Below are 111,903 nucleotides of genomic sequence, written 5' to 3'. Positions count from 1 at the left end.
TCGCCGACCACGGGCTGCTGGTGTCGCTCTGGCCGGTCGGGACCGCTGCGAGCCCCCGGCATTTCCCGCAGCGCAACCGGGTCATCAGCGGGCTGGCGCTGGGTACACTGGTCGTCGAAGCGGCGCTGCGCAGCGGCTCGCTGATCACCGCCCGGCTGGCCGCGGAACAGGGTCGCTCGGTCTACGCGATCCCCGGCTCGATCCTGAACCCAGTCAGCCGGGGCTGTCACCGCCTGATCCGTGACGGGGCCCAACTGGTCGATTCTCCCGACGACATCCTCGAGGACCTGGCCGACTGGCTGGGCATACCGGCGGACGCACCGGTCCAGGCACCGCCGATGGCCGACGGAGCCACCCTGGATCCCGAACAGGAACGCGTCCTCGAACAGATGGGTTTCGACCCGGTCGCCCTCGACGATCTGCTGCAGCGCACCGGATTGACCGTGGACACGCTTTCCTCCATGCTGGTTTTACTGGAACTCAATGGCCGCGTGGCCGCACTCAGCCACGGGCGCTACCAGCGCCTCGACGCAGGACCCCCCGAAACATGAACGAAAACGTGCTGGACGTGTTGATGTACCTGTTCGAGCACTACATGGACGACGAGACCGAGGCCGAGCCCGACCGCCAGGATCTCCAGGCACGCCTGCAGGAGGCCGGTTTTCCCTCCCACGAGATCGACCGTGCGCTGGGTTGGCTGGACCGGCTCGTCAGCGAGGAGCCGGTAGCGGCACACGTCGGATCCGAGGCGGCCCAGCGCGTGTACACCACCGAGGAGCAGGGCCGGCTGGATCTGGAAGCGCGCGGATTCCTGGTATTCCTCGAACAGAACGGGCTGCTCACCACCGGCACCCGTGAGCTGGTGATCGACCGGGTGATGGAGCTGGATGGCGACGAGATCGACCTCGACCAGCTCAAGTGGGTGATTCTGATGGTCCTGTTCAACCAGCCGGATGACAGCATCGCCTATTCGCGCCTCGAAGAGGTGGTGATGTCCGACACCGCACCCGCGCTGGCGGACTACCTGCACTGAACGGCCGGTATCGCCCGCCCCGCATTTGCTGCTATTGTCCGGATCGCCTCCGCCGGCTGCGGGCCGGCCCGAGCGGCGCCGACCGATCCGCCGGGGCGTGATTCGTTGAACCCGGGCAGAGACGGAGTGGTCCCGAGCGACATGAGCAAGAATCTGGTCATTGTAGAATCGCCTGCCAAGGCCAAGACAATCGGCAAGTACCTCGGCCCCGACTTTACCGTGCTGGCCTCCTATGGCCATGTACGGGACCTTGTGCCCAAGGAAGGCGCGGTGGACCCCGACGCGGGGTTCCGGATGAACTACGAGGTCATCGAGCGCAACGAGAGACAGATCCAGTCGATCGCCAGAGCACTGAAGGGCTCGGACGCGCTGATCCTCGCGACCGACCCGGACCGCGAAGGAGAGGCGATTTCCTGGCACCTGCTCGAGATCCTGCGCGAGCGCGGCCTGCTCGGCGAGCGCACAGTCAAGCGCGTCGTGTTCCACGAGATCACGAAAAAGGCGATCCAGGAAGCGGTCGCGCATCCGCGGGGGCTGTCGCTGGACCTGATCAACGCCCAGCAGGCACGCCGGGCGCTCGACTACCTGGTCGGCTTCAACCTCTCGCCACTCTTGTGGCGCAAGATCAAGCGCGGGCTTTCCGCCGGCCGGGTCCAGAGTCCGGCACTGCGGATGATCTGCGAGCGCGAGGACGAGATCGAGCGTTTCGAGGCGCGCGAATACTGGACGCTGGACGCCCGGGCCCGGCGCGGGGAACAGCCGTTCACCGCTCGCCTGACCCATCTCGATGGCAACAAGCTCGACCAGTTCGACCTGAACTCCGAACCGCTGGCCACCGAGGCCCGCCAGCGCCTGCTCGACGCGGCCCAGGGCAGCCTGCGCGTGGTTTCGGTAGAGAAGAAGCAGCGCAAGCGCAACCCGGCCGCGCCCTTCACCACGTCGACGCTGCAGCAGGAGGCATCGCGCAAGCTGGGCTTCACGGCCAGCCGGACGATGCGCGTCGCGCAGCAGCTGTACGAGGGCATCGACCTCGGCAGCGGCGCGATCGGCCTGATCACCTACATGCGCACCGACTCGGTGACGCTGGCGGGCGAGGCGATCGCGGAGATTCGCGGCCTGATCGAGGAACGCTACGGCGCGGACAACCTGCCCGCCAGCCCGCGCCAGTACAAGACCAAGTCCAAGAACGCGCAGGAGGCGCACGAGGCAGTCCGTCCGACGTCGGTGCGCCGGCTGCCGGAGGAAGTGCGTCAGCGCCTGACCTCCGACCAGGCACGCCTCTACGAACTGATCTGGAAGCGAACCGTGGCCTGCCAGATGGTGCACGCGACCTTCGATACCGTGGCCGCGGACCTGGCCCCGGGCGAGACGGCGCACCGTTTCCGCGCCACCGGGTCGACGCTGCGCCACGCCGGCTTCATCGCGGTATACCAGGAAGGCCGCGATGAAGCGGCGGCCGATGAGGACGAGGATCGCCGGCTGCCGGAACTGGCCGAGGGGATGGTGGTGGACCTGCTCGACGTCAGCGCGGACCAGCACTTCACCGAGCCGCCGCCGCGCTACACCGAGGCGAGCCTGGTGAAAACCCTTGAGGAATACGGAATCGGCCGACCATCGACGTATGCCAGCATCATCTCCACCCTGCAGTCGCGCGAATACGTGGAGATGGACGGCAAGCGCTTCCTGCCCACCGACATCGGCCGGATCGTGAACGCCTTCCTGACCCAGCATTTCACCCGCTACGTCGACTACGACTTCACCGCGAAACTCGAGGACGAACTGGACGACATCGCGCGCGGAGACAAGGACTGGATCCCGGTGCTGAAAGGCTTCTGGAAGGATTTCCGTGACCAGGTCGAAGACAAGGCCGTCAGCGTCAGCCGGGCCGAGGCCGTGCAGTCGCGCGAACTGGGCACCGATCCGAAGAGCGGGCGCCCGGTCAGCGTACGCATGGGCCGCTACGGCCCAATCGTGCAGATCGGCACCAAAGACGACGAGGAAAAACCGCGTTTCGCCGGCCTGCTGCCGGGCCAGAAGATGGACCAGGTCACGCTGGAGGAAGCGCTGGCGCTGTTCAAACTCCCGCGTGAACTGGGGGAAACCCCGGAAGGCGAGCCAGTTCAGGTGAACGTCGGGCGGTTCGGACCGTATGTGAAGTATGGCCGGAAGTTCGCCTCGCTCGGCCCGGACGACGACGTCTGGAGCATCGAGCTTCCGCGTGCACTCGAGATCGTCGCCGAGAAAAAGGCGCTGGACGCACAAAAGCACATCCAATCGTTCCCGGACCAGGGAATCGAAGTGCTGAACGGTCGCTACGGCCCCTATATCACCGACGGGACCAAGAACGCCAAGATCCCCAAAGACCGGGAACCCGCATCGCTGACTCTGGAGGAATGCCGCGAACTGCTCGCGGCGGCCCCGGAACGGCGCGGGCGCCGCGGTGGCAAGTCCGGTGGCAAGACAGCCGACACCACCAAGGCGGCGGCCGCCAAACGTGGCAACGGCAATGCCGCGGGTACTGGGCAGAAGAAGCCCACCACCCGGAAGGTCCCGGCCGGGAAGAACACGACCCGCAAGACCACCGCGGACAAGACCGGCGCCAAGAAGCCGGCCAAGGCCGCAGCGCGGCGCACGGCCGCCGGCAATCGGCCCGACGCGGCCGGCGGCAACTGACCCCGAGGGGCAGAGCCAGCAGTGACGGCTCCCAACGGCACCGCCAGCGAATCGGGCACGCTGGTTTCGGCCGACGTCGGTGTGATCGCCCGCATCGTCCGACAAGGCGGCGTGATCGCCTACCCTACCGAGGCGGTATTCGGTCTCGGCTGCCGCCCTGCCGACGCGGCGGCTTGCGAACGCGTGCTGGCGACGAAGGGGCGCGATGCCGGCAAGGGTCTGATCGTGATCACCGACGACCTTGCACGGATCACCTGCTGGCTGGAGCCGCTGCCACAGGCGCAGCAGGCGCGTGCCGAGGCGACTTGGCCCGGACCGCATACCTGGCTGTGGCCAGCGCGCGCGAGTTGCCCACCGTGGCTGCGCGGCGCACACACGCGCCTCGCGGTGCGGGTCACGGCTCACCCCGGCGCCCGGGCCCTCTGTGCAGCCGCAGGCTCGGCCCTGGTCTCGACCAGCGCGAATCGCTCGGGGGAACCGCCATGCCGCGACAGCGCAGAAGTGCGAGTCCGGTTCGAGGGGCAGATCGACGGCATCCTGGATCTGCCCTGCGGGGGCGCCGACGAGCCCAGCAGCATCCGCGACATCGTCACCGGAGCCTGGCTGCGCGGCGGCCCGCGCACCTGACGATCATGGCGCGTGATCACCACCCGCGAGCCCGCAGGAACAGCAGGGCGGAAGGGGCCGAAGGTCGTCGTCCGCTGCCCCCTAGCCGGGGTTGCCGCGGACGCCGGGGCCGTAAAAACGCCATCGGGCGGATGACGCCGCGCTGTCCCGCCCCACCGCTCGCCCGGGACGCGTGCAGCGGGTTCATTCAGGTCCAGGACCATCGCGCCTGCCGGTACCGGATGCAAGGCCCAGCCTTTCGTGGCTGAGCCCCGCTCCTTCACCCCCGCCTGTGCTCCGGGCATACTGCCCACCCACGCCTGCGACTTCCGGTCTTCGCAGGGACCACGGTACAGGGCCCGTCCCCCGTGAACGTGGGAGGGCGCCGGAGGTGGCAGTGCACGGCCCAATTGCCGCGCCCTCGCTACCCGGCAACGAATGGACTTGCAAACGGGAAAAGGGCTGATGACGCACGACGACTTTCGCATGGAACCGGTACTGGATTTCCTGAAACGCCTGCAGGACGACATCTGTACCGGCTTCGAGGCACTGGACGGCGACGGCCGTTTCCGCGAGGACGCCTGGACCCGCCCCGCCGGCGGCGGCGGACGTTCCCGCGTACTGCGCGACGGCGCGCTGTTCGAGCAGGCCGGCGTGAATTTCTCGCACGTGATGGGTCCGGGGCTCCCGGCCTCCGCGACTGCCCACCGCCCGGAACTCGCCGGGCGCTCGTTCCAGGCGGCCGGGGTCTCGCTGGTCATTCACCCGCACAACCCCTACGTGCCCACCTCGCATGCGAATGTGCGCGTCTTCGTCGCCGAAAAGGAAGGGGAGACACCGATCTGGTGGTTCGGCGGCGGCTTCGATCTGACCCCGTACTACGGCTTCGACGATGACTGCGTGCACTGGCACCGTACCGCCGAGGCCGCCTGCCGCCCGTTCGGCCCGGACGTCTATGCAAAACACAAGAAGTGGTGCGACGACTACTTCTTCCTGAAGCATCGCAACGAACCCCGGGGTATCGGCGGCCTGTTCTTCGACGACCTGAACGAAGGCGGATTCGAACATTGCTTCGGGTACATGAGGAGCGTCGGCGAGCACTACCTCAAGGCCTACGGGCCGATCGTCGAACGGCGCCGGAACACGCTCTACGGAGAACGCGAACGGCAATTCCAGCTCTACCGGCGCGGACGGTATGTGGAGTTCAATCTGGTCTACGACCGCGGTACGCTGTTCGGCCTGCAGTCCGGCGGGCGCACCGAGTCGATCCTGATGTCGTTGCCGCCGCTGGTACGCTGGGAATACAACTGGAGCCCGGAACCCGGCACGCCGGAAGCCGAGCTCTACGACCGCTACCTGAAACCGCGTGACTGGCTGAACGAAGGGGGCGCCCGATGACCTCGCCGACCGGAACCTATCCCGCCGTGCGTCCGCGCCGGATGCGCCGCGATGCCTTCTCGCGCCGGCTGATGCGTGAACACCGGCTGACCGCGGACGATCTGATCTACCCGGTGTTCGTGCAGGAGGGCGACGGCCGGCGCGACCCGGTCGCGTCGATGCCCGGCGTCGAACGCGTCAGCGTCGACGAACTGTTGCGCGAAGCCGAAGCCTGCCTGGAACTGGGCATCCCGGCGCTGGCGCTGTTCCCGGTCGTGCCCGGGGAGAAGAAGAGCCTCGACGCCGCCGAGGCCTGGAACCCGCAGGGCCTGGCGCAGCGCGCGGTGCGCGCGCTGAAGGCCGAATTCCCGGCGCTCGGCGTGATCACCGACGTCGCGCTCGACCCGTTCACCACCCACGGCCAGGACGGGATCATCGACAACGAAGGCTACGTGATGAACGACATCACGGTCGAAGCGCTGGTCCGCCAGGCCCGCTCCCACGCCGAAGCCGGCGCCGATGTGGTCGCGCCGTCGGACATGATGGACGGGCGTATCGGTGCGATCCGCCAGGCGCTGGAGACCGCAGGCAACCTGCACGTGCGCATTCTCGCCTATTCGGCGAAGTACGCGTCCAGCTTCTACGGGCCGTTTCGCGACGCGGTCGGCTCGGCCGGCAGCCTCGGCCGCGGCAGCAAGGAAACCTACCAGATGGATCCGGCAAACGGCGACGAGGCACTGCACGAGGTCACGCTGGATCTGGCCGAGGGCGCGGACATGGTGATGATCAAGCCCGGCATGCCTTACCTCGACGTCGTGCGCAGGATCAAGGACCGTTTCATGCGCCCGACTTTCGTCTACCAGGTCTCGGGCGAGTACGCGATGCTGAAGGCTGCGGCGCAGAACGGCTGGATCGACGAGCCCGCCTGCGTGCTCGAAGCGCTGACCGGGATGAAGCGCGCCGGTGCCGACGGCATCCTGACGTACTATGCGCGCAGCGTCGCTGGCTGGCTGCGCGAGGACCCGGCGCGGTGAGCACCGACCGCTACGCGGTGGTCGGCAACCCGATCAGCCATTCGCTGTCCCCGCGGATCCATGCGCTGTTCGCCGAACAGACCCGCCAGGATCTGGTCTACGAGGCCCGCCTGGGCGATGCGGAGCGCTTCGCCGAAGAGGTCCGCGAGTGGTTCCGGGAGGACCTGCGCGGTCTGAACGTGACCGTCCCGTTCAAGGAGAACGCATTCCGCCTGGTCGATCTGCACACCCAGCGGGCGGAACGTGCCGGCGCGGTGAACACGATCTGGGCCGAAGCCGACGGCCGCCTGACCGGCGACAATACCGACGGAGCCGGCTTCCTGCACGACCTGACCGGTCGTCTCGGCATCGATCCGGCCGGAAGCAGCATCCTGATACTGGGCGCGGGCGGCGCCGCCCGCGGCCTGCTCGAACCACTGCTGCACAGCCGACCGGCGCGCCTGGTAATCGCCAACCGCACGCGCGCGAAAGCCGAGACGCTGGCCGCAGTATTCGCCGACCTCGCCGGCGACGTCGCGCTGTCGGCCAGCGGACTCGACGACATCCCGCCCGAACCCTACGGCCTTGTGATCAACGCCACCGCCGCAGGCCTGTCCGCGAGCCGCCCCGACCTGCCGGCCGGACTGTTCGCCCCGGGCGGCCTCGCCTGCGACCTCGTCTACGGCCCCGGGGCCCGCCCCTTCCTTGAGTGGGCCAGGGAACAGGGGGCGGAGCGCCTATCCGACGGTCTTGGGATGCTGGTCGAACAGGCCGCGGAGGCCTTCGCGATCTGGCGCGGCATCCGACCCGACACCCGGCCGGTATTCGAGACCCTCCGGCGTGCTATCGTCGAGGCGTGAACAACATTCAGGTTTCATTCAAGCCCGTTGTCTATCGTTTAACCCATTGCACCCCGTCGAGGGCCTCACCATGCGTAAACTGCTTATACTCACATCCTTAGGCCTTCTGGCCTTCGTGACCGGCTGCACCACCATCGATCCGTACACCGGCGAGGAACGGGTTTCCCGCACCACCATCGGCGCTGGCATCGGCGCGGCCGCAGGTGCCGTGCTCGGCAGCGTGACCAGCAGCCGCAACCGCACCCAGCGTGCGATGATCGGCGCCGGCATCGGCGCGCTCGCCGGCGGCGCGATCGGCAACTATATGGACCGGCAGGAAGAGGAACTGCGGCAGCAGCTCCAGGGGACCGGCGTCAGCGTGACCCGCGTCGGCGACAACCTGGTCCTGAACATGCCCGGCCACATCACCTTCGACGTGGACCGCACCGAGATCAAGCCGGAGTTCCAGTCGGTGCTCGATTCGGTGGTGCTGGTGCTAAACCGCTACGAGAAGACCGGCATCGAAGTCGCTGGCCACACCGACAGCACCGGACGGGTCGAGTACAACATGGATCTGTCGGAACGGCGGGCACGCAGCGTGGCCCATGCGATGACCATCCGCGGGGTGAACCCCGTGCGCATCGCGACGATCGGTTTCGGACCGCACCAGCCGATTGCGAGCAACGAAACCGCCGAGGGCCGCACCCTGAACCGCCGGGTCGAACTGACGCTGTTCCCGCTCACCACGGGATAAACCGCTGGAATGCACGCGTGCCCGGGCGCCACCGTACACACGTTTCGCCCACACGCAAGCCACGGAAAACACGGACCGACGCGGAAAAGCGGTGTATGCAGTTTCATCTTCCATGATTTCCGTGTTCATCCGTGGCTGCTTCTTCCGGCTGGCGATCATCGCGATAAAGGCAAGCGCGGGAACAAGCCTTCGTGCGCGCTGCGCGCGCCTTTCACGGTATCCTTGGGGCCCGGTTCGATAGGCCCTTTCCGATGACCCTGCGCGAGCGTCTTGTCGAATATGCCCGCCTGGTCCGACTGGACCGGCCCGTGGGCATCTACCTGCTGCTGTGGCCCACCCTCTGGGCCTTGTGGATCGCGGCAGGGGGCTGGCCGCCGTTGGACATCCTGCTGATCTTCGTGGCCGGGGTCACGCTGATGCGTTCCGCTGGCTGTGCGATCAATGATTTCGCGGACCGGCACATCGACGCCCATGTCGAGCGCACCCGGTCAAGGCCACTGGCGCGCGGGAGCATCCGCCCCTTCGAGGCCATCGCGGTATTCCTGATCCTGTCCGCGATCGCCTTCGTGCTGGTGCTGTTCACCAATCCGCTGACCGTCGGGTTCGCGCTGGTGGCGGTGGTACTGGCAGCCACCTACCCGTTCATGAAGCGCTTCCACAGCCTGCCCCAGGTGCATCTCGGGGCCGCATTCGCCTGGGCGGTACCGATGGCCTTCACCGCGGTCACCAACGAACTCCCGCCGCCGATCGCCTGGCTGCTGTTCGTGACCACGCTGACCTGGACCGTCGTCTACGACACGTTCTACGGCATGGTCGACCGCGAATACGACCTGGCCATCGGCGTTCGCTCGACCGCGATCCTGTTCGGCGAGCAGGATCGTCTGATCACCGGCATCCTGCAGGGGCTGGTCTGGCTCGGCCTGTACTTGGTCGGACAGCAGGCCGGTTTCGGCGGGATCTACCTCGGCGCGTTGGGCGTGGTCGCGATCCTGATGTTCTACCAGCAGTTCCTGATCTTCGATCGGGAACCGGAGGCCTGCTTCCGGGCATTTCGAAACAATCACTACCTGGGCCTGGTCGTACTGGCCGGGATGGTCGCGGATACATCACTCGGCGGTGGATGACGTTCCTCGGTTCCTTCCGCTCCCGGAGCCAGGCCCGCCCGCACCGGGATGCTGCAGCACGGGCGTTCAGGCGCGTGCCAGCGCGGCCGCTCCGACCCACGCGGCCCCGGCACGGCGCGCCTCGCGTGCCAGCATGTCCAGGGTCGTGCCAGTGGTCATCACGTCGTCCACCAGCAGCACCCGCAGCCCCGAGAGATCCGCGTCGACCGCGAAAGCCTTGCGCAGGTTCGCACGGCGCGCCCTGCGGCCCAGACCCTGCTGGCTCGGCGTCGCCAGGACCCGGCGCGCGCTGCGCGTATCGAGTTCCAGCCCGCGCGCCCGGCACAGGCCGAGGGCCAGGCGTTCCGCCTGGTTGAACCCGCGCCGGGCGAGGCGGCCGTCGTGCAGGGGAACGGGGATCACCCGGTCGACTGCACGGGTCGCCGCAGGATCCAGATGCCGCACGAACAGGCCGGCCAGCGGCCGGCCCAACTGGGGGCGGCTGCCGCCCTTGTAACTCAGCAGCAGGCGATCCAGCGGCCAGGCGTAGGCGAACGGGGCCCAGGCAGCATCGAACGCCGGTGCCGCGCGCAGGCAGGAAGGACAAAGACCGGCGGCCGGCAGCGGCTGGGCACACCCCGGGCAGGGGGATGCCGGCACCACCAGGTCCGCGGCGCAATCCGTGCAGACACCCATCGTGGCCGGAGCCCGGCAGAGGACGCAGCGGTCCGGAACGACCCCGTCCGCGCAGGCAGCCGCCCAGCGGCGCAGCACTGGGGCCAGTGCCGCCCGAAGAAAATGGGTTTCTGCGTTCGAATCGGGCACGGTGCTATGATGCGGTTTTGCCCGCTTGATACGCAATGACGACCAAGACCGTTACCGGCCGTTCCTGCCGGCGCGCTGCATCAACCTTCGACTGGGGCAACCTGATCAGCGTGTCCCTGGCCGGCGTGCCGCTGTTTCTGGTCAGCAGCGAGGTGGGCATTGCGACGATCATCGCCGCGATCATGGGCATCGTGCCGCTGATTTTCTGGTTTGGCGCGTCGATGATGGTCTACGCGATGTGCCGGCACCACCCGGAGGAACGCGTAGGGCGCTTCACGCAGTGGGCTGCGTACCGGTACTATGGACTGATGGGTTCGCTGATCGTGGTGGCCACGTTCTTCCCGCCGGACCTCAATTATTACCGTGCCTACTGGGTCGTTGCCGCGGCCATCCTGATTCCCTGGACGCTGTATGCGCTGTACCGCATCTACCAGGAAACCTGGCGCGACTTCGAGATCGAGGTGCCGACGGAGGAACACGACCGATGACCCGCATGCGGCATGACTGGAACACCGCCGAGATCGAGAACCTGCTGGATCTTCCCTTCAGCGACCTCGTGTTCCGCGCACAGGGCGTGCACCGCGAGCATTTCGATCCTCGTCGGGTGCAGGTCAGCACGCTGCTCTCGATCAAGACCGGGGCTTGTCCCGAGGACTGCGGCTATTGCCCGCAGAGTACCCATCACCACGTCGATCTCGAACGCGAGCGCCTGCTGCCGGTGGACGAAGTCGCGAACGCGGCCCGAAGCGCACGTGAGCGCGGAGCGACCCGGTTCTGCATGGGCGCTGCCTGGCGCAACCCCACCGACCGCAACCTCGACAAGGTGATCGAGATGGTGCGCGCGGTCGGCGAGCAGGGGCTGGAGACCTGTCTGACGCTTGGCATGCTGACGCAGGCGCAGGCGCAACGCCTCGCGGATGCGGGCCTCGACTACTACAACCACAACCTGGACACCTCGCCCGAATTCTACGACGAGATCATCACCACCCGCACCTACCAGGATCGGCTGGACACGCTCGAACACGTGCGCGCGGCCGGCATGAGCGTATGCACCGGCGGCATCCTGGGCATGGGCGAATCACGTCGGGATCGCGCCCGACTACTGCAGCAGCTGGCGAACCTGCCCAGGCACCCGGAATCGGTCCCGATCAACCAGCTCGTGCAAGTGCAGGGCACGCCGCTGTTCGGCACCGACGCGCTCGACCCGTTCGAGTTCGTGCGCACCGTGGCGGCGACCCGCATCCTGATGCCGAAGTCGCACGTCCGCCTGTCCGCGGGGCGGGCCGGGATGAGCGACGAAATGCAGGCACTGTGCTTCCTGGCAGGCGCGAACTCGGTGTTCTACGGAGAGCAGTTGCTGACCACCCCGAACCCCGACATGGACCGGGACCGGGCCCTGTTTCGGCGCCTGGGAATCGAGCCCGAAGCCGGCCCGACCGAACCCTCCGCCGGCCCCGAAGCCACGCCCGACGCACAACGGGCCTGAGCCGCCGCGAGCCGATCGCGCGAGCTGCGCGGGCGCCATGAACGGCTGGATCGAAGCCCGGCTGCGCGAGCGTCTCGACCATGTACGCGCACGGGGACTCTGGCGCAGGCACCGTACCCTGAACGGTCCGCAGACGCCCGAGCAGGTCGTCGACGGCCGCCCGGTGCTCGCCTTCTGCTCCAACGACTATCTCGGGCTCGCCGCCGACCCGCGCGTCGCGGCGGCCGCGAGCGACGGACTCGGCCGTTACGGGCTGGGCGCCGGCGCGGCGCACCTGGTCAACGGCCACACCCGCGCCCATGCCGCTCTGGAGGAGGCGCTGGCCGCCTTCACCGGCCGCCCCCGCGCACTGCTGTTCTCCACCGGCTACATGGCCAACCTCGGGGTGCTGCAGACCCTGGTGGGGCGACACGACACCGTGTTCGAGGATCGGCTCAACCACGCCTCCTTGATCGACGCCGCCCGGCTCGCCGGCTGCCGGACCCGCCGCTACCGCCATGCCGATCCCGTGCATCTGGCGCGACGGCTGCGCGAGCAGCGAACGGAAACGGCTCGGCTGGTGATCACCGACGGCGTATTCTCAATGGATGGCGACCTCGCACCCCTTCCGGAGCTCGCACACACCGCGCGCCGCTACGGAGCCTGGCTGATGGTGGACGACGCCCACGGTCTCGGCGTGCTCGGCCGCCACGGCGGCGGGAGTTGCGGACATTTCGGTCTGGGCATGGACGATGTGCCGGTGCTGATGGGTACCCTCGGCAAGGCCTTCGGCACCGCCGGGGCGTTCGTCGCCGGCAGCGAGACGCTCGTCGAGGGTCTGACCCAGTTCGCCCGCACCTACGTCTACACCACCGCGATGCCCGCGACACTGGCCGCGGCGGCGTTGGCCGCGGTCGGCATCGCCACGCGGGAAACCTGGCGGCGTGAACATCTCGCGGCGCTGATCGCCCGGTTGGGTGCCGGCCTGGAACGGATCGGCCTGTCCCGGCCGCCCGGCGCGTCGCCGATCCAGCCGATCGTGCTCGGCGACACCGGGCGCGCGATCGCCGCGGCTGCCCGACTACTCGAACACGGCCTGCTGGTACCGGCGATCCGTCCACCGACCGTCCCGGAAGGGACGGCCCGTCTGCGCATCACGCTCTCGGCACGCCACACCGAGGCGCAGGTGGATCGGCTGGTCGAGACCCTGGACCGGGTGCTCGCGCGGATGCCCCCGGAACACACGGACTTGAATCCGCCCGGCGGGAGGACTACACGGTAACGGTTGAAGGCAGCGACCGAAGGACACGGAAATTACAGAAAATGAAGGGTATTGAGAGTCTTTTCGGCAGGCTTACGTGTTCATCCGTGGCCCGTTTTCATCCTTCGAAGCGTGTCACGCCCGGGGGCATAGCAGTTAGCGTGAAAATACGCCGCCCGAGAATCGTATGTCTCTGATTCATAATCGTAGTTTCATCCTTCGGGGTGCCTCGCGGCCGAGGGCATGAAAGTTAGCGTGAAAATACAGCCACGGAAGGACACGGAAATCACGGAAGATGAGACGGATCAAACCCCTTGTCCGTGTCTGTCCGTGTTTTCCGTGTCCGATTTTCATCCTTCGGGGTGCCTCACCCCCGAAGACATGATCGTTAGCGTGAAAGAACCTGACGTTGGGGCGAGCGAGATTCTGGCGTGACGCATGCCGGTGCGCAAATGCCTGCTTGCGGGACTCGAAGAGCCTGTGTGGCGGCTCAGGTGGCGGTGAGATAGCCGTGCTTTTCCAGCATCTTCAGCCAGCGCGGCGCGTTGCGCTGCACGACGAGAGCGTAATCGACGGTGCGATCCTGGTAGGGGGCCGCATGATTGAGCATGGCGTAGACGATGCGCAGGAGCTTGTGCGCCAGGGCCACGATGGAGCGCTTGTGTCCCTTGCGGATGGACAAGGCCGAAAACTTGTCCTTGAGCGCACAGCGGGTGCGGGAGGCGGCTTGCGCGAACTCGCACAGCAGGCGACGGACCCAGGCGTTGCCCTTGCGCGTGCGTCCGCTTTTGCGTTTGCCGGCGCTCTCGTGGTTGCCGGGGCAGATGCCGACCCAGGACGCGAGGCGTTCGGCGCTGCCGAAGCTCGCCATGTCGGTACCGATTTCGACGAGCAGCATGGCGGCGCCAATGCGGTCGATGCCGGGCACGGTTTCCAGCAGGCACACCTGCGGCTCCCAGGGGGCCAGACCCGCAAGCAGTTCCTGTTCGAAGCGGGCGATCATGGCCTCGAGGTACTCGATGTGCGCCAGAACCTCGTTGAGCACGAAGCGGTGCCTGGTGCTCAGTTCCTCCGGTTGCAGGGCTTCGAACAGTTCTTCGCGGGAAGCCCGCAGGCGGCCGGCGAGGTCGAGGATTGCGTGCATGGGGCATCGGCGAGCAGGGCCTTGATCATGGCCCGTGCCGACGCGCCGTGTACGTCGGAGACCAGCACGTTCAGGCGAATCCCGGCATCGGTCAGCACCTTGTGCAGCCGGTTCTTCTCCGCGGCCAGCATCCCGACCAGCTTCTGGCGCTGCCGGGCGATCAGGCGCAGATGGCGGATCTCGGCCGGAGGAATGAACGAAGCCCGCAGCAGACCGGCACGGGCCAGCGTGGCCAGCCACTGGGCATCGGAGAGGTCGGTCTTGCGGCCAGGCACGTTTCGGGCGTGACGGGCATTGACCACCCAGGCCATGACGCCCACACGCTCAAGGGCCGCATAGGGGCTCTTCCAGTAGATCCCAGTGCTCTCCATCACCACGACCTCGGGGTCAAACCCGCGAACCCACTCGGCCAACGCCCGCCGATCGCGCTTGAAACCACCAAACTCCCGGTGCTCCACCGCCACACTGCCATCGGGCTGCTCGATCAGCGCACAGGCCGTGATCTTGCTCTGGTGCACATCCAGACCGACAACGCGCCGGTGAATCGGGGTAATGTCCATGCTGACCTCCTCGGGCAAACGCACTATCCTTCACGATGTGCTGTCGCCAAGGGCGCCGTCCTTCAACGGCCTGTCGGGACTCGACGGCTCTTTTTAGCGTGCGCTGTCCATGACCCTTCCAGGCCATGCCAGGCAATCCGGGGTACGAGTGAAGGGCAGCGGGTCGAGTTAGCGTGCGCGGTCCGGCGCCATCAAGAATTATCGCGACCTCAGCCCGACGCGACAGCACGCCCATTATCTTTCATCATCGGGGGTGCCGCGCGCCCGGCGGCATGACAGTTAGCGTGAAAGAACCTGACGTTGGGGCGAGCGAGATTCTGGCGTGACGCATGCCGGTGCGCAAATGCCTGCTTGCGGGACTCGAAGAGCCTGTGTGGCGGCTCAGGTGGCGGTGAGATAGCCGTGCTTTTCCATGAGATAGCCGTGCTTTTCCAGCATCTTCAGCCAGCGCGGCGCGTTGCGCTGCACGACGAGAGCCTCGTAATCGACGGTGCGATCCTGGTAGGGGGCCGCATGATTGAGCATGGCGTAGACGATGCGCAGGAGCTTGTGCGCCAGGGCCACGATGGAGCGCTTGTGTCCCTTGCGGATGGACAAGGCCGAAAACTTGTCCTTGAGCGCACAGCGGGTGCGGGAGGCGGCTTGCGCGAACTCGCACAGCAGGCGACGGACCCAGGCGTTGCCCTTGCGCGTGCGTCCGCTTTTGCGTTTGCCGGCGCTCTCGTGGTTGCCGGGGCAGATGCCGACCCAGGACGCGAGGCGTTCGGCGCTGCCGAAGCTCGCCATGTCGGTACCGATTTCGACGAGCAGCATGGCGGCGCCAATGCGGTCGATGCCGGGCACGGTTTCCAGCAGGCACACCTGCGGCTCCCAGGGGGCCAGACCCGCAAGCAGTTCCTGTTCGAAGCGGGCGATCATGGCCTCGAGGTACTCGATGTGCGCCAGAACCTCGTTGAGCACGAAGCGGTGCCTGGTGCTCAGTTCCTCCGGTTGCAGGGCTTCGAACAGTTCTTCGCGGGAAGCCCGCAGGCGGCCGGCGAGGTCGAGGATTGCGTGCATGGGGGCATCGGCGAGCAGGGCCTTGATCATGGCCCGTGCCGACGCGCCGTGTACGTCGGAGACCAGCACGTTCAGGCGAATCCCGGCATCGGTCAGCACCTTGTGCAGCCGGTTCTTCTCCGCGGCCAGCATCCCGACCAGCTTCTGGCGCTGCCGGGCGATCAGGCGCAGATGGCGGATCTCGGCCGGAGGAATGAACGAAGCCCGCAGCAGACCGGCACGGGCCAGCGTGGCCAGCCACTGGGCATCGGAGAGGTCGGTCTTGCGGCCAGGCACGTTTCGGGCGTGACGGGCATTGACCACCCAGGCCATGACGCCCACACGCTCAAGGGCCGCATAGGGGCTCTTCCAGTAGATCCCGGTGCTCTCCATCACCACGACCTCGGGGTCAAACCCGCGAACCCACTCGGCCAACGCCCGCCGATCGCGCTTGAAACCACCAAACTCCCGGTGCTCCACCGCCACACTGCCATCGGGCTGCTCGATCAGCGCACAGGCCGTGATCTTGCTCTGGTGCACATCCAGACCGACAACGCGCCGGTGAATCGGGGTAATGTCCATGCTGACCTCCTCGGGCAAACGCACTATCCTTCACGATGTGCTGTCGCCAAGGGCGCCGTCCTTCAACGGCCTGTCGGGACTCGACGGCTCTTTTTAGCGTGCGCTGTCCATGACCCTTCCAGGCCATGCCAGGCAATCCGGGGTACGAGTGAAGGGCAGCGGGTCGAGTTAGCGTGCGCGGTCAGGCGCCATCAAGAATTATCGCGACCTCAGCCCGACGCGACAGCACGCCCATTATCTTTCATCATCGGGGGTGCCGCGCGCCCGGCGGCATGACAGTTAGCGTGAAAATGCAGCCACGGAAGGACACGGAAATCACGGAAGATGAGACGGATCCAACCCCTTGTCCGTGTCTTTCCGTGCTTTCCGTGGCTCGTCTTTTCATCTTGCGGGGTGGCCGCTGGCCATGAAAGTTAGCGTGAAAATACGCCGCCCTAGAATCGTATGTCTCTGATTTATAATCGTAGTTTCATCCTTCGGGGTGCCTCGCGGCCGAGGGCATGACAGTTAGCGTGAAAATCCGGCCACGGAAGAACACGGAAATCACAGACGATGAAACGGATCGAACCTTGTTTCCGTCGCTGTCCGTGCCTTCCGTGGCTCGCCTTGTCATCTTGCGGGGTGGCCGCTGGCCATGAAAGCTAGCGTGAAAGCCGCCGCGACCATGCCCGCGCGCCCCCGTGGAGCGTGCCTTGCAGGCGAATGCGCCGCAGGCGCGCCCGGCGCTGGCGGCCAATCCGACGCGGTTTCGCGGGCGAGGCTCGCTCCTGCAGGGTAGATTCCAGCATGGCGGGCCACCCCAGACGCCAATGCGCCCCGCGGACCAGCCCTCTGGTCGATCGGCTTTCGTGCTCAGGGGTGCCCCGGGGCCATGAGAGCTAATGTGGAAGCGCGCACCGCGTTTCTAGTGTAACGGAGCCCGACCTGCATGCCGGAAAAGAGTATCGCGATCATCGCCACCAAGGGCTCCCTCGACTGGGCCTATCCGCCGTTCATCCTGGCTTCGACCGGCGCCGCGCTGGGCTACGACTGCAAGATGTTTTTCACCTTCTACGGTCTGCACTTGCTTAAGCGCGACCTGAACCTGCGGGTCAGCCCGATGGGCAATCCCGGCATGCCGCTGCGCCTGCCGGTGCTGCTGCAGGCCATGCCGGGGGCACAGTACCTCGCAACCGCGATGATGAAGCGCCGGATCGGCGCCAAGGGCGTCGCCGAAATCGCAGAACTGCGCGACCTCTGCCTGGAGGCAGGGGTCCGTCTGGTCGCGTGCCAGATGACCGTTGACCTGTTCGACTGGCGACCCAGCGACTTCATCGATGGCGTGGAATATGGGGGTGCGACCACCTTCTTCGACTTCGCCGGCGAATCCGACGTCTGCCTGTTCATCTGATGACCGGCCGACCACGATCACCCCCGTGGGGCGCCAGACTCATGCGGGTTCCGGACGCTGCTGGCGCATCTCGAGGATCGCCGTGATCTCCTCGTCGGAGAGTCGGATCGGGTTGGTCTTCATGCTGGAACCCCGGCTGTTGGCCACGATCCCGGGATGGTCCTCCGGGCGTATCCCGTACTGATCGAGCGTCAGCAAATGCAGCCTCTCGGTCCAGTCCTCGAGCAGGCGCACTAGCGCCGCACGGGCCTGATCGTCGTCCGGCAGCGCCTCGCCGGTCAACAGGCGGCCGACATGCGCGTACCGCGCCAGCGCCGGATGCGCGGGTTCCCTTGCGTTCAGTGCCCGGATGTTCACGGCTGTGGCCGCCGCCACCAGTGTCCCGCAGGCGGCCCCGTGGGGAATCGGGAAAAACGCCCCCAGCGGCGCGGCCAGACCGTGCACCGAGCCCAGGCCAACCTGGGCCAGCGTGATCCCGGACAACAGCGACGCGTAGGCCATGCCCGCCTGAGCACCCGCATTCCCGGGATCGCCATAGAGCACGAACAGGCTGTCGCGCGCCTGGACCATGCCGTCGAGCGCGAGCGCATCGCAGAACGGGTTCGAACGCAGCGAGAGATACGATTCCAGCAGCTGGGTCAGCGCGTCCATGCCGTTACCCGCAATCACCCGGGGCGGACAGGTACTGAGAAAATCCGGGTCGATCACCGCGTATCTGGCTACCAGGCGCTCGTGCCGAAACGATTTCTTGTAGCCATCGGCCCCCTGCCGGCTCAGCACGGCATTCTTGGTAGCCTCGGAGCCGGTACCCGCGGTGGTGGGGACCGCGATGAACGGGACCGAGGGTCCGTGGTAGGGGCGCTCCGGTCCGACTCCTTCCAAGTGGTCCAGCACCGGATTTCCCTGGATCAGAAGTCCCGCGATCGCCTTGCCCGCGTCGAGCGCGCTGCCTCCGCCGATCGCGACCACGGCCGAGATCTCGCGGCCGCGATAGCGCTGAACCGCCGCATCGATCTCCTCCGGCGAAGGCTCGCCCGGAACCCGGTGCACCATCACGTTCAGACCCGCGCTGGAAAAGCCGGTGTCGATCTCGGGCCAGAACGGCCCCTCCAACAACGACCGCCCGCCGGTCACCAGCAGAACCCGCCGCCCGAACCCGGCCGCCAGCGCCGGCAGCTGGCGCCGCGCCCCGGAACCGAACTCGATGCGCGGCAATCGCGCAATGCTGAACCCCTTGACCATGTGCCCGCCTCTCCCGATCGCCGCCGGCCGTGCGACAGTTAGCCATGCCTGCCTCGAATGCTAGCAGTTTCGGGAACCGACACGATGCCCGGCCGCGGGCCATGCGGGACGTTGATCACCAGGTCCCTTCGCCAGACAACGCCGGCGCTGCGTTGGGCCAGCTGGAAACAGGTTCGCCATTCCGGCACTGGCCCGCGTTGCTCGGACGCGCCCGGCTGTACTCCAAACGCCTCGGGCTTCCCGCAGGCCCACTAGAGGAGCCCGCGCTCGGCGAAGGAGACGATCTCGTCGGCGACGATCACATGGTCCAGCACGCGCACGTCCACCAGCCCCAAGGCCTCGCGCAGCCGCCGCGTGATCGCCTCGTCGGCCCGCGAGGGTTCGGCCACCCCGGAGGGGTGATTGTGCGCCAGGATCACCGCCGCGGCGTTGTGGTGCAGCACCCGGCGCACGACCTCGCGCGGATGCACGCTCGCACCGTCGATGGTGCCGCGGAAGAGCTCCTCGAACGCGACTACTCGGTGCCGGTTGTCCAGGAACAGACACGCGAAGACCTCGAACGGATAGTCGCGCAATCGGGCCGACAGGAAGGCCCGGGTCGCAGTCGGCGAAGTGATCGCATCGCCGCGCTGCAACGATTCGGCCAGGTGGCGCCGCCCCATCTCCAGCACCGCCTGCAGTTGCGCGTACTTCGCATCGCCGAGCCCGCGGGCATGGCAGAAGGCCATCTGATCCGACTGCAACAGCGCGCGCAACCCCCCGAAGTGGGTCAGCAGCTCGCGCGCGAGGTCCACCGCGCTCTTGCCTGCGACACCGGTGCGCAAGAAGATTGCCAGCAGTTCCGCATCGGACAATGCCGCCGGCCCGCGCCGCAGCAGTTTTTCCCGGGGACGATCGTCCTCCGGCCAGTCAGTGATTGCCACCAACACCTCCCTGTGGCCGCTTTCCCAGCGCGTTTGATACCATGCCAGCGGCCACAGGCCAAGCGCCGTCGCGAGGCATCGCGAACGGCTTCGCCCGCACCGCGTACGGCTCGCCGGGGTGTTTGCGGTAAGCTTTGCCGATGGCAAACGGGCAGACCCTGAAGATCCTGCTGGGCGTGGGCGGCGGCATCGCGGCCTACAAGGCCTGCGAACTCGTGCGGCGGCTACGCGATGCGAACTGCGAGGTCCGCGTGGTGATGACCCGGGCGGCCTCCGCTTTCGTGTCCCCGCTCAGTTTCCAGGCACTGTCGGGACTGCCCGTGCGCAGCGATCTGCTCGACGCCGAGGCGGAGAGCGGCATGGACCACATCGCCCTGGCGCGCTGGGCCGACCGGGTCGTGATTGCACCCGCCACCGCGGACCTGATGGCACGCATGGCCACCGGCCTCGCTGACGACTTGCTGACCACGCTGTGCCTGGCGACCGAGGCGCCGATCCTGCTGGCCCCGGCGATGAACCGGGTGATGTGGGCACACCCGGCGACGCAGGCCAATCACCGGCTCCTCGTCACCCGCGGCGTCCGGACGGTCGGCCCCGAACATGGGGACCAGGCCTGCGGCGAACACGGTGCCGGGCGCATGGCCGAACCCGCGGCCATTCTACAAGCGCTGCTCGATCCGCCACCCGGGCCGCTGTCCGGGAAACAGGTGCTGATCACCGCCGGGCCGACGCACGAGGCGATCGACCCGGTGCGATTCATCGGCAACCGGAGTTCCGGGCGGATGGGCGTGGCGCTCGCCGCGGCCGCGCGCGACGCCGGTGCCCGGATCTGCCTGGTGCACGGCCCACTCGCGGTGCCGGTGCCGCCGGGAGTGAAGGCGGTGGCGGTGGACTGCGCCGCAAGCATGCGTACCGCGGTGTTCGAGCATCTCGAAGGCGTCGACCTGTTCATCGCCGCGGCGGCCGTGGCCGACTATCGCCCGCGCGAGCCCGCGAGCCGGAAGCTGAAGAAGGACACGCAGACCCTGACCCTGGACTTGGTGCGCAACCCGGACATCCTCGCCGAGGTCGCCGCACACCGGCCGCGCCCGTTCGTGGTCGGCTTCGCCGCCGAAACCCACGACCTGCACCGGCATGCCCGAGCGAAACTCGAGCGCAAGGGCCTCGACATGATCGCCGCAAACGACGTCTCGGCTGGACGCGCGATCGGTACGCCGGACAATGCCCTCACCGTGTTCTGGCCCGGTGGCGAGCGCGGGTTCGCCGCGCAGCCCAAGGAGACCCTGGCCCCGGCCCTGATCCGGCTCATCGCCGAACGCATGGCCGAGGCGCCCGTAACCACCCCTTCCTCCTGACCGGAAGAGTTGCCGATGCCCGTACCCGCAATCGCCGTGAAAATCCTCGACCCGCGCATCGGGCGCGAATTCCCGCTGCCGGCACCCGCCACGCCGGGGTCCGCGGGTGTGGATCTTCGCGCCTGCCTAGACGCGGACCACGACCTGGCGCCAGGCGAGACCCTGCTGATTCCCACCGGCATCGCGATCCATATCGAGGATCCGGGTTTCACCGCCCTGATCCTGCCGCGCTCGGGCCTCGGGCACCGGCATGGCATTGTGCTGGGCAACCTGGTGGGGCTGATCGACTCCGATTATCAGGGGCCCCTGATGGTGTCCTGCTGGAACCGCGGAGCGGAGCCTTTCCGGATCGCGGCTGGCGAACGCATCGCGCAACTGGTGATCGTTCCGGTGGTACAGCCACGGTTTCATGTGGTGCAGGATTTCGACCAGAGCGATCGCGGCAGCGGCGGCTTCGGATCGTCCGGACGCCACTGAGCGCCCGGGAACGGAACCCGGCAAGCGGCACGCGCTTTGTTCAGCCTGCGCGAACGCTGCGCGGCCGCCCTGCAAGATGAAAAGGCGAGCCACGGAAAGCACCGACAGACACGGAAAAAAGGTTTGATCCGTTTCCTCCTCCGTGATTTCCGTATTCTTCCGTGGCTGGATTTTCACGCTAACTGTCATGCCGCCGGGCGCGCGGCACCCCCGATGATGAAAGATAATGGGCGTGCTGTCGCGTCGGGCTGAGGTCGCGATAATTCTTGATGGCGCCTGACCGCGCACGCTAACTCGACCCGCTGCCCTTCACTCGTACCCCGGATTGCCTGGCATGGCCTGGAAGGGTCATGGACAGCGCACGCTAAAAAGAGCCGTCGAGTCCCGACAGGCCGTTGAAGGACGGCGCCCTTGGCGACAGCACATCGTGAAGGATAGTGCGTTTGCCCGAGGAGGTCAGCATGGACATTACCCCGATTCACCGGCGCGTTGTCGGTCTGGATGTGCACCAGAGCAAGATCACGGCCTGTGCGCTGATCGAGCAGCCCGATGGCAGTGTGGCGGTGGAGCACCGGGAGTTTGGTGGTTTCAAGCGCGATCGGCGGGCGTTGGCCGAGTGGGTTCGCGGGTTTGACCCGAGGTCGTGGTGATGGAGAGCACTGGGATCTACTGGAAGAGCCCCTATGCGGCCCTTGAGCGTGTGGGCGTCATGGCCTGGGTGGTCAATGCCCGTCACGCCCGAAACGTGCCTGGCCGCAAGACCGACCTCTCCGATGCCCAGTGGCTGGCCACGCTGGCCCGTGCCGGTCTGCTGCGGGCTTCGTTCATTCCTCCGGCCGAGATCCGCCATCTGCGCCTGATCGCCCGGCAGCGCCAGAAGCTGGTCGGGATGCTGGCCGCGGAGAAGAACCGGCTGCACAAGGTGCTGACCGATGCCGGGATTCGCCTGAACGTGCTGGTCTCCGACGTACACGGCGCGTCGGCACGGGCCATGATCAAGGCCCTGCTCGCCGATGCCCCCATGCACGCGATCCTCGACCTCGCCGGCCGCCTGCGGGCTTCCCGCGAAGAACTGTTCGAAGCCCTGCAACCGGAGGAACTGAGCACCAGGCACCGCTTCGTGCTCAACGAGGTTCTGGCGCACATCGAGTACCTCGAGGCCATGATCGCCCGCTTCGAACAGGAACTGCTTGCGGGTCTGGCCCCCTGGGAACCGCAGGTGTGCCTGCTGGAAACCGTGCCCGGCATCGACCGCATTGGCGCCGCCATGCTGCTCGTCGAAATCGGCACCGACATGGCGAGCTTCGGCAACGCGGAACGCCTGGCTTCCTGGGTCGGCATCTGCCCCGGCAACCACGAGAGCGCCGGTAAACGCAAGAGCGGACGCACGCGCAAGGGCAACGCCTGGGTCCGTCGCCTGCTGTGCGAGTTCGCGCAAGCCGCCTCCCGCACCCGCTGTGCGCTCAAGGACAAGTTTTCGGCCTTGTCCATCCGCAAGGGACACAAGCGCTCCATCGTGGCCCTGGCGCACAAGCTCCTGCGCATCGTCTACGCCATGCTCAATCATGCGACCCCCTACCAGGACCGCACCGTCGATTACGAGGCTCTCGTCGTGCAGCGCAACGCGCCGCGCTGGCTGAAGATGCTGGAAAAGCACGGCTATCTCACCGCCACCTGAGCCGCCACACAGGCTCTTCGAGTCCCGCAAGCAGGCATTTGCGCACCGGCATGCGTCACGCCAGAATCTCGCTCGCCCCAACGTCAGGTTCTTTCACGCTAAGATAAGGTTCTGCACCCGTTTCGAGCTTCCCGATGGACAAGACCACCGCCCAATCCGTTGCCCATGTGCTGATCGAGGCGCTTCCCTACATCCAGCGCTTCGCCGGCAAGACCATCGTGATCAAGTACGGTGGCAACGCGATGACCGAGGAACACCTGAAGGCCGGGTTCGCACGTGACGTGGTACTGCTGAAGCAGGTCGGGGTGAACCCGGTAGTGGTTCATGGCGGTGGCCCCCAGATCGGCGACCTGCTGAAGCGCCTGGGCAAGACTTCCGAGTTCATTCATGGCCTGCGGGTCACCGACCGCGAGACCATGGACGTCGTGCAGATGGTGCTCGGCGGCCTCGTGAACCAGGAGATCGTCGCGCTGATCAACCGCTACGGGGGCCGGGCGGTCGGCCTCACCGGCAAGGACGGCCAACTGATCCGCGCCCGCCCGTTGCGCGAGATCAACGGGCCGGAGGGCCTGACCGCCGTGAATCTCGGGTTGGTCGGTGAGGTCGAGGGCGTTGATCCAGACATCGTGCATACACTGGACCACAGCGCCTTCATTCCGGTGATCGCGCCAATCGGCTTCGACCACAACGGCAACGCCTACAACATCAACGCGGATACCGCGGCGGAGAAACTCGCGGTCGTGCTGGACGCGGAGAAGCTGTTCCTGCTGACCAACACGCCCGGAGTTCTCGACGCCCAAGGGCAATTGCTCGCACGCCTGAGCGCCGCCGAGGTCGACGACTTGACCCGCGCCGGGGTAATCCACGGCGGCATGATCCCGAAGATCCAGTGCGCGCTCGATGCAGTACGCAGTGGGGTCACGGCCACGCACATCGTCGACGGGCGGGTGGAGCATGCAGTGCTGCTGGAACTGCTGACCAACGAGGGGGTGGGCACCCTGATCACCCGCTGAGACCCGCTGTGCGCAGCGCGCGCCCGGTAGCGTGCCTCAACTAGGGCCCGACCGGCACGGGCGTCAGCAGCCGCTCGTAGTCCCGGATGTCCGCGGCGGCCTGTTCGCGGATAGCGGCCATCGCCTCGCGCTGTCGCTGCTGAAACGATTGCTCCCGCGCGACGCGACGGTCGAGGTCGGCGAGTTCGCGCCGGTAGCGCTCCTGATTTTCGGGGCTGGCGCGCGTATCATCGAGCTGGGCGGCGATGCGGTCCCTTTCGCGCTGCAGGGTCGCTTCCTGACCCTCGCTGAGCTTCAGATTGTTGGCGACCAGGCCGAGCCTCCGGTCACGCTGGTCGACGATCTCGTCGACACTGGCATAGGCACGGTGCAGCTGGCGCACCCGACTTTCCAGCGCTACCCCCTCCGCGATGCGCTGGGCATGTTCCCGCTCCCTGCGCTGCGCCTCGATCCGCTCCTGCTCGCGCTCCGCTTCCTGCCGTTGCCGCTCCTCCGAGCTCATTGGGGCCGGCAGCACCCGCCGCTCGATTCCGAGGCGATCGAGCACTCTGCGCTCTCGGTCGGCCGTTTCCGGCGGCGGTGTGGTCGAGAAATGCACGACCCCCGCATCGTCCACCCAGCGGTAGATCTGCGCATCGAGCAGCGGCGGGGCAAGCAGCAATGGCACCAGCAGCCCTCCTTTGCGTAACGTCTGTGCGATGTCCATCCTCGATCACCTTGGTCTGATCCTGATCGCGCTGGTAGCTAATGGCCTCTCGGCCCTGGCCGGCGGCGGGGCCGGACTGCTGCAACTGCCGGCACTCATCTTCCTGGGGCTGCCGTTTCCGGTAGCGCTGGCGACCCACAAGATCGCCTCGGTGGCGCTGGGCGCCGGCGCCAGTGCCCGCCATCTCAAGGAAAACACATTCGACTCCCGACGACTAGCGCTGATCCTGGTGGCCGGGTTGCCCGGGGTGATCATCGGTGCATTGCTGGTTCTCGAGATACCACCCCGGGCGGGAGAGGTCGCGCTCGGAATCCTGACCATCGCCCTGGGCTGGTACTCGTGGCGCCGTCCGCAGCTCGGACAGGCAACCGTCGCCGTGGCCAGAGGCACGGCCCATGCCGCAACCGGCACGCTGGGCCTGTTCCTGATCGGTATCCTGAACGGGTCACTGACCTCGGGCACCGGGCTGATGGTCACGCTCTGGCTGGTCCGCTGGTACGGGCTGTCGTACACGCAGGCGGTCGCCTACACCCTGGTGCTGGTCGGACTATTCTGGAACGGGGCCGGGGCCCTGGTACTGGGCACGCTCGGGGAGGTACGCTGGGACTGGCTGCCAGCGCTGCTGATCGGCAGCTTTGCCGGCGGATATCTGGGCGCCAGTCTCGCGCACCGCTACGGCAATCGTCTGGTCAAACGGGTGTTCGAGATCGTGACGGTACTGACCGGCGTGGCGCTGCTGCTCCCGGGACCCTAGTGGGCCATGCGCGGGACGCTCATCACCAGATCGCTGCGCCCGACACGCAGGCGCTGCGTCGGGGGTACCGCGCAGCGCCGGGGCAGTGCGAACGCCGACCGGCGGATGACGCTTCGCTCTTCCGCCTGATATGGATCTTCTCGTAACCAGCTGTTCCAATGAGAGTTTCTTGGCACAGATGCTGGCCGATCCCGAGGGAGGACGACGGGCCACAGACGAACACGAAAAAAATCAAAAGGCCCTGATAATAAGCGCTTTTCCCGTGATCTCGGTGTTCTTCCGTGACTGTCTTGCTCACCCTGGCGACCATCACGGTACGCATCGCCCCGAAAGACGCAAGACCGGTCGCGCAACGAACGCGGGGCATCAGATCCGCGGCGATTCGGACCAGCCGAAAAGCCGCCCTGATCGGGCCAGGCCGGTCGTACCGGCGAGTTCCTCCCACAGCGCCCGCGTCTCCCCGGGCAGTAGATCCCATACCCGGTTCAGGGCCTCCCGCCCCGGCCCGAGTTCCAGCCTTCCGGCGACCCGGAAGCCACTGCCGTTCGGGTCGGTCGACCATTCTCGGGCCGCGGTATCGGCGATGCGGTGCAGTACGATCGCGCCGTCGATGCGCCCGGCTCCGCGGTGGATCTCGAACACCTCGCCGAGCACCATGATCAGCCCGGAAAAGTCCGGGGCCTGTTCCAGCGACAGGTTGCCCGTGACCACCAGGATTCCAGCACCCCGGACCCTTCCGGTCAGATGCAGATCGACCGCTTGTCCGTCGGTCCCACGAACCACCCGGATGCCCGGGTTCTCGGACGACCCGAGGTCGCCGGGCAACGGGCCATCGTACGCCCCCGGCGCTCTGGCGATGGCATCGACCAGCGCCCGCAGGCCCTCGGCATCGGACAGGCCGCTGTCCGCGATGTCGATGCCACCCGGCAGCCGCTCCAGTTCGTCGTCCGACAGTTGCAAGCGCAACCGCTCCGCGTCGTCCGCGCTCACGGTCGCGATCGCCGGCCCGGCGTCGGCCTCTGGCGATCCGGTCAGACCGCGCAGATCCGGCGCCGAGTAGTCCCCCAGGGGACCGGCGAGCGTCATCGGTGCGAGGCGCTCCATCGACGCCGACGCAGGCCGACGATACCCGACACTGATCTCGCGGACCGTGGATCCGCCGACGGGCGCACCACGGCTGGTCATCCAGACCACGTCGCCCTCGAAGCGGATTTCATCCACAGTCCAGCGCAACCCCGGGCGCGGTGTCCGATCGAGTTCCCCGATGGCCGCGAGCGCGCCGGAGGCATCGTTCCAGTAACGTCGATGATTCGGCTCGCCGTCGGTGGACGCCTCCCACCAGCGCCCCGCCTGTACCCAACCGGTGTCGGCCGCCATGAAGGCCTCGGTAACCAGCCGCTGGTTGGCGGCCACCCGTTCGTTCACCAGTGCGACTTGCATTCCGTTCAGCGCAACCAGGCTCGCGATCGTGATCAGCGACAGCACGACGATCAGCACCAGCCCCCGTTGCCCGTCGGCGCTCCGTGCCATGACAATGCCTCCTCAGTCGAACGAATACTGCTCCAGCACCGCGTTGCGCAGGCCGGCCACGAACTCCAGACGATACGGGGTTTCCGGCGCCCCTTCGGGACTGCGCAGCACCAGCTCGACGCGCAGCGCCACCGGGCGGTTCCAGTCCGGGGCACCGTCGGCGTTCAGCGCGACCGCGGTCATCGACTGCACGTGATCGACCAGTGGCTGAACCTGCGGAGGAACGGCGTCATTGCCGCAGCGCAGCTGCCCGTTCGCGACGCTGTACACACTGGCGACCCACGTACCGGTTTGCCCCAGGCAGTTCATTCCGGCCTTGCGGACCGTGAACACCTGCTGGACGGCCTGGTCCGGATCGCCCGGCTCCAGACCCGCCGCGAGATCCAGTCCGCCGGTGGCGAGCAGGCCGGCGGGCCGAATATCGCGGATCATGAACTCGGACGCGAATCGGAGGTTCTCCTTCAGGGAAGCGACACGATCCTGTTCCCAGGATACCTGGCGCACGCTCAGCGTCACGCCGGCGGCCGCGCCGGCAAGCAACAGGCCGAGCGCCATCGCCACCAGCAGCTCGACCAGAGAAAAGGCCCGCTGCGGGTTCGCAGGGCGCCACCAGCCATCACGGCGCCGGGCCCTGTTCACGGCAGCGTCTCGGGCGGCAGAGTGAGAACGTAGTCGAACTCGGTGCGGCTGTCGGTCGCGTCGTCGAAGCGCGTCTCCGCCCATGACACGGTGATCCGATGACGATCGCCGTCGCGGCCCACCGCGACCTGCAAGTCGGGCAGGCAGACGTGGCCGTCGTCGGTCCCGCAGGAACGCTGATCCTGCCAGTCCGCCAGCCAGTCGGTCTGGATCTGGCCGTTGGCGAGATTCACCCAGAGCCGTTCTCCGATGTCGATCGCGAAAATGCTGGCAACGGTGCGCTGATAGGAAGAATGGGTCGCCTGCAGGGTACCCAGCTGCAGCACAGCGCAACCCAGAAGCCCGAACGCGAACACGAGCAGCGCGATCAGCACTTCGATCAGCGTGAAACCGCGGCGCGACCGGGAAGCCGGTCCGATCCGGCATCGTGGCGCCACCGCCCCGGGACGTACGGAATCCGCGCTGCACGTGAACCGGACTCCGCCCCGTACCGGCGCCGCAGGGATCATCCGGCCCGACACGCTCATGTCACCGCCCGTCACCAGCAGGAGATCCCGGGGTGACCCGATGACGTCCGCTGCCCGCGCTGATCCAGTTCCAGCCAGGCACAGTTTCCAGCGTCGGCCGCCTGCGGTCCGATGGGGACGGCGCGAAGACGGTAGCCGAGCGCAGTGCGCGGTTCCGGCTCGATCAGCCGGTAATGCCCGTCCGGCGAGGTCTCGGGAATCACGCAGTCGGGATGGGTATAGGCGCCATTCAGCGTATGGCAGCGCTCCAGCCGGTGGGCCGCCTGCAGCAGTGCGGCCCGGGCATCCGCGCGGTGCGACTTCAGCACCGTGTCGCGGTAGGACGGCCAGGCGATGGCCGCCAGCAGCGCGAGCACCGCGATCACCACCAGCAGTTCCACCAGGCTGAACGCACGCACCGCGCCGCGGCGGCCCCGCCGGATCTCCGGGGTCCGACGCGCGAGCGGGATCATGCGCAGCCTCCGTGCTGCAGGCGCGGGCGGCCGGTGCGGCTGATCACGATCTGCCGGCCCTCACGCGCCCCGCAGAGACTCAGCGTCCCCATCTGCAGCGCGCCGTTCGCTCGCCGCGTGGCGCCCAGACCGACATAGGAGACGTAGCGCCGCACCGGGCCGTTGCCGCTGATCGCGATGCCGCCGGCCACCGCCTGCCCGACCGCCAGCAGTGGTTCGCCCTCGTCCCGCTCCCCGGTTCCACCGGTGTCGACGAACACGATCCAGCCCTGCTCCCAGCCGCCATCGGCCGCGCAGGTCGTGCCGTCCGCGCTGTTGCACAACGTGACCCGGGCGTTGCGCCGGATCGCCTCCGAACGCGTGAAATGGAGTGCGGAGACGAATCGGTTGGTGGCGGTGACCAGACGCGCGTCGTCGGCCCAGTTCCCGAACCTGGGCACGCCGAGGCCCAGCAGCACACCGAGCACCGCAATCGTGACGAGGAGTTCTACCAGGGTAAGCCCCGCTTCCCTGCGCATCGCTGGCCTCCATCCATGAGGCTTGAAACCGCTACGGGTCAGGATAGCGCGCGTCCAACACGAAGTGAAGGCCGCGTGCGGTTCCGGTGTCACCGCGTCGATGGCAAAGGAAGGAGGCGCTGGTGCTTGCGCCCCGACCCCGGACCGGCGCCTTCGCCCCGGCAAGTCATCCTGCGCCCGGGGGAAACCCCGGGTCACGACGCATCGAGGGCCGGCGGAGGCGCCTCAGGCGCTGGCCCGGGCGGCGCGCTTGCGCTCGTGCTCGAGCAGGAATTTCTTGCGGATGCGGATGTTCTCGGGTGTGACTTCGACGAGCTCGTCTTCATCGATGAATTCGATCGCCTGTTCCAGCGTCATCCGGATCGGCGGCGTCAGCAGGATGTTCTCGTCGGAGCCGGATGCGCGGATGTTGGTGAGCTGCTTGGCCTTCAGCGGGTTCACCACGAGGTCGTTGTCGCGCGAGTGGATGCCGATCACCATGCCCTCGTAGACCTCTTCGCCCGGGCCGATGAACAGACGCCCGCGATCCTGCAGGTTGAACAGCGCGTACCCCAGTGCCTTGCCCGCACCGTTGGCGATCAGCACCCCGTTGTTGCGCGCACCGATCGCTCCCGCCCGGTACGGCCCGTAGTGCTCGAACACGTGATGGAGAATGCCGGTGCCCGAGGTCGTGGTCAGGAACTCGGTCTGGAAGCCGATCAGGCCGCGCGACGGCATCACGTAGTCCAGGCGCACGCGGCCCTTGCCGTCGGGCACCATATCCTGCAGTTCCCCCCGGCGGGTGCCCAGCGCCTCCATGACCGCACCCTGGTGCGCCTCCTCGATGTCGATCGCGACCCGTTCGTAGGGTTCGCAGATCTCGCCCTCGATCTCGCGCAGCACCACCTCGGGGCGGGAGACGCCGAGTTCGTAGCCCTCGCGCCGCATGTTCTCGATCAGGATGCCGAGGTGCAGCTCCCCGCGGCCGGACACCTTGAACCGGTCGGCGTCGTCGGTCTCCTCCACGCGCAGCGCGACGTTGTGCTTGAGCTCCTCGAGCAGGCGGTCGCGCAGCACGCGCGATGTCACGTACTTGCCCTCGCGGCCCGCGAACGGGGAGGTGTTCACCTGGAAGGTCATGCTGACGGTAGGCTCGTCGACGGTCAGCGGCGGCAGCCCTTCGGCGCACGCCGGGTCGCAGAGCGTGTCCGAGATGTAGAGTTCGTCCATCCCGGTGAAGGTGATGATGTCGCCGGCCGCCGCCTCCGCCACCTCGATTCGCTGCAACCCGTGGAAGCCCATGATCTGCAGCACGCGCCCGTTGCGGACATGGCCGGCGCGGTCGACCACTTTGACCGGCGAATTGCTGCGAATGCGGCCACGGCGGATCCGGCCGATGCCGATCAGCCCCTGGTAGCTGTTGTAGTCCAGCGACGAGACCTGCATCTGGAACGGGCCGGCCTCATCGACATCCGGCGGCGGCACACGCTCGACGATGGTCTCGAACAAACAGTTCATGTCGCCTGCGCGAACGTCCGGTTCGAGGCCCGCATAACCCTGCAGCGCGGATGCATAGACGACCGGGAAGTCCAGCTGCTCGTCGGTCGCGCCGAGACGGTCGAACAGGTCGAAGACCTGGTCGATGACCCAGTCCGGACGGGCGCCGGGCCGATCGATCTTGTTCACCACCACGATGGGCTTGAACCCCATCGCAAAGGCTTTCGAGGTCACGAAGCGGGTCTGCGGCATCGGGCCGTCGACCGCGTCGACCAGCAGCAGCACCGAATCGACCATCGACAGCACCCGCTCGACCTCACCACCGAAATCCGCGTGCCCCGGCGTGTCGACGATGTTGATCCGGTAGTCCTGCCAGCGGATCGCGGTGTTCTTTGCGAGAATGGTGATGCCGCGTTCCTTCTCGATGGCATTGGAATCCATCACGCGCTCGCCCTGTTCGGTGCGGGCGTCGAGGGTGCCGGACTGGCGCAGCAACTGGTCGACGAGGGTGGTCTTGCCATGATCGACGTGGGCGATGATGGCGATATTGCGAAGGTTCGCGGTCATGCGGGGCGGACTCGATAGAGAAAAGGGCACGGATTATACCCGTTTGCCGCTTTCGCTGCCGCGCACCCCCCGGTCGCGCTCCGCCGCAACCCGGGGCCAGGGCGCGTTCGGTCATTCCCCCGGTGGGGCAGCTGCAGGTGAAAGCCCCTGGACTCGAGGTTGGCGAGCACGGTCGCCGTGTCCTCTCGCGCGAGACGCCGTTCGGGGGTCAGGCCGAGCTCGAGCGCGAATTCGAGCCGGCCGAGCGCGTCGAGCAGTGACGCGGGCACGTCGGTGAAATCATCGCCCCGCGAAAGATACACGTAGGTGTCCGGTCTTCGGCTGCTACGATAGACGTAACAGTGCATCACGCGCGGTTCAATCTTCGAGATAGGTGTAGCCGGTCAGGCCTTGCTCGAGTTCCGCGAGCAGCTTCCCGGCCTCGGCGCCGCGCAGCCCGATCGCGTAGATCTTGTCGCGGTAGGCCCGGCGCAGCACGTCGGGCTCGAAGTGCACGTAGCGCAGCAACTCGTCGACGGTATCGCCCCGCTCCGGGTCGAGCAGCCGGTATCCGCCGTCCTCGGTGAGTTCGACGTTGATCGAATCGGTATCTCCGAACAGGTTGTGGAGGTCGCCCAGGATCTCCTGGTAGGCCCCGACCAGGAAAATCCCGAGGAAGTACTCCTCGCCGTCGCGCCAGGGATGCAGCGCCAGCGTGCTGGTGGTCGTTTCACCCTCGACGTAGCGGTCGACATGCCCGTCCGAATCGCAAGTCAGATCCTGCAGCACCGCCCGGCGCGCGGGCGGCTCGTCGAGCCGGTGCAGCGGCAGCACCGGAAAAACCTGGTCGATCGCCCACGCATCCGGGATCGACTGGAACACCGAGAAATTGCAGAAGTACTTGTCCGCGAGCTTGTCGACCAGTTCCGCCCGGATCTCGCCGGGCAGCGCGGCGCCCGCCTGCTGCAGCAGCCGCTGGCAGATCGCGAAGTACAGTTCCTCGGCCCGGGCACGGTCGTCCAGCGACAGCAGGCCACGGGCGAAGCGTGCCTGCGACTCCGACAGCCCGTACGCGGCGTCGTGATAGATCTCGGAGGCCGGGCGGCGACCATCCTCGAACAGTGCGCGCATGTCGGCCAGCGCCGAAGGCTCACCGGGCTCGGCCGCGGCCGGCGCCGTCGCTCCGGGCGCCCGTTCACAGTCGATCACGTTGGTAATCAGCACCGCGTGGTGGGCGGTCATCGCGCGGCCGGACTCGGTGAAGATCTCTGGCATCGGCCGGTGCTGATCGCGGCAGATCTGCGCCAGCGGGCGCAGGATGTTCAGCGCATACTCCTCGACCGAGTAATTCATCGAACAGTCGTTGCGCGAACGCGTGCCCTCGTAGTCGACCCCGAGGCCACCGCCGACATCGACCACCTGCAACCGCGCACCGGCATCGTTCAGCGCCGCGAAGTAGTGCGCGGCCTCACCCATGCCGGCCTGGATATCCCGGATGTTCGCGATCTGCGACCCCATGTGGAAGTGCAGCAGCTGTAGCTGCGTCAGCCATTCCATCTCCCGGAGCCGTTCCAGCAGATGCAGCACGTCGGCCGCGGACAGGCCGAACTTGGCCTTCTCGCCACCCGTGTTCTGCCATTTCCCCTTGCCGATCGAGGCCAGCCGCACGCGCAGGCCCAGCAGCGGCGGGATCCCCATATCCGCCGACTGGCGGATCACTTCCTCGAGCTCCGAAGGCTTCTCGACAACGATGTAGACCCGGTGTCCGAGCCGCCGTCCGATCAGCGCGAGGCGCACGTACTCGCGGTCCTTGTAGCCGTTGCAGATGATCGCCGCGCCTGCCGGGGCGAGCGCCAGCACGGCCATCAGTTCAGGCTTGGAGCCGGCCTCCAGGCCCACCCGGGTGCCGGGCTCGGACAGGATGCGCCGCACCACGGAATGCTGCTGGTTTACCTTGATCGGGTAGATCGCGGTGTAGCCGCCATCGTATTCGAGTTCTTCCGCCGCACGGGCGAAGGCCCGGGTCAGACGCTGCACCCGGGAACCGAGGATGTCCTGGAAGCGCACCAGCACCGGCGGGCCGATGTGCTCCTGGCGCAGGCGCTGCGCCAGTTCGAACAGGTCGACCCCGGGGTGGTCCGGCCAGTCCGGGCGCCGCATCACCACATGGCCGCTCCCGTTGATTTCGAAGAAACCGCCGTTCCAGTGCTCGATGCGGTAGGCGCGTCGCGCCTGCTCCAGCGTCCAGTTGGATTCGTTCATGCGTATTCCCCTGGTGCCGTGCCGTGACCCCTTCCCGGGGTTGGCGGTTCCATATGCGACTCCGTCGCGAGCGCTTGCGCGCAGGCGATGGGGCCTTCTCCCCTCTCCCGCCCACGAAAACGTATCATACGCGCCACCCACCGCCGGAGCCCGCAGACGATGACCCTAGACGAGAACTGGTTCAGCGAAACCGATCAAGACATCATTGGTTTTTCCCTGCGCATCAGGGAGAAGCTGCACGAGGAGCAGACCCCGTTCCAGAAGATCGAAATCTACGACACCGTGGGCTTCGGCAGGCTGATGGTGATCGACGGCTGCGTGATGCTGACCGACCGCGACAACTTCATCTACCACGAGATGATGGCCCACCCGGTGCTGTTCGCGCACCCGGCCCCGAAGAACGTGCTGATCATCGGCGGCGGCGACTGCGGTACATTGCGCGAGGTGCTGAAACACGACTGCGTCCACATGGCCACGCAGGTGGACATCGACGAGCGCGTGACCCGGCTGTCGGAGCAGTACTTCCCACAATTGTGCGACTCCAACGACGACCCGCGCGCACGGCTGCTGTTCGACGACGGAATCGCCCATGTGAAGAGCGCGGGGCCGGGCACGGTCGACGTGATCATCGTGGATTCGACGGACCCGGTCGGGCCGGCCGAGGGGCTGTTCTCCACCGCCTTCTACCGGGACTGCCTGCGGGCCCTGGGGCGCGACGGGCTGCTGGTGCAGCAGAGCGAGTCACCGCTGCTGCACGCCGACAGCATCATCGGGCCGATGCACGACAGCCTGCGGGCGGCGGGCTTCCTGGACGTGATGACGATCCACTTCCCGCAGGCCAGCTACCCTTCCGGCTGGTGGACGGCGACCATCGCAGCGAAGGATGGCACCGTTGGGTTCCACCGGGAGCAGGCAGCAGAGGCGCTCGCGTTTCACTCCGACTACTACAACGCCGCGATCCACCGAGCCGCCGGCGCGACACCCGAGTTCCTGCGCCGGAAACTGTCCGGCTGAGCCGCGCTCGCTGCCAGATTCCGGGTCCCGCACCCCGGTACCCCCGCCGAGAGGCTTCCGAAATCCACGCGGGACCGGCGTTACTCCCAGCGACGGCGCTCGTCGTGCTCGTGCGCTTCCTGGGCCTCGACGCTGAGCGTCGCGATCGGTCGCGCCTCCAGGCGCGCGAGCCCGATCGGTTCGCCGGTTTCCTCACAGTAGCCGTATTCGCCCCGATCGATCCGGCGCAGCGCCGAGTCGATCTTGCCGATCAGCTTGCGGTAGCGGTCCCGCGTGCGCAGTTCGAGGCTCGCCTCGGATTCGTGGGTCGCACGGTCGTTCGGGTCGGCCTCCTGCCAGTTCTCGGTACGCAGGTGCTCGAGGGTCTCCTCCGACTCCTCGATCAGTTCCTCGCGCCACACCTCCAGCTTGCGCCGGAAGTACTGGAGCTGACGCGGATTCATGTACGGCTCGTCCGCCGAGGGTCGGTATTCCGGGGGTGCTGTATCCATGCCGACTTCCTTCACCTTGGGAGCCGCGACCGAATCACGGACGCGGGAAACGGTACTCGTGTTTGATGCAACTGAACCAGTATAGTCGAACCCGTGGCGCGAGGGCGCCATCGTGGAAACGCCCGGGACACCGGCGAGCGTGAGGGAAGAACTAACGTGGCGACGACACAGCCGACCGCAACCCTGGTCCAGATCACCGACACGCACCTCGGCCGCAGCCCGAGACCGCTGCGTCCCGGTTACCCCGACAGCGATGTCCAACTCGAGGCGGTGCTCGCCGACATCGTGGAGCAGCAGCCGTTCCCCGAACTGCTGCTCGTGACCGGGGATCTCGCCGAGGATCCCGAGGCGCAGGCTTACCACCGGCTGGAATCGCGTCTCGCCGCGCTCGGCGCACCCATCCTGGCGCTCGCGGGGAACCATGACGACCCCGGGCTTGCCCGGAAGACCTTCGTCGCCGCGGGCCACGGATTCGACGACGAGTACCGGCTCGGTAACTGGCTGGTCGTGGGTCTGGACTCGTGCTGGCCCGGGCACGCCGCCGGGCGGCTGCGACCGGAGGAACTCGACCGGCTCAAGGAATGCCTCGCCCGCCATCCGGAGCACTGGGTGCTGGTGGCGGTCCACCACCCGGTGGTGCCCGTCGGCAGCCTGTGGCTGGATGCGATCGGATTGCAGAACGGCAGCGACCTGCTCGCCGTGCTGGAACGCCATCCCCGCGTGCGGGCCTGCGTGTTCGGGCACATTCACCAGCCCTTCGACGCGATGCACGGGCATCTACGCCTGCTCGGAAGCCCGTCCACCTGCGTGCAGTTCCTGCCCGGATCGGAGGATTTCGCGCTCGATCCGGACGCTGCCGGCTATCGCGTACTGACCCTGTACCCGGACGGGCGCCTCGAGACCGATATCCGGCGCGTCGCCGGTACCGGCCCCCTGCCCGCATGAGCGCAGCAGCAATCGAGCCGCGCCCCGACCCGCGGGCGGACGCCCTGAACCACTGGCTGCGGGAGATCGACCCGGGCTTCGCACCGGCATGGCCGCTGGGTAGCGATGCCAGTTTCCGGCGCTATTTCCGGAGCCAGCGCGGCGGCCAGGGGGTCGTGATCATGGACGCGCCCCCCGAACGCGAGGACATCGGGCCCTTTCTGCGGGTGGCCGGCATCCTGCACGCGCTGGATCTGAGGGCGCCGCAGATCCTGGCCAGCGACCGGGCACGGGGTTTCATCCTGCTCGAGGATCTTGGCGATCGCACCTTCACGAGGGCCCTCGCCGCCGGGGTATCGGAACGCGCGTTGTACCGGCTGGCGGCCGACACCCTGCAGGCCCTCCAGACGGGCTGGGCCCGACAGGCGCCCGCACTTCCGGAACGGGGCGCGCTGCCGGCCTACGACGCCGACCTGCTGCTGCGCGAGGTCCGGCTGTTCGTCGACTGGTACTGGCCCGAAGTCCGGGGCCACGCGGCCGATGCGGAGGTGCGCACCGCGTTCGAACAGGCCTGGAACGAAACCCTTGCGGCGCTCCCAGAACTGCCGCCGACACTGGTGCTGCGCGACTTCCACGTCGATAACCTGATGCTGCTGCCGGATGCGCAGGGCATCGAGTCCTGCGGGCTGCTGGACTTCCAGGACGCGGTAGTCGGCAGCCCCGCCTACGACCTGGTATCGCTGCTCGAGGATGCCCGCCGCGATGTGTCCCCCGGGGTGCAGACCGAACTGCTCGACGCGGCCCTCGCGGCAGGATCCTGGCCGCGATCGGCGTTCCTCCATCATTACCGCGTGCTGGGGGTGCAGCGCACGGTCAAGATCATCGGGATCTTCACCCGCCTCGCACGCCGCGACGGCAAGCCCGGGTACCAGGTGCATCAGCCTCGGCTGTGGCGGCTGCTCGACCGCGGTCTCCGGGCGCCGGAGGTTGCGCCGGTGGCGCGCTGGTTCCACTCGCACTTCGACCGCGCGGGGCGGCCATGCGCGCAATGATCCTGGCGGCAGGACGCGGCGAACGCATGCGGCCGCTGACCGACCACACACCGAAGCCGCTGCTCGAGGCCGGAGGCGCGACGCTGATCGAGCACGGGATCCGGCGCCTGTACACCGCCGGCTACCGCGAAGTGGTGATCAACGTGGCCCACCTCGGCGACCGGATCGTGGAACGGGTCGGGGACGGCAGCCGGTTCGGGATACGGATCCGGTACTCGCACGAACCCCCGGGCGCGCTGGAAACGGCGGGCGGAATCCGCGAGGCCCTGGACTGGCTCAGCCCCGGGGCGTTCCTGGTGCTCAATGCCGATATCTGGTGCGACCACCCGCTGACCCCGCCCCTGCTCGGCCAGGACACGCTCGCGCACCTGGTGCTCGTGGACAATCCCGGGCATCACCCGAACGGGGATTTCGCGCTGAACGACGACGGCAGGGTCTCCCTCGCGGGCGTGCCGCGCCACACGTTCAGCGGCATCGGCTGGTACCGGCCGGAACTGTTCGCGGCCCTGCCCCGGGGTCGCTGCCCACTCTCGCCCGTGCTGCGATCGGCGATCGCTGCCGGCGCGGTCAGCGGAGAACGGTATCGTGGAACCTGGATCGATGTCGGCACACCCGAGCGCCTGCATGCGCTCGATGCGGCGCTCCGAACCGAGGGGACTCTGGCAGCCGGCCAAAAAAAACCCGGCCTGCGCCGGGTCAAGGCTCCGTAGAGCACCCTCGCTAGAGGGTCGGGGGAGAGTAGAACTCAGGGTTTGACATAGGTGTAGCCCTGCCGTTGCAGGTCCAAGATACGCGCAACACCGCTGAGCGCGACATCGGCGTCGCGGGCGTCGTAGAGCGCGTCGACCGGGATCTGCCGCCGGGCCATCGTGTGACCGCAGACCTCGAAGCGCACGCCCTGCAGCTTCAGAGAATCCACCCCGTCCCGGATCCTCGCGTCGTCATGGGCCGCCAGCAGCAGATCGAGACCGCTGCCGTGCAACACGACGCGGACCTCCATGTTCTCGGCCCCGACGGCATCGATATGGTCCTGCACCCTTTGCAACGCGTTCAGGTGGGTTTCGGCATCGCCGCGGTTCACGTGATAGACGACGCGCGAACGGCCCTGCCCGGCCCACGCGGCGCCGCTGGCAGCCGCCAGCAACCCGAACAGGATCCCAAGATGGAAACGGCGCCGTTCGGCGCACGCGGGCTGCGGCGATCCACGATCACGCCCCCACCCCACGTGGTCGGGGCAGCGCCCGGCTGCCGCGCCCGGCAAACGTCTGTGGACTGCGTCAGACACGGATGTAGGTCCACCCCTGCTGCTGCTTCTGCGCGGCCTCGCGCACCCCCGACTCGACCTCCTCGACCCAGGGCAGGAACTCGATCATCCGGCCCTCCTGCCGTTCATGCCGGGCGCGCGACTGGCCGCAGGCCGTGATCCTGAGCCCGGGATAGGTATGCACCAGCTCCCGGATCCGATTCGGGAACGGCGCGAGATCCGCGCGCACCAGGTCCATCGCGTTGCCGTGCACCACGACCTGCACCTCGAGATCCTGGCCGTGCAACCACGCGGTCTCGAACATGAACTCGATGTCGTCGAACAGTACCTCCGCGTCGTCGATCTGGACATCGGTCACGTGCAGAAGCACCTGGTCGGCACGCTCGCCGGCGTCTGGGACCGTCGCCGCGGTTCCGTCCGGCGCGGTCGCCACCTGCTGCGGCCCATCGAGCACCTGCTCGCGGGTCATCTCGAGCACTGCGATCGTGCCCAGCGCCAGCGCCACCAAGCTGGCAGCCACCGCGGTCAGCCACGCAGCCGGGTGACGCTCCCCGGTGCGGCACTGCCGGACATCGGGGGCCGGGAGCGTATCAGCGCGATAGGCCATGGCCACCAGTTCCTTCAACTGGTAGAGATCGCAGACATCGCGGCTCAGCGCCTCGTCCGCCGCGATCGTCTTCAGGGTTCCCAGCCGATCTTCGGGAGAGAACTCTCCGTCCACGAACGCGTTCAGGATCTCTTCGCTGGGACGACGGTCACTCATGGGTATTCCTGATCAATCTGAGCGCCGGAGACCGCTGGTCCGCCTGCTCCAGCAGGAGCTTGCGCAACTGCCCGCGGGCACGACTCAGGCGGCTCATCACCGTTCCGATCGGCACGCCCAGCACCTCCGAGACCTCCGCATACGCGAAGCCCTCGATATCGACCAGCGCGATTACCTGCCGATGGTCGTCACTGAGCCGCGCCATCGCCCGGCGGACGTCGAGCACCACCCGGCCGCGCTCGGTCTCCGGGCAGGCGTCGTCGCAGGGCAGTTCGATGTCGTCCACGTCTACCGTATCGCGCTGGCGCCGGCCCCAGTCCCGGTAGCAGTTGGTCATGATCCGGAACACCCAGGCCTTCAGCGCGGCGTCGTCCTGCAGGGTCTTCAGGCGGGTCAGCGCCTTCATCATCGCTTCCTGCACCAAGTCGTCGGCCAGGGCGGCATCGTGACACCAGGCAAACGCCGTTCTGTAGAGCTGTGGGCGCAATTCACACACCTGCTGACGCAAACGTCGCTGCCTGAGCCACGTTGCCATGCTCATCTCCTCACCCGACCGTCATCGCGATCTTGCGTGTTCTTGTAGGCTGTAGGACGCTTGTCCTCCAGCCGCTATTCCAGCACCTTGCCCGGCTGGACGGAGCCCACCCGATGTCCTTCGATCCCGAAAAGCTGGACGCTGCCTTCGCCTTCGACCCCGAAACGGTCCGTGAGTTGCGTGAATCCTGGGGCCGCCTGATGGTCATGGTGGTATGGGCCGATCTCAGGAGCGGTACCATCGGAGCCCTGCCACGGCTGCGCAAGCGGATGCTGGAGATCGGGGAGAGCCTGCGCTCGCTGCTGTCGGACCGAAAATGGATCCCCCGCGAACGGGAACGAGTCAAGGGCGCGATGGCGGCCAGCCTGAATCTGCGCGACAGCCTGCTCCAGACCGACCGGGCCGCGAAGCGGGTGACCGAGGGCCAGGACTTCGAACGCTTCGAGTCCGAATACCTGGCGTTCCGGCATCGGTTGCTGACTTTCATCGAACTGCACGAACAGCGTTGGGGCGAATTGCTCGAAAGCCTCTACGACGGGGCCAACGAGGACGAGGAGTGACGGAGTCATGGGCGAGGAAATCAGCGAACACCGGTTCACGGCGGAGGACGACCGGCGCTTCGCCCACAATCTCGAGTGCGAGACCCGGCGCCTGGGCCACTGGCTGCGCAGCCAGGAGGACCCAGGCCCTGGACAGCCGCGGATCGGCTTTGAGATCGAGGCCTGGCTGATCGACGACGCCTGCCAGCCCCTGCCTCGGAACGAGGCCTTCCTGGAGGCCTTCGCGAGCCCACTGGCCACGCTGGAACTCGCACAGTTCAACGTGGAACTCAATTCCAGCGTGTTCCGCACGGGACCGGACTGCTTCTGCGAAATGATGACGGAACTGGCGAAGACGCTGCGCCGCGCCGAGCGGGCCGCCGAGCAGATCGGCGGCCATATCCTGCTGGCCGGCTCTTTGCCCACCCTGACCCCGGAACAGCTCGGCCTGCATCACATGTCGCGGCGCACCCGTTTCCGCGCGCTGAACGCGGCGGTACTCGAACGCCGCGCGCAACGCCCGCTGCGCCTGGACATCGAGGGCCAGGAGCACCTGCGCCACGAACACTGCGACGTGATGCTGGAGGCAGCGGCGACCTCGTTCCAGATCCACATCGAGACCGCACCCGCGGTGGCGCACCGGGTCTACAACGCCGCGCTGGCGGCATCCGGCCCGGTGCTGGCCGCGGCCGGGAACACGCCGTTCGTGTTCTCGAAACGGTTGTGGGAGGAAACGCGGATCCCGCTGTTCGAACAGGCGGTCGAGGTCGGCGGCTTCGGCGAGTCGGCCCGCGGGCCGCTGCGCCGGGTGACCTTCGGCAGCGGCTACCTGCGCGAAAGCATCATCGAGGCCTTCGTCGAGAACCTGGAGCACTTCCCGGTGCTGCTGCCCAGCCGCCTGGCCGAAAACGATCCCGGTCTGCCGCACCTGCGCCTGCACAACGGCACGATCTGGCGCTGGAACCGGCCGATTCTGGGCGTGGATCCGGACGGCAGCTTCAACCTGCGCATCGAACACCGCAGCCTGCCCGCCGGTCCGACCCTGCCAGACATGCTGGCCAATGCCGCACTGCTGCTGGGCCTGGTCGAACACCTGGTGGCCAGCCCGGGCGCGGGCCACGGAACGCTTCCGTTCGCAAGTGCGCGCGACAATTTCTACGCGGCGGCGCGCTACGGCCTGAAGGGTCGACTGCAGTGGGACGGCGGAGCCCCGCAGCCGGCCCGGCAACTGCTGCAGCACCAGCTGCTCCCCAGGGCGGCGGAGGGACTCGAGCGGCTCGGGATCGACGCCAACGAGCGCGACCACCTGCTTGGCATCATCGCGGCCCGGATCCAGTCGGGCCAGACCGGCAGCGTCTGGCAGCAGCAATGGGTCGACCGGCACGGCGACGACATGACGGCCCTGACGCGCGCGTACCGAGCCTGGCAGGCCACCGGCCGACCGGTACATACCTGGAGCCTTTGATGGAGCCGTCGCCATTCGACGAACTCCACGCCCTTCCGGACGGGTTCCTGGACGCCATCCCCGAGACGCTGCACCGGATCCTGCCCCGGCCCGCGATCATACGGCTTGCGGGGCTGAGACAACCTGCGCTGACCGTGGTCCTGATGCTCCATGGCAACGAACCAGTCGGACTGCAGGCGGTGCAGCGCCTGTTGCGCCGGCATGCCGGCCGGGCGCTGCCGCGCGCGCTGACGCTGGTCGTCGGGAACGTGCGCGCGGCAGCGCTCGGCCAGCGCCACCTCGACGACCAGCCGGACTTCAACCGCATCTGGCCCGGCACCGAACACCCCGGATCGCCCGAGGCGGCAATGTTCGCCCGGATCATCGAACGGCTGCGGCATGATGGACTCTTCGCGACGATCGACCTGCACAACAACACCGGCCGCAACCCCCACTATGCCTGTATCAACCGCCTCGGAGACTCGTTTCTCAGCCTTGCCGCCATGTTCGGCCGCACCGTGGTCTATTTCACGCGGCCGCGCGGGGTGGCGTCGATGGCGCTGGCCGCGCTCGCCCCATCGGTCACGCTGGAGTGCGGCCACCCGGGTGAGGAGGCGGGGATCGCCCACGCAACGGAGTTCGTCGATGCGGTGCTGCACCTGGAGCGGTTCCCGGTGCATGCACCCGCCGCCCAGGAGATCGAGATCTTCCACACCGTCGCCCAGGTCCGGGTGCGCCCGGGGTTGCACATCGGCGTGGGCACCTCCGCGGACGTGACGCTGGAACCCGACCTCGACGGCCTGAACTTCCAGATGCTGCCCGCGGGAACCCGGCTGGTACGCCAGGCGCGCGCCGGACTCGACGCGCTGGTCGCGATCGCGCCGGACGGGCGTGACGTCACCCGGGAATACCTGGGCGAGGCTGGCACGGACGTGTATCTGCGCCAACCGATGATGCCCTCGATGCTGACGCTGGACACGCGCGTGATCGCGCAGGACTGCCTGTGCTACCTGATGGAACCGATGGACCTCGGGCAGGCCAGCCGGGGCTGACCCCGCCGCGTAGCGAGCGACTTCAGGCGTCGCGCTCGACCCGCTCCAGCACCTGGGACACACGATCGCCCCTGCGGTAGTTGGGAAGGGTCCGGGACATCTCGGCCAGCGCGCGCTCGCGTTCGGCCTCGCTGTCGAACCAGCGGAACGACTCCCATTCCGGCCCGAGCAGATGCGGTGCCCGCAGGGTGCTGTCTTGGGGGAGCGTGATGCGAATACCGTAGCGTTTCATCGGCAGGGTCGGGCGCACGGAAGAGGTGGTGGCTACGCCCTGATTCGAACAGGGGACCCCATCATTATGAGTGATGTGCTCTAACCAGCTGAGCTACGTAGCCATGCGGGTTGCGAATTCTCGAGCGCCGGCGCGCCAATGTCAAGCCGCTGAACCTGGGCTGTCGCCCGCGGCGCATCCGCGAGGGGTCACGGGCACTGCAGCGGACCGTGCGGAAAGCCGGGTGCCGATGGGCAGCCGGGCAGATGCAGGAATCGCCCGCCTGTTGCCAACTTGCCGAGCACGGCACCGGCGTGTTTGGCGAAGCGATCGGGTGACGCACCTTAGGCACGGACCGCTAGATACGCAGGCGTTCCACCACGCGGCCACCCTTGAGGTGCTCTTCCAGAATCTCGTCGATGTCGCGGCGATCCTGGTATGTGTACCAGACCCCCTCCGGGTACACCACCGCCACGGGGCCCTCGTTGCACCGGTCCAGGCAGCCCGCGGTATTGACCCGTACCTTGCCCTTGCCGTGGATGCCCATGGCCTTCGCGCGTTCCTTCGCATAGGCGCGCATCTCGGTCGCCCCGTGGTCCTCGCAGCAATTGCCGTCGTCGCGGATGTTGTTGCAGAAGAAGATGTGTCGCTCGTAGTAGGCCATGTCACCTCCGCCGGTCGGCCTGCCATCATAGCGTCCGGGCGGCCGCCGCGACACGCGCCAGGGTGCCCGATGCCACCGCCGGGGCATCGCCCCACACGCCGACTCTCGCACCGACGACCCCATTGTCCACCTGCGATCCGCGCAGACGCACCCTCGCTGCAGGTATCCTGAACGGGTGCAGCCGTCGCAAGTAAAATCCATGCCAACCGAATCGAGCGCCGACGGCGGGCCGGACCGAGCCGTTGCCGCACCGTTCGCCGCGGCGCTCGCCGCGGCGGACCGCTGCGTGCTCTGCGGAATGTGCCTGCCGCACTGCCCAACCTATGCCGCGCACCGGGATGAGGGCGACGCGCCGCGCGGCCGCATCACCCTGATGCAGGGCCTGGCACAGGGCCGGCTGGATCCCGGGAACGAGCGCCTCCGGGCCCACCTCGAGGGCTGTCTGGGCTGCCGCTCCTGCGAGGCGGTCTGTCCGGCCCGCGTGCCGTTCGCGGCCCTGATGGACGCCACGCGCACGATCCTGCGCGAGAACCCGGCCCGCCGGTGGCACCCGATCCCGGACCGGCTGGTCGCGCCCCTGCGCAACCTGGTTCTGCGGCGGCGATCCGCGCGCCGGTTCGCGGCGCTGGCCGCCCGGACCGCCCACTGGCTGGGGCTGCGCCACCTGCTGCCGGCGCGTTCGCGCCTCGGGCGGGTGCTGCGGCACACGGGACCCTCGCTGCGGCGCATGCCGGCGCTGCCGGCGCCCACCGGCCCTGACACCGCGGACGTGCTGCTGTTCACCGGCTGCATGGACGCGTTCTTTACCGGGCCGGATGCTGCAGCCGCGCTCGAGGTGCTCTCCGCGTTCGGTCTGCAGGTGTGGGTACCGCGCAACCAGGTCTGTTGCGGGGCATTGGATCAACACCTCGGCCGGCCGGCCGAGGCCGACGCACTGCGCCGGCGCAACGAGGCGGCGTTCGGCACCGGAACCCGGCCAATCCTGGCGCTGGACAGCGGCTGCGAGGCGCAGCTGCGCGAGTATCCGCAGATCCGGTGGCAGCAGCGTGTCACGAGCCTGACCGCACTGCTCGCGGAGTTGCCGGCGGACCGGGTCCGGTGGCGCGACGACCCGGTCCGGGTGGCGCTGCACCTTCCCTGCACGCTGCGCAATGTGACACGCGAGACCGCGGGAATCCGGCGCCTGCTGGAGCGGCTGCCGGGAGTCACATTGGCGGCGGTCACGCCACCGGGGAACTGCTGCGGCGCAGCCGGGACCGCGATGCTTTCCCAGCCGGCGCTGGCCGATTCACTCGGCCGGCCGACGCTGGCGGCGCTGGCCGCGACCGGTGCCGACGTGATCGTGAGTCCGAACGTCGGCTGCAGCGTGCATCTGCGCGCATTGCAGACACCGGAATCCCTGCGCATGGTGTCCCCGGCCGCGTTCCTGCGCGAGCGCCTGCCGCCTCGTCCCGGGCCTACTTGATGGCGCCTCGGCGGCGCCCTAGTATCACGGAATGCGACGTCTTTCCCTGTTCGACGAACTGATCAGCCAGGCAGATGCCTTCTTGAAGGTGGCCTCGGGACACGCCCGCGCAACCGGGCGGCCATCACCAGCGCAGGGCCTGCCCGAGCCGCACCTGGAACCGGGGGAGCGCCGTCTGGTCGGCCGCCTGATGCGGGTCAACCATGCGGGCGAGATCGCGGCCCAGGGCCTCTATCAGGGCCAGATGCTCAGTTCACGCCGCCCGGAGGTGCGCAGCCGGCTGGACCAGTCCGCACGCGAAGAGGGTGACCACCTGAACTGGTGCGCCGAACGCGCGCACCAGATGGGCACGCATACCAGCCTGCTCGGACCCTTCTGGTACCTGGGTTCGGTCGTGATGGGCGCCGCCGCGGGTTTTGCCGGTGACCGCTACAGCCTCGGTTTCGTTGACGAGACCGAGCGCCAGGTGGAACGGCATCTGGATCACCACCTGCAACGCCTGCCCCGGCAGGACAACGTCTCCGCCGCAATCCTGCAGCAGATGAAGCAGGAGGAGGTCGAGCACGGCGCGAAGGCGATGGATCTCGGGGGCCAGCCACTGCCCTGGCCGGTGCGAAAGCTGCTGATGCCGGCAATGGCCGGGGTGATGACACGCACCGCCTACTGGATCTGAATCGCCGCCCCGCCCTGCGCGCTGGGGGGACCGGCACGCGGTTGCGCATGCCCTCAGGGCGCGCGGCTCATGTTCTTGCCGTAGAAGATCTCCATCATCTCGCGCTTCAGCAGCTTCGCAATGCGCCCGGCTTCCCTGGCCGAGTAGTCTTCCTTCCCGAGCCCGAACATGTAGTTGTCGAGATCGAAATCCTTCAGCACCATCTTGGTGTGGAACAGGTACTCCTGATAGACGTTTACGTCCACCATCTGGTACTTGTCCTTGGTATCGCGCGACAGGAAGTCCTGGATCGAGTTGATCTTGTGATCGATGAAATGTTTCTTGCCGCGAATGTCGCGGGTGAAGCCGCGCACCCGGTAGTCCATGATCACGATGTCGGACTCGAAGCTGTGAATCAGGTAGTTCAGCGCCCGCAGTGGCGAGATCCGTCCGCAGGTTGAGACATCGATATCCGCTCGGAAGGTGGCGATCCCGCCCTCAGGATGGGATTCAGGGTAGGTGTGCACGGTGATGTGGCTCTTGTCGAGGTGCGCCAGAACGGTCTCCGGCAGCGGCCCCGGACCCTCGGTGTAGCCGATCCGCTCGGTGGCGACGGGCTCCTCGGAGATCAGCATCGTCACCGAAGCGCCCTGCGGGTCGTAGTCCTGGCGCGAGATGTCGAGAATGTTCGCACCGATCAGCTGCGCGACGTCGGTCAGGATCTGTGTCAGGCGTGCGGCGTTGTAGGCCTCGTCGATGTACGCGATGTACTCGTCGCGGTGCCGCTCACCCGATGCATAGCAGATGTCGTAAATATTGAAGCTCAGGCTCTTGGTCAGGTTGTTGAACCCGTGGAGCTTGATGCGCTTGTTGTGGCGAGCCAGCATGGCGGTATCCTCCAGCCCCAACCAAAAGAGCGCTGAATTCTAGACTCCCTGAACCGGGAGTCAACGATTCACTTTCCTGTCTCGCGGGCGGCGCCGTTGCGCGGTGCGAGCCCCTCGATCACCTCGAAATCGTGCGAGATCTTCGCGGAGGCCCCGAGCATGATCGACGCGGAGCAATAGCGGGTGGACGAGAGCTCCACCGCGCGGGCGACCTGTTTTTCGGCGAGGCCATTGCCGTAAACCCGGAAGTGTACGCGGATCTCGGTGAACACCTTCGGCACCTTCTCCGAACGGGTCGCATCCACCGTGACCTCGCAGTCCAGCACCGGCTGGCGGGCCTTCTTCAGGATCGCGATCACGTCGAAGGCCGTGCAGCCGCCGAGCCCGAGCAGCAACATTTCCATCGGCCGCGCGCCGAGGTTGCGCCCGCCGAACTCGGGGGCACCGTCCATCACCAGCGCATGCCCGGTCCCCGTCTCGCCGACGAAGGCCATACCGTCCATCCACTTCACTCGCACCTGCATTGGCTGCACCTCCTCCCTGCGCCAGTCCCCGGCCGCCCGCGGACCGGCAGTCTGCTAAGCTTATGGTCTGCAAGCGCCTACGGTACCATGCATGAACCGCCTGATTCCTGCACCGCCACCGCCGAATCCCGCACTGGAGCGGCTGCTCGAACACTGCCACCGGCGGCGCTACCCGAAGCACAGCACCATCATCCTGTCCGGGACGCCCCCGGACGCCCTGTACTATCTCGTCAGCGGGTCGGTGCGCGTACTGGTCGAAGACGACGGCCAGGAACTCGTGCTGGCCTACCTGAACAAGGGCGAATTCTTCGGCGAACTGGGTTTCTTCCAGGACGATCCGCGCAGCGCGACGGTGATCACCCGGGAGGAGACGGAAACCGCGGAGATCACCTACACCCGTTTCCGCGAACTGGTGATGCGCGATCCCGAGGTTTTGATCATGCTGACCGGGCAAATCGCCGAGCGCCTGCGCAGGACATCGGAGAAACTCCGGCATCTCGCTTTCGAGGACGTCACCGGGCGCATCGAACAGACCTTGCTGGACCTGGCCCGGCAGCCGGACGCGATCACCCACCCCGACGGAATGCAGCTGCACATCACGCGCCAGGAGATCGCGAAGATCGTCGGCTGCTCGCGGGAGATGGCGGGGCGGGTGCTGAAGGACCTTGAGGAGCGCGGGATGATCAGCGCCCACGGCAAGACCATCGTCGTCTTCGGTACCCGCTGACCGGCCGGCGCCGCGCCGTTCAGGCTGCATCCGGCCCTGCCCCGAACAGGCGCTGCAGCGCCTCGCCCGGGTCCGGGGCCAGCATGAAGGCTTCCCCCACCAGGAACGCTTCGATCCCGGCCGCCCGCATCCGGGCGACGTCGGCAGGCTGGTGGATCCCGCTCTCCGTGACCAGCAGCACGCCCTCCGGAACCTGCGCGCAGAGATCCAGCGTCGTCTCCAGGCGGGTCTCGAAGCTGCGCAGGTCGCGGTTGTTGATCCCGATCAGCCCGGCATCCAGGTCCAGTGCGCGCCCGAGTTCGGCCCCGTCGTGGACCTCCACCAGCACGTCCATGCCGAGTTCCTGCGCCAGCCGGTACAGCGAGCGCATCTGCGCATCGTCCAGCGCGGCCACGATCAGCAGGATGCAGTCGGCTCCCAACGCACGCGCCTCGTAAACCTGATAGGCATCCATCACGAAGTCCTTGCGCAGTACCGGCAGGCTGCAGGCGGCACGGGCCTGGCGCAGGTAGTCGTCTGACCCCTGAAAGAAATCGATATCGGTCAGCACCGACAGGCAGGCCGCGCCGTGCCGGGCATAGCTGCCGGCAACCGCGGCGGGATCGAAATCGGCACGCAGCACGCCCTTGCTCGGACTGGCCTTCTTGATCTCGGCGATGACCGCGGGCAGGCCCAGTTCCATCCGCGCCGCGAGCGCCGCACGGAAGCCGCGGGGTGGATCGGCGGCCCGGGCCCGGGCCTCGAGTTCCGGCAACGGACGCGCCGCACAACGCGCCTGGATCTCTTCCTGCTTGCGCGCGAGGATCCGCTGCAGGATGTCGGGTACCCCGGCCGGGCCGGGCATCACGCCTGCCATTCGGGCAATCCCTGCGTCAGTTCCACGAGCTGGCGCAGGCGTTCGCTGGCGGCACCGCTGTCGATCGCCTCGGCCGCCTGCGCCACACCCTGCGCATGACTCGCCGCGTAGCCGCCGACATACAGCGCCGCGCCGGCATTCATCAGCACGATATCCCGCGCCGCGCCCGGATCACCCGCGAGCACCGAGCGGATCATCGCCGCCGACGCGTCCACGCTGTCGACCCGGATACTGTCGAGTGGCGCGCGTTCCAGACCGAGATCCTCCGGTACCAGCGTGTATTCGCGGATCACGCCGTCGCGCAGCTCCGCGACCCGGGTCGGGGCCGCGATGCTGATCTCGTCCAGGCCATCCTCGGCGTGCACCACCAGCACATGCCGGCTGCCCAGCATCTGCAGGGCCTCGGCCAGCGGGCGGAGCCATTGCGCGTCGAACACGCCCAGCACCTGGTTGGGGGCGCCCGCCGGGTTGGTCAGCGGCCCGAGCACGTTGAACACGGTCCGCACGCCGAGCTCGCGGCGCGGGCCGATCGCATGGCGCATCGCGCCATGGTGCGCCGGCGCGAACAGGAACCCGACCCCGAGGCGCTCGATACAGGCCGCCACGCCCTCAAAGGCAATGCCCAGGCGCACCCCGAGCGACTCGAGCACGTCCGCGCTGCCGGAGCGGGACGACACCGAGCGGTTGCCGTGCTTGGCCACGCGTGCGCCGGCCGCCGCCGCGACCAGCGCCGACGCGGTGGACACATTGAAGGTGCCGGATGCGTCGCCTCCGGTCCCACAGGTGTCGACCAGACCGTCGGTAGGCACCTGCACCCGGGTCGCGAGTTCGCGCATCACCCGGGCCGCGGCCACGATCTCGTCCGGCGTCTCGCCCTTCATGCGCAATGCGACCAGCAGGGCGCCGATCTGTGCCGGCGTCGCCTGCCCCGTCATCACCGTGCGCATCACCGAGGTCATCGCCCCGGCATCCAGGTTCTTCCGCTCGATCAAAGCGGCGATCGCTTCCTGTATGGTCACCCGCCCACCCCTGTTGCTGACTGGAATCGAAAACGCGGTCGACAGTCTACCGTCCGCGGCCCGCGCAGACGACCCATCCGCTCGCTTCCGATGCCCCGTACCGGGCTCACGCCGCGACCGCGACGCGCTTCAGGAAGTTGTCCAGCAGCTGGTGACCCTGCCGCGTGAGGATGGATTCCGGGTGGAACTGCACGCCCTCGACCGGCAGCGTGCGGTGGCGCACCCCCATGATTTCATCCAGCCGGCCGCTCTCGTCCTGGGTCCACGCGGTCACCTCGAGACAATCCGGCAAGCTGGACTGCTCGATCACCAGAGAGTGATAGCGCGTCGCCTCGAGCGGGTTGTCCAGGCCCTCGAACACGCCCTGCCCGGAATGAAACACCGGCGAGGTCTTGCCGTGCATGATCGCCTTCGCGTGAATCACGCGCCCCCCGAAGGCCTGCCCGATCGCCTGGTGCCCCAGGCAGACCCCCAGGATCGGGATCTCGCCGGCGAAAGTGCGGATCACTTCGAGGGACACACCGGCCTCGTTCGGGGTACAGGGCCCCGGGGAGATCACGATCCCGTCCGGTGCCAGCCGGCGCACCCCCTCCAGATCGATCCGGTCGTTGCGGTGCACCGCGACCTCCGCCCCCAGCTCGCCGAGGTACTGCACGAGATTGAAGGTGAAGGAGTCGTAATTGTCGATCATCAGGATCATCGAACGCTCTTCCTATCTTGCTGGCGGGCCGTGACGCCGGACGCCGGGGTCGAAACCGAAGACGACGCACTCCGTGAGCCACGCGGACGGCCCGCGGCCAGGCCTGGGGCGCATAGCATAAACCGTCTGCGGACGCCACGACCATTTTTGCGCGGCGCGCCCGAGCCGCTGCGCGCATGCAGCATGCACGGACAGCGGCGCGTCGCTGGCCTGCGTTCAGGACCGGGGGCTGCCCCGAAACCGCCCGCGGGCTGCGGCGATGCGTGCGCGCCCGAGGGCGAACGCATTCGCCTTTCGGCTTTGCCTCTCATTCTTGACTAAAATTGTCAGGCTTTGCTTTAATGCGTCTACAGTACCGATGCAAGGAGTCCGCCATGAAACTTTCCACCAAGGGCCGCTTCGCAATCACCGCGATGATGGACATCGCCATCCACGAACGCAGTGGACCCGTAACCCTGATCGGGATCTCCGAGCGTCAGGGGATCTCGATGTCGTACCTCGAACAGATGTTCGCGAAACTGCGCAAGGGCGGACTGGTCGAGGGCATTCGCGGACCGGGCGGTGGCTACCGGCTGGCCCGTCGGCCCGACAAGATCAGCGTGGCCAACATCATCGACGCCCTCGGGGACACGATGAACCTGAACCGCCTGAAGCAGCATCCCAGCGATTCGGAAGAGGAATTGCCGCTCACCGAACGGCTGTGGCAGGAGTTCGACCAGAAACTGCACGATTTCCTGGACGGAATCACGCTGGACGAGTTCGCGAACCACCCCGAGGTACAGAAGGTGATGGGCAAGCCCGACCTGCGCCAGCACCGCGCGCGGCACCATTTCATCTTCGACAACGCCGCCTGATCCGAAGAGCCGGATCGCCCGACGGGCGATCCGGGCCCCTGTCCGCACAAGCGGGCGGGGTTATCCGTTCACCAGCGTTCAGTCGCGCCGGACCGACTCCAGGAACAGGGCCGCGAGCAGCGTGCCATCGCCTGCCTCCAGCGCGTGCCCGGCGGGACTCCACAGCACTTCGGAGCGCCCGCGCAGGTTGGCCACCCGGTTCATATCCTGCAGCATCGGGTCGACCACGGTGTCGAGCAGCCGGATGATACTCACGTAGCGGATGTCTGGGTGGCTCTGGTGCGCCAGCCAGCGCAGGATATTGCCCGGCTGGTTCACGCTGATGCCGGCATAGAGTTCGAGCAGGCGCTGCAGGCCACCAGACCCGAGCAGCGGTGTGTAGGTGCCCAGCGGTGACTGCCAGAAGAAATCGCCGAACTGGATCATGCTGCCGTCGACATGGGGGCTGGCGATGGTGATCAGGCTCTCGACCTCGGGTCGTTTCCGCGTGACCAGCGCATACCGGGCGACGACCCCGGCGATCGAATGTGCCACCAGGATCACCGGCTCGCCGGGGTGGCGCCGGGTGGCCGCATCCAGGTAGAGATTCAGCCACTCGGCCTGCATCGAGACCGGCCGCTCGGTCGGCATCAGCAGGGTATAGAAGACCCGGCTGGAGGCCTCTGGCGAACGGTCGAACTCAACCCCCCGCAGCGACGGCAGCATCTGCCCGCCGTCGACCCACCCGGAACTCGTCAGCGGGATCGGGGCGCCAGCCTCGCGAAAGGCCTGGAACTGCTGCCCCTCGTGCCCGGGAATCAGCAGCATCACCTGGGCCGCCACCGGCAGCGGCAGCAGGCACAGCAGCACGGCCACCCAGATTCCACGCAGCATCACGCCCGCCCCGATGCGTACGCGGTTCAGTCGCGCCGCGGGCCCAGCCCGGCGATCGCCATCTCCGCCGCCCTGACCACGGCCCTGCCCTTGTTCAGCGTTTCCTGCCACTCGTTCTCCGGCACCGAGTCGTGGACGACCCCGGCCCCCGCCTGGATGTGCAGCACGCCGTCGTGCAGCACCGCGGTACGGATCGCGATCGCGGTGTCCATGTTACCGGACCAGGACAGGTATCCGACAGCACCCGCGTAGACACCCCGTTTCACGGGTTCCAGCTCGTTGATGATCTCCAGTGCGCGGATTTTCGGCGCACCGCTGACCGTACCTGCCGGGAAAGCGGCTCGCAGCACGTCCATCGCGCTCAATCCCGGCTGCAGTTCGCCCTCGACGTTCGAGACGATGTGCATCACGTGCGAGTAATGTTCGACCACCATGGTATCGGTGACGCGCACCGTGCCGGTACGGCTGACCCGGCCGACATCGTTGCGCCCGAGGTCGATCAGCATCAGGTGTTCGGCCCGTTCCTTCGGATCCGCGAGCAGATCGGCCTCGAGCGCCCGGTCCTCCTCCTCGCTGCGGCCCCGCGGGCGGGTGCCGGCGATCGGCCGGACGGTAACCCGCTCATCCTCGAGGCGCACCAGGATCTCCGGCGAGGCGCCGACCACGTGGTGGTCGCCGAGGTCCATGTAGAACATATACGGAGACGGATTCAGTCCGCGCAGTGCGCGGTAAAGATCGAGCGGCGGCGCGCTGAACGGTACGCTCATGCGCTGGGCGAGCACGACCTGCATCACGTCGCCGTCGACGATGTAGCGTTGTGCCCTTGCCACCGCGGCCTTGAACGCCCCGGCCGACCAACCGGAAGAGTACTCCGGTACCGCGTGCGGGCGCATGTGCGGCTCGGCCCGGGCCAGCGGCTCCAGCAGCCGCGCTTCGAGACGGTCCAGGCGCGCGGAGGCCTCCGCCTGTCCGTCGGAACGGGTGGCATCCGCGTGCACGACGAGGTAAAGCCGTCCGGCCAGGTTATCGAACACCACGACCTCGTCGGACACCATCAGCAGGATATCCGGCAGCCCCAATGCGTCGGGCTTGTCCGTCCCGGCGAGCCGGGGCTCGATCAGCTGCACCGTCTCGAAACCGAAGTAGCCGACCAGTCCTCCCGTGAAACGCGGCATCCCGCCGAGGTCGGGAACACGGTAACGGGCCTGGAAGGCCTCGATCCAGGCGAGCGGATCGTCGTGTTCGACGCGTTCGACGACCGCACCGGCATGCTCGACCTCGATGGAATGCCCGCGGACCCGGACCAGCGTGCGGGCCGGCAGGCCGATGAACGAGTAGCGCCCCCATTTCTCGCCGCCCTGCACGGACTCGAACAGATAGGAATACGGCTGGTTCGCCAGCTTCAGGAAGACCGACAGAGGGGTGTCGAGGTCAGCCAGCACCTGGCGCACCAGCGGAATCCGGTTATGCCCCTCGCCGGCGAGACGATCGAACTGGTCCGGGCTCATGCACACCGCCCCGCACGCGGATGCCGTCCGCGCCGCCGCATCACGCCGCCCGGTCCCGCAGCAGCTCGGGCAGCTGGTCGAGGCGATCCAGCACCGCGTCCGGGTGCTCGTCGCGGATGTCGGCGCCGTGATTGTAGCCGTAGCTCATGCAGACGATCCGGAAACCGGCGGCGCGCGCCGCCTTCACGTCGCTGCGGGAATCACCGACCATCAGGGACTCGGCCGGCGCGACCCCGAAACTGGCGGCAGCGTGCAGCAGCGGCGCGGGATGCGGCTTCTTCTGTGCGAGCGTGTCGCCCGAGACCACCAGCTCGAACGCGTCGAGGATGTCCGTGTCACGCAGCAGCGGCAAGGTGAAGCGCTCGGCCTTGTTGGTCACGCAGCCCAGCCGGTATCCGTCGGCCTGAAGCCGGTCGAGTCCCTCGCGCACCCCGGGGTACGGCCGGCTGCGCCCGGAAGTGTTCTCCTGGTAGAGCCGCAGGAACACCGGCAGCGCCCGCTTGTACAGGTCCGGGGCCGGAAGCGCATCCAGATCGTTGGCGAGCGCACGCTGCACCAGCCGTTCGACGCCATTGCCGACCCAGGTGCGCACGGCGGCCTCGCCGCGCTCGGGCAGACCGAGCTCGCGCATCATCGCGTCGACACAGAAAGCCAGGTCCGGAACGCTGTCGATCAGGGTTCCGTCCAGATCGATCAGGATCATCTTCGGGCGAGGCAGCGACACGACAGTCAAGCGCCTCAGGCCTTCGCGAGTTCCGCGCGCATCGCGGCGACGATGCTGTCGTAGCGGTTCGGATCCTCGTCCCGGCCCGCACCGAAAATCGCCGAACCCGCGACGAAGGTGTCGGCACCCGCGGCCTTGATCTCGCGGATGTTGTCGGCCTTCACGCCCCCGTCGATCTCGAGCCGGATCTCGCGTCCCGAGGCGTCGATGCGCTGGCGGGCCTCGCGCAGCTTGTCCAGCGTCGCCGGGATGAATTTCTGGCCGCCGAAGCCGGGGTTCACCGACATCAGCAGGATCATGTCGACCTTGTCCATCACGTAGTCGAGATGCGAGAGCGGCGTCGCCGGGTTGAACACGAGCCCCGCCTTGCAGCCCTCGGCCTTGATCAGCTGCAGGGTACGATCGATGTGCTCGGACGCCTCGGGGTGGAAGGTGATATAGCTCGCGCCCGCCTTCGCGAAGTCCGGGATGATGCGGTCGACCGGCTTGACCATCAGGTGCACGTCGATGGGCGCGGTCACGCCATGCTTGCGCAGTGCCTCGCAGACCAGCGGGCCGATCGTCAGGTTGGGCACGTAGTGGTTGTCCATCACGTCGAAGTGGACGATGTCCGCACCGGCGCGCAGCACGTTGTCGACTTCCTCGCCCAGGCGGGCGAAATCGGCGGAGAGAATGGACGGGGCAATCAGGTCGGGTAGGGCCATTGCGGAACCTCGCGGTCGAATTCGGACGGGCACGCGAACGCGCGCTCAAGAACCGCGAAACTTTACCGGAAGCCCGTCGCCGTGGCAAAAGCCGCTGCAGTGCCGCCCCCGCATCGGGCATGAAAAAGCCGCCGGGAGCGGTGGCTCACGGCGGCGTATCGGTCAGCGCCGGAACGGACCCAGCGATCCGTTCCAGCAGCAGCCGGCAGCGGTCAGTTGAACTCGGCCTCGATGTAGGCCGCTACGTTGGCGATGTCCTCGTCGCTCAGCGTACGCGCGTGCGGGGCCATCAGCGCGGTGTGCTGCCCGACCTGCTCGCCGGCGCGGTACTGCTCGAGCTTCTCGGTGACGTAGGCTGCATCCTGGCCGGTCACCGGCGGGAAGATCGCCTGGCCCTTGCCCTCGGCACCGTGGCAGCTCAGGCAGGTCGACTCGTACTTGGCCTTGCCGGCATCGATGTCGGCTGCGTGGGCACCAGTCATTCCCGCAGCCATGATCACGCCGGCCACGACTACCATCATCTTCTTCATGCTCATCCTCCTACAGGGGTTGTGCGGGTTGAAGCTCTTCGGACTTCTCTTGAGTCAACGTCAGGCTACACGGCCATCCTGAACCGGACATTAACGACCATCAACATAGCGCGCATCCGAGTAAGTTACCACCCATTCCGGACGGAACATCACCAGGCCCGTGATCAGCATCCCGTTCAGCACACCCTCCGGCAGGATCAGCAGCATCGTATAGCGCAGGTACTCGGAATAGACGAGCTCCCAGGGCACCTCGGTGAACAGGCCGAACAGCGCCGAGTAGCTGCCCATCACCACCAGCACCGAAAGCGCGCCGCCGAAAAAACCGACCACGTAGAGGTAGATGAACATGTGCGGCGGCAGCCGGCGCTCGCTGAACCCGAGCAGCCCCCAGACCGCCAGCGCCGGGAGCGCGCCCGACAGCAGGATGGTCAGCGGCACCTGCAGCGGTTCCACGATGCCGAGCACGGCGAGCATCACGACCACCAGCGACACCATCAGCACCGCAAGCTGCCAGCCGAACACCAGCGTCACCACGGTCACGCCCAGGAAATGCATCGCCAGCCCGTCCACCGACTGCGCGCGCAGACTCCAGATGAGCAGCATCAGCAGCGCCGCGATCACGAAATGCTGGATGCGTCCCGGGACGAAGATGTCATTCCAGGTCATCTGGCGCAGCATCCACCCGAGCAGCAGCGCCAGAGCGACAGCGGCGGCGATCTGCAGCCAGAGCGGAAAGGCAACGGAGATATGAGGCATCGACGAATCGGTAGGCGGGGAAGCCGTGCTCAGTCGGGTTCGCGAACCGCCAGGGCTACCGTGTAGTCCCGGCCCTGTTTGAGCTTGTCGTAGTTGCCGAAGACCTCCCTGAAGCCCTTCTCGATGAAGCGGCGCAGGCCAGTGATCGTTACGGCATACAGGCGGCCGCCCGGGTTCAGTTGGTCCCAGGCATCCAGCAGATACGTGTACAGGAGTTCCCGCCCGACCTTGGCCGGCAGATTGGAGGCAACCAGATCGAAACGACGCTCGGCCACCTGGTCGAAGCCGTTGCTAAGCAGGCAGTCGACGTTGGCGATCCGGTTCAGCGCCGCGTTGCGCCGGCTGTAGTCGACCGCAACGAAATCTTTGTCGACCAGCGTGCAGTGCCCCTGCGGCACCTTGCGGGCCAAGACCAGGCCGATCGGTCCGTAACCGCAGCCCAGATCCAGACAACGGTCCGCGGGATCCGGCTCGACATGTTCCAGCAGCAGCCGGCTGCCGTCGTCGATGCGCCGCGGGGAGAACAGCCCCCAGGTGGTTACAAACTCCAGGCGCTCTCCCGCGAGCACGTCCGCGAAACGCAGATCGGCCTTCAGCTCCTTCCGGAGCCGCTGCCGTTCGGCCCGGGTACGCACGCTCCAGCGCGAATCGCTCATCGCGCATCCCCTCCGGCTCGGCCGGCCAGGTCCATCCACAGCGACTCGGCCAGCCGGACGGCCTGCGCCGCGTCCGCGTCCCCCGGCGGACCGAGCAGGTTCAGGTGCCCCATCTTGCGACCCGGGCGGGCAGCGGGCTTGCCATACAGATGCAGCCGGGCCCGCCCCTGCGCCAGCACCCGGGAGAAGTCCGGCAGCGAGCCGTCGGCCGGCCACAGGTCTCCCAGCAGGTTCAGCATTGCCACCGGCGCGATCGGTTCCGCCGGGGCGAGGGCAAGCCCGCAGACTGCGCGCAGCTGCTGCTCGAACTGGGACACGGTCACCGCGTCCAGCGTGTAGTGCCCGGAATTGTGCGGACGCGGCGCGATCTCGTTGACCAGCAGCTCACCCGCCCCGGTCACGAAAAACTCCACCGCGAGCACGCCGCAGTACTCGAGGGCCTCGGCGACATGCTGCGCAATCGCCTCGGCCTGGGCACGAGCCGACTCCGGGATCCGGGCCGGAACCCGGCTCACATGCAGAACCCCACCGCGGTGCACGTTCTCCGCCACCGGGAAGCTCCGGCAGCGGCCGTCCGGATCCCGCGCCAGAATTACCGACACCTCGCGTTCCAGATCCACCTTTTGTTCCAGCACGCACGGCACTTCCCCGAGCTGGCGGAAGGCCCGGACCACGCCGCCGGGCGCCGTGACCGGCTGCTGGCCCTTGCCGTCGTAGCCCAGCCGCGCGGTCTTCAGGATCGCCGGAAACTCCCAGTCCGGAACCGTGGCCCTTGCGGCGTCTACGTCGTCGATCGGCAGCCACGGCGCCAGCGCCACGCCGGCGGCCTCCAGGAAGCGCTTCTCCACGATACGATCCTGGGCCACCGCCAGCGCCCGGGGATCGGGCCGGAGCAGGGCGTGCCGCGCCAGCCATTCGGCACTGGCCGCCGGCACGTTCTCGAACTCGCAGGTGATCACCGCCGCATTCGCGGCGAGCTCGCCGAGTGCGCTGCGGTCGTCGAAGGGCGCGCATAGATGGCGGTCTGCCAGCTGCCCGGCAGGACTGTCAGGGTCGGGATCCAGCACCCAGACCCGGTACCCCATCGTGCGTGCGCTGATCGTGACATAGCGCCCGAGCTGCCCGCCGCCAAGCAGGCCCAGGATCGCCGGCGGCAGGATCACCCGGGCACCGGCGGCAGATCCTGCGTCAGAACCGCGTCGCGCTGGCGCTGCCGGAACCGTTCGAGGCGCGCGCGCAGCGCGGGGTCGGCGTTGGCGAGCATCGCCGCCGCAAACAGCGCCGCGTTGGCCGCGCCCGCTTCGCCGATGGCGAACGTCGCGACCGGGATGCCTTTCGGCATCTGCACGATCGACAACAGGGAATCCTGGCCCTTCAGGTGGCGTGAGGCCACCGGCACGCCGAGGACCGGAACCAGGGTCTTCGCGGCCAGCATGCCCGGCAGATGGGCCGCCCCGCCCGCACCCGCGATGATCGCCTGCAGCCCCCGCCCGACCGCCTGCTCTGCATACTCGAACAGCAGGTCCGGCGTGCGGTGGGCCGACACCACGCGAGCCTCGAACGGGATCTCCAACTCGGTGAGGATGGCCGCAGCCTGTTCCATCGTGGGCCAGTCGGAGCTGCTGCCCATCACCACGCCAACCCTGGGGTTCGTCGATTCCATAGGCTGGCAAAGATAGCCCCGGCAGCCGGTACGGGCAAGAACCACCCGCACACGCATTCCGGCGGCGAGCGCTCACGCCGGGGAATGTGGCAGCCCTGGCGCCAGCAGGAAACGGCAGCGGTGCTGCTGGCGTCGGACCGGCAGTGCCGGATCCGTTGCGTCCCGCGGGCACGACGCCGGTCTCGTCCGCTGCGCAGCCGAGCCACTGCGGGATGCCCCCGGCGCCGGCTTCGGGCTAAACTGGGCGGATGCGAGAAGCCTTGCTCGAGAGCCACATCCCGGACCTGCCCCTGATCCATCGCGGCAAGGTCCGCGACCTCTATGCGGTGGGCGACGATCACCTGCTGATGGTCACCAGCGACCGCCTGTCTGCGTTCGACGTGGTACTACCCACCCCGATCCCGGACAAGGGCAGGATCCTGACCGCGATCACCGTGTTCTGGATGCGCAAAGTGGAGGCCGCGCTGGGCATCCCGAACCAGCTCACCGACATCGCACTGGCCGACGTCGTCGCCGACCCCGCGGTACGCGCGCCGCTGGAGGGCCGCAGCCTGGTCGTGCGCCGCCTGCGCGCGCTGCCGGTCGAGGCGGTGGTGCGCGGATACCTGATCGGCTCGGGGTGGAAGGATTACCGGGCCAGCGGCAAGGTCTGCGGAATCGACCTGCCCGAAGGGCTCGAACTGGCGGCGCGTCTGCCCGAGGCGATCTTCACCCCCAGCACCAAGGCGGCGCTCGGGGAGCATGACGCCAATATCGCGTTCGACGACGTGGTCGGCCTGATCGGCGCCGAACTTGCGCAACAGCTGCGCAAGAGCTCCCTGGAGATCTATGCAATGGCCCGGGAGCATGCCAGGCGCCGGGGCATCCTGATCGCCGACACCAAGTTTGAATTCGGGCTCGACACGGACGGCCGCCTGCACCTCATCGACGAAGTGCTGACCCCGGACTCGTCGCGCTTCTGGCCGGAGGAACGCTACCGCCCCGGGATCAGCCCCGAATCCTTCGACAAGCAGTTCGTGCGCGACTACCTGGAGGGGCTCGCCTGGGACAAGACACCCCCCGGACCGTCGATTCCCGACGAGATCGTCGCCCGCACCGCCGAGCGCTACCGGGAGGCACTGCGCCGGCTGACCGCCGAGCCGGCGTGAACCTCGCCCACGCCGCGCGTTCCCACGCCGGAGGCGTATTCGTCACCGGGACCGACACCGGCGTCGGCAAGACCTTCATCGCCTGTTCGCTGGCGCGCAACTGGCGTGCGCTGGGGATCGAGGTCGCACCGCGCAAACCGGTCGAGTCGGGCTGTGTGCTGCACGGCGGCGAACCTCACCCTGCCGACGGGGCACTGCTCACCGCGGCCGCCGGCTTCCCTTCCGGTCGCCTGGCCGAAGTCACCCGGTTTCGCCTCGTCGAGCCACTGGCACCGGATCTGGCAGCACGGCTGGCGGGCCGGCCACTGTACCTGGACGAGCTGATCGCGGCCTGCGCCCGGCCCGCGGGAACCTGGCGCATCACCGAGGGTGCCGGCGGGCTGTACTCGCCTCTTTGCGAGAACGGGCTGAACGCGGACCTGGCCGAGGCGCTGGACGATCCGGTCGTCCTGGTCGCAGAGGACCGGCTGGGCACCCTGAACACGTGCCTGCTGACGCTGGAGGCACTAGACCGGCGCGGCCTGCGACTCGCCGCGGTGGTACTCAACCGGCGCCGCGCCGATGCCCATCCCGCGATGGACAACCGCGCGGCGCTGGCCCGCCGGACCGACGCCCCAGTATTCACGTTCGCCGAGGGCGCATCCCCGGCGCAGGTGGATCAGAGCCTCTCGACCTGGAGTTCTTCGATCGTCAGGCCACCCGACCCCGGCTCGACCGGAGCCGGCTCCTGAGGCACAGCCGGAGTGGCGGCGGCCGGTTCGTCTGCCGGTGCGGGATGCGGCTGCGGCGCTGCACTGCCGGCCCGACGGAAACCGAGCAGATCCTGCCGCAGCGCCTGCGTTCCCGGCGCGTCGACCTTGCGTCCCTCGATGATCTGCACCGGACGCAGGCGCTCGCCATAATACGACTCATTGAAATCGTCCCGGATGCGCAGCATCGAGCCCTCGAGGCTCATGCCCATGAACGCGCCCTGGGACCGGGCATAGGAGATGAAATCCGCGGTCACGGTGACACGGCGCCCGGCTCCGACCGGCCCCGCGGCGACCGAGGCATCCCCTCCCAGCCGGAACGCCGATGCGAACAGGGAATCGACCGCGCGCTGGGTCTTGGCCACCATCACGACCTCGGCTACCTCGCCCCCGAACTGCAGACCCAGGCTGACCGCGCCGAGCGAGTAGAAGGCTGCCGGGCTGTAGTCGCCGCGATCGTCGTCCCAGGCCAGAAACACGCCGAGCCCGCCGGAGCCCCCGACGAAGAAGCCACCCCGGATAACCCGCGGAAAGATCAGCACGCCCCGGGCGACCTCCAGATCGGCGACCAGCGCCTCGTAGTCGGGGTTCGCAGTGATGCCGTGCAACGTTTCGCGTGCGTCATCGATGACCTGCTGCGGGTCGACCTCGCGCGTGAGCTGCGCCTGGGCCGTCGCAGCCCAGGTCCAGACAAATAGCATCAGAACAACGGTCAGGACTTTCATCGGGAATCTCCTCGTAGCGCTGCGCGCAGGCCGCAGAATCGCGCAGCCGCGCTGAACAGCGGATGAACTCGTACCGGGACAAGCCTATCAGACCGCGACGCCGCGGCAGCGTGGCTGGCATCGTCACAAAAAAGGGGGGCCGAAGCCCCCCTCGCGCACGAATCCGGGGCGCCGCAGGAGTTGCGGACACCCCGGATCCCGGCTGATCGATCAGTTGATCTTCGGATCCAGTTCACCGCTCTTGTAACGGGCGACCATGGTATCGAGATTGACCGGCTTGATCTTGGACGCCATGCCGGCGCAACCGAAGGCCTCGTAGCGAGCCTGGCAGATTCCCTTCATCGCCTTGGTAGAAGCGATCAGGAACTTGCGCGGATCGAACTCCTTCGGATTTTCCGCGAGGAACTTGCGGATCGCTCCGGTGGAGGCCATGCGCAGGTCGGTATCGATATTGACCTTGCGCACGCCGTGCTTGATGCCTTCCTGGATCTCCTCGACCGGCACGCCGTAGGTCTGGCCCATGTCGCCGCCGAAGCTGTTGATGATCTCGAGCCAGTCCTGCGGCACCGACGAAGAGCCGTGCATCACCAGGTGGGTGTCCGGGATGCGCGCGTGGATTTCCTTGATGCGCTGGATCGCCAGGATGTCGCCGGTCGGCGGACGCGTGAACTTGTACGCGCCGTGCGAGGTACCGATCGCGATCGCGAGCGCGTCGACAGCGGTCTTCTTCACGAAGTCAGCGGCCTCGTCCGGGTCGGTCAGCAGCTGGTCGTGCGACAGCACACCCTCGGCGCCGGAGCCGTCTTCCTCGCCGGCCATACCGGTCTCGAGCGAACCGAGGCAACCGAGTTCGCCCTCGACGGACACCCCCACTGCGTGCGCGAGTTCGGACACCTTCCGGGTCACGTCCACGTTGTACTCGTAGGTCGCCGGGGTCTTCATGTCCGGCATCAGCGAGCCGTCCATCATCACCGACGTGAACCCGGACTGGATCGAGCGGAAACAGACCGCCGGCTCGGCGCCGTGGTCCTGGTGCAGGCAGACCGGGATGTCCGGATACTGCTCTACCGCAGCCAGGATGATATGGCGCAGGAAGGGCTCGCCGGCATACTTGCGGGCACCGGCGGAGGCCTGAATGATCACCGGCGAATCGACGGCGGCCGCCGCTTCCATGATCGAATGGACCTGCTCCATGTTGTTCGCATTGTAGGCTGGCATGCCATAACCGTGCTCGGCGGCATGATCCAGCAGCTGGCGAAGGGAAATCAGTGCCATGTGTGCTCCTCCTTACAGGATTCGGGTGGGGATGGGTCAGCGCAACGGTGGCGCAAATGGTATCAGGGAACGGCGACGGTCTCGCCTACGCGCACGATTTTCATCGCGTTGGTGCCGCCCGGCACGCCGTTCAGATCACCCTTGGTGATGATGACCAGTTCGCCATCCTTGACGACCCCTTCTTCGAGCAGCAACCGGATCGCCTCGCGGTTGGTTTCTTCGTGGGTCTCCGGGATCGCATCGAGCTGCACCGGGTATACGCCCCGGTACAGGGTCAGGCGGCGGCTGGTCTTGTGGTGCTGGGTCAGCGCGAAGATCGGGATGCCCGAACTGATCCGCGACATCCACAGCGGTGTAGCCCCGGACTCCGTCAATGCCGCGATCGCGGCGACATCAAAGTGATTCGCTGTGTACATCGTGGCCATCGCGATCGCCTCATCGACCCGGCCGAAGTAGCTGTCCATCCGGTGCGTGGACCGGCGCGCCGCACGCTGGCGCTCGGCCGCTGCGCAGATACGGCCCATGCTGGCGACGACCTTGTCCGGGTAGCGGCCGGTGGCGGTCTCGCCCGAGAGCATCACCGCGTCGGTCCCGTCGAGCACCGCATTGGCCACGTCGAAGACCTCGGCACGAGTCGGTATCGGACTCTGGATCATCGACTCCATCATCTGGGTCGCGGTGATCACCACCCGGTTCAGCTTGCGTGCGCGGCTGATCAGGTTTTTCTGTACCGCGGGCAATTCGGCGTCGCCGATCTCTACCCCCAGATCACCGCGGGCGATCATGATCACGTCGGATGCGGAGATGATCTCGTCAAGCGCATCGAGCGCCTCGGCCCGCTCGATTTTCGAGCAGACCGAAGCATCGCCGCCCGCGTCGCGCAGCAGCGACCGGGCGAGATGAACATCGTCGGCCGAGCGCGGGAACGACACCGCAAGGAAATCGACCTCGAGCTCGGCCGCGAGCCGGATGTCCTCGCGGTCCTTCTCGGTAATCGCGGGCGCGGACAGGCCGCCACCCTGGCGGTTGATGCCCTTGTTGTTGGACAGCGTACCCCCAACCACCACGGTCGTCTCGATCCGCGGCCCGCTGACCGAATCGACATTCAGCACGAGGCGGCCGTCGTCGAGCAGCAGCACGTCGCCGGCCCGGACGTCCTTGGGGAGGTCCGGGTAGGTCAGGCCCACCTGAGTGCGGTCGCCGGCATCGCCCGAGAGGCTCGCATCGAGCGCGAACGCGTCGCCCTCGGCGAGTTCCACCTCGCCGCCGCGAAAGCGGGCGATACGGATCTTCGGCCCCTGCAGGTCGCCGAGGACGCCTACGCAGCGCCCGACGCGATCGGCGGCCTCGCGGATCCGGCGCACCCGGGTACGATGGCTGTCGGGATCGCCATGGGAGAAATTCACCCGGACGACATCGACCCCGGCCCGGACCAGATCCTCCAGCGCGTGTCCGCTGTCGGTCGCGGGCCCCAGCGTGGCCACGATCTTGGTTCGGCGCATCCGGGGAGGCTCCTGTACCACGGCGATGGAATCCTTCAATTCTTGGCGCGTTGTTCAAGCATCGCGACGGCCGGAAGGGTCTTGCCCTCGAGAAATTCGAGGAACGCACCGCCACCAGTGGAAATGTAGCTGATCCGCTCGGCCAGCCCGTATTTGTCGATCGCGGCGAGCGTATCGCCGCCACCGGCGATCGAGAACGCGTCACTCTCGGCGATTGCCTCGCCGAGCGCCTTGGTTCCGGCCGCGAACTGGTCGAACTCGAACACGCCCACCGGGCCGTTCCAGACGATCGTACCGGCCTTGTGCAACAGCGCAGCGTAGGTGGAAGCCGTCTCGGGACCGACATCGAAGATCATGTCGCCGTCGCTCACGTCAGCGACGCTCTTGACGACCGCCGGCGTCGATTCCGAAAACTCCTGGCCGACGGTCACGTCGGTCGGCACCGGAATTGTACTGCCCTTCGCCTCCGCCGCCTCCATCAGCCGCCTCGCCTCATCGATCAGGTCATGCTCGCACAGCGACTGCCCGACCGGGTGTCCCTGAGCGGCGATGAACGTGTTGGCGATACCGCCGCCGACGATCAACTGGTCGACGACCTTCGACAGCGATTCGAGCACGGTCAGCTTGGTCGAGACCTTGGAGCCGCCGACGATCGCGACCAGCGGCCGTTGCGGGTTGTCCAGCGCCGTGCCCAGCGCGTCGAGTTCCGCCGCCAGCAGCGGGCCGGCACACGCCTGCGGCGCGAACTTCGCGACCCCGTGGGTCGAGGCCTGGGCACGGTGCGCGGTGCCGAAGGCGTCCATCACGAACACGTCGCAGAGCGCAGCGTAGTTCTTCGCCAACTCTTCGACGTCCTTCTTTTCGCCCTTATTGAAGCGCACGTTCTCGAGCAGCACGACCTCGCCATCGGCGAGTTCGACCCCGCCCAGATAGTCGCGCACCAGGCGCACGTCGCGCTCGAGCAGGCCGCCCATGTGCGTCGCCACCGGCGCCAGAGAGTCGGCCTCGGAGAATTCACCCTCGGTGGGACGGCCAAGGTGCGACATCAGCATCACCCGGGCGCCCGCCTCGAGGGCCTGCTGTACGGTCGGAAGGCTGGCACGGATCCGGGCATCGGAAGTGACCTTGCCGTCCTTGACCGGCACGTTGAGATCCTGCCGGATCAATACGCGCTTACCCTTGAGGTCGAGATCGGTCATCTTCAGGACAGACATGGCAGCACTCCTCAGTCAAAGCTCGGGCGAAATGAAAGGTGTTGGGCAAATGTCCGTGCACTTGCCGAACGCCTCTCCGGCTTCCGCGCCGGGCACGGGCGACCATGGTCGCCCGTGCCCGGACGGTGCCGATCGGACCTATCGGCCCACGTGCTGCACCACGCGCAGCATGTTACAGGTATAGCCGTACTCGTTGTCGTACCAGGCGACAACCTTCACGAAGGTATCGTCGAGCTGGATGCCGGCCTCGGCGTCGAAGATCGACGGGGTGTTCACGCCGCGGAAATCGGTGGACACGACCTTCTCGTCGGTGTAGCCGAGCACGCCCTTCAGTTCGCCTTCGGACGCGGCCTTCATCGCCTTGCAGATGTCGTCGTAGCTCGCGCCCTTGTCCAGTTCTACGGTCAGGTCGACCACGGAGACGTCGGAGGTCGGCACGCGGAACGCCATGCCGGTCAGCTTGCCGTTGAGCGACGGCAGCACCTTGCCGACCGCCTTCGCCGCGCCGGTGGACGACGGGATGATGTTCTCCAGAATGCCGCGGCCGCCGCGCCAGTCCTTCTGGGACGGGCCATCGACGGTCTTCTGCGTCGCGGTCGCCGCGTGCACGGTGCTCATCAGGCCGCGCTTGATGCCGTAGTTGTCGTGCAGCACCTTGGCCACCGGGGCCAGCGCGTTGGTGGTGCAGGACGCGGCCGACAGGATCGCCTGGCCGGCATAGTCCTGGTGGTTCACGCCGTAGACGAACATCGGGGTCGCGTCCTTGGAGGGCGCGCTCTGGACGACCTTCTTCGCACCCGCGTCGATGTGCTTCTGGCAGGTTTCCTCGGTCAGGAAGAAGCCGGTGGACTCGATCACCACCTCGGCGCCGACCTCGTTCCATTTCAGGTTCGCGGGGTCGCGCTCGGCGGTCAGGCGAATCTTCCTGCCGTTGACGATCATGCTGCTGCCGTCGACCGAGACCTCACCATCGAATCGGCCATGCACCGAGTCGTAGCGCAGCATGTACGCCAGGTACTCCGGATCGAGCAGGTCGTTGATCGCGACGACTTCGAGGTCCGGGAACTCCTGTGCGATGGCGCGGAAGGCCATGCGGCCGATGCGGCCAAATCCGTTGATACCGACTTTGATAGCCATGGGTCGTACTCCTCTGGGGGGTTCAGTGCTTCAGTTCAGGATGTCGCGGGCCACCTGGGCGACATTGTCGGCAGTGAAGCCGAAGTATTCCATCAGCGCATCGCCGGGAGCGGATTCGCCGAAGCGATCCAGCCCGATCACCGCGCCATCGAGGCCGACGAACTTGTACCAGCCGACGGTCGCACCGGCCTCGACTGCAACGCGGGCGCGCACCTCGGCCGGCAGTACCGCCTCGCGGTAGGCGGGATCCTGCTGCTCGAACAGTTCCACGCACGGCATCGAGACCAGGCGTACCCGGCGACCCTCGCCCGCGAGCTTCTCCGCAGCCGCGGCGGCGATGGCCACCTCGGACCCGGTGGCAATCAGGATCAGTTCGGGGGTCCCTTCGCAATCCCGCAGCACGTAACCGCCGCGGGCGATCGCGGCGACCTGCTCGCCGTCGCGCTGTTGGGGCGCAAGACCCTGCCGCGACAGGATGAACGCCGACGGACCGTCATTGCGCTCGATCCCGGACTTCCAGGCCACCGCGGTCTCGACCGCGTCGCAGGGGCGCCAGACGTTCAGGTTCGGGATCAGACGCAGGCTGGGGGTCTGCTCGACCGGCTGGTGGGTCGGGCCGTCCTCGCCCAGGCCGATGGAATCGTGCGTCAGCACGTACAGAACCCGCTGCTTCATCAGCGCCGACATCCGGATGCCATTGCGGGCATAGTCGGAGAAGATCAGGAAGGTGCCGCCGTAGGGAATGAACCCGCCGTGGAGCGCGATGCCGTTCATGATCGCGGCCATGCCGAACTCGCGCACGCCGTAGAACACGTAATTGCCTGCCGGATCCTCGCGGCTGATCCCCTTGGAACCGGGATGCAGCGTCAGGTTGGAGCCAGCCAGATCGGCCGAACCGCCGAGTAGTTCCGGAAGCGCCGGGGCATAACCGGCGATCGCGTTCTGGGAGGCCTTGCGGCTCGCGACCTTCTCGGCCTTCTCGACCGTCTGCTGCACGAAGGCGGCGGCGCTGCCGGCCCAGTCTGCCGGCAGTTCGCCGCGCATGCGGCGCTCGAGTTCGACCGCCAGGTCCGGGTGGGCGGCACGGTAGGCTTCGAATCGCTCGCCCCACCCGGCCTCGGCCTTCGCGCCCTGTTCCCTGGCGTTCCAGGCGGCCTGGATCTCGGCCGGGATCTCGAACGGGGCGTGGTGCCAGCCGAGTTCCTTGCGCGCGAGCTCGATCTCGTCGCTGCCCAGCGGCGCGCCGTGGCACTCCTCCTTGCCCTGCTTGTTCGGCGAACCAAAGCCGATGACGGTCTTGCAGCAGATCAGCGTCGGCTTGCCGGTCTCGGCCCGGGCCTGCTCGATCGCGGCCTTGACCGCGTCGGCGCTGTGGCCGTCGACGTCACGCGCCACATGCCAGCCGTAGGCCTCGAAGCGCTTCGGGGTGTCATCGGTGAACCAGCCATCGACCTCGCCGTCGATGGAGATGCCGTTGTCGTCGTAGAACGCGATCAGCTTGCCCAGCCCCAGCGTGCCGGCGAGCGCGCAGGCCTCGTGCGAGATGCCCTCCATCAGGCAGCCGTCGCCCAGGAAGACATAGGTGTGGTGGTCGACGATGTCATGGCCATCGCGGTTGAAGTGCGCCGCCAGCGCACGCTCGGCCAGCGCCATGCCGACCGCGTTGGTCAGGCCCTGTCCCAGCGGGCCGGTGGTGGTTTCGACGCCGGCGGTATAGCCGTACTCGGGATGGCCCGGGGTCTTCGAATGCAGTTGGCGGAACTGCTGCAGCTCGGACATCGGCAGGTCGTAGCCGGTCAGGTGCAGCAGCGAGTAGACCAGCATCGAACCGTGGCCGTTCGACATCACGAAGCGGTCCCGGTCGAGCCAGCCCGGATTCGCCGGATTGTGCTTCAGGTAGTCGTTCCAGAGCACCTCGGCGATGTCCGCCATGCCCATCGGCGCACCGGGATGACCGGAGTTGGCTTTCTGGACCGCGTCCATGGATAGGGCGCGTATGGCGTTGGCAAGCTCTCTGCGGGAAGGCATGCGGATCTCCTGGCTGATGTATTCTTGAATCGGGTCAGGACTGGATGCCCGACCATGCGCAGGCGCCGGCCGCGTTGTTGTTCGTTATTCTTCTGGCGGCGCAATAAGCAGGTCGGCCGGCGCGTCTTCGCCGGGTGCAGCCCCGGATTAAAGGCGCTGCATTTTGTCCGCTTTCCTGGCCCGGGGCAAGTCCGAAGCCCGCCGGGCACGGGCCACCTGCCCATCGGAGATATCCCGGCGGTTTCGGCGGCTGCCTTAGAAATGACGTTTCCGAGGCGTTAGACTCTCGCGGCCACCCCGCTCTCGCCCACAGCCCCGAGGATCCGATCGCATGCCCAGCAGCTTCCTTTTCACATCGGAATCGGTCTCTGAAGGCCATCCCGACAAGATGGCCGACCAGATCTCGGACGCGATCGTCGATGCCATCGTCGCCCAGGATCCGCACGCCCGCATCGCCTGCGAGACGCTGGTGAAGACCGGCATGGTGCTGCTGGCCGGGGAAATCACGACACGCGCGACGCTCGACTACGAGAAGATCGTGCGCGAGACCGTCTGCGCGATCGGCTACGATAACTCGGAAGTCGGGTTCGACGGCCATACCTGCGCGGTGCTCAATGCGCTCGGTCAGCAGTCCGCGGACATCTCGATGGGCGTCGACCGGGACGTCTCCGACCGCGCGAACCAGGGCGCGGGCGACCAGGGGCTGATGTTCGGCTACGCGACCCGGGAGACCGAGACGCTGATGCCGGCACCGATCTATTACGCACACCAGCTGGTGCGACGCCAGGCGAAGCTACGCAAGAACGGAACGCTGGCCTGGCTGCGCCCCGACGCGAAAAGTCAGGTCACTTTGCGTTATACTGGTGGGCGGCCTGCGGGTATCGATGCAGTCGTGCTGTCCACTCAGCACCGACCGGAGATCACCCAGAAGGATCTGCACGAGGCGGTGATGGAAGAGATCCTGCGCCCGGTGCTGCCCGCACAGTGGCTGGAGCACTGCGCGCGCGACCAGATCCACATCAACCCGACAGGGCAGTTCGTGATCGGGGGGCCGGTCGGTGACTGCGGCCTGACCGGCCGCAAGATCATCGTGGACACCTACGGCGGCATGGCCCGCCACGGCGGCGGTGCCTTCTCCGGGAAGGACCCGTCGAAGGTCGATCGCTCCGCCGCCTATGCCGGCCGGTACGTGGCGAAGAACATCGTCGCGGCCGGGCTGGCCGACAAGTGCGAGATCCAGGTGTCCTACGCGATCGGGGTGGCCCGACCGACCTCGATCAGCGTCGACACCTTCGGCACCGGCCGAGTCGACGACGACCGGATCGTCGCGCTGGTGCGTGAACATTTCGATCTGCGGCCCTGGGGATTGATCCAGGCACTGGATCTGCTGCGGCCACTGTATCGGCAGACCGCGGCCTACGGGCACTTCGGACGCGATGACGTCGACCTGCCCTGGGAACGCACCGACCGCGCGGAAGAACTCCGCGCCGCAGCCGGGCTCGCATAGCGCCCGGCACCGGATCACCCCGGCTGAGGAGCGCTGCAGCGGACATCCGTCAGGCTCAGCCGGGGGTCTTTTCAACCATGCAACGGCGCTCATCCAGACTCACGGAGTCCGTACACCATGAATGCTGTGATGAACCCGACCGACAACACCGACTACATCGTCAAGGACATCAACCAGGCCGACTTCGGCCGCAAGGAGATCGCGATCGCGGAGACCGAGATGCCCGGTCTGATGCAGACTCGCGACGAGTTCGCCAAGGACCAGCCGCTGAAGGGGGCGCGCATCGCCGGTTCCCTGCACATGACCATCCAGACCGCGGTGCTGATCCAGACGCTGGAGGCGCTGGGCGCGGAGGTGCGCTGGGCGTCCTGCAACATCTACTCGACGCAGGACCATGCTGCAGCCGCGATTGCCGCGAACGGCACCCCGGTCTTCGCGTTCAAGGGCGAGACCCTGGAAGAGTACTGGGACTACGCGCACCGCATCTTCGAATGGCATGACGGCGGCACCCCGAACATGATCCTCGACGACGGCGGCGACGCGACGCTGCTGATCATGCTCGGCACGCGCGCCGAGAGCGATCCGTCGGTCCTCGACAACCCGACCAACGACGAGGAACGCGCGCTGTTCGCCGCGATCCGCAAGCGCCTGGAGACCTCGCCGAACTGGTACTCCAACATCAAGAAGAACATCCGCGGCGTGACCGAGGAAACCACCACCGGCGTGCACCGCCTCTACCAGATGCAGAAGGACGGCGAGCTGGCCTTCCCCGCGATCAACGTGAACGACTCGGTCACCAAGTCCAAGTTCGACAACCTCTACGGCTGCCGCGAGTCGCTGGTCGACGCGATCAAGCGCGCGACCGACGTGATGATCGCCGGCAAGATCGCGGTGGTCTGCGGCTACGGTGACGTCGGCAAGGGCAGCGCGCAGTCGCTGCGCGGGCTGGGCGCGACCGTCTGGATCACCGAGATCGACCCGATCTGCGCGCTCCAGGCGTCGATGGAAGGCTACCGCGTGGTGACCATGGAAGAAGCTGCCGACAAGGCCGACATCTTCGTGACCGCCACCGGCAACAAGGACGTGATCACCCGTGACCACATGGCGCGTATGAAGGATCAGGCGATCGTCTGCAACATCGGCCACTTCGACTCCGAGATCGACGTCGCCGGCCTGCGCAAGTACCAGTGGGAAAACATCAAGCCGCAGGTCGATCACGTGATCTTCCCGGACGGCAAGCGGATCATCATGCTCGCCGAGGGCCGGCTGGTGAACCTGGGCTGCGGCACCGGGCACCCGAGCTTCGTGATGTCGAACTCGTTCACCAACCAGACCATGGCCCAGATCGAGCTGTTCGCCCACGGCGACCGTTACGAGAACAAGGTCTACGTCCTGCCCAAGCATCTCGATGAGAAGGTCGCGGCCCTGCACTTGAAGAAGCTGGGCGCCCAGCTGACGCAGCTGACCGACGACCAGGCCCAGTATCTGGGTCTCCCGGTCGAAGGCCCGTTCAAGCCCGAGCACTACCGCTACTGAGCGAGGCCCGTCCCCTGCCCCTCCCACGGGGCGGGGGCTGGAAACGGCCGGGCACCACCCGGCCACGGTGCACTCACCCTCATCCCCTGCCCCTCTCCCGGAAGCGGGAGAAGGGAGAAAGCCCCTCCCCCGTTCACGGCGGAGGGGTTGGGGAGGGGGTAAGTGCACGGCCCACCGCAGTGCACTCACCCTCACCCCCGGCTCCTCTTCCGCAAGCGGGAGACGGGCGCAAAGCCCCTCCCCCGTCCACGGGGGAGGGGTTGGGGAGGGGGCAGAGCACAGCCCGGCCGCGGTGCACTCACCCTCACCCCCGGCCCCTCTCCCGCAAGCGGGAGAGGGGAGCAAAGCCCCTCCCCCGTTCACGGGGGAGGCGTTGGGGAGGGGCAGCGCACTGCCTTTCACCCGCACAACACGGGAACATCCCGCGAGGACACACCCATGAATCACACCCCGAATACCCGACCTGCGTTCAGTTTCGAGTTCTTCCCACCCAAGAACCCCGAGGGAACGGAACGGCTGCGCCGGGCGCGAGCCCGCCTCACCGCCCTGGATCCCGCGTATTTCTCGGTCACCTTCGGCGCCGGCGGCTCCACCCGTGACCGCACGTTGGAAACGGTGCTCGAGATCCAGAGCGAGGGCGCGGTCGCTGCGGCCCCGCACATCTCCTGCATCTCGTCGTCCAGGGCGCAGCTGCTGGATCTGCTGACGACCTATCGCGACCACGGCGTGCGGCGCTTGGTCGCACTGCGCGGGGATCTGCCTTCGGGCACCGGGGTCGGCGGCGGCCTCGGCGAATTCCGCTACGCAGCGGAACTGGTGGCGTTCATCCGCGAGCAGTTCGGCGATCACTTCACGATCGAGGTTGCCGCCTATCCCGAGTTCCATCCCGAGGCCACGAACGCCGAGAAGGATCTGGAGCACTTCCGCAAGAAGGTCGCAGCGGGCGCCGATGCAGCCATCACGCAGTATTTCTACAATCCCGATGCCTACGTGGCCTTTGTCGACCGCGTGCGCGCAATGGGCATGGACATCCCGATCGTACCCGGCATCATGCCGATCACCAATTACACCCAGCTCGCGCGTTTCTCGGACGCCTGCGGCGCGGAGATCCCGCGCTATATCCGCAAGCGGCTGGAAGCCTACGGCGATGACAGCGCCTCGATCCGGGTGTTCGGCATCGAGGTCGTGACCCGGCTGTGCCAGCGCCTGCTCGACGACGGAGCGCCGGGGCTGCATTTCTACTCGATGAACCAGGCCGGCCCCTCCGAGGCGATCTGGAACAACCTGGGCCTGGCCCAGCCGCGCTGAGCCCGACGCGATGCGCTGCCCCCGGCTGCTGCTCGACGCGAACCTGGCTCCCGGCCGCCGGGTCGAACTGCCCCCCGATCTGCTGCGCCACGCGGTCTCGGTGCTGCGCCTGCGCGACGGCGCCCCCTGCCAGGTCTTCGACGGTCGAGGTTCAGAGCACCATGCCCGCCTGATCCTGTCCGGGCGGCGCGGTGGGGCCGTGGAAATAGGGGCGGTCGCCGCCGCCCCGACCACTCCGGAACTGCCGCTGCGGCTGCTTCAGGGCATCGCCCGAGGCGACCACATGGACCTCGCGATCCAGAAGGCGGTGGAACTTGGCGTCGGCGAGATCTGGCCAGTGCTCAGCGCCCGCAGCCGCTCGGCCGCCGCACACCGGGGCCTGGAGCGCAAGGGGGCACACTGGCACGGCGTGCTGCGCGCCGCGGCCGAGCAGTGCGGCCGCAACGAGCTGCCGCGGCTCGACCCGCCCAGAGACTTCGCGCAGGCGTTGGCGGACCTGCCGCGCGAAGGCCTGCGCGTGCTGGCCGACCCGGAAGGCGTCCCCGCCGGCGTCTGGCGCTGTCAGGAGGCCGACGCGAGCGCCGGACCGGTTACGCTCCTGGTGGGCCCCGAGGGCGGCCTGACCTCCGAGGAACGCGCCCAAGGCCGGCATGCCGGGTTCCGCGGGCTGCGGCTCGGACCCCGGATCCTGCGCACCGAGACCGCCGCCATCGCGGCGCTGACCACACTGCAACTCCTCTACGGCGACCTCCGGTAGACCGGAAAGGGCCGAGCACCGCCGCCACCCACCGTCCGGGTCTCAAGTCGGCTCTGGCAGTTGCCGCACGGGAGGTATCAAGAATCCCTCACGATTCAGTATGCGGCCACCGTCCATCTATGCTGACACACACCGCGTGCTACGGACTCCAAGGAGACCGACATGCGATCGTTGTTCTTGAGTGTGTTGGTCGCCCTCGCCGCCGTATTCGCCAGCGCGGCGCAGAGAGAGCAAGGCGTCCGCCTGGATTGGCCGCCGAGGAAATCAGCGCAGTGGGGATGGACGGCCACGACGGCTTCCCGATCGTACGGCGGCCTGCCCAGGATCTACCGGCAACTGATGGTTTCCTAGAGAATCCCTGCGTTGAGGATCGTGGATCTCCCGAATTCTGGAACCTGCCGGACGCAGCGTTCGAAAAAATCGGACGTTGCAGGCACGGACGGGATGCTCTAGAGAAATGCCTGGAAGTTTCATCGGTGCGGAGGATGCGCCATGACCGAAGCGGAAAAGGAGGCTTGCCTCGTATCTGCGGTGTTGCGCCAGCTGAACAACCACCGCCTTCCCAAACTTTTCGCCATCAGGGAACGCCTGAATCGGGGCGGGCTGATGGACCCGGACGATATCCGTTATCTGCAGGCAAGCCTTCACGACACAATGCAGATCAGATACCTGTGTGAAGCCCACCCGGATCTGAGCATGCTCTGTACCAAGGTGACCAACCTCCATCGGGAAATCACCATGCGCGCGCTGGAAAACGAGACCCAAACCCACTAAAGGACAAGGAAGGATAGGAAATCCAATGGTCTGCTGCGCAATATTCGGGCGCCCAAGGGGACTTTCAAGCCCCCGCGACCGCCCATTCTGCGCAGCGGTGGCCACCCGGTTGCCCGAAATCGGCCTGCGGGAGGTTGTTGGAGCCGAATTTTCCAGTCGGCAGTGGGAGCGTGTCCGGAAAGCAACAAAGGCGAGCCAGCAGCCTGTCGGTGGGCCGCTTTACCAGAACACCGTTTGATCGTACCCGTACTCGTACTCCGGCGCGGGCTGGGTGCAGGGATCGCCGGCAGGGCATGCTTCGGCGTCGATGGCATTCACCGTAGCGCCTTCGTACCACTCCGGCCGACCCCGCGCCTGGGCGATGCGCGGCAGGATGGCCCGAACGCCCAGCGCCTCGGTGATGACGGCGATGATCCGCATCTCGGCCCCCGCATTGGGAGCAGGTCAGGGGGAAACGCCTCGTAGATGCGAGGCCGGCAGCATGACCCACGGATTTGCCCGCGCCCGCTGTGGCGACTGCGGCCATGAGTTTCTGATCGCTTTCTCCTGCAATGGCCGGGGTGTCTACCCGGCGTGCAACACGCGGCGCATGGCCGAGACCGCGGCGCGTCTGGCCGATCATGTCCTGCCCCGTGTGCCGGTGCGCCAGTGGGTCCTGTCCGTACCCAAGCGGCTACGCTATCACCTCCAGCACAACTGCGAAGTCCTCAACAGTGCGTTGCGCTTTTTTTTGGATGCGGTCGAGCAACACCTGCCGACCGGCCTATTTCAGCAGCCCGATCAGCCGTCGCTGTTCCGAAGCGGCTTGGGCCAAGACTTGACAGTACCCCCGCACAGGGAATAGTTCGGTGTAGGCGGTTGGATTTCCTGGGAGCAGGAGCCACGCTGACGGAACCGTTCCGGGTGCTGGCGCGCGTTGCTCCTAGGAACAGGAGCAGGAGCTACTCGAGGCGTTTCAAATTGGGGGAAAACCCATGGAATCATCTCGGAGACCGTTGGATGCGGCAGCAGGGTCTCCTGCAGTACGCGGTAGGGCAGCTTTGCGTGGATTGCGAGAGCCAGCATGCCGATGACCTCGTCACCACCCACGCCGAAGACGGTGGCTCCGAGAATCCGATCACTTTCTTCGTCCACCAGGATTTTGATCAGACCGGCCGTCTCGTCCTTTTCCCGGGCACGATTGACCTTGCTCATGGGCATCGTTGCCATGAGGACCGCCTTTCCACCTTGGCGTGCCTCGGTCTCCGACAGACCCACCCGGGCCAATGGTGGGTCGATGAACATCGAGTAAATCGGTGTCCGGTCGCTGATCTTCCGTTGTCCTCCTGTCAGGTGATCCAGAAACACCTGACCGTCATGGACTGAGGTATGGGTGAAGGCACCACGGCCGTTGACGTCGCCCAGTGCGTAGATGTGAGGGATCGAAGTGCGCCCCACATCATCCAGGGGGATGAATCCCTGCTCGTCCACCGCGATCCCGGCGGCATCGAGGTTCAACCGGTCGGTATTAGGTACGCGGCCGACCGCGATCAGCAGATGCGCCCCCTCGACGGTCCTTTCGACGTCGGCTTGGCGGCAGGTCAGGGCGGCGCCGTCCGGGAAGTGGTTTCCCGGCGCCAGGCGCGTGGCTTCCGCACCCAGGTAGAATTCGATGCCTTCCGCCAGCAATATCTCCAGGGCGATCGCGCTGACGTCGGGGTCCTCATGGCTGGCAATGCGCTCACGGTTGTCGAACACACTGACCTGGCTGCCGAGCCGGCGGTATGCCTGCGCGAATTCGAGACCAATGTACGAGGCGCCGAACACCAGGAGGTGCTCGGGGACCTCGGTTAGGCCCAGAATGCCGCGGTTGTCCAGCCATGGCACGGTTTCGATGCCGGGAATCGGCGGCGTGCGTGAGCGCGTGCCCGTATGGATGACAATGACCTCGCCATGGATTGCGGTGCCATCGACCGCCACCGTATGAGCGTCGACGAAGCTCGCTGCCCCAGGATAGAAGCCGGCAACCTTTTCGAGCCAGGATTCAAGTTGCTCGCTGGAGGGCATGCGAATGCCGTTGACCCGGTCCATGACCGTGTCGAACCGAATCGAGAAGTCCGGAATCCGTATCCCGAAATCGTCGCCCCGATGCGCCATGTGTGCCGCACGGGCACTGGCGATCAATGTCTTTGTCGGCGTGCAGCCCCAGTTCACGCACGATCCACCCACCCGTTCACTCTCGATGACCGCGATGTTCATGCCGTGGTCCAGTAGCGTCCCGAGGATACCCCCGTGGCCTGGCCGGTTCCGATGAGGATCAGATCATAGGCCTTCATTTCCGTCACCCCTTTGGTGGCTCAACCGGATCGCGGGTGGTCCGGTGCGCGCTCGAGTGGATGCCCTTGGGGCACAGGCACCGGGAGTCCCGATCGCGAGCCGATGGACCTGAGCCAACGCCGGAACCGTACATTCGCCGGGGGATGGATCGATTCCATCACCATTCCGGAGATGCGTCCGGGGCGCGCCGCCCTCAGCTGTAGGCGAGCGGAACGGCCGCCTCGGGCGCCAATACCCGAAAGGTAAAGCTCTCCTGCAGGTAAAGGTGCACCGCGGTATCGGTATGGTTGCTGTAGCCAACCGAGAAATCACGGCCGACGCTGAGCTCGAAGTCGCCGCCTCGAAGGCTCACGACGACCGCTCCCTCGACGGCCGGGGCCCAGACGAGGGGGCCGTCCAGCAGCCGGCGCACATGTTCGAACACCGGATAACCCGCCATAGTGGTGGTGGTCGTGAGACCGGTGAAGCACTGGGGTCCGAGCGCGATGGCGTAGGGGCCATCGATTCCGGCGCTGCGCAACCGGTCCAGCGCTTTGGCGACCACCTCGGGATACTGGACATAGTCGGTGGTGAGGGGCAATGTCGTGCTGGCTGCAGCCTCGGTGATCCCTTCAATCCGGCTCGCTGCATAACCGTGAAACACCGCTCGGTCCTCCACCATGCCAATCGCCCGCGCCGCGCTCCTTAACGACTGCAGGTCCGGGTCCCTGGCGCCGCGATCGATATTCTCCATCTCCCGGCGGTCCAGAACGAATGGGGCGACGAGTTCGACAAGAGGCTGGACCGTGCGCAGGGCGGCCCTGACACCCGGTTGTGCCGCCGCGGACACGGCCTCCTGTCGTCCTAGCCCGATCGAGGAGACCGACCAGCCGAGGGGCCCCGTGAAATCGACCAGCTTGCGCGCGGCAAGGGTGCGCTTGAGGGTCCGCTTGGCTTCCGTTTCGATCTCCGTCCAGGCCCGCTCGGACAAGGGGGCGAGGTCGCGCTTCAGGTCATCCATGGTCAGTTTTCCTCCCGAAGGCTGCCGATGCCGAGCGAGCCGTCTGTGTGGTCGGCATCGCCAGGCAAGGGTTCATCGCTTTCCTGTACATCCTCGATCTCCGTGACGTCGGCTGCGCTGAACAGATAGCGCCGAAAGTACTCATCGAACTTCGGATCCTTGCGCCGCAGCCATTCCAGCAGCATGGCGGCGTGTTCCTTTTCCTCATCGCGGTTGTGGATGAGAATCGCCCGCAGGCTTCCATCGGTGGCCGCATCGATGCGCTGGTCATACCAGTCGACCGCCTCCAGTTCCTCCATCAACGAGGTAATCGCGCGGTGCCGGTCGATGGTTTCCGTGTCGAGTGTGGATTGCTCCTCATGGAGGGTCTCGCTGGTCATGGGACATGCCTTGCTGAGTTCTGGGTTCCCCGGGGACTTCAGGCTTTGCACGCATAGCCAACAGCGAGAGGCATGCAGTGCAACCCCGGTCCGAAGAACGGCAAAATTATGAGCGTCTGGACCCAATCCTGCCGCCACGTATCGGCGCGCGTCAATACGCATGATTGCGGTCAACCGCCCCTCGGCAATCCCCTTGCCAAGCATCTGGCTAACGATCATGGCGTGATCTGCCACGCCGCACGATGAACCGCTTCCTCCCCCGCTCGCGGGGAATTGGTTGCGGTTGGGCCGGGGATGCGGCGCCGAACCCGGCCCTCCCCCGCCCTCTCCGGCAAGCGGGAGAGGGGCTTTCGCATTATCAATGGCGAGGCCCGCCGGCTTCGTCTTGGACTCCGCCGTACACCGAGGTCGTGTTGGCTCTGCTCATGAACACCTCCGATCTCCAGCCTACGAGGCTTGACAGAGTGCCCGCGACTATTGAACCACTTCAAAGGCCTGACCTGTGAGACTGGATGGGGCCTCCGCCGCACTTGAAATAGGCCGTTCGCTTCGAAGGGAGTGACCGGAACTTTCACGCTGAAGCTCGTCGCAGGTAGTAAAGCCAGCAGTGCAACAAAGGGGGGGGTCTGGTCGGAGATGTCGGCGAGCGCGAAATCTGGCGCGGGAGTGACCACACAGGCCGACGATCGGATTGTCAAGGACAACGGTGCAACATGGCCCTGTCTTCGCAAAGCGCCCGCCGCCTGCAACCATTGCAGTCACGGAAAGCGCGCAGAACGCGTTTATCCCGCGCGTTCGGGCAGTGCTCACCTCGTCCGCATGCAGGAGTTCACCACTCATGAAACGCATCGATCGCGACACACTCAGGCGAATGAACGACGTCGAACATGCGGACTTCATTCTCGTCAATGTGCTGCCATGCGAAAACTTCAACAAGCAGCACACCCGTACCTCGATCAGCATTCCGGTGGCAAACGATGATCTTGCCGGTCACGTTGAAGTCGTGGCCAGTGGGAAGAAGCGCACGATCGTGGTTGACTGTGCCAGTTTCGAGTGCGATGCCTCACCGACGTATCACTTTAGCTGCCTGAAAAAAGTGGCACAGGGGGCTGGCGTCACGGCGCATCTGCTGGTAGCGTGTGGTGCCCATGGGACAGAGCGACAGGGTGCTGCTGCGTTACCGAGGCCGCGATGTGCGTGCCGAGGATCTCGCGACGATTCGCGCGCAGATCGCGCAGGCGGCCACGGCACAGGGAGCGGCCCGCGGTCGCAGCGCGATCGCCCGACGACTGTGTGAGGGGTGGGACTGGGCGGCAGGCGAACGGGGCGCTCAAGGAGTACGCCGCGCGGGATCTGCTGCTGCGCCTGGAAGAGGCCGGGCACATTCAGTTGCCGCCGCGATTGCGGGAGAAGAACAATCACGCGGTCCCGGATTATCGGCAACGGCCGCTGTTCGAGGAGCGGCCGCTGGCCGGGCGGGTGGATACCTATGGGGCGCTCGAGATCCGCGCGGCCGAGGGGCCCGAGCGCTACCTCTGGGATTATCTGGTCCATCACCACCATTACCTGGGGCGTCCCAAGCTAGTGGGCGCGTACCTCAAGCAATTGGTGTGGCTCGACGGGCAGGTGGTGGCCTGCCTGGGTTGGGCCAGTGCCGCCTGGAAGGTCGATTGTCGGGACCGCTGGATCGGCTGGACGCCCGAGCTGCGGCGCCAGCGTCTGGTCGGGGTGGTGAACAACGTCCGCTTTCTGATCCTGCCGTGGGTGCCGTGTAGAGCCATCTGGCCTCGAAGGTGCTGGGGCAGTCGCTGCGCGGGCTTGCCGCCGCGTGGCAGGCCCGGGTGGGCAACGCATCGTGCTGGCGGAGACCTTCGTCGATCCGGCGCGCTTTGCCGGCACCTGCTATCGGGCGGCCAACTGGCAGTGCCTGGGCCAGACCCGGGGCCATGCCAAGCGCGGCAATGCCTACCGGGCACATGCCGTGTCCAAGGACGTCTGGGTGCGGCCGCTGACGCGCCGCTGGCGGCCGGCGCTGCTGGAACCATGACCCGCGAGGAGGCCTGTGCGCTGCTCGACGGGCCGCGCGAGGTGGCCGTGGCCAAGATCCTCGAACTCGCGCACAAGGCCGAGCAGTGGGACCGACAGTCGGCCCCCGCCGCGGACCCACTGCAACCCTCGGCGACGGTCGCACCCTTCAAGAAGCCGGCGGCGCCACGGCGCCGACGCAAGCCCGGGCGCAAGGCGGGCCATCCCGGGGCTTGCCGGCCGGTACCGCAGACCATCGACGCGCCGGTGGAACACCGGCTCGAGACCTGTCCCGACTGCGGCCACCCCGTCGGCACCCCCATCCGTTCCCATACCCGTCTCATCGAGGATCTGGAACCGGGAACCGTCAACACCCATGCGCACACCGTCCACGGCCACTGGTGTGGTCACTGCCGCAAGATCGTCACGCCCACGGTCACTGCGGCGCTGCCGCGCGCGACGCTCGGCCTGAATGTCATCATCTACAGCGCCTGGCTGCATTACCGTCTCGGCATCAGCGTGGGCAACTTGGTCACCATTCTCCAGCAGCTGTTCGGGCTGCGCGTCAGTGCCGGCGGACTCACCCAGTCCTGGATCCGGCTCGGCCAGACACTGGCGCCTTATGGGGTGCAGCTGGAACAGGCGATCCGCCAGGCCGGTGTTCTGCACGCCGACGAAACCGGCTGGCGGGTCAACGGCACCACCCACTGGCTCTGGGCCTTCTGCACCGAAGACCTGGCCTATTTCCGGATCGAACGCCGGCGCAATGCCGCGGTGGTCTTGGCCGTTCTGGGCGAAATCTTCGACGGTTTGCTGGTCTGTGACTTCTACGCCGCCTACAACGCGGTCGAGACCTGGGCCAAACAACGCTGCCTGTTCCACTTGTTCGCCGAACTGCGCCGGGTCGATCAACGCAATACCTCGATCCCCTGGCGCGACGCCCGACGCCGCATCCAACGCCTGTTCCAGGATGCGATCCGGCTGAAGCTGCGCCGCCCCGAACTGGAACCGAGCGTCTACCAACGCCGCAAACGACGCCTGCACCAACGCCTCAACGACCTGATCGCCACCCGGTTCGCGGATGCCGATGCCACGCGCCTGATCAAACGCCTGGCCAACTTCCGCGGCGAGCAAGAGATGCGCACGCCCGTGCTGACCCGCAAGGTCTGCCAGCAGAACCGCTCCGAAGCGGGGCCGAAACTCACGCACTGCTGCTGTCCCTGTTCCGCACGGCGGAACTCCGCGGACACGAGCCGCTCGCCTTCCTGCGCACGCTCACCGAAGCAGCCATCGTCGGCGAGCCCCTCGCGTTTATCTGCCCGGCACCCGCAGCCGAAGCCGCCTGACACACACCGCCTCCCCCTGCGCCGATCGTTTCAGGCAGCTAAAGTCATACTCACCGACGGCAGCCAGGAAGCCCGAAGAAGCTGGTTTCACCAATGTCCATGACTATGAGGGCGGCATCAAGGACTGGTTCGAGCAGCAGATCGCCGCGTGACATCATGTTTTCTCATCGCTGGTTCCGGCGCTTGAGGTCACGGCCGGCAACGTCTCACGATAGGCGGAGGGTTGACGATCCTCGATTGGCGTCGAACAGCGTGACCGGGTGAGCGCACCGTGAACATTCGGCGCGTGACGCTGCTTGGTGGCACCGGCCTTGTCGGACGGGCGCTGGCCTCGCGGTTGCTGGCCGACGGAGTGAAGGTCCGGCTCGTGGCACGCCATGCCGAATTCGCCTGACTATCTGACGCACTGAACACGGCCCGTTTCTGGCGCTATCGTACGGCGCCATGAAGCTCTTCGGCCACACCTTCGGCGCGGAATGGATCGCGCGCATCGGTGCCGGCCTCCAGGAGGAGCTGGGCATCACCCGCGTGGGGTTGTCGTGGCGCCTGTGCAAGTGGCTGGGCTGACGCAGTACCTCGGGGCAGTTGCGCGAGATGGATGCGCGCAAGGTGCTGCTGCCCCTGGATCGGGAAGGGCGGATCGAACTGGCGGCAGCGCGGGCGCTGCCCTGTCAGGCGCAGGCCCGGGCCGTGTCAGAGGGTTTCCGGATCCACAGGTTAGGGGGGGAGGTAGCTCGTGCTGGCGGCGCAGGACACCACCAGCCTGAACTACAGCACGCATCGCCGCACCGAGGGTCTGGGGCCGATCAACACCCGTGCCGATGGCGCCCAGGGCCTGAAGCTGCATGACACCCTGGCCTTCACCCCCGAGGGCCGGGTGCTCGGCATCCTCGATGCCGAGCGCTGGGCCCGGGAAGACACCGCCGCCGGCACCAAGTCCCCGCGTGGCGAGGGCATCGAGGGGACCGAGGCCCTGCGCTGGCTGACCAGTCACACCCAGGCCAGCCGGATCCAGGCGCTGATCCCCGGCACCCGGGTGGTCAGTGTCGCCGACCGCGAGGCCGACATCTTGGAGCTGTTCGCGCGCGGCCGCCAGCATCCGCACGCCGCGGACTTTCTGGTCCGGGCCAACCGCAGCCGGCAACGCCGGGTGGTCGTGGGCGAGGACGCCCCGCTGCTGTGGGGACACCTCGAGGCACAGCCGGTGGTGGCCGAGCAGACCCTGAAGACGCCCGGCAAAGGGGGGCGCAAGGCGCGCCTCACCACCTTGAGCGTGTGCCATGCCCCGGTCACCCTGGCGCCACCCAAAGGGTATCGCGGTCCAGCGCTCAGCCTGTGGGCCGTCCATGCCCTGGAAACGGATCCCCCGGCCGAGGGGAGGCTCACGCTTCCCGTCGATGAGAGGAAGGGCGCGAGGCTGGACGACGAATGCGGGATCGATCGTTGACGCGACCGTGGCGTCACGGGAGGGGTTCTCGTGCACCCGTGAGTTGGGATGAGGGCGAGTAGGTCACGGTGGGCCCGTGCGGTCCGTGCCCTGGAACACCCGATATCGGAACATAAGACTTGACGCCCCGGTCCGTGGTCGTCGATCGGTGTGGGCCGCACCGTGCGCATCTTTCGTCCTGATTATCACGAATCCTCCGCAGGCTAGGAGAATCGCATTGACCGCAGCGAAACCGACAAGATCTTCGCCTGCAAGGCAGGCTCCTGATATGGACCGCATCGCAACTATCTGTGCCGCAAGTTCCTGTTGTTGGCGCAGATATTGGCCGATCCCGAAGGCTTCATGGATTGCGATGCGATCCATGAAGCCCACAAGGGCAAGAACCCGTAGGAGCGCGCCTTGCGCGCGAAGGGGACCTCGGCGGAGCTTCCGTGATAATCAGGTCTTTCTTTGCGGTGCGTCCGGATCCGGTGGTGGCAGTCACGAAGCTCACAGGCAGGAACGCCGGCGGCTCCGACGCCAATCCTGGGTATCCCTGCGTGGGGGGCAATGGTGCGGCGCGACAATCCATCGGTCCTGCATGGCAACCTAGATGTGTCAAACGCGCAACGGGTACCAGCGCACGCGGGAGCCGGCACAATCGATACGATTAAGAAACCATGCAAGGTCGGAGCATTTATTTTCCGTCGCATTGGGGTTGTTAGCATAACCAGTCCGAATAGCTGTTGCATTGCATTCACTTCGAAACCGTGGAAGTGGGACCCGTAACCGTACGGTGACACCACCTGAAGCCACGGGGGAGGCGTGACATGTTGAAGAAGCGCGAGACTGCTTGGACCCCGGCCTCGGCCTGGGAGCACTTACTTCAAAACGAACCGATGTTCATCCTCGACCTGCGCAATGCAGACGAGTTTGCGCAGTGGCGGGTGGAAGGGCCCAGCCCCCTCCCGACGAAGAACATTCCGTACTTCGAGTTGCTCGATCTCGATGCCGAAGCCGACGACGACGACGTGACAGAGGCGGCGATCAGGGGTATCCGCGCGCACCTGATGGACGAACTGCCGGCGGACCGCACCATCCTCGCCGTCTGTCCCGAGGGACATACCTCGAGCTACGTGGCTGAGGCCCTGCGCAATCTGGATTTCGAGGCGGTCAACCTGGAAGGCGGCATGGAGGCGTGGGGTCGGTTCTACTACTGGCGCCGCGTAACGGAGGAAGAGCGCTACAGCCTCTATCAGGTGGTGCGTCCGGCGCGTGGCTGCATCAGCCATGTGCTGATCAGCGACCAATGCGCCGCTATCTTCGATCCCGGCCGTCACATCGACATCTACCACGACCTGGTGGCCGGACACGACGCCAGCATTATCGGCGTTTTCGATACCCACCTGCATGCGGATCACCTGAGTGGCGGGCCGATGCTCGGCGAGCGCTGGCAGGTTCCGTACCACCTGCATCCCTATGACGCCATTCACCCGGTGGATATGGTGCCCGCGCAGATCAGTTACGAGTTTCTGCATGCGGGGCAGACCATCCATGTCGGGCAGGCAGAGTTCGAGGCTTTACACATCCCGGGGCACACCCTGGGCATGGTCGCGTTCCTGGTCGAGAAGCGCTATCTGCTGACCGGTGACAGCCTGTTCCTGGAATCGATCGCGCGTCCCGACCTGGGCGGCAAGGCGGAGACCTGGACGCCGCTGCTGTACCTTTCGCTGCTTGAGCTGATGCAACTTGACGACGACATCGTCGTCTTGCCGGGGCATTTCAGCGATATCACCGTGGCCGACCCGGAGGGGCGCTACCAGGCGAACCTGGGTGGGCTGAAGACGCGGAATCCGGGATTGGCCAAGGTGGCGGACGGCGAGGAAGCCTTCAACCGCTACATTCTGGAGAACCTCCCTGAACTCCCGGACGCCTACTTCGACATCAAGCGGGCGAACGCTGGCCTGGACCAGCCGGACGAGGCCCAGGCCAGCGAGCTGGAGCTAGGCAAGAATGTCTGCGCCGCTACAGGCAAGGCCTCCTGACCCAGGGGCGTCGCCCGATGGGCGGGGCCCCAGCTACGGCGAAAGACTCACTCGGCCGCGGGCGAACACGAGCGGGATTCGGCGTGATTGCCGACGACGTGCGCATGCTGGCCATAAGGATCCTGAGGAATATCCACGAATCAGATCGAGGCGTGAACGCCCGCTTGCCGGGCGCTATTCTGGCAGCTGTATGCGATGCAGAAAGGGCCGGCATACCGCTGCGGTGCGGACCGAACTGGACAGGACCCGAGCAGCGGCAAGGTCACGGATCCCGTTCCTGAAGTGCCTTTTCCAGGCTGGTGAGGCGTTTCGCGATGCCATCGAGCTGCCGGAAGCGCACCGCGTTGCGCTGGTCGCGCACGACCCGAACCCCCTGTACGACGCGCCACAGGGCGAAGGTCATCAGCGCAGCGGCGGCAAGCCATGCCCACAGAGGACGTCATCGTCAGGGCCCACGGCGCCACCACCGCGACCACGGCGGAGGTGCCGGCGACGAACGCGGACCACCACTCCACGGGCGGGCGCAGCAAAGCTTCGACCGGATGCCGCTGCACGGCTACTGCTCGAACCCTTCGCGGGCCATCAGGACCGGATACACCGCATGCCCGAGTGTCTCGGCCAGCCCCCCCCCTGGGACCGGCACGATGGGCAGCCCCTGCCTCGCCGTCACGAGCTGCTCTCAGGCACCGGTGTCGGGCACCGCGACCGCCAGACACGTCGCGCCGATCGCGCGCAGGGTCGCGCCATGCGTGCCGAGCCAATGCAGCGACCGGAAACCGCTGCCCACGAGGCACAACGGTCAAGACAGGTACTGCCGACGCTCCTTGACCTTGTGGGGGCGCATCCCGGGTCAGGCGACCCGGTTGCAGGCCGGGGCTGGTGATCGGCAGCCGAGTGCGCAAATCGAACACACCGGCGGGCGGGGCGCGACATCCATCCGGGGGATCGTGCCGGTCTGCGCAGCCGGCCCCGCCGGTGCCATGTACGGAACGAGGAATCAGGGAAAATGCACCGCCCCTCCCGCCGGCGCAGTAGGAGCAGCCCAAGTCCGACAGCCTGCTAGAGCCGCCGGTAGCGGAAGGACTCGGTCACGCACCGCGTTCTTTCGCAAGGCCGAGCCGGGCCGGGCGGGCTGGATGCGCGACGGGCCGTAGCCGTGAGGCCGGTCCCGGCTGGCGTCAGCGGTCTTCCTCGCGGAGCCGGTTGATCAGGCTGCCGGCGCGGATCACGTCGATCTGGCGTTGCGACAGTTCGTGCTGCAGGGTATAGGTCCGTTTCCGTGTCTTGTTGTGAACGTCCACCTGGCCGCCCGCTTCCAGCGCCCCGACGGGATCGTCGATCGCCAGTTCGTCGCCTTCCTCGATCGACGCGTAGTCGTCCGGGTCGGCGAAGCTCAGCGGGATGACGCCGAAATTGACCAGATTCTGCCAGTGGATGCGGCCATAGGACTGCGCACACACCAGCCGCAGGCCAAGGAAGCGGGGAGCCAGGGCAGCATGTTCCCGGCTGGAGCCCTGGCCGTAGTTCTTGCCGGCCACGATCACGAAGGCGTCCAGATCGCCGGCCCGATCGCTGAACTCCCGCCCGACATTCCTGAACACGTAGTCGGAGATCGCCGGGATGTTGCTGCGCAGGGGCAGGATCTCGCTCCCCGCCGGCAGGATGTCGTCGGTCGAAACGTTGTCTCCGAGCTTGATCAGCACCGGTGCACGGAAATCCCGGGCAATCGGCTCGAGGTCTGGCAGCGTCTTGATGTTCGGCCCCTTGGTCAGTTCGATGTCGCCGGCCTCGTCGGCGGGCGCGACGAACATCTCGCGATTGATCTTCGGCGCTTGCGGCTCGCCGAATCGAGGATAGTCCATGCCCAGTTCACGCGGGTCGGTGATCTTTCCGGTCAGCGCCGCGGCGGTGGCGGTCTCCGGGCTGCACAGGAAGACCCGGTCTTCACGGGTGCCGGAGCGGCCGGGGAAATTGCGCGGTACCGTGCGCAGGCTGTTGCGGTCGGTCGCCGGCGCCTGGCCCATGCCGATGCAGCCGTTGCAGCCGGCCTGGTGGATTCGGGCGCCGGCCCGGATCAGCCGGCCCAGGTAGCTTTCCAGGGTGAGACTTTCCAGCATCTGGCGCGAGGTCGGGTTGATGTCGAACGATACCCCCGGATGTACGTGGCGCCCCTCGACCATCATCGCGGGCACGGCGAAGTCACGCAGGCCCGGGTTAGCCGAGGACCCGACATACGCCTGGTACACCGGCTCGCCGGCCACCTCGCGCACGGGCCTGACATTGCCGGGGCTGCCGGGCAAGGCGATCAGGGGCTCGAGCGACGAGAGGTCCAGTTCCACGTGCTCGTCGTAGTCGGCATCCTCGTCGGCCAGCAGTTCGACCCAGTCGCCCTCGCGCTGCTGGCTGGCCAGGAACCGCCTCACCTCGCCGTCGGAGGGAAACACGCTGGTGGTCGCACCCATTTCGGTGCCCATGTTGGCAATGACGTGCCGGTCCATCGCGGACAGGCCGTCGAGTCCGGGGCCATGGTATTCGAAGATCCGGTTCGCCCCGCCCTTGACGTCGTAACGCCGCAGCATTTCCAGTACCACGTCCTTGGCGCTGACCCAGTCGGGCAGCCGGCCGGTCAGGCGCACACCGACCACGAGGGGCATCTTCAGGAACAGCGGGCGGCCGGCCATGGCCAGTGCGACTTCGAGGCCGCCCGCCCCGAAGGCGAGCATGCCCAGCGCCCCGGCCGCCGGGGTGTGGCTGTCCGAGCCGACCAGCGTCTTGCCTGGGATGCCGAAGCGCTCCTGGTGCAGCGGATGGCTGACGCCGTTGCCGGCCGGGCTGAACCACAGGCCGAACTTGCGGCACGCGCTTTGCAGAAACAGGTGATCATCGGGATTGCGAAAATCCTGCTGGATCAGGTTGTGGTCGACGTACTGGGCCGACAATTCGGTTCGCACCCGGTCGATCTCCATCGCCTCGAAGGCGAGCATGACCAGCGTTCCCGTGGCATCCTGGGTCAGCGTATGGTCGACTTTCAGGGCCAGTTCCTCGCCCGCCTCCATGCTGCCGGAAACCCGGTGCGATTCGAAAAGCTTGCGGGTCAGGTTCAATCGACGCATGACAGACTCCGTGCGGTTTGATTGGCCTCTCAGCAGGTCAGCGTGGATCAGTCCTGGTTGTCGCCTTCACGCCGCGCAATCTCTTTCTCGGCGCGTTCATGCCACTTCTGGAAGCACTCGAGGCCGCAGAAATAAAGCGCGTACTCTTCCGCCTCGGGCTGTTCGGCCTCGGACGACGGAATCTCCTTCAGGCATTCCCTGCACCGAACGCGCGGTGGCGTTGGGTCCTCTTCGGTTCCATTGGCGTTGTCAGCCACAATTTCCGCTCCATGTTTCTGTGTTTCTGTCATCTTCTCAACATAGGCCACACGCGCAGGTGGGCGTGGGGGGGCCGGCGCTCGCACAGGCCGGTCTCGCGTCCCAGCTACGGTTGTGGACATCCTGCGCAGGGAAACATTCAGAGCCCATGCCGGGATCAGGTATCCCTGCTGTCAGTGGACGCATAGATTCCCATTCCGGTGCCATCAGGGGATAGACCCGACCCGCACCAGCCTGATTCGGCGAGCAGCCCAAGCCGCTTCAGAAGCGGTAGCTATAACCGACTTCCAGGGCGTACTGCCGCATCTGAATCCGGATCGTTTGGTCCGAGAGCGGGTTTGGATCCCGGACGCTGTTGCTGGATGTCGCCATCGCCGAAACATGCAGATGGGACCGGGGCCTCAGGACCTTCGAGAATCCTGCGGTGTAATGATCCTTCACTACGGCCGGCACCAGCGTGTTGAAGAGCACCTCGGAGGAACTCACCGACTTCTGGCCGCGGTTGTAGCCGATTCGCCAAGTCCAGCCGGCGTCGCCCGCGATCTGCAGCCCCAGCTTCCAGATATCCATATCTTGCCAGCCGAAGCCGGGGCCCCGACGGCCACCAAGAAGGGCGTCCGGGTCGGAGTCTGGTGGAAAGGAAGCCAGCAGGTGATCGAAGGGGTTGCCGATGGTATCGACGCCTGAATAGTTGATCCGTTCATAGTCGGCGGCCACTGTGACCCGGGGGCTGAGCTCCACGGCAATGCCAATGCCATACGTCTCGGGGATATCGAGGCTGCCACCGTCGACCAGCAAGCCGCGTTAGTCATCCAGGTCATCCGAGCGGATTCTCGAGCGGTAATTGGCCCCCACGGAAAGCGAGGGACTGAAGTCGGCCTGGACACCGAGCTGCACCCCATAGCCGAAGGCCGTGTCCGTGCCGCGGTCGCTCAGATGCTCCGGCGCCTGGCTGAACGCGCCAAACGCGGCAATGCCCTCGGCCTTGAAGCGCTGATAGCTGATGATCGGAATCAACGCGACATGGATCGCCACGCCCCGTCGCGCTGCGGCCGCAGTTGGACGCTGCGCTCCATTGCGACAAGAACCGGAGCCGTGCCGTACCCGGGTCCATGCACCCTCCTATGCCTCGAACACCAGCAGGTCGGGTTTCGCGCCCATGTCTTTCAGTGCGCCATTCACTGACTCGTTGAACTCCGGAGGGCCGCAGACATAGAAATGCTGGTCGAAGTCGCTGACATGCCTCGAAAGGAAGTCACGGTCGATGCGCCGGTTTTCGTAACCCGGGGCCGGCGCCTCGGTACACGTGAGGACGCACCGTTCACGCAGCATGTACCTGAATTCCTTTTCGGCAATCACATCCTCCGGCGCTTTGTTGGAGAACAGCAGGCTATGGCCGTCCAGGCGTTGCTCCCGGACCAACTGCCGCAAGATCGCGATGAAGGGGGTGACGCCCGCGCCTCCGGCGATGAACATGCCCGGCCCCTTGTAGCGGATGGTACCAAATGGCTCCGACATCAGGAGTCGCGCGCCAGGCTGGAGTGCGTGAAGCGCCTGGGTCACACCCTCGTGCGCCGGGTAGGCCTTGATGGTGAACTCCAGCACCCGGTCATCGCGGAGCGACGTCGGGGTAAAAGGCCGCCCTTCCTCGCGCCAGTCGGCGTGATCGATTGCGAGTTCCACGCCCTGGCCGGGCTCGAACTCGAACCCGTCAGGGCGAGTCACGACGAATCGCTTGACGTCGTGGGTGACGAAGCTGGACATCAGCAAGGTTACTTGATGGGTCATGGCAGACTCCCGTTTTCTATCCGCGAATGGCTGGATGCCCCCATGTGCTCCATGCCCTCGACCGGGTCTCCTCCGTCGCTGACCCGGTCATGCAAACCGTCACCATCCCGAGATCGGTGCGCCCGACAGCGGCGACATCCTGTTGTGAGTATAGGAAATCTCGACGTCCGTACCCGGACTGGAGTGAACGACGCACGTGCACCAGAACCCAGCCGGAGCCAACTGACCAGGATTGCGTGTTCCGGCGAATGAGACCACCGCTTCCGCCGGTCGCGACCGGCCAGTTCTGCCGTATGCGTTCACTCCCCCCGGCTTGAGTGCCGGTATTGCAGCCGCGTTCGGCTAGAGGTTATGGCGCAGGGGCGGGTTCGGGCAGAAAGGGTGCCGGCTCTCCTTTTCGCCGCTGCTTGACCACCTGAGCCAGGTAGGGCCATGGCGAGACACGGCGCTTGCGGCAGGTTTCGATCACGCTGGCGAGGAGCGAGAAGGCCAGAGAGCCTTGCTCGGTTCGGGTGCCCTGACTGATGCGACGACTGAGCACCCAGTGACGCAAGGCCAGTTCGGCCCAATTATTCGTGATGGGCCACAGCGGAAACTCCAGAATGGGCTAGCCCTGCTCGTGCCCCAGATATTCTGCTGGGCCAGTTGACTGACGACGTTGTGATCTACGTTGCTCTGAGCTCATAACCGACACACAGGTTGTACAAATACTGGTAGCCGTACCACATGAGCTGGTGGCTCGGGGGATCGCGGGTGTGGGCGAGATAGCCCCCGATGCAGGCGACCAGAGGCACGGCGTCGCCCAGCGTGACGCGCACTTTGGCCCGATGGGCCTTGGCCCATGCGGTCATGACTTCGATCTCGAGGTCGGTGAACAGGATCTCCACCGGCAGCTCGGGCACTTCCCGGCCCAACAGGGTCAGCACCATGATTCGCCAGCCGATGACCAGCTTGATGGCGACCGCACGCTTGAGCCGATCCAGCGTGTCATGGGTCAGCGCTTCGATCTGGCAACCCGATTTGATCACCCGGTGCCAGTCTTCAATGCGTCAGCGCAGGGCGTAGTCGGTCAGGCACTGCCGAGCCGAGTCCGCGTCGCTGACCGGGCGGCTGGTGAGCAGGAACCATTCGATGGGCTTGCCCCCTTCGGGCGGGTGGTTCTCGACCGCGTGCACGGCCCACAGCTGGACCGGGTCGAGCCCTTTGAGATTCTCCGGAGGCGCGAACTCGACCGGGGCGTAATGCAGCGTCAACGCGGCGCGACGGGCTTGACGGCCCGCCCGGGCTTTCTGCTTGCTGCGCTTGGGCCGCGCGCTTTGGCGTTGGACCATCAAGGTGGGCGACCCGCCCGCCGCGGCGCTGCGCAGTTGGTCGAACAGCGGCTGGCCCGCAGTGGTCTTGCGGCTGAACTGGGCGCGCACCAGCAAGTCCACGCACGGGTCTTTGCGCTGCGCATCGAACAGTTCGCAGAAGTCCGCTTCCCGGTCCATCACGCAGGTGATACGGGTCTCAGGCATCTGCCGGGCTGCTGCCGCACAGGCCTGCAAGGACGCGATCCAGTCGAAGGTCTTCTTCTCCTCGATCGGGGTCGACTTGGCGGGCTTCTTGGGCGCCGGTTCCTCCGGCGTGCGGCAACGCACATCGACGATGTCCAGCGGAATGCCCTGGGCGTTGATTGCCAGCGTCGAATGCAGATGCAGGCTGCGCGCTTGGGCGCCGGTCTGATTGCAGGTGCTCGCCCCCAGACCCTCGCAGTGCGCCAGGTTGGTGTAATCCAGATCCGTGCCGTCGGCCACGCACAACACCTGCGCCTCGCCCTGCATGCGCCGCAGGGTGTTCTGACGATGCGGCTCCAGAATCGCCGCCATCGTCACCGCCTCGACATCCGGATGATCAATCAGCCGGTAGTAGCCCTTGGTCGCGGCCCGGTCCCCCTGCGCCGCCCCGGGAAAGGCCCGCCCCGGCTGCTCGGCCTGACGCTCGGCACTCATCACCAGACGCCGGCCCAGACGGACATCGCCCAGCGGGGCGCCGCCAAACTCCTGCTCGGCCCAATGCGCCGAGTCCAGACCCTCGCCCGCACCCAAGGGTCGCGGCGGTGCCGACAGCACCACCCCCAGCCGGTCACGGAAATCGTGCACCAACGGATACACATAAATCGCCTTGACCCCCGCCCCGCCGGCATGCGCCCGGTCCTGCCGACCGCGACCGCGCGTGCAACCCACCTCGACCCAGTTCGAGGCCCGATAACAGGTCCCCGCGAACGCCGCCGTGTCGACAAAACTCTCCACCAGGTAACGTCCGCCACGCTGACGTCCACCGATCACCCGGCGCCGTCGTCCGGTTCGAGCCGGTCCTCAAGGGCCTGGGTCGCACGGCGCTGCTGCAGCAGCGCCGCCGATGCGTTGCCGATGGCTCCGGCCAGGCCCAGCCGCGTCTGCTCGATCGCGTCGAGGCATTCCGACAGCCCCGGGTCATTACCAGCCTCCGGGGGCACCCGATACGCCGCTTCCATCTCCATTGTTTGCCGGAGCCGCGCGAGCAGGTCCTCGAGCTCCCGCAACTGGCCCGCGGCCCCGGTCAGCGCCTCGACCACGTGCTGGTGCCACGACACCACCTCGGACAGCTTCGACCGGGCCGCCTGAACGGCCGCGCCGGGCAGGCCGGCGGCCGCCCCGGCGTCCTGGTCCCGCTGCCCGCCACCGTCCTCGCCATCCAGGGCGGCGAAAGCGGCCGCCAGCCGCGCCATGTCCTGGGCGCCCTTCTGGCGGATCCGGCCCAGATCCTGTTCCGGGACCGTTTCCGGCGCCTCCTCGGCGTCGTCGCCGGGCAGCGGCTCGTCCCGCATGGCCCGGATCCTGAGCACGATGTCCATCACCGGCGTGTCACCCGGGAGATCGTCGCGGATCTCCGCGAGCAGCTCGGGCAGCACGCTCACCGCATCCTCGACCACCTGCAGCAGTTCCGTGCCGGCGCAGCCGCCGGCCGCGGCGAGCCGGTCGAGGAAGGATTCCAGCAACGAGGCGAACTCCCCGAGGCGGGGGGCGCCCGCAGCCCGGGCATCCTCACGCACGGACCGTACCAGAACGGCCACGGCGCGGATCGCGTCCAGGTCCGACGGGTGGGTTTTCCACCCGCCGAACGCCCCTTCCAGTCCACGGATGACCCGGACCAGGCGCTCCAGTGCCGCAACGGGCACCGGATCCTGCCCGTCACGCACCGGTCCGAGCAGCCGCCGCTCGTCGAAGTCCTGCGCGCCATCGGGTACCGGCTCTCGGCCCATCTCCCCCGGGGGCCCGGTGCCCCGCCGCGCAGCGGTGAACGGGGCTTCGCTGGCGGCAGCGGGCACCGGGCCACCGCCGGAACTCCCGGGCGAACCGGATGAGTCGGTACGCGGAGCGGGCGCCAAGCCGCCCCCAAGGGAATCTGCAGGCTCCGGCGCAACCCCCGGCCCTGCCGGCATCCCCCCAGCCCCCGGACCAGTCACCCGGAGCAGCGCCTCCCGGGCCAGCTCGACCAGGCCCGGCGCGGCGACGAGACCGCCGAGCTGGAAATCCCGCCCCTCGTCGCCGGCCTGCTCGATCCAGCGCAGCCACTGGCCCAGTTCGCGATCCACCCGCCCCAGCAGGCGCTTGTGCGGCGGGGACAGGAATTCGGGATTCCGGGCCAGCGCCGCCGCAAATTCGGCGGTAACGCCAAACAGTTCCCGCCCGGCACCGTCGGGGAGCGACTGCGCGATGCCGGCCGCGGCGTCGGCCAGCCGCCCGAGGGTCACCGGCGGTTCCCGGTCCCGCAGCAGGTCCAGCAGTGCCTGCTGGAACCGGCGGCGGGACTCCTGCAGCGCCGGATCGACCGCCGGGGGCGGCGGAGCCCCGGAGTCCACCAGCCGGGGGGTGAACAGCACCGGCGCGGCGATCAGCGGGGCCGCGCCGCGCAGCGCACGCAGTTCGTTGACCAGCGGCGACACCGCGCGCGCCAGGTGTTCCGCGGTGGCGTCGACCGTGTCGAGCTGGCCCGGCATCCGCAGTGCCGCGCGCAGCAACGCGTCGCCCGCGCCTGCATGGCCGGAGATGTCGCCCGACTCGAGGCCGGCGATGACCCTGAGCATCTCCGTGCAGAGGCCCTCGACATCGTCCCGCCCCACCCCTTCGAGGCTCGCCTGGATCTGTTCCAGTCCTTCGCGCGCGAGGCGGATGCATTCGCGGCAGGCGGCGTTCTCGACGTATTTCTGCAACGCCCGCTGGACCCAGAAGAACAGGTCGCCGAGCTCGCCTCGGTCCCAGGTGCCGGTTTCGATCGTCATGTGCCCGTTCGCATGGTCGGTGAGCGGCCGGCGCGGCCCGGATTGCCGTCTGGAGCAGGAACTCCTGCCGCCCGGGCCGGCAGCCGGGGGGACTGTGCCACAAAGCGGCCACGGCGCGCAGCCGGCGGGATCCTGCCCGAGGGCTCGGCGCGTGCGTTGATCGTGGCATACTGGCACGACACAGGAGGCGATACGAGACATGCCCGAGCAGCTTTCCATCGGCGTGGTCATGGACCCGATCCAGGCCATCAAGCCGGCCAAGGATTCGACCTTCGCGATGCTACTGGCGATGGCCCGGCGTGGCCATCGCGCGCACTATCTCGAGCTCTCCGATCTCTGGCTGCGGGACGGGGCGGTTCTGGCCCGCAGCCGGCCGGTCACCGTGCGCGACCAGGCGCACGACTACCACCGACTCGGGGATCCGGTCGAAGGCCCGGTCGACCGCTTCGACATCCTGCTGATGCGCAAGGATCCCCCGTTCGACCTCGAGTACATCTACGCGACCTACCTGCTGGAGATTGCCGAGAACGCCGGCGTACGCGTGGTGAACCGCCCCCGGTCCCTGCGCGACGTGAACGAGAAGGCATTCACTGCGCACTTTCCCCAGTGCTGCCCGCCGACGCTGATCACCCGGGACCGCGCGCGCATCCGGGACTTCCTCGCCGAGCAGCAGCGGATCGTGGTCAAACCGATGGACGGCATGGGCGGAGCCTCGGTATTCCGCCTGGACCAGGGCGACCCGAACGTATCGGTGATCCTGGAGACGATCACCCGCTTCGACCGGCGCACCGTGATCGCCCAGCGTTTCCTGCCCGAGTATCGCCAGGGCGACAAGCGCATCATCCTGATCCACGGCGAGCCGGTCGAGTACGCGCTGGCACGCATTCCCGCGCAGGGCGAATCCCGCGCCAACCTGGCCGCTGGCGGGCGCGGCGAGGCGGTGCCCCTGACCGAGCGCGACCGCTGGATCTGCGCGCAGCTGGCGCCGGAGTTGCGTGCCCGCGGGCTCGATTTCGTCGGCCTGGACGTGATCGGCGACTACCTCACCGAGATCAACGTGACCAGCCCCACCGGCGTCCGCGAGCTCGATCGGGCGCGCGGGCTGGACATCGCGGGCATGTTCATCCGCTTCCTGGACACCGGCACGGCATGACCGCCCCCCCGGCCGCCCCTGGCCACGCGGGCCCTGGTTTCTGGCTCCTGCTGCTGGGGGCGCTGTGGCTGGCGGGCTGTACCGACGCGCCGGAGCCCGACACCGACCGCCTGACCTTCTATGCCTTCGGGACGATAGTCGACGTTACGCTGTATCCGGCCGGCGTGCACGACCTGTTGCGGATCGAGTCCGAACTGGGTGCCGACCTCGAAGCCATGCACGACTTGTGGCATGCCTGGGAACCGGGTCCGCTGGTTCGAACCAACGACCTGCTCGCAGCAGGCGAGGCGTTCAGCGCTCCGCCGTCGATCCTGACGCTGGTCGAACGCGCACAGGAACTCGACGCCCTGACCGGCGGGCTGTTCAATCCCGCACTCGGCCGCCTCGTTGCGGCCTGGGGTTTCCATCAGAATGAAGCGGCGGGGCCGCCGCCCACGCCGGCGACACTCGCGGCGTTGCTGGAAGACCCTCCGCGCATGGCCGACATCGAGCGGGAAGGTACCCGGCTGCGCGGACGGCATCCGGAGCTGCAGCTAGATTTCGGCGGGCTCGCGAAGGGGTTGGCGATCGCACGCAGCCTCGAACGGCTGGCCGAACTCGGGGTGGAACACGCGATCGTGAATGCCGGCGGCGACCTGATGACCATGGGGCGCCCGGCACACCGGGCCTGGCGGATCGGAATCCGGGATCCGCGGGCTGCCCAGGTGCTGGCCAGCGTGGAACTCGGATCCGGCGAAGCGCTGTTCACTTCCGGGGACTACGAACGCGGCTACGAATGGGAGGGCGAGCGTATGCATCATGTGATCGATCCCCGCAGCGGTCGCCCCGCCCGAGGGCTCACGTCGGCGACCGTGCTGCACGATGATCCCGTGCTGGCCGATGCTGCCGCCACCACCCTGATGATCGCCGGCCCCGATGCCTGGCCCCGGTACGCGCGGCGCCTGGGTGCGGAGCTGGCGCTGGTCACGCTGCCGGACGGCACGGTCGAACTGACCCCGGCGATCGCCTCCAGGGTCGAGTTCCAGCGCGAGGTGACTTCGCGGATCCGCACGGCGGAAGCCGCAGGGGCCGGACTGACGCGATGAAATGGGGCCTGCGCTGGGGAGACGGGCTGATGATCGCGCTGGCCACGGCCGGGGTCACGGCCAGCTTCCTGCTGGTCTATTCCCCAGTGGACCCGGCACAAACCGGCCCGGTAGCGCTGGTGGTCACCCAGGCGGGTGTCCCGGAACGGCAGTACCCGCTGGACCGGGATCGCGGGATCCGCATCGAAGGCGTGGCGGGTGTCACCGAGGTCGAGATCCGCGCCGGTCGCGCCCGCTGCCTGCGTTCCCCGGGGAGCCAGGGCATCTGCGAGGGCGCCGGCTGGCTGGAGCGCCCGGGCGACCTCGCGGTTAGCCTTCCGAACCGGCTGGTGCTGCAGGTCGCGGGCTCGCGCCCGGCGTTCGACAGCATGCACTACTGAGCGGCCGCGATGACCGGCACTCCCGACGTCTCGGACCATCGCATCGCTGCGCTCGCCGCGCTGGCGATCGGGCTCCAGATAATCGAAGCAGCGATCCCGAGCCCGGTACCGGGGATCAAACCCGGGCTCGCGAACGTGGTCACGCTGGTCGCGCTGCTGGCGCTGGGCTGGCGGGCGGCGCTGGCGGTGACGCTGGTCAGGATCGTGGGCGCCAGCCTGCTGCTCGGCACGCTGCTCGGACCGGCCTTCTGGCTGTCACTGACCGGCGGCCTCACGGCACTGGGGGTGCTTGTGCTCCTCGCCCCGCTGCACCCGCGCAGGCTCAGCGCGCTGGGCCTGGCAATCCCGGCCGCAATGGCACATACCCTCGGGCAGTTTCTGCTGGCCTGGGCCGTGATCGTCCCGCACCCCAAGCTGCCGTTGCTGCTGCCACCGCTGCTGCTCGCGGCACTGATCACGGGGCTGATCACGGGTATACTGACGGTCTCGGTGCTGGCCGATCCACGCATCCAACGACATGTCCGCCTCCCTCTTCCAATCCGTGCCAGATGAGTCGAGCCGGCTGACGCTGCCGCTGTTCCTGGCGTTGGTGCTGCACGCGCTGGTCATCCTCGGCGTCGGTTTCGAGATGCTGCCCGAGGAAACGCCCGCCCAGGTCACGCTGGACGTCACCTGGGTCGACGCACCTGCGCCGGCGCCGGAACACGCGGAGCACCTCGCCCCCCAGGCACAGGACGCAAGCGGCGCCGCCGATCAGGAGCGGATGGCCCGGACCCCGGAACCCGTCGGCGAGCGGCCGGCCGATCCCGCTCCGGCGGGCGACTCCGGCCTGATACCGGAACCGATCGAGACGCAGCTGGAACCCTTCGACCCGGCCCCGGAACGCCCACCCGATCCGGTCGTGACCCGCGCGCCCGAAGTGCCCCCGGCGCCGGCGCCGGAGGAGCCGTCGCCAACGGACACGTCGCAAGCACCCGAACAGCCTTCGGCAGCGCTGTTGATGGCCCGCGGGCTCGAGGCAGCGCGTGCGATGCCCGCCGAGACCGAACAGACACTGCTGTCGCGCGCCACCCGGACGCGTTACCTGGATACGCTGGCCGCCCGCGGTGCCCCGGAGGCGGCCTATCTCGAGGCCTGGATCCGCAAGGTCGAGCGCATCGGCAACCTGAACTATCCCGACGAGGCGCGCCGCCGCGGTCTCTCCGGGACGCTGGTGCTGTCGGTGCGGTTGGATGCCGGGGGGCAGGTACTCGATGTCGCGGTCGCGCAGAGTTCGGGCGAATCGATCCTCGACCAGGCCGCAATCCGCATCGTCGAACTCGCCCAGCCATTCGCGCCGTTCACGGAAAGCATGCGCGAATCGTACGACCAGCTGGTCATCACCCGAACCTGGGCGTTTCGTCGGGACCGGGTGGAGCGGGTGCGCTGAGCGCTCTAGAACGCCCCGCCTGCATGCTGTGGCCGCACACGAACGCGCGGCCGGAAGCCCGCGTCGCACGCGATCTTGCGCCCGCTGCGGCTTGCCGGGGAACTGCGGGCTCACCCCCCGCCAGGCCCGAAAACTACGACGCAACGCCCGACCCCGCGACCGGGGTGCTTGCGGACCCGGCCCAGCCGTTCGATACTTTGTCCATGTCCGCGAGCATGTCCAGGTCGAACACCGAGGGGCTGCGCGATCATTTCCTGATCGCGATGCCGAGTCTGCAGGACGGTTACTTTGCGCATACCGTCACGTATCTCTGCGAGCACAATGACGAGGGTGCGATGGGGCTGGTGATCAACCAGCCGATCGACTTGAGCCTGCATCAGTTGCTGCGGCAGGTGGATCTCGAACCGGTGGCGGGTGCCCCGGAACAACCCGTGTTCCGGGGCGGTCCGGTGCACCCGGAGCATGGCTTCGTGCTGCACAGCTCGGAACAAAGCTGGACGGGGAGCCGGACGCTCGGCAGCGGGCTGACCCTGACCACCTCGCGCGACGTGCTCGAGGCGATGGCGCTGGGCAAGGGTCCGGCCCAGGCACTGGTTGCGCTCGGCTACGCGGGCTGGGGCCCGGGGCAGCTCGAAGGCGAGCTGGCGGAAAATGCCTGGCTGGTTGCCCCGGTCAGCCCCGCGATCGTGTTCTCGCTGGCGCCCGGAGACCGCTGGGCCGCGGCGGCCCGGTCGATCGGCATCGACATGAACCTGATCAGCCAGGTGACCGGACACGCCTGACCGTGCGCCTGATGGCCTTCGACTATGGCCGTCGCCGCATCGGGATCGCGGTGGGCGACGGTCTGACCGGGCGCGCGCGCGGCCTGGTGACGCTGGCAACGAACCACCCTGGGCTGCAGGAACGCCTGCGCGTGCTGGTTGCGGAGTGGCGCCCGGAGGCCTTTGTGGTCGGCTGGCCGACCCGGGACGACGGGCAACCCACCGCGCTGGGCCCGGCCATCCGCGGATTCGGGGAAGCGCTCGGCCGGGAATTCGGGCTGCCGGTATACTGGGCCGACGAACGGCTGAGCTCGCACCTGGGACGCGAGCGGATCCGGCGGCGGGGGCGTGATCCCGGTCTCGACGCCCACGCGGCAGCGGTCATACTCGAAGGCTGGCTAACGGAGAACACGCGCAATGCCTGAGATCGCATCCCTTCTGGATATCATGGCCGAACAGGCCCGCCGGCATTTCGAGCAGCGCGGCATCGAGGAACCCATCGTGGTCGGCATCCACACCGGCGGTGTCTGGATCGCGGAAGCTTTGCGCCGGCGCCTGGGCTACACCCGCCCGATGGGCAAGCTCGACATCAGCTTCTACCGGGACGATTTCTCCCGGATCGGTATGCACCCACAGGTGCGGCCCTCGGAGCTCCCGGAGGAACTCGACAACGAGCACATCCTGTTGGTCGACGACGTGCTGTTCACCGGCCGCACAATTCGGGCGGCTCTGAACGAACTGTTCGACTACGGCCGCCCGGCCTCCGTCACGCTCGCGGTACTGGTCGAGCGCGACGGTCGCGAGCTGCCGGTCGAGGCGGCGATCGTCGGGGCCCACCTCGAACTCGGGTCGGAAGAACAGGTCAAGCTGCGCGGTCCCGATCCCTTGCGCCTGGAACGCGTGCGGCTGGAGGAACCGCGTTGAACCCAGCCGTCGCCCCGGCCGACCACCTGCCGCAACCCGGCCCGCTGCCCAACTCGCTGCAGCTCACCACCGATGGGAAGCTGCGTCACCTGCTGACCGTGGAGGGGTTGAGCCGGGAACTGCTCACCGAAATCCTCGACAATGCCGAGTCGTTCGCGAACATGAACGAGAAGGCGGTCAAGAAGGTGCCCCTGCTGCGCGGGAAGACCATCGTCAACCTGTTCTTCGAAGCCAGCACCCGCACCCGCACCACCTTCGAGCTCGCGGCGAAACGGCTCTCGGCGGACGTGCTGAACATCAACGTCAGCACTTCGTCGGCCGTCAAGGGCGAGAGCCTGCTGGACACGCTGCGCAACCTCGAGGCGATGAACGTGGACATGTTCGTGGTCCGGCACCAGCAAAGCGGTGCGGCCCATTTCATGGCCCGCCACGTGGAGCCGGGCATCAGCGTGCTGAACGCCGGCGACGGCCGCCACGCGCACCCGACCCAGGCCCTGCTGGACATGTTCACGATCCGCCGCTTCAAGGGCGATTTCACCCGGCTCAAGGTCGCGATCGTCGGCGACATCCTGCACTCGCGGGTCGCTCGCTCCCAGATTCACGCACTGAACATCCTACAGACGGGCGAGGTACGGGTGATCGCGCCGCGCTCGCTGCTCCCGGCCCATGTCGAAGACCTGGGGGTGCATGTGTTCCACAACCTGGAACAGGGCCTGCGCGACGTCGACGTGGTGATCATGCTGCGCCTTCAGCGCGAGCGCATGGAACATGCGCACCTGCCTTCCGAGCACGAGTACTTCCAGCTGTTCGGGCTGACACGCCGGCGACTGCACCTTGCGACGCCCGGCTGCCTGGTGATGCACCCGGGACCCGCGAACCGGGGCGTCGAGATCGATTCCGCGGTGGCAGACGGCGCCCAGTCGGTGATCCTGCAGCAGGTCACATTCGGGATCGCGGTGCGCATGGCGGTAATGTCGATGGTGATGGGGGTCCGCAGCGCATGAGCGTCCTGATCGAGCATGCCCGGATTCTCGACCCGGCCAGCGGCTTCGACTCGGTGGCCCCGCTGTGCGTGCAGGGCAGCGAGATACTGGCCGTCGGCACGATCCCGGGGGGCTTCGAACCCCGGCGCCGGATCGACGCGCGGGGCCGCTGGCTGTTCCCGGGCCTGGTGGACCTGGCCGCCCACCTGCGCGAGCCCGGCGAGGAGCAGAAGGCAACCATTGCCAGCGAGACCCTCGCGGCCGCGCATGGCGGGATCACCACCCTGGTGGTGCCGCCCGACACCGACCCGCCGGTGGACTCGCCCGCGGAAGTCGAGCTGATCTCCCGGCGCGCCGAGCAGGCCTGCGGCGTGCGCGTGCTGACCACGGGGGCGTTGACCCGGAGCCTGCGGGGCGAACAGCTCGCCGAGATGGCTGCACTGAAGCGGGCCGGCGTGGTCGCCGTCAGCAACGCCGGGCGCCCGCTGTCCAGCCCGCTGGTACTGCGTCGGGCACTGGAATATGCCGCGACCTTCGACCTGATGGTCGCGTTGTCGGCCCAGGACGCGGCGCTGGCCGGATCCGGCTGCGTCCACGAGGGCGCGGTGTCCACGCGGCTGGGCCTGCCCGGCATCCCCGAGGCTGCCGAGACCGCCGCGCTGGGGACGATCCTCGCACTGGTGGAACAGACCGGCGCGCGCGTGCACATCAACCGACTGTCGACACGGCGCGCAGCGGAGATGATCGCCAAGGCACGTACCGACGGCCTCCCGGTGTCGGCGGATGTCGCTGCCCACCAGTTGTTCCTGACCGAGATCGACGCGGCCGACTTCAACCCACTGTGCCACGTGAATCCTCCGCTGCGGACCCAGCGTGACCGCACGGCCCTGCGCGAGGCGGTCGCGCGCGGTGACATCGCCGCAATCTGCTCCGATCATCAGCCGCACGAGAGCGACAGCAAGCTCGGTCCGTTCGCCGAGACCCGACCGGGCATCAGCGCACTGGAAACGCTGCTGCCACTGACCCTGCGCCTGGCGGAGGAAGGCCTCCTGGAACTATCCGACGCGCTGGCTCGGGTCACCGTCGGGCCAGCTGCGATTCTGGGCGGCGCGTCGGGTCGGCTGGCGGCCGGCAGCCCTGCAGACTTCGTGCTGTTCGATCCCGATGGAGTGACGCACATCCGCCCGGAGACCTGGCTCAGCGCGGGTGCCAACACGCCGTTCTTCGGCTGGTCGTTTTCCGGGCGGGTGGTCGAAACCTGGGTGTCGGGACGCCCGGCCTGGACCACGCCGGTCGACGACGCGGCCTGAGCGTGCACATCCCCCGGAATCTGCTCGAGATGGCATCGTCCTGCGGCACGCCCGGGCTCCGGAGCACGCCGGGTTTCGGGCCGGCGAATGTCAGCGCTGCGTGTCCTCCGGCATCCTGAACTCCTCCTCGACCTCGCCCTCGAGGGTGCCGACACCGCCGCCAAAATTGAGACGCCATTCGAGATCGGCCCGGGAATCGGCCTTCGACAGCGCCTCCTCCAGCTCGACCTGGCCCGCCTTGTAGAGACGGAACAGTGCCTGGTCGAAGGTCTGCATACCATCCTTGGCGCCCTTCGTCATCGCCTCCTTGATCTCGCCGATCTTGTCCTCGCGAATCAACTCGGACACGTAGGGCGTATTCACCAGTACTTCGAGTGCCGCGACCCGCGTACCCCGGGGGGTCTGCAGTAACCGCTGCGCGACGATCGCGCGCAGGTTCAGCGACAGGTCGGCCAGGATCTGGCCGCGGAAGTCCTCCGGGAACATGTTGATCAGCCGATCCATCGCTTGGTTGGCGCTGGTGGCGTGCAGGGTCGTCAGCACCAGGTGCCCGGTATCCGCATACGTCAGCGCCGCGCGCATCGTCTCGCGGCTGCGGGCCTCGCCGACCATGATCACGTCCGGAGCCTCGCGCATCCCGTCCTGCAGCGCGAGCTCGTAGCTGGGCGTGTCGATCCCGACCTCGCGCTGGCCGACGAGTGACTTGCGGTGCGAGAACAGGAACTCAATTGGATCCTCGACCGTGAGAATGTGCCCGGTTTCCTGCCGCGCCCGGTGGTCGATCATTGTGGCCAGCGTGGTCGACTTGCCGGTACCCGTAGCCCCGACGATCAGCACCAGACCGTTGCGGTGCATCGAGAAGGTCTTCAGCACAGCGGGCAGACCGAGTTCCTCCATCGTCGGAATGACCAGCCGGATGAAGCGGATAACCATCGCGACCTCGCCCCGCTGGCGGTAGACGTTGATGCGGTAGCGACCGAGTCCGGTACGCGACACACCGAAGTTCGAGGAATGCTGCGTGTCCAGCTGTTCCTGCTGGGTCGCGGTCATGATCTCGCGCGCGATCTTCTCCACCTGCCCCGGCTCCAACGGCGTCTGGGAGAGCGGCTGCACCCGCCCGTCGACCTTGATACTGATCGGCGCCCCGGTAATGAAAAACAGATCCGACGCGCCCTTCTGGGCCATCAGCTTCAGGTAGGGCTCGATCTGAGGGGCACTCATGACCGGCTCAGCGCGCGACGAAATCGTCGGCCTTGTCGGCAACCGACAGGCCGGAGAGGTCGTCCATTACGTCGGGTTCCTCCTCGCGCTGCGCCCGCTTGCTGTCCAGCTTCACCCGCAGACGCAGATCGTTCATCGAATCCGCGTTGCGGATCGCTTCCTGGTAACTGATCTTGCCCGTCTCGTAGAGGTCGAACAGCGCCTGGTCGAAGGTCTGCATGCCCTGCTCGCGCGAGCGGGCGATCAGGTCCTTCATCTCGTGCACCGCCCCCTTCAGAATCAGGTCGGACATCAGCGGCGTGTTGATCATGATCTCCACCGCCGGCACCCGCCCTTCGCCATCCTGTGTCCGGATCAGGCGCTGCGACACAACGGCCTTCAGATTCAGCGACAGGTCCATCAGCAACTGCGGCCGGCGCTCCTCCGGGAAGAAGTTGATGATCCGATCCAGCGCCTGGTTGGTGTTGTTCGCGTGTAGCGTGGACAGGCACAGGTGGCCGGTTTCGGCGAAAGCGATGCCGTAGTCCATCGTGGCCCGGTCGCGGATCTCGCCGATCAGGATCACGTCGGGCGCCTGGCGCAGCGTGTTTTTCAGCGCAACCTCGTAGCTTTCGGTATCCACCCCGACCTCGCGCTGGGTCACGATGCTCTTGTCGTGCGGATGCACGAACTCGATCGGATCCTCGATGGTGATGATGTGATCGGCCGCATGACGGTTGCGGTAGCCGATCATCGCGGCCAGCGAGGTCGACTTGCCGGACGAGGTCGCCCCGACGAAGATCACGAGCCCGCGCCGGGTCATCGCGATATCCTTGAGCTGCGGCGGCATGTTGATCTCTTCGAAACTCGGGATCTTGCCCTGGATCGTGCGCAGCACCATGCCGACGCTCCCGCGCTGGGTAAAAGCACTGACGCGGAAGCGCGATACCCCCTCGAGCGCGATCGCGAAGTTGCACTCGTGCGTGCGGTCGAACTCGGCGGACTGCTTGTCGTTCATCATCGAACGCACCAGCACCTGCGTATGGGCCGAGGTCAGCTTCTGGTCGGTCATCGGCTGCACCAGGCCATTGATCTTGGCCGCCGGCGGCATGCCCACCGTGATGAACAGATCCGACCCGCCGCGGCCCACCATCGTCCGCAGCAGGTCGTGCATGTAACGTATGGCCTTGTCACGATCCATGGCTTCGCTTGCGCCTGCGCTGCTGGTTGAAGCGACGACCCCGGCGATGCATCGCGATCACTCAGAGGGCGTCGGGATTGACCGCCCGACGCCTTGCATCGTCGCGCGTTATCGTGCCTTCCGCAAGCATGTCCTTCAGACATTGGTCGAGCGTCTGCATGCCCAGGTTGGCACTCGTCTGGATGGTCGAATACATTTGCGCGATCTTATTCTCGCGAATCAGGTTGCGGATCGCCGGCGTCCCCAGCATGATCTCGTGCGCAGCGATCCGGCCGCCGCCCACGCGCTTCAGCAGCGTTTGCGAGATCACCGCGCGCAGGGATTCCGACAGCATCGCCCGCACCATGTCCTTCTCCGCCGCCGGGAACACGTCGACGACCCGGTCGATGGTCTTGGCCGCGGAACTGGTGTGCAGCGTGCCGAACACCAGGTGCCCGGTTTCCGCCGCGGTCAACGCCAGCCGAATCGTTTCGAGGTCGCGCAGCTCGCCGACCAGGATCGTGTCCGGATCCTCGCGCAGCGCCGAGCGCAGGGCCTCGCTGAACCCGTGCGTGTCCCGGTGTACCTCGCGCTGGTTCACCAGGCACTTCTTCGATTCGTGCACGAACTCGATGGGATCCTCGATGGTGAGGATGTGGCCGTACTCGTTGTCGTTCTTGTGGTTGACCATCGCCGCGAGCGTGGTCGACTTGCCGGACCCCGTCGGCCCCGTCACCAGCACGATGCCGCGCGGATAGTCGGAGATCTTCTCGAACACCCGGGGCGCGCCCAGATCGTCCAGCGTCAGCACCTTGGACGGGATCGTACGGAACACCGCTGCCGCGCCCCGATCCTGGTTGAAGGCATTGACGCGAAACCGCGCAAGCCCCTTCAGCTCGAACGAGAAGTCGGTTTCCCAGAACTCCTCGTAGTCCTTGCGCTGACGATCGTTCATGATGTCATAGATCAGCGCCTGGATCTGTTTGTGGTCCATTGCCGGCACATTCACGCGACGCATGTCGCCATCGATGCGGACCAGCGGGGGCATGCCCGCCGAGATATGCAGGTCCGACGCGCCGTTCTTGACCGCAAAGGAAAGCAACTGGGTAATGTCCATCGAGTCCCTCCTGATCCCGAGGCGTGCGGGCCACAGCGCCACGCGATGCAGGCCGGGCGTCGTGACCCGCCCCCACATCACCCTTCCGGCGAATATATCATAGCCCCATGACACAACTGGAAACGTGCTGGATCCAGGTGCACCAGCGGATCGAATCGGCCTGCCGGCTGGCAGGACGTGACCCCGACTCCGTGCAGCTGATTGCGGTGAGCAAGACGCGCACGGCCCGGGAAATCCTGGCATTGCATGCACTCGGGCAAGCGCGCTTCGGGGAGAACTACGTGCAAGAGTTCGTTGCAAAATGGGAGGCGCTCACCCCCCGAGCCGTGGTGCCACCGTTGGAATGGCATTTCATCGGCGCGCTGCAGCGCAACAAGACAAGGGCGGTGGCGGAACGCGCCGACTGGGTCCACAGCATCGACCGCCTGAAGATCGCCCAGCGCCTGTCGGACCAGCGACCGGCCGATCGCCCCGCGCTACAGGTCTGCCTGCAGGTCGACCTGAGTGGCGAACCCGGCAAGGCGGGAATCGCCGAGGCCGATCTGGAGCCACTGGCGGCGGCCACCGCGGAACTCCCCGGCCTCCGGCTGCGGGGCCTGATGGCGCTGCCACCCCCCAGCACCGACCCGACCGAACAGCGGCGACCGTTTCGCCGCCTGCGGGAGCTGCTCGACCGGCTGAACGCCAGAGGGCATCGACTCGACACTCTGTCGATGGGCATGTCGGGCGACCTGGAGGCGGCGATCCTCGAAGGCGCCACCTTGGTCCGGGTCGGAACCGCACTCTTTGGCCCACGCAATGCGCAGGTGACACAGGCATGAGCGAAAGCACACTCGAAACCGGCTTCATCGGCGCCGGAAACATGGGGCAGGCCCTGATCGCGGGTCTGATTCGGGCGGGCATGGACGCCAGCAACATCGGCATCGCCGAGCCCGATTCGGCGCGGGCCCGCGACCTGCTGCAACGCTTCCCCGGCCTTGTGCTGCTGGACGCCGGGGAACTCGCCGGAACCGTCCGCACGCTGGTGCTGGCTGTCAAACCGCAAGTATTGCCCCACGCCGCTCCGGACCTCGCGCCCGAAATCACTCGGGCCGAGCCACTGGTCGTTTCGATCGCCGCGGGGATCACCACCACCCGACTCGCGGGCTGGCTCGGGCCGGACACCCGCATTATCCGCGCGATGCCCAACACCCCCGCGCTGGTCGGGGCAGGCATCGCCGGCCTGTACGCGAACCCGCGCGCGACCGCGCCGGACCGGCAGGCCGCGGAACGGCTGCTTGGATCGGTCGGGGAAACGATCTGGGTCGAACACGAAGACCTGATGCACGCGGTCACGGCGACATCGGGCAGCGGACCGGCCTACGTCTTTCTGCTGATCGAGGCCATGGAAGCAGCCGCGACCCGGCTCGGCCTCGATCCGCTCACCGCGCATCGCCTGACGCTGGCCACCGTCAGCGGGGCCGCCCGGCTGGCCGCCGAAAGTCCGGAAAGTCCCACCCAGCTCAGGGTCCGAGTCACCTCTCCGGGCGGCACCACCGAGCGTGCGATCGACACCTTCCAGGATGGAGACTTCGCGGGTCTGGTGGACCGGGCGCTACAATCCGCCGCGATGCGCAGCCGCGAACTCGGCGAATGACGGTCGTCACCGCGACAGTTCCGTTGCCCGGTCCGCCACTTCCGCGATCGGGCGCCGATCCCGCAGCTCGCGGGCCGGGCGGCGCAACGCAGACGGCCGACCCGTCGCAACCTGACCCACGACTCCGGAGTTGACAATGCAAGGCCCTGTCGACCAGATCCTCGATTTCCTGATCAGCACCCTGTTCGGGATCTACATCATCCTGCTGCTGCTGCGCCTGATCTTCGGACTGGTGCGGGCCGATTTTTTCAATCCGATCTCGCAGACCATCGTTCAGCTCACCAATCCGCCGTTGGTGCTGATGCGGCGCTTCATTCCGCCGCTGGGGCGGCTGGACCTGGCTGCGGTGGTACTGATCCTGCTGCTCAAGGTCGTCGAACTCTGGCTGCGCACGGCGCTGATGGGTATCCAGCCCGGTTTCGGCACGATCATGCTGGCCGCGATCTCGGCCGTGCTGGTCACCACCATCTGGATTCTCATCGTCAGCCTGATCGTCGAGGTCGTACTGAGCTGGGTCCAGGCGGGCGGCGGCGACATGCGCGGCAACCCGGTGGCACGCTTGGTCGCGGACGTCAATCGCCCGATCCTCGCCCCTCTGCGGCGCAATCTGCCGAGCACCGGAGCGATCGATTTCTCGCCGATGGTTGCATTGATCGGGCTCTACATCCTGCTGATCCTGGCACGCTCGATCTAACCTGTGATGCCCGCAGGCAAGGCGTCCCGAAGGATGAGAACGAGCCACGGAAAAACACAGAAACGCACAGAAACGCACAGAAAGGATTGTGCGTATCCGTAGTGATCACTTCCGTGTTTGTTCGTGGCTGTTTTTTCACGCCAACTTCCATGGCCAGCGGTCACCCCGCAACATGAAAAGGCGAGCCACGGACAGACACGGAAAAAAGGTTTGATCCGTTTCATCTTCCATGATTTCCGTGCTCGTCTGTGGCTGGATTCTCACGCTAACTTTCATGCCCTCGGCCGCGAGGCACCCCGAAGGATGAAACTACGATTATGAATCAGAGACATACGATTCTCGGGCGGCGTATTTTCACGCTAACTGTCATGCCCTCGGCCGCGAGGCACCCCGAAGGATGAAACTACGATTATAAATCAGAGACATACGATTCTAGGGCGGCGTATTTTCACGCTAACGATCAAGGCATACCCGGGCGAAGAAACATGCGCAGGGCGTGCGCGGCCGAAGGCCGTCAGCCGCCGTTCCCACGCAAGAAAGCCGGGGCTCCCGGGCTCTCCCGGCGCAACCCAAGCGCGTGCAACCGGCCCGCCAGCAACACGACCGGGCGCGGGCGGGCGACAATACGGGGTTACCCACGGTCGCGGTCCCGGAATTTCCAACTAGACTTGGAATGAGCCGCCGCGCGCTGAACCGCCCTGCAACGACTGCAGCACGGGTGCGCGCGGACATCCCCGAACATCGAGAGAGGAGAAGTGGGAATGACGATCGTGCAGCCAACATTCGTGGCGTTACTGGGCATCGTTCTGGGGACCTTCCTCGGCGTCGGCTCTGCCCACGCGGAGGAGGTCGACTTCGACAGCCATGTCGTGCACTACAGCGTGGTCAACACCACTTTTCTTTCGCCCGAGGTCGCCCGCGCCTACGACGTTCGTCGCAGCCGCGGACGTGCGCTGGTGAACATCGTGGTGATGGAACGGGACGGGGACGACCTGCATCCGGTATCCGTATCCCTGAGCGGACGGACCGTAAACCTGAGCCAGCAGGTCCGCTCACTGGAATTCCGCGAAGTCCACGAAGGCGACGCGATCTACCACCTCGCGGAGGTCCGGGTGCGCCCGGCCGAAGTCCTGGACTTCAGCGTCCAGATCCGCGCAGCAGGCGCCGCCCAGCCCATGCTCTTGAATTTCCGGCAGGCCGTGTTCGCTCACTGAAGGCGAGCGTGTCAGACCAGCGCACCCGCCAGCCGCCACGCGCCATAGACGATCAGCAGCGTACCGGCACCCTTGCGCAGCCAGTCATTACGTACGACCCGCGCCAGCCGGGCGGCAAAAATGCCCATCAGCATCAGGTTGGGGAGCGTACCAAGGGCGAACGCAGCCATCAGTAGCGCGCCGTCGGTGGCGCTGCCCGCCGATAGCGTCCAGACCAGCACGCTGTAGACCAGGCCACAGGGCAGCCAGCCCCAGATCCCACCGACCGCGAACGCCTGCCCGGCATGCTGCACAGGGATGAAGCGCCGCCCCAGCGGCTCGATCCGCCGCCATACCCGCCCTCCGACGCGCTCCAGCCGGGCCAGGACCGGCCACCAGCCGGCCAGATACAGGCCCAGCAATACCAGGAACACCGCGGCCAGGAATTCGAGCACCCGCTGCCCCTGCGGCAGACCGCCGAGGAGTACCGCGCCGAGCAGCCCCGCGAGTGCGCCAGCGACGACGTAGCTCGTCATCCGCCCCAGGTTGTACGCAAGCAGGCGGGACCACGCAGGCGCGGCGCCCGGTCCGTGGCTCAGGGAGATCGCCCCGACAATCCCGCCGCACATGCCGAGGCAGTGGACTCCGCCCAGCACGCCGACCGCGAATGCCGCAACCAGAGTCCCCGGTTCCATCAACGGCTCCCGGGATCCGCGGCGCCCCTGGCTCGCGCAGCAGACGGCACCGCCAGCCGAGCCGGAGCGACGGCTCGCACCCGAAAACCGCGCAGCATCACCCGCGTGATCTCATGCGCAGGGACAACGACTCAGTTCAGCGAGTACTGGGGCTGGTAACGGCCATTGCCGAAACGGCGGAAAAACTGGTCGATGCCGGGATGCTCGACCGGGGAACGGTCGAGATCGGCCTGCACGCTCTCCTCGGCCACATACACGCGGTCATCGGTACCGTCGACCAGCACGTAATACCAGGGCTGTTCGGGGCTCGGCAAACCGGCGCGCACCTGTTCGGGCAATTCCACCGGCGCACGGAAGCTCTCGTCGACGTCGACCACGACCCCACGCGCATTCCCATCCCGAAAATGGATGATCTGCCCGATTGCAAACGCTGCGTGACGCATAAGCTCCTCGCTTCCGAATTCACCTACCTGTACAGTTTGGGCATTCGTGCGAACTTCCAGTTCAACCTCATTGATTCAGGTCCATTGGCGTCCCGCGCGCGAACGCCGGAATGGCCGTCACACCGGGGCCGAACCATAGGCGTGGAGCAGGCGGTCGGGCAACAGTTCCGCCAGGTTCTCCAGCAGGTGGAAATCCGCCGACTGCATTGCGGGTCCGCGCGAATCCGGATAACGCACGCCGCGCAGGTGCTGCACACCGGCCGCACGCGCACTCGCGAGCGCGGCCAGGTTGTCGTCCACGAGCAGGGTGCGCTGCGGGTCGTAGCGTTCCACCGTCTGCAGCCGTTCCCAAAAGCAGCCCTCCTCCTTCGCGCAATCGAGCGCGTGCGCGGACACGACGCGGTGCAGATGATCTCCGAGACCGGTGCGGGAATGCTTGAACGCGAACACCTCGGGATGTGCATTGGTGACCAGCAGCAGGCGCTTGCCCTGCACCCGCAGCGTGTCGAGCACGTCCAGCGCGTAGGGATGAAACGCGATGTATCGCTCCAGCCGCGCCTTCAGCGCCAACAGATCGAGCCCGGTGAAACGGACCCAGTGGTCCAGGCAGTACCACTGCAACTGGCCGTGGGTCCGCTCCATCTCCGCCAGCAGGCGCTGGCGCGCCAATTCCGGTTCATGGCCATGCAGTCGGGCATACTCGTCGGGAATCAATTCGCGCCAGTAGCGGTTGTCGAAATGCAGGTCCAGAAGCGTCCCATCCATGTCGAACAGCACCGTGTCGATCTCCGCCCACGGCAGGCGGCGATCTGCCGTGGAAAACGCCGGAGGATTTTTTGACGCAGTCGCAGTGTCCATGCTTAATATCCGGAGAGAAACAGAGAGGCGTTCATCATGCCTGGCACATTGTATCCGCGCCTGTCCCGCCGCAGTCTGCGATTCGCCGCGCTGGCCGTGCTGGCGCTGCCGCTGGGTGCCGCCGAGCCGGTCGACCCGTTCGACGACGACAGCCTATGGGAACCGCCCCGACCGGAAACCAATCGGGGCGCACTGCAGTTTCTCAGTGAACGGCCGGAGCAGCCGATGCACCACCACGAGAACCAGATCACGCTGGCTGCAAGCAGCCTGGATGACGGCTGGGTTACGCTGCGCCAGTGTCATCGCGACATCGACCGGGTCCCCCGGGCACAGATTCTCTATAATGATGCCACAACACGGGACATCGAGATCGAATCGCAGAACAATATC

General features: G+C 67.0%; 113 protein-coding genes, 1 tRNA gene, 5 pseudogenes and 1 riboswitch (2 of these 120 running past the window's edge). Of the genes and pseudogenes, 58 read left to right on the top strand and 61 right to left on the bottom strand.

The window, feature by feature from the left end:
- The 9 genes from dprA to ubiA all read left to right on the top strand — a co-directional run.
- Positions 1–551, top strand: the end of a protein-coding gene (gene dprA, locus TVNIR_RS01925) for a DNA-processing protein DprA (RefSeq protein ID WP_015257275.1). The gene continues 577 nt to the left of window position 1, outside the view; the window shows 551 of its 1,128 coding nt (coding positions 578–1,128); its start codon lies off the left edge, out of view; the stop codon is at positions 549–551.
- Positions 548–1,033: a Smg family protein gene (locus TVNIR_RS01920; protein ID WP_015257274.1), complete on the top strand. Its 486-nt coding sequence runs from the start codon at positions 548–550 to the stop codon at positions 1,031–1,033. The genes dprA and TVNIR_RS01920 overlap by 4 nt, the downstream gene beginning before the upstream one ends.
- A 141-nt stretch (positions 1,034–1,174) precedes the next feature.
- Positions 1,175–3,706, top strand: a complete 2,532-nt coding sequence (locus TVNIR_RS01915) for a DNA topoisomerase I (RefSeq protein WP_015257273.1) — start codon at positions 1,175–1,177, stop codon at positions 3,704–3,706.
- A gap of 21 nt (positions 3,707–3,727) precedes the next feature.
- Positions 3,728–4,333 (top strand): L-threonylcarbamoyladenylate synthase type 1 TsaC, encoded by a 606-nt coding sequence (gene tsaC / locus TVNIR_RS01910; RefSeq protein WP_015257272.1) that lies wholly within the window; start codon positions 3,728–3,730, stop codon positions 4,331–4,333.
- Positions 4,334–4,777: 444 nt separating this feature from the next.
- Complete coding sequence (gene hemF, locus TVNIR_RS01905) at positions 4,778–5,710, top strand: oxygen-dependent coproporphyrinogen oxidase (protein WP_015257270.1); 933 nt, start codon at positions 4,778–4,780, stop codon at positions 5,708–5,710.
- Positions 5,707–6,723 (top strand): porphobilinogen synthase, encoded by a 1,017-nt coding sequence (gene hemB, locus TVNIR_RS01900; protein ID WP_015257269.1) that lies wholly within the window; start codon positions 5,707–5,709, stop codon positions 6,721–6,723. Before hemF ends, hemB begins: the two co-directional genes overlap by 4 nt.
- Positions 6,720–7,562: a shikimate dehydrogenase gene (aroE, locus tag TVNIR_RS01895; RefSeq protein WP_015257268.1), complete on the top strand. Its 843-nt coding sequence runs from the start codon at positions 6,720–6,722 to the stop codon at positions 7,560–7,562. Before hemB ends, aroE begins: the two co-directional genes overlap by 4 nt.
- Positions 7,563–7,632: 70 nt before the next feature.
- Positions 7,633–8,295 (top strand): YiaD family glycine zipper/OmpA-like lipoprotein, encoded by a 663-nt coding sequence (locus TVNIR_RS01890; RefSeq protein WP_043739069.1) that lies wholly within the window; start codon positions 7,633–7,635, stop codon positions 8,293–8,295.
- A gap of 251 nt (positions 8,296–8,546) precedes the next feature.
- Positions 8,547–9,419: a 4-hydroxybenzoate octaprenyltransferase gene (gene ubiA, locus TVNIR_RS01885; RefSeq protein WP_015257266.1), complete on the top strand. Its 873-nt coding sequence runs from the start codon at positions 8,547–8,549 to the stop codon at positions 9,417–9,419.
- Between the two features lie 66 nt (positions 9,420–9,485).
- Here ubiA and TVNIR_RS01880 read toward each other — a convergent pair whose 3' ends face one another.
- Positions 9,486–10,223: a ComF family protein gene (locus TVNIR_RS01880; RefSeq protein WP_157092167.1), complete on the bottom strand. Its 738-nt coding sequence runs from the start codon at positions 10,221–10,223 to the stop codon at positions 9,486–9,488.
- 35 nt (positions 10,224–10,258) lie between these two features.
- On the opposite strand from TVNIR_RS01880, the gene TVNIR_RS01875 reads away from it, so the two are divergent.
- From TVNIR_RS01875 to bioF, 3 genes are read left to right on the top strand one after another with little or no spacing between them, the layout of a single operon-like run.
- A complete protein-coding gene (locus tag TVNIR_RS01875) occupies positions 10,259–10,711 on the top strand; it encodes a hypothetical protein (RefSeq protein ID WP_015257264.1) in 453 nt (150 codons plus the stop codon).
- Positions 10,708–11,709 carry a biotin synthase BioB gene (gene bioB, locus TVNIR_RS01870; RefSeq protein ID WP_015257263.1) on the top strand — a complete coding sequence of 334 codons (1,002 nt, stop codon included), beginning with the start codon at positions 10,708–10,710 and terminating at the stop codon, positions 11,707–11,709. Before TVNIR_RS01875 ends, bioB begins: the two co-directional genes overlap by 4 nt.
- A gap of 37 nt (positions 11,710–11,746) precedes the next feature.
- Positions 11,747–12,970, top strand: coding sequence for an 8-amino-7-oxononanoate synthase (gene bioF / locus TVNIR_RS01865; protein ID WP_015257262.1), 1,224 nt, complete (start codon positions 11,747–11,749; stop codon positions 12,968–12,970).
- A 469-nt stretch (positions 12,971–13,439) separates the two neighbouring features.
- On the opposite strand, the pseudogene TVNIR_RS01860 reads toward bioF, so the two are convergent.
- A pseudogene (locus TVNIR_RS01860) lies at positions 13,440–14,653 on the bottom strand (IS110 family RNA-guided transposase).
- Between the two features lie 381 nt (positions 14,654–15,034).
- Positions 15,035–16,273, bottom strand: a complete 1,239-nt coding sequence (locus TVNIR_RS01855) for an IS110 family RNA-guided transposase (RefSeq protein ID WP_015257260.1) — start codon at positions 16,271–16,273, stop codon at positions 15,035–15,037.
- Between the two features lie 928 nt (positions 16,274–17,201).
- On the opposite strand from TVNIR_RS01855, the gene dsrE2 reads away from it, so the two are divergent.
- The gene (gene dsrE2 / locus TVNIR_RS01850; protein ID WP_015257259.1) at positions 17,202–17,663 is read left to right on the top strand and encodes a sulfur carrier protein DsrE2; all 462 of its coding nucleotides are present in this window, start codon (positions 17,202–17,204) and stop codon (positions 17,661–17,663) included.
- A 39-nt stretch (positions 17,664–17,702) separates the two neighbouring features.
- Here the strand turns inward: dsrE2 and TVNIR_RS01845 are convergent, their stop codons facing one another.
- Positions 17,703–18,905 carry an iron-containing alcohol dehydrogenase gene (locus TVNIR_RS01845; protein ID WP_015257258.1) on the bottom strand — a complete coding sequence of 401 codons (1,203 nt, stop codon included), beginning with the start codon at positions 18,903–18,905 and terminating at the stop codon, positions 17,703–17,705.
- Between the two features lie 251 nt (positions 18,906–19,156).
- Complete coding sequence (gene radC, locus TVNIR_RS01840) at positions 19,157–19,828, bottom strand: RadC family protein (RefSeq protein ID WP_015257257.1); 672 nt, start codon at positions 19,826–19,828, stop codon at positions 19,157–19,159.
- A gap of 140 nt (positions 19,829–19,968) precedes the next feature.
- Here radC and coaBC point away from each other — a divergent pair, with 140 nt between their 5' ends.
- The 4 genes and pseudogenes from coaBC to argB all read left to right on the top strand — a co-directional run bounded on the left by coaBC (position 19,969) and on the right by argB (position 24,351).
- Positions 19,969–21,183, top strand: a complete 1,215-nt coding sequence (gene coaBC, locus TVNIR_RS01835) for a bifunctional phosphopantothenoylcysteine decarboxylase/phosphopantothenate--cysteine ligase CoaBC (RefSeq protein WP_015257256.1) — start codon at positions 19,969–19,971, stop codon at positions 21,181–21,183.
- A 15-nt stretch (positions 21,184–21,198) separates the two neighbouring features.
- A complete protein-coding gene (dut, locus tag TVNIR_RS01830; protein ID WP_015257255.1) occupies positions 21,199–21,660 on the top strand; it encodes a dUTP diphosphatase in 462 nt (153 codons plus the stop codon).
- 461 nt (positions 21,661–22,121) lie between these two features.
- A pseudogene (locus tag TVNIR_RS01825) lies at positions 22,122–23,338 on the top strand (IS110 family RNA-guided transposase).
- Between the two features lie 134 nt (positions 23,339–23,472).
- Positions 23,473–24,351 (top strand): acetylglutamate kinase, encoded by an 879-nt coding sequence (gene argB / locus TVNIR_RS01820; protein ID WP_015257253.1) that lies wholly within the window; start codon positions 23,473–23,475, stop codon positions 24,349–24,351.
- A gap of 40 nt (positions 24,352–24,391) precedes the next feature.
- Here argB and TVNIR_RS01815 read toward each other — a convergent pair whose 3' ends face one another.
- Positions 24,392–25,057, bottom strand: a complete 666-nt coding sequence (locus TVNIR_RS01815) for a DUF4124 domain-containing protein (protein ID WP_015257251.1) — start codon at positions 25,055–25,057, stop codon at positions 24,392–24,394.
- On the opposite strand from TVNIR_RS01815, the gene TVNIR_RS01810 reads away from it, so the two are divergent.
- Positions 25,050–25,811: a sulfite exporter TauE/SafE family protein gene (locus TVNIR_RS01810; protein ID WP_043739066.1), complete on the top strand. Its 762-nt coding sequence runs from the start codon at positions 25,050–25,052 to the stop codon at positions 25,809–25,811. The genes TVNIR_RS01815 and TVNIR_RS01810 overlap by 8 nt on opposite strands.
- A 366-nt stretch (positions 25,812–26,177) precedes the next feature.
- Here the strand turns inward: TVNIR_RS01810 and TVNIR_RS01805 are convergent, their stop codons facing one another.
- The 8 genes and pseudogenes from TVNIR_RS01805 to speA all read right to left on the bottom strand — a co-directional run bounded on the left by TVNIR_RS01805 (position 26,178) and on the right by speA (position 33,761).
- A complete protein-coding gene (locus TVNIR_RS01805; protein WP_015257250.1) occupies positions 26,178–27,341 on the bottom strand; it encodes a pilus assembly PilX family protein in 1,164 nt (387 codons plus the stop codon).
- A 12-nt stretch (positions 27,342–27,353) separates the two neighbouring features.
- Positions 27,354–27,980, bottom strand: coding sequence for a prepilin-type N-terminal cleavage/methylation domain-containing protein (locus TVNIR_RS01800; RefSeq protein WP_015257249.1), 627 nt, complete (start codon positions 27,978–27,980; stop codon positions 27,354–27,356).
- Positions 27,977–28,522 carry a type IV pilus modification protein PilV gene (gene pilV, locus TVNIR_RS01795; protein ID WP_237251704.1) on the bottom strand — a complete coding sequence of 182 codons (546 nt, stop codon included), beginning with the start codon at positions 28,520–28,522 and terminating at the stop codon, positions 27,977–27,979. Before pilV ends, TVNIR_RS01800 begins: the two co-directional genes overlap by 4 nt.
- Positions 28,519–28,959, bottom strand: coding sequence for a type IV pilin protein (locus TVNIR_RS01790; RefSeq protein WP_015257247.1), 441 nt, complete (start codon positions 28,957–28,959; stop codon positions 28,519–28,521). The genes pilV and TVNIR_RS01790 overlap by 4 nt, the downstream gene beginning before the upstream one ends.
- The gene (locus tag TVNIR_RS01785; protein WP_015257246.1) at positions 28,956–29,477 is read right to left on the bottom strand and encodes a GspH/FimT family pseudopilin; all 522 of its coding nucleotides are present in this window, start codon (positions 29,475–29,477) and stop codon (positions 28,956–28,958) included. Before TVNIR_RS01785 ends, TVNIR_RS01790 begins: the two co-directional genes overlap by 4 nt.
- A 225-nt stretch (positions 29,478–29,702) precedes the next feature.
- Entirely contained in the window at positions 29,703–31,520 is a 1,818-nt protein-coding gene (gene typA / locus TVNIR_RS01780; protein WP_015257245.1) for a translational GTPase TypA, read from the bottom strand.
- A gap of 125 nt (positions 31,521–31,645) precedes the next feature.
- Positions 31,646–31,867: pseudogene (locus TVNIR_RS20340) on the bottom strand (YcgL domain-containing protein); the annotation flags it as partial.
- 10 nt (positions 31,868–31,877) lie between these two features.
- Positions 31,878–33,761, bottom strand: a complete 1,884-nt coding sequence (gene speA / locus TVNIR_RS01775) for a biosynthetic arginine decarboxylase (protein WP_015257243.1) — start codon at positions 33,759–33,761, stop codon at positions 31,878–31,880.
- A 159-nt stretch (positions 33,762–33,920) separates the two neighbouring features.
- Here speA and speE point away from each other — a divergent pair, with 159 nt between their 5' ends.
- The gene (speE, locus tag TVNIR_RS01770; protein ID WP_015257242.1) at positions 33,921–34,775 is read left to right on the top strand and encodes a polyamine aminopropyltransferase; all 855 of its coding nucleotides are present in this window, start codon (positions 33,921–33,923) and stop codon (positions 34,773–34,775) included.
- Between the two features lie 80 nt (positions 34,776–34,855).
- On the opposite strand, the gene dksA is transcribed toward speE, so the two are convergent.
- The gene (gene dksA / locus TVNIR_RS01765; protein ID WP_015257241.1) at positions 34,856–35,266 is read right to left on the bottom strand and encodes an RNA polymerase-binding protein DksA; all 411 of its coding nucleotides are present in this window, start codon (positions 35,264–35,266) and stop codon (positions 34,856–34,858) included.
- A 156-nt stretch (positions 35,267–35,422) separates the two neighbouring features.
- Between dksA and TVNIR_RS01760 the strand changes: the two genes are divergently transcribed.
- The 3 genes from TVNIR_RS01760 to murU are packed head-to-tail and all read left to right on the top strand — an operon-like array spanning position 35,423 to position 37,952.
- Positions 35,423–36,211: a metallophosphoesterase gene (locus TVNIR_RS01760; RefSeq protein WP_015257240.1), complete on the top strand. Its 789-nt coding sequence runs from the start codon at positions 35,423–35,425 to the stop codon at positions 36,209–36,211.
- Complete coding sequence (locus tag TVNIR_RS01755; RefSeq protein WP_015257239.1) at positions 36,208–37,242, top strand: aminoglycoside phosphotransferase family protein; 1,035 nt, start codon at positions 36,208–36,210, stop codon at positions 37,240–37,242. The genes TVNIR_RS01760 and TVNIR_RS01755 overlap by 4 nt, the downstream gene beginning before the upstream one ends.
- A complete protein-coding gene (gene murU, locus TVNIR_RS01750; RefSeq protein WP_015257238.1) occupies positions 37,239–37,952 on the top strand; it encodes an N-acetylmuramate alpha-1-phosphate uridylyltransferase MurU in 714 nt (237 codons plus the stop codon). The genes TVNIR_RS01755 and murU overlap by 4 nt, the downstream gene beginning before the upstream one ends.
- Positions 37,953–37,987: 35 nt before the next feature.
- Here murU and TVNIR_RS01745 read toward each other — a convergent pair whose 3' ends face one another.
- The 3 genes from TVNIR_RS01745 to TVNIR_RS01735 are packed head-to-tail and all read right to left on the bottom strand — an operon-like array spanning position 37,988 to position 39,804.
- Positions 37,988–38,527: a DsrE family protein gene (locus tag TVNIR_RS01745; RefSeq protein WP_157092166.1), complete on the bottom strand. Its 540-nt coding sequence runs from the start codon at positions 38,525–38,527 to the stop codon at positions 37,988–37,990.
- Complete coding sequence (locus TVNIR_RS01740; protein ID WP_015257236.1) at positions 38,520–39,269, bottom strand: DsrE family protein; 750 nt, start codon at positions 39,267–39,269, stop codon at positions 38,520–38,522. The genes TVNIR_RS01745 and TVNIR_RS01740 overlap by 8 nt, the downstream gene beginning before the upstream one ends.
- Positions 39,262–39,804: an RNA polymerase sigma factor gene (locus TVNIR_RS01735; RefSeq protein ID WP_043739063.1), complete on the bottom strand. Its 543-nt coding sequence runs from the start codon at positions 39,802–39,804 to the stop codon at positions 39,262–39,264. Before TVNIR_RS01735 ends, TVNIR_RS01740 begins: the two co-directional genes overlap by 8 nt.
- A 113-nt stretch (positions 39,805–39,917) precedes the next feature.
- On the opposite strand from TVNIR_RS01735, the gene TVNIR_RS01730 reads away from it, so the two are divergent.
- From TVNIR_RS01730 to TVNIR_RS01720, 3 genes are read left to right on the top strand one after another with little or no spacing between them, the layout of a single operon-like run.
- Positions 39,918–40,364, top strand: a complete 447-nt coding sequence (locus tag TVNIR_RS01730; RefSeq protein ID WP_015257234.1) for a hypothetical protein — start codon at positions 39,918–39,920, stop codon at positions 40,362–40,364.
- A gap of 7 nt (positions 40,365–40,371) precedes the next feature.
- A complete protein-coding gene (locus TVNIR_RS01725; protein WP_015257233.1) occupies positions 40,372–41,808 on the top strand; it encodes a glutamate-cysteine ligase family protein in 1,437 nt (478 codons plus the stop codon).
- Positions 41,808–42,839 (top strand): M14 family metallopeptidase, encoded by a 1,032-nt coding sequence (locus TVNIR_RS01720; protein ID WP_015257232.1) that lies wholly within the window; start codon positions 41,808–41,810, stop codon positions 42,837–42,839. The genes TVNIR_RS01725 and TVNIR_RS01720 overlap by 1 nt, the downstream gene beginning before the upstream one ends.
- A gap of 22 nt (positions 42,840–42,861) precedes the next feature.
- Here TVNIR_RS01720 and TVNIR_RS01715 read toward each other — a convergent pair whose 3' ends face one another.
- The 3 genes from TVNIR_RS01715 to TVNIR_RS01700 form a co-directional block, all read right to left on the bottom strand.
- Positions 42,862–43,071 (bottom strand): hypothetical protein, encoded by a 210-nt coding sequence (locus TVNIR_RS01715; RefSeq protein WP_043739059.1) that lies wholly within the window; start codon positions 43,069–43,071, stop codon positions 42,862–42,864.
- Positions 43,072–43,097: 26 nt separating this feature from the next.
- Positions 43,098–43,174: transfer RNA gene (locus TVNIR_RS01710), tRNA-Met, on the bottom strand.
- Between the two features lie 234 nt (positions 43,175–43,408).
- On the bottom strand, positions 43,409–43,714 hold the full coding sequence (locus tag TVNIR_RS01700; RefSeq protein ID WP_015257229.1) for a (2Fe-2S) ferredoxin domain-containing protein: 306 nt from the start codon (positions 43,712–43,714) through the stop codon (positions 43,409–43,411).
- 199 nt (positions 43,715–43,913) lie between these two features.
- On the opposite strand from TVNIR_RS01700, the gene TVNIR_RS01695 reads away from it, so the two are divergent.
- Positions 43,914–45,179, top strand: a complete 1,266-nt coding sequence (locus TVNIR_RS01695; protein ID WP_015257228.1) for a (Fe-S)-binding protein — start codon at positions 43,914–43,916, stop codon at positions 45,177–45,179.
- A 31-nt stretch (positions 45,180–45,210) separates the two neighbouring features.
- Positions 45,211–45,852, top strand: coding sequence for a 2-polyprenyl-3-methyl-6-methoxy-1,4-benzoquinone monooxygenase (gene coq7 / locus TVNIR_RS01690; RefSeq protein WP_015257227.1), 642 nt, complete (start codon positions 45,211–45,213; stop codon positions 45,850–45,852).
- A 53-nt stretch (positions 45,853–45,905) separates the two neighbouring features.
- Here the strand turns inward: coq7 and speD are convergent, their stop codons facing one another.
- Positions 45,906–46,715, bottom strand: a complete 810-nt coding sequence (gene speD / locus TVNIR_RS01685; RefSeq protein WP_043739985.1) for an adenosylmethionine decarboxylase — start codon at positions 46,713–46,715, stop codon at positions 45,906–45,908.
- Positions 46,716–46,786: 71 nt separating this feature from the next.
- Entirely contained in the window at positions 46,787–47,242 is a 456-nt protein-coding gene (locus tag TVNIR_RS01680; RefSeq protein ID WP_015257225.1) for an OsmC family protein, read from the bottom strand.
- Between the two features lie 91 nt (positions 47,243–47,333).
- Here TVNIR_RS01680 and crp point away from each other — a divergent pair, with 91 nt between their 5' ends.
- On the top strand, positions 47,334–47,969 hold the full coding sequence (crp, locus tag TVNIR_RS01675) for a cAMP-activated global transcriptional regulator CRP (RefSeq protein ID WP_015257224.1): 636 nt from the start codon (positions 47,334–47,336) through the stop codon (positions 47,967–47,969).
- A gap of 19 nt (positions 47,970–47,988) precedes the next feature.
- On the opposite strand, the gene trpC is transcribed toward crp, so the two are convergent.
- From trpC to TVNIR_RS01660, 3 genes are all read right to left on the bottom strand, one after another.
- Positions 47,989–48,825 carry an indole-3-glycerol phosphate synthase TrpC gene (gene trpC / locus TVNIR_RS01670; RefSeq protein ID WP_015257223.1) on the bottom strand — a complete coding sequence of 279 codons (837 nt, stop codon included), beginning with the start codon at positions 48,823–48,825 and terminating at the stop codon, positions 47,989–47,991.
- Positions 48,813–49,844: an anthranilate phosphoribosyltransferase gene (gene trpD / locus TVNIR_RS01665; protein ID WP_015257222.1), complete on the bottom strand. Its 1,032-nt coding sequence runs from the start codon at positions 49,842–49,844 to the stop codon at positions 48,813–48,815. The genes trpC and trpD overlap by 13 nt, the downstream gene beginning before the upstream one ends.
- Positions 49,845–49,950: 106 nt before the next feature.
- A complete protein-coding gene (locus TVNIR_RS01660) occupies positions 49,951–50,544 on the bottom strand; it encodes an anthranilate synthase component II (protein WP_015257221.1) in 594 nt (197 codons plus the stop codon).
- A gap of 374 nt (positions 50,545–50,918) precedes the next feature.
- Here TVNIR_RS01660 and TVNIR_RS01655 point away from each other — a divergent pair, with 374 nt between their 5' ends.
- Positions 50,919–51,398: an Rrf2 family transcriptional regulator gene (locus tag TVNIR_RS01655; protein WP_015257219.1), complete on the top strand. Its 480-nt coding sequence runs from the start codon at positions 50,919–50,921 to the stop codon at positions 51,396–51,398.
- Positions 51,399–51,476: 78 nt separating this feature from the next.
- On the opposite strand, the gene TVNIR_RS01650 is transcribed toward TVNIR_RS01655, so the two are convergent.
- The 9 genes from TVNIR_RS01650 to purE all read right to left on the bottom strand — a co-directional run bounded on the left by TVNIR_RS01650 (position 51,477) and on the right by purE (position 58,812).
- The gene (locus TVNIR_RS01650) at positions 51,477–52,271 is read right to left on the bottom strand and encodes an esterase/lipase family protein (RefSeq protein WP_043739055.1); all 795 of its coding nucleotides are present in this window, start codon (positions 52,269–52,271) and stop codon (positions 51,477–51,479) included.
- Positions 52,272–52,297: 26 nt separating this feature from the next.
- Positions 52,298–53,779 (bottom strand): anthranilate synthase component I, encoded by a 1,482-nt coding sequence (gene trpE / locus TVNIR_RS01645; protein WP_043739053.1) that lies wholly within the window; start codon positions 53,777–53,779, stop codon positions 52,298–52,300.
- A gap of 40 nt (positions 53,780–53,819) precedes the next feature.
- Positions 53,820–54,503 carry a phosphoglycolate phosphatase gene (locus TVNIR_RS01640; RefSeq protein ID WP_015257216.1) on the bottom strand — a complete coding sequence of 228 codons (684 nt, stop codon included), beginning with the start codon at positions 54,501–54,503 and terminating at the stop codon, positions 53,820–53,822.
- Positions 54,504–54,517: 14 nt separating this feature from the next.
- Positions 54,518–55,207, bottom strand: coding sequence for a ribulose-phosphate 3-epimerase (gene rpe, locus TVNIR_RS01635; RefSeq protein WP_015257215.1), 690 nt, complete (start codon positions 55,205–55,207; stop codon positions 54,518–54,520).
- Between the two features lie 212 nt (positions 55,208–55,419).
- A complete protein-coding gene (locus TVNIR_RS01630) occupies positions 55,420–55,737 on the bottom strand; it encodes a c-type cytochrome (protein WP_015257214.1) in 318 nt (105 codons plus the stop codon).
- Between the two features lie 90 nt (positions 55,738–55,827).
- Positions 55,828–56,493, bottom strand: a complete 666-nt coding sequence (locus tag TVNIR_RS01625) for an energy-coupling factor ABC transporter permease (protein ID WP_015257213.1) — start codon at positions 56,491–56,493, stop codon at positions 55,828–55,830.
- Positions 56,494–56,522: 29 nt separating this feature from the next.
- Positions 56,523–57,149, bottom strand: a complete 627-nt coding sequence (locus TVNIR_RS01620) for a class I SAM-dependent methyltransferase (protein WP_015257212.1) — start codon at positions 57,147–57,149, stop codon at positions 56,523–56,525.
- A complete protein-coding gene (locus tag TVNIR_RS01615; protein ID WP_015257211.1) occupies positions 57,146–58,312 on the bottom strand; it encodes a 5-(carboxyamino)imidazole ribonucleotide synthase in 1,167 nt (388 codons plus the stop codon). Before TVNIR_RS01615 ends, TVNIR_RS01620 begins: the two co-directional genes overlap by 4 nt.
- A complete protein-coding gene (purE, locus tag TVNIR_RS01610; RefSeq protein ID WP_257720610.1) occupies positions 58,309–58,812 on the bottom strand; it encodes a 5-(carboxyamino)imidazole ribonucleotide mutase in 504 nt (167 codons plus the stop codon). The genes TVNIR_RS01615 and purE overlap by 4 nt, the downstream gene beginning before the upstream one ends.
- Before the next feature lie 248 nt (positions 58,813–59,060).
- Here purE and TVNIR_RS01605 point away from each other — a divergent pair, with 248 nt between their 5' ends.
- Positions 59,061–59,960 carry a phosphoribosylaminoimidazolesuccinocarboxamide synthase gene (locus TVNIR_RS01605; protein ID WP_043739052.1) on the top strand — a complete coding sequence of 300 codons (900 nt, stop codon included), beginning with the start codon at positions 59,061–59,063 and terminating at the stop codon, positions 59,958–59,960.
- Positions 59,957–60,691, top strand: coding sequence for a dethiobiotin synthase (bioD, locus tag TVNIR_RS01600; RefSeq protein WP_043739050.1), 735 nt, complete (start codon positions 59,957–59,959; stop codon positions 60,689–60,691). Before TVNIR_RS01605 ends, bioD begins: the two co-directional genes overlap by 4 nt.
- Here bioD and TVNIR_RS01595 read toward each other — a convergent pair.
- The 6 genes from TVNIR_RS01595 to tkt form a co-directional block, all read right to left on the bottom strand.
- Entirely contained in the window at positions 60,619–61,434 is an 816-nt protein-coding gene (locus TVNIR_RS01595) for a lipid-binding SYLF domain-containing protein (protein WP_015257208.1), read from the bottom strand. The two genes, bioD and TVNIR_RS01595, sit on opposite strands and share 73 nt — an antisense overlap.
- Positions 61,435–61,644: 210 nt before the next feature.
- Positions 61,645–62,709, bottom strand: coding sequence for a class II fructose-bisphosphate aldolase (fba, locus tag TVNIR_RS01590; protein WP_015257207.1), 1,065 nt, complete (start codon positions 62,707–62,709; stop codon positions 61,645–61,647).
- Between the two features lie 62 nt (positions 62,710–62,771).
- Positions 62,772–64,211: a pyruvate kinase gene (gene pyk, locus TVNIR_RS01585; RefSeq protein WP_015257206.1), complete on the bottom strand. Its 1,440-nt coding sequence runs from the start codon at positions 64,209–64,211 to the stop codon at positions 62,772–62,774.
- A gap of 35 nt (positions 64,212–64,246) precedes the next feature.
- The gene (locus TVNIR_RS01580) at positions 64,247–65,425 is read right to left on the bottom strand and encodes a phosphoglycerate kinase (protein ID WP_015257205.1); all 1,179 of its coding nucleotides are present in this window, start codon (positions 65,423–65,425) and stop codon (positions 64,247–64,249) included.
- A gap of 138 nt (positions 65,426–65,563) precedes the next feature.
- The gene (gap, locus tag TVNIR_RS01575; RefSeq protein ID WP_015257204.1) at positions 65,564–66,562 is read right to left on the bottom strand and encodes a type I glyceraldehyde-3-phosphate dehydrogenase; all 999 of its coding nucleotides are present in this window, start codon (positions 66,560–66,562) and stop codon (positions 65,564–65,566) included.
- A gap of 30 nt (positions 66,563–66,592) precedes the next feature.
- Positions 66,593–68,590, bottom strand: a complete 1,998-nt coding sequence (gene tkt, locus TVNIR_RS01570; RefSeq protein WP_043739048.1) for a transketolase — start codon at positions 68,588–68,590, stop codon at positions 66,593–66,595.
- A gap of 331 nt (positions 68,591–68,921) precedes the next feature.
- On the opposite strand from tkt, the gene metK reads away from it, so the two are divergent.
- The 5 genes from metK to TVNIR_RS19960 all read left to right on the top strand — a co-directional run bounded on the left by metK (position 68,922) and on the right by TVNIR_RS19960 (position 74,472).
- Complete coding sequence (metK, locus tag TVNIR_RS01565) at positions 68,922–70,097, top strand: methionine adenosyltransferase (RefSeq protein WP_015257202.1); 1,176 nt, start codon at positions 68,922–68,924, stop codon at positions 70,095–70,097.
- Positions 70,098–70,116: 19 nt separating this feature from the next.
- Positions 70,117–70,195: riboswitch (S-adenosyl-L-homocysteine riboswitch) on the top strand.
- Positions 70,196–70,214: 19 nt separating this feature from the next.
- On the top strand, positions 70,215–71,633 hold the full coding sequence (ahcY, locus tag TVNIR_RS01560) for an adenosylhomocysteinase (protein WP_015257201.1): 1,419 nt from the start codon (positions 70,215–70,217) through the stop codon (positions 71,631–71,633).
- 438 nt (positions 71,634–72,071) lie between these two features.
- Positions 72,072–72,941, top strand: a complete 870-nt coding sequence (gene metF, locus TVNIR_RS01555; protein WP_015257200.1) for a methylenetetrahydrofolate reductase [NAD(P)H] — start codon at positions 72,072–72,074, stop codon at positions 72,939–72,941.
- 10 nt (positions 72,942–72,951) lie between these two features.
- Positions 72,952–73,698, top strand: a complete 747-nt coding sequence (locus TVNIR_RS01550) for a 16S rRNA (uracil(1498)-N(3))-methyltransferase (protein ID WP_015257199.1) — start codon at positions 72,952–72,954, stop codon at positions 73,696–73,698.
- Between the two features lie 492 nt (positions 73,699–74,190).
- Positions 74,191–74,472 (top strand): hypothetical protein, encoded by a 282-nt coding sequence (locus TVNIR_RS19960; RefSeq protein ID WP_043739046.1) that lies wholly within the window; start codon positions 74,191–74,193, stop codon positions 74,470–74,472.
- Positions 74,473–74,691: 219 nt separating this feature from the next.
- Here the strand turns inward: TVNIR_RS19960 and TVNIR_RS19515 are convergent, their stop codons facing one another.
- On the bottom strand, positions 74,692–74,892 hold the full coding sequence (locus TVNIR_RS19515) for a hypothetical protein (RefSeq protein WP_015257196.1): 201 nt from the start codon (positions 74,890–74,892) through the stop codon (positions 74,692–74,694).
- 49 nt (positions 74,893–74,941) lie between these two features.
- Between TVNIR_RS19515 and TVNIR_RS19510 the strand changes: the two are divergent.
- Positions 74,942–75,280, top strand: a pseudogene (locus TVNIR_RS19510) (transposase zinc-binding domain-containing protein); the annotation flags it as partial.
- On the opposite strand, the gene TVNIR_RS01530 reads toward TVNIR_RS19510, so the two are convergent.
- From TVNIR_RS01530 to TVNIR_RS01520, 3 genes are all read right to left on the bottom strand, one after another.
- Entirely contained in the window at positions 75,253–76,722 is a 1,470-nt protein-coding gene (locus TVNIR_RS01530) for a mercuric reductase (protein WP_257720623.1), read from the bottom strand. The pseudogene TVNIR_RS19510 and the gene TVNIR_RS01530 overlap by 28 nt on opposite strands.
- Positions 76,723–76,981: 259 nt before the next feature.
- Positions 76,982–77,788, bottom strand: coding sequence for a family 1 encapsulin nanocompartment shell protein (locus tag TVNIR_RS01525; protein ID WP_015257194.1), 807 nt, complete (start codon positions 77,786–77,788; stop codon positions 76,982–76,984).
- Positions 77,789–77,790: 2 nt separating this feature from the next.
- The gene (locus tag TVNIR_RS01520; RefSeq protein WP_015257193.1) at positions 77,791–78,168 is read right to left on the bottom strand and encodes an encapsulin-associated ferritin-like protein; all 378 of its coding nucleotides are present in this window, start codon (positions 78,166–78,168) and stop codon (positions 77,791–77,793) included.
- 838 nt (positions 78,169–79,006) lie between these two features.
- Here TVNIR_RS01520 and TVNIR_RS20335 point away from each other — a divergent pair.
- From TVNIR_RS20335 to TVNIR_RS01500, 6 genes are all read left to right on the top strand, one after another.
- Positions 79,007–79,465, top strand: a complete 459-nt coding sequence (locus TVNIR_RS20335) for a hypothetical protein (protein ID WP_237251846.1) — start codon at positions 79,007–79,009, stop codon at positions 79,463–79,465.
- Positions 79,462–81,642, top strand: coding sequence for an IS66 family transposase (locus tag TVNIR_RS01510; protein ID WP_335338109.1), 2,181 nt, complete (start codon positions 79,462–79,464; stop codon positions 81,640–81,642). Before TVNIR_RS20335 ends, TVNIR_RS01510 begins: the two co-directional genes overlap by 4 nt.
- Before the next feature lie 168 nt (positions 81,643–81,810).
- A complete protein-coding gene (locus TVNIR_RS20990; RefSeq protein ID WP_015257191.1) occupies positions 81,811–81,933 on the top strand; it encodes an NAD-dependent epimerase/dehydratase family protein in 123 nt (40 codons plus the stop codon).
- A 50-nt stretch (positions 81,934–81,983) separates the two neighbouring features.
- Positions 81,984–82,106 (top strand): hypothetical protein, encoded by a 123-nt coding sequence (locus TVNIR_RS20985; RefSeq protein ID WP_015257190.1) that lies wholly within the window; start codon positions 81,984–81,986, stop codon positions 82,104–82,106.
- 169 nt (positions 82,107–82,275) lie between these two features.
- Positions 82,276–82,986 carry a hypothetical protein gene (locus TVNIR_RS01505; protein ID WP_015257189.1) on the top strand — a complete coding sequence of 237 codons (711 nt, stop codon included), beginning with the start codon at positions 82,276–82,278 and terminating at the stop codon, positions 82,984–82,986.
- A gap of 809 nt (positions 82,987–83,795) precedes the next feature.
- On the top strand, positions 83,796–85,010 hold the full coding sequence (locus TVNIR_RS01500) for an MBL fold metallo-hydrolase (RefSeq protein WP_015257188.1): 1,215 nt from the start codon (positions 83,796–83,798) through the stop codon (positions 85,008–85,010).
- 262 nt (positions 85,011–85,272) lie between these two features.
- On the opposite strand, the gene TVNIR_RS19500 is transcribed toward TVNIR_RS01500, so the two are convergent.
- The 10 genes and pseudogenes from TVNIR_RS19500 to TVNIR_RS01460 form a co-directional block, all read right to left on the bottom strand.
- Positions 85,273–85,413, bottom strand: a complete 141-nt coding sequence (locus tag TVNIR_RS19500; protein WP_015257187.1) for a hypothetical protein — start codon at positions 85,411–85,413, stop codon at positions 85,273–85,275.
- A gap of 775 nt (positions 85,414–86,188) precedes the next feature.
- Positions 86,189–88,123, bottom strand: a complete 1,935-nt coding sequence (locus tag TVNIR_RS01495) for an aconitate hydratase (RefSeq protein ID WP_015257184.1) — start codon at positions 88,121–88,123, stop codon at positions 86,189–86,191.
- Between the two features lie 47 nt (positions 88,124–88,170).
- Positions 88,171–88,380, bottom strand: a complete 210-nt coding sequence (locus tag TVNIR_RS01490; RefSeq protein ID WP_015257183.1) for a DUF3330 domain-containing protein — start codon at positions 88,378–88,380, stop codon at positions 88,171–88,173.
- A 262-nt stretch (positions 88,381–88,642) separates the two neighbouring features.
- On the bottom strand, positions 88,643–89,179 hold the full coding sequence (locus TVNIR_RS01485; RefSeq protein ID WP_052316589.1) for an OmpP1/FadL family transporter: 537 nt from the start codon (positions 89,177–89,179) through the stop codon (positions 88,643–88,645).
- A gap of 6 nt (positions 89,180–89,185) precedes the next feature.
- Complete coding sequence (locus tag TVNIR_RS01480; protein WP_052316588.1) at positions 89,186–89,416, bottom strand: hypothetical protein; 231 nt, start codon at positions 89,414–89,416, stop codon at positions 89,186–89,188.
- Between the two features lie 87 nt (positions 89,417–89,503).
- Positions 89,504–90,169: an FAD-binding oxidoreductase gene (locus TVNIR_RS01475; protein WP_015257182.1), complete on the bottom strand. Its 666-nt coding sequence runs from the start codon at positions 90,167–90,169 to the stop codon at positions 89,504–89,506.
- A gap of 349 nt (positions 90,170–90,518) precedes the next feature.
- Positions 90,519–90,770: pseudogene (locus TVNIR_RS19495) on the bottom strand (IS66 family transposase); the annotation flags it as partial.
- Between the two features lie 64 nt (positions 90,771–90,834).
- Complete coding sequence (locus tag TVNIR_RS01470; RefSeq protein WP_015257181.1) at positions 90,835–91,197, bottom strand: IS4 family transposase; 363 nt, start codon at positions 91,195–91,197, stop codon at positions 90,835–90,837.
- Positions 91,198–91,218: 21 nt separating this feature from the next.
- Positions 91,219–92,496, bottom strand: coding sequence for an IS4 family transposase (locus tag TVNIR_RS01465; RefSeq protein ID WP_043739043.1), 1,278 nt, complete (start codon positions 92,494–92,496; stop codon positions 91,219–91,221).
- Positions 92,493–94,472 (bottom strand): FimL-related protein, encoded by a 1,980-nt coding sequence (locus TVNIR_RS01460; RefSeq protein ID WP_015257178.1) that lies wholly within the window; start codon positions 94,470–94,472, stop codon positions 92,493–92,495. Before TVNIR_RS01460 ends, TVNIR_RS01465 begins: the two co-directional genes overlap by 4 nt.
- Before the next feature lie 199 nt (positions 94,473–94,671).
- Between TVNIR_RS01460 and gshB the strand changes: the two genes are divergently transcribed.
- The 10 genes from gshB to TVNIR_RS01410 all read left to right on the top strand — a co-directional run bounded on the left by gshB (position 94,672) and on the right by TVNIR_RS01410 (position 102,497).
- Positions 94,672–95,625, top strand: coding sequence for a glutathione synthase (gene gshB, locus TVNIR_RS01455; RefSeq protein ID WP_015257177.1), 954 nt, complete (start codon positions 94,672–94,674; stop codon positions 95,623–95,625).
- Entirely contained in the window at positions 95,622–96,710 is a 1,089-nt protein-coding gene (locus TVNIR_RS01450) for an FAD:protein FMN transferase (RefSeq protein ID WP_015257176.1), read from the top strand. Before gshB ends, TVNIR_RS01450 begins: the two co-directional genes overlap by 4 nt.
- Positions 96,707–97,090: a NusG domain II-containing protein gene (locus tag TVNIR_RS01445; protein ID WP_015257175.1), complete on the top strand. Its 384-nt coding sequence runs from the start codon at positions 96,707–96,709 to the stop codon at positions 97,088–97,090. The genes TVNIR_RS01450 and TVNIR_RS01445 overlap by 4 nt, the downstream gene beginning before the upstream one ends.
- 9 nt (positions 97,091–97,099) lie before the next feature.
- Positions 97,100–97,642, top strand: coding sequence for a Gx transporter family protein (locus TVNIR_RS01440; RefSeq protein WP_015257174.1), 543 nt, complete (start codon positions 97,100–97,102; stop codon positions 97,640–97,642).
- On the top strand, positions 97,608–98,519 hold the full coding sequence (locus tag TVNIR_RS01435) for an energy transducer TonB (RefSeq protein WP_043739039.1): 912 nt from the start codon (positions 97,608–97,610) through the stop codon (positions 98,517–98,519). The genes TVNIR_RS01440 and TVNIR_RS01435 overlap by 35 nt, the downstream gene beginning before the upstream one ends.
- A 203-nt stretch (positions 98,520–98,722) precedes the next feature.
- The gene (locus tag TVNIR_RS01430; RefSeq protein WP_015257172.1) at positions 98,723–99,301 is read left to right on the top strand and encodes a YqgE/AlgH family protein; all 579 of its coding nucleotides are present in this window, start codon (positions 98,723–98,725) and stop codon (positions 99,299–99,301) included.
- 2 nt (positions 99,302–99,303) lie between these two features.
- The gene (gene ruvX / locus TVNIR_RS01425) at positions 99,304–99,705 is read left to right on the top strand and encodes a Holliday junction resolvase RuvX (protein ID WP_015257171.1); all 402 of its coding nucleotides are present in this window, start codon (positions 99,304–99,306) and stop codon (positions 99,703–99,705) included.
- Positions 99,698–100,204 (top strand): bifunctional pyr operon transcriptional regulator/uracil phosphoribosyltransferase PyrR, encoded by a 507-nt coding sequence (pyrR, locus tag TVNIR_RS01420; RefSeq protein WP_015257170.1) that lies wholly within the window; start codon positions 99,698–99,700, stop codon positions 100,202–100,204. Before ruvX ends, pyrR begins: the two co-directional genes overlap by 8 nt.
- A complete protein-coding gene (locus tag TVNIR_RS01415; protein ID WP_015257169.1) occupies positions 100,201–101,208 on the top strand; it encodes an aspartate carbamoyltransferase catalytic subunit in 1,008 nt (335 codons plus the stop codon). Before pyrR ends, TVNIR_RS01415 begins: the two co-directional genes overlap by 4 nt.
- Positions 101,205–102,497, top strand: coding sequence for a dihydroorotase (locus tag TVNIR_RS01410; RefSeq protein WP_015257168.1), 1,293 nt, complete (start codon positions 101,205–101,207; stop codon positions 102,495–102,497). The genes TVNIR_RS01415 and TVNIR_RS01410 overlap by 4 nt, the downstream gene beginning before the upstream one ends.
- Before the next feature lie 90 nt (positions 102,498–102,587).
- Here the strand turns inward: TVNIR_RS01410 and TVNIR_RS01405 are convergent, their stop codons facing one another.
- From TVNIR_RS01405 to TVNIR_RS01395, 3 genes are all read right to left on the bottom strand, one after another.
- A complete protein-coding gene (locus TVNIR_RS01405) occupies positions 102,588–103,718 on the bottom strand; it encodes a PilT/PilU family type 4a pilus ATPase (protein WP_015257167.1) in 1,131 nt (376 codons plus the stop codon).
- 7 nt (positions 103,719–103,725) lie between these two features.
- Complete coding sequence (locus TVNIR_RS01400; protein ID WP_015257166.1) at positions 103,726–104,898, bottom strand: PilT/PilU family type 4a pilus ATPase; 1,173 nt, start codon at positions 104,896–104,898, stop codon at positions 103,726–103,728.
- A 61-nt stretch (positions 104,899–104,959) separates the two neighbouring features.
- Complete coding sequence (locus TVNIR_RS01395) at positions 104,960–105,994, bottom strand: type IV pilus twitching motility protein PilT (protein WP_015257165.1); 1,035 nt, start codon at positions 105,992–105,994, stop codon at positions 104,960–104,962.
- Between the two features lie 107 nt (positions 105,995–106,101).
- Here TVNIR_RS01395 and TVNIR_RS01390 point away from each other — a divergent pair, with 107 nt between their 5' ends.
- The 4 genes from TVNIR_RS01390 to TVNIR_RS01375 all read left to right on the top strand — a co-directional run bounded on the left by TVNIR_RS01390 (position 106,102) and on the right by TVNIR_RS01375 (position 109,538).
- Positions 106,102–106,815 carry a YggS family pyridoxal phosphate-dependent enzyme gene (locus tag TVNIR_RS01390; RefSeq protein WP_015257164.1) on the top strand — a complete coding sequence of 238 codons (714 nt, stop codon included), beginning with the start codon at positions 106,102–106,104 and terminating at the stop codon, positions 106,813–106,815.
- On the top strand, positions 106,812–107,630 hold the full coding sequence (gene proC / locus TVNIR_RS01385; protein WP_015257163.1) for a pyrroline-5-carboxylate reductase: 819 nt from the start codon (positions 106,812–106,814) through the stop codon (positions 107,628–107,630). Before TVNIR_RS01390 ends, proC begins: the two co-directional genes overlap by 4 nt.
- 136 nt (positions 107,631–107,766) lie before the next feature.
- On the top strand, positions 107,767–108,324 hold the full coding sequence (locus TVNIR_RS01380; RefSeq protein ID WP_015257161.1) for a YggT family protein: 558 nt from the start codon (positions 107,767–107,769) through the stop codon (positions 108,322–108,324).
- 761 nt (positions 108,325–109,085) lie between these two features.
- Positions 109,086–109,538, top strand: a complete 453-nt coding sequence (locus TVNIR_RS01375) for a DUF4426 domain-containing protein (RefSeq protein WP_015257160.1) — start codon at positions 109,086–109,088, stop codon at positions 109,536–109,538.
- A gap of 11 nt (positions 109,539–109,549) precedes the next feature.
- On the opposite strand, the gene TVNIR_RS01370 is transcribed toward TVNIR_RS01375, so the two are convergent.
- The 3 genes from TVNIR_RS01370 to TVNIR_RS01360 form a co-directional block, all read right to left on the bottom strand.
- Positions 109,550–110,212: a sulfite exporter TauE/SafE family protein gene (locus TVNIR_RS01370; protein ID WP_015257159.1), complete on the bottom strand. Its 663-nt coding sequence runs from the start codon at positions 110,210–110,212 to the stop codon at positions 109,550–109,552.
- 131 nt (positions 110,213–110,343) lie between these two features.
- Positions 110,344–110,655: a heat shock protein HspQ gene (hspQ, locus tag TVNIR_RS01365; RefSeq protein WP_015257158.1), complete on the bottom strand. Its 312-nt coding sequence runs from the start codon at positions 110,653–110,655 to the stop codon at positions 110,344–110,346.
- A gap of 117 nt (positions 110,656–110,772) precedes the next feature.
- Positions 110,773–111,513, bottom strand: a complete 741-nt coding sequence (locus tag TVNIR_RS01360; protein WP_015257157.1) for an HAD-IA family hydrolase — start codon at positions 111,511–111,513, stop codon at positions 110,773–110,775.
- Positions 111,514–111,549: 36 nt separating this feature from the next.
- Between TVNIR_RS01360 and TVNIR_RS01355 the strand changes: the two genes are divergently transcribed.
- Positions 111,550–111,903 carry the start of a hypothetical protein gene (locus tag TVNIR_RS01355; protein WP_015257156.1) on the top strand. Its footprint extends 357 nt past the window's final position, so 354 of the gene's 711 nt are visible here — the first part of the coding sequence; the start codon lies at positions 111,550–111,552; its stop codon lies beyond the right edge, outside the window.

Source organism: Thioalkalivibrio nitratireducens DSM 14787, from assembly GCF_000321415.2.
Classification (GTDB): domain Bacteria; phylum Pseudomonadota; class Gammaproteobacteria; order Ectothiorhodospirales; family Ectothiorhodospiraceae; genus Thioalkalivibrio; species Thioalkalivibrio nitratireducens.
This window is presented reverse-complemented; position numbering and strand designations above follow the sequence as displayed.

Coding starts and splice junctions, on each gene's coding strand:
- TVNIR_RS01920 (WP_015257274.1), top strand. CDS start 548: ATGAACGAAAACGTGCTGGACGTGTTGATGTACCTGTTCGAGCACTAC.
- TVNIR_RS01915 (WP_015257273.1), top strand. CDS start 1,175: ATGAGCAAGAATCTGGTCATTGTAGAATCGCCTGCCAAGGCCAAGACA.
- hemF (WP_015257270.1), top strand. CDS start 4,778: ATGACGCACGACGACTTTCGCATGGAACCGGTACTGGATTTCCTGAAA.
- hemB (WP_015257269.1), top strand. CDS start 5,707: ATGACCTCGCCGACCGGAACCTATCCCGCCGTGCGTCCGCGCCGGATG.
- TVNIR_RS01890 (WP_043739069.1), top strand. CDS start 7,633: ATGCGTAAACTGCTTATACTCACATCCTTAGGCCTTCTGGCCTTCGTG.
- ubiA (WP_015257266.1), top strand. CDS start 8,547: ATGACCCTGCGCGAGCGTCTTGTCGAATATGCCCGCCTGGTCCGACTG.
- TVNIR_RS01875 (WP_015257264.1), top strand. CDS start 10,259: ATGACGACCAAGACCGTTACCGGCCGTTCCTGCCGGCGCGCTGCATCA.
- bioB (WP_015257263.1), top strand. CDS start 10,708: ATGACCCGCATGCGGCATGACTGGAACACCGCCGAGATCGAGAACCTG.
- bioF (WP_015257262.1), top strand. CDS start 11,747: ATGAACGGCTGGATCGAAGCCCGGCTGCGCGAGCGTCTCGACCATGTA.
- TVNIR_RS01855 (WP_015257260.1), bottom strand. CDS start 16,273: ATGGACATTACCCCGATTCACCGGCGCGTTGTCGGTCTGGATGTGCAC.
- dsrE2 (WP_015257259.1), top strand. CDS start 17,202: ATGCCGGAAAAGAGTATCGCGATCATCGCCACCAAGGGCTCCCTCGAC.
- TVNIR_RS01845 (WP_015257258.1), bottom strand. CDS start 18,905: ATGGTCAAGGGGTTCAGCATTGCGCGATTGCCGCGCATCGAGTTCGGT.
- coaBC (WP_015257256.1), top strand. CDS start 19,969: ATGGCAAACGGGCAGACCCTGAAGATCCTGCTGGGCGTGGGCGGCGGC.
- dut (WP_015257255.1), top strand. CDS start 21,199: ATGCCCGTACCCGCAATCGCCGTGAAAATCCTCGACCCGCGCATCGGG.
- argB (WP_015257253.1), top strand. CDS start 23,473: ATGGACAAGACCACCGCCCAATCCGTTGCCCATGTGCTGATCGAGGCG.
- TVNIR_RS01810 (WP_043739066.1), top strand. CDS start 25,050: ATGTCCATCCTCGATCACCTTGGTCTGATCCTGATCGCGCTGGTAGCT.
- TVNIR_RS01815 (WP_015257251.1), bottom strand. CDS start 25,057: ATGGACATCGCACAGACGTTACGCAAAGGAGGGCTGCTGGTGCCATTG.
- TVNIR_RS01805 (WP_015257250.1), bottom strand. CDS start 27,341: ATGGCACGGAGCGCCGACGGGCAACGGGGGCTGGTGCTGATCGTCGTG.
- TVNIR_RS01790 (WP_015257247.1), bottom strand. CDS start 28,959: ATGATCCCGCTCGCGCGTCGGACCCCGGAGATCCGGCGGGGCCGCCGC.
- TVNIR_RS01785 (WP_015257246.1), bottom strand. CDS start 29,477: ATGCGCAGGGAAGCGGGGCTTACCCTGGTAGAACTCCTCGTCACGATT.
- typA (WP_015257245.1), bottom strand. CDS start 31,520: ATGACCGCGAACCTTCGCAATATCGCCATCATCGCCCACGTCGATCAT.
- speA (WP_015257243.1), bottom strand. CDS start 33,761: ATGAACGAATCCAACTGGACGCTGGAGCAGGCGCGACGCGCCTACCGC.
- speE (WP_015257242.1), top strand. CDS start 33,921: ATGACCCTAGACGAGAACTGGTTCAGCGAAACCGATCAAGACATCATT.
- dksA (WP_015257241.1), bottom strand. CDS start 35,266: ATGGATACAGCACCCCCGGAATACCGACCCTCGGCGGACGAGCCGTAC.
- TVNIR_RS01755 (WP_015257239.1), top strand. CDS start 36,208: ATGAGCGCAGCAGCAATCGAGCCGCGCCCCGACCCGCGGGCGGACGCC.
- murU (WP_015257238.1), top strand. CDS start 37,239: ATGATCCTGGCGGCAGGACGCGGCGAACGCATGCGGCCGCTGACCGAC.
- TVNIR_RS01740 (WP_015257236.1), bottom strand. CDS start 39,269: ATGAGTGACCGTCGTCCCAGCGAAGAGATCCTGAACGCGTTCGTGGAC.
- TVNIR_RS01735 (WP_043739063.1), bottom strand. CDS start 39,804: ATGGCAACGTGGCTCAGGCAGCGACGTTTGCGTCAGCAGGTGTGTGAA.
- TVNIR_RS01730 (WP_015257234.1), top strand. CDS start 39,918: ATGTCCTTCGATCCCGAAAAGCTGGACGCTGCCTTCGCCTTCGACCCC.
- TVNIR_RS01725 (WP_015257233.1), top strand. CDS start 40,372: ATGGGCGAGGAAATCAGCGAACACCGGTTCACGGCGGAGGACGACCGG.
- TVNIR_RS01720 (WP_015257232.1), top strand. CDS start 41,808: ATGGAGCCGTCGCCATTCGACGAACTCCACGCCCTTCCGGACGGGTTC.
- TVNIR_RS01715 (WP_043739059.1), bottom strand. CDS start 43,071: ATGAAACGCTACGGTATTCGCATCACGCTCCCCCAAGACAGCACCCTG.
- TVNIR_RS01700 (WP_015257229.1), bottom strand. CDS start 43,714: ATGGCCTACTACGAGCGACACATCTTCTTCTGCAACAACATCCGCGAC.
- TVNIR_RS01695 (WP_015257228.1), top strand. CDS start 43,914: ATGCCAACCGAATCGAGCGCCGACGGCGGGCCGGACCGAGCCGTTGCC.
- coq7 (WP_015257227.1), top strand. CDS start 45,211: ATGCGACGTCTTTCCCTGTTCGACGAACTGATCAGCCAGGCAGATGCC.
- TVNIR_RS01680 (WP_015257225.1), bottom strand. CDS start 47,242: ATGCAGGTGCGAGTGAAGTGGATGGACGGTATGGCCTTCGTCGGCGAG.
- crp (WP_015257224.1), top strand. CDS start 47,334: ATGAACCGCCTGATTCCTGCACCGCCACCGCCGAATCCCGCACTGGAG.
- trpC (WP_015257223.1), bottom strand. CDS start 48,825: ATGGCAGGCGTGATGCCCGGCCCGGCCGGGGTACCCGACATCCTGCAG.
- TVNIR_RS01660 (WP_015257221.1), bottom strand. CDS start 50,544: ATGATCCTGATGATCGACAATTACGACTCCTTCACCTTCAATCTCGTG.
- TVNIR_RS01655 (WP_015257219.1), top strand. CDS start 50,919: ATGAAACTTTCCACCAAGGGCCGCTTCGCAATCACCGCGATGATGGAC.
- TVNIR_RS01650 (WP_043739055.1), bottom strand. CDS start 52,271: ATGCTGCGTGGAATCTGGGTGGCCGTGCTGCTGTGCCTGCTGCCGCTG.
- trpE (WP_043739053.1), bottom strand. CDS start 53,779: ATGAGCCCGGACCAGTTCGATCGTCTCGCCGGCGAGGGGCATAACCGG.
- rpe (WP_015257215.1), bottom strand. CDS start 55,207: ATGGCCCTACCCGACCTGATTGCCCCGTCCATTCTCTCCGCCGATTTC.
- TVNIR_RS01630 (WP_015257214.1), bottom strand. CDS start 55,737: ATGAAGAAGATGATGGTAGTCGTGGCCGGCGTGATCATGGCTGCGGGA.
- TVNIR_RS01625 (WP_015257213.1), bottom strand. CDS start 56,493: ATGCCTCATATCTCCGTTGCCTTTCCGCTCTGGCTGCAGATCGCCGCC.
- TVNIR_RS01620 (WP_015257212.1), bottom strand. CDS start 57,149: ATGAGCGATTCGCGCTGGAGCGTGCGTACCCGGGCCGAACGGCAGCGG.
- purE (WP_257720610.1), bottom strand. CDS start 58,812: ATGGAATCGACGAACCCCAGGGTTGGCGTGGTGATGGGCAGCAGCTCC.
- TVNIR_RS01605 (WP_043739052.1), top strand. CDS start 59,061: ATGCGAGAAGCCTTGCTCGAGAGCCACATCCCGGACCTGCCCCTGATC.
- TVNIR_RS01595 (WP_015257208.1), bottom strand. CDS start 61,434: ATGAAAGTCCTGACCGTTGTTCTGATGCTATTTGTCTGGACCTGGGCT.
- fba (WP_015257207.1), bottom strand. CDS start 62,709: ATGGCACTGATTTCCCTTCGCCAGCTGCTGGATCATGCCGCCGAGCAC.
- pyk (WP_015257206.1), bottom strand. CDS start 64,211: ATGCGCCGAACCAAGATCGTGGCCACGCTGGGGCCCGCGACCGACAGC.
- TVNIR_RS01580 (WP_015257205.1), bottom strand. CDS start 65,425: ATGTCTGTCCTGAAGATGACCGATCTCGACCTCAAGGGTAAGCGCGTA.
- gap (WP_015257204.1), bottom strand. CDS start 66,562: ATGGCTATCAAAGTCGGTATCAACGGATTTGGCCGCATCGGCCGCATG.
- tkt (WP_043739048.1), bottom strand. CDS start 68,590: ATGCCTTCCCGCAGAGAGCTTGCCAACGCCATACGCGCCCTATCCATG.
- metK (WP_015257202.1), top strand. CDS start 68,922: ATGCCCAGCAGCTTCCTTTTCACATCGGAATCGGTCTCTGAAGGCCAT.
- ahcY (WP_015257201.1), top strand. CDS start 70,215: ATGAATGCTGTGATGAACCCGACCGACAACACCGACTACATCGTCAAG.
- metF (WP_015257200.1), top strand. CDS start 72,072: ATGAATCACACCCCGAATACCCGACCTGCGTTCAGTTTCGAGTTCTTC.
- TVNIR_RS01550 (WP_015257199.1), top strand. CDS start 72,952: ATGCGCTGCCCCCGGCTGCTGCTCGACGCGAACCTGGCTCCCGGCCGC.
- TVNIR_RS19960 (WP_043739046.1), top strand. CDS start 74,191: ATGACCGAAGCGGAAAAGGAGGCTTGCCTCGTATCTGCGGTGTTGCGC.
- TVNIR_RS19515 (WP_015257196.1), bottom strand. CDS start 74,892: ATGCGGATCATCGCCGTCATCACCGAGGCGCTGGGCGTTCGGGCCATC.
- TVNIR_RS01525 (WP_015257194.1), bottom strand. CDS start 77,788: ATGGATGACCTGAAGCGCGACCTCGCCCCCTTGTCCGAGCGGGCCTGG.
- TVNIR_RS01520 (WP_015257193.1), bottom strand. CDS start 78,168: ATGACCAGCGAGACCCTCCATGAGGAGCAATCCACACTCGACACGGAA.
- TVNIR_RS20335 (WP_237251846.1), top strand. CDS start 79,007: ATGAAACGCATCGATCGCGACACACTCAGGCGAATGAACGACGTCGAA.
- TVNIR_RS20985 (WP_015257190.1), top strand. CDS start 81,984: ATGAAGCTCTTCGGCCACACCTTCGGCGCGGAATGGATCGCGCGCATC.
- TVNIR_RS01500 (WP_015257188.1), top strand. CDS start 83,796: ATGTTGAAGAAGCGCGAGACTGCTTGGACCCCGGCCTCGGCCTGGGAG.
- TVNIR_RS19500 (WP_015257187.1), bottom strand. CDS start 85,413: ATGACCTTCGCCCTGTGGCGCGTCGTACAGGGGGTTCGGGTCGTGCGC.
- TVNIR_RS01495 (WP_015257184.1), bottom strand. CDS start 88,123: ATGCGTCGATTGAACCTGACCCGCAAGCTTTTCGAATCGCACCGGGTT.
- TVNIR_RS01475 (WP_015257182.1), bottom strand. CDS start 90,169: ATGACCCATCAAGTAACCTTGCTGATGTCCAGCTTCGTCACCCACGAC.
- TVNIR_RS01460 (WP_015257178.1), bottom strand. CDS start 94,472: ATGACGATCGAAACCGGCACCTGGGACCGAGGCGAGCTCGGCGACCTG.
- gshB (WP_015257177.1), top strand. CDS start 94,672: ATGCCCGAGCAGCTTTCCATCGGCGTGGTCATGGACCCGATCCAGGCC.
- TVNIR_RS01450 (WP_015257176.1), top strand. CDS start 95,622: ATGACCGCCCCCCCGGCCGCCCCTGGCCACGCGGGCCCTGGTTTCTGG.
- TVNIR_RS01445 (WP_015257175.1), top strand. CDS start 96,707: ATGAAATGGGGCCTGCGCTGGGGAGACGGGCTGATGATCGCGCTGGCC.
- TVNIR_RS01440 (WP_015257174.1), top strand. CDS start 97,100: ATGACCGGCACTCCCGACGTCTCGGACCATCGCATCGCTGCGCTCGCC.
- TVNIR_RS01435 (WP_043739039.1), top strand. CDS start 97,608: ATGTCCGCCTCCCTCTTCCAATCCGTGCCAGATGAGTCGAGCCGGCTG.
- TVNIR_RS01430 (WP_015257172.1), top strand. CDS start 98,723: ATGTCCGCGAGCATGTCCAGGTCGAACACCGAGGGGCTGCGCGATCAT.
- pyrR (WP_015257170.1), top strand. CDS start 99,698: ATGCCTGAGATCGCATCCCTTCTGGATATCATGGCCGAACAGGCCCGC.
- TVNIR_RS01410 (WP_015257168.1), top strand. CDS start 101,205: ATGAGCGTCCTGATCGAGCATGCCCGGATTCTCGACCCGGCCAGCGGC.
- TVNIR_RS01405 (WP_015257167.1), bottom strand. CDS start 103,718: ATGAGTGCCCCTCAGATCGAGCCCTACCTGAAGCTGATGGCCCAGAAG.
- TVNIR_RS01400 (WP_015257166.1), bottom strand. CDS start 104,898: ATGGATCGTGACAAGGCCATACGTTACATGCACGACCTGCTGCGGACG.
- TVNIR_RS01395 (WP_015257165.1), bottom strand. CDS start 105,994: ATGGACATTACCCAGTTGCTTTCCTTTGCGGTCAAGAACGGCGCGTCG.
- TVNIR_RS01390 (WP_015257164.1), top strand. CDS start 106,102: ATGACACAACTGGAAACGTGCTGGATCCAGGTGCACCAGCGGATCGAA.
- proC (WP_015257163.1), top strand. CDS start 106,812: ATGAGCGAAAGCACACTCGAAACCGGCTTCATCGGCGCCGGAAACATG.
- TVNIR_RS01380 (WP_015257161.1), top strand. CDS start 107,767: ATGCAAGGCCCTGTCGACCAGATCCTCGATTTCCTGATCAGCACCCTG.
- TVNIR_RS01375 (WP_015257160.1), top strand. CDS start 109,086: ATGACGATCGTGCAGCCAACATTCGTGGCGTTACTGGGCATCGTTCTG.
- TVNIR_RS01370 (WP_015257159.1), bottom strand. CDS start 110,212: ATGGAACCGGGGACTCTGGTTGCGGCATTCGCGGTCGGCGTGCTGGGC.
- hspQ (WP_015257158.1), bottom strand. CDS start 110,655: ATGCGTCACGCAGCGTTTGCAATCGGGCAGATCATCCATTTTCGGGAT.
- TVNIR_RS01360 (WP_015257157.1), bottom strand. CDS start 111,513: ATGGACACTGCGACTGCGTCAAAAAATCCTCCGGCGTTTTCCACGGCA.